This is a genomic window from Vibrio sp. 1F253 (genome assembly GCF_041439295.1).
In the GTDB taxonomy this organism is placed as follows: domain Bacteria; phylum Pseudomonadota; class Gammaproteobacteria; order Enterobacterales; family Vibrionaceae; genus Vibrio; species Vibrio tasmaniensis_A.
This window is the reverse complement of the sequence record NZ_JBGONU010000019.1, coordinates 1-90,610: the sequence shown is the minus strand read 5'-3', so window position 1 is coordinate 90,610 and position 90,610 is coordinate 1. Positions and strand designations below refer to the sequence as shown.

At 44.2% G+C, this 90,610-nt stretch carries 103 protein-coding genes, 1 tRNA gene, 2 pseudogenes and 1 riboswitch; of the genes and pseudogenes, 59 read left to right on the top strand and 47 right to left on the bottom strand.

Translation table 11 applies throughout. The features are described 5' to 3' along the window. The first annotated feature begins 550 nt into the window (after positions 1-550). The 28 genes from rpsJ (at position 551) to rplQ (ending at position 14,202) form a co-directional block, all read left to right on the top strand. Positions 551-862 (top strand): 30S ribosomal protein S10, encoded by a 312-nt coding sequence (gene rpsJ / locus ACED28_RS11890; RefSeq protein WP_004736761.1) that lies wholly within the window; start codon positions 551-553, stop codon positions 860-862. Positions 863-876: 14 nt separating this feature from the next. Further along, positions 877-1,506, top strand: a complete 630-nt coding sequence (rplC, locus tag ACED28_RS11885; RefSeq protein ID WP_004736763.1) for a 50S ribosomal protein L3 — start codon at positions 877-879, stop codon at positions 1,504-1,506. Positions 1,507-1,522: 16 nt separating this feature from the next. Beyond that, a complete protein-coding gene (gene rplD / locus ACED28_RS11880; RefSeq protein ID WP_004736764.1) occupies positions 1,523-2,125 on the top strand; it encodes a 50S ribosomal protein L4 in 603 nt (200 codons plus the stop codon). Further along, complete coding sequence (gene rplW, locus ACED28_RS11875) at positions 2,122-2,424, top strand: 50S ribosomal protein L23 (RefSeq protein ID WP_004736765.1); 303 nt, start codon at positions 2,122-2,124, stop codon at positions 2,422-2,424. The genes rplD and rplW overlap by 4 nt, the downstream gene beginning before the upstream one ends. A gap of 14 nt (positions 2,425-2,438) precedes the next feature. Next, positions 2,439-3,263 carry a 50S ribosomal protein L2 gene (gene rplB, locus ACED28_RS11870; protein ID WP_012604912.1) on the top strand — a complete coding sequence of 275 codons (825 nt, stop codon included), beginning with the start codon at positions 2,439-2,441 and terminating at the stop codon, positions 3,261-3,263. 19 nt (positions 3,264-3,282) lie between these two features. Beyond that, the gene (gene rpsS, locus ACED28_RS11865) at positions 3,283-3,561 is read left to right on the top strand and encodes a 30S ribosomal protein S19 (RefSeq protein ID WP_004736729.1); all 279 of its coding nucleotides are present in this window, start codon (positions 3,283-3,285) and stop codon (positions 3,559-3,561) included. Positions 3,562-3,571: 10 nt separating this feature from the next. Continuing rightward, complete coding sequence (rplV, locus tag ACED28_RS11860; RefSeq protein ID WP_004736732.1) at positions 3,572-3,904, top strand: 50S ribosomal protein L22; 333 nt, start codon at positions 3,572-3,574, stop codon at positions 3,902-3,904. Positions 3,905-3,922: 18 nt separating this feature from the next. Then, complete coding sequence (gene rpsC, locus ACED28_RS11855; RefSeq protein ID WP_004736734.1) at positions 3,923-4,621, top strand: 30S ribosomal protein S3; 699 nt, start codon at positions 3,923-3,925, stop codon at positions 4,619-4,621. A gap of 11 nt (positions 4,622-4,632) precedes the next feature. After that, a complete protein-coding gene (gene rplP / locus ACED28_RS11850) occupies positions 4,633-5,043 on the top strand; it encodes a 50S ribosomal protein L16 (RefSeq protein ID WP_004736736.1) in 411 nt (136 codons plus the stop codon). After that, positions 5,043-5,234: a 50S ribosomal protein L29 gene (gene rpmC / locus ACED28_RS11845; RefSeq protein WP_004736737.1), complete on the top strand. Its 192-nt coding sequence runs from the start codon at positions 5,043-5,045 to the stop codon at positions 5,232-5,234. Before rplP ends, rpmC begins: the two co-directional genes overlap by 1 nt. After that, entirely contained in the window at positions 5,234-5,488 is a 255-nt protein-coding gene (gene rpsQ / locus ACED28_RS11840) for a 30S ribosomal protein S17 (protein WP_004736739.1), read from the top strand. Before rpmC ends, rpsQ begins: the two co-directional genes overlap by 1 nt. Before the next feature lie 162 nt (positions 5,489-5,650). After that, entirely contained in the window at positions 5,651-6,022 is a 372-nt protein-coding gene (rplN, locus tag ACED28_RS11835; RefSeq protein WP_004736740.1) for a 50S ribosomal protein L14, read from the top strand. A gap of 11 nt (positions 6,023-6,033) precedes the next feature. Continuing rightward, a complete protein-coding gene (rplX, locus tag ACED28_RS11830; protein WP_004736742.1) occupies positions 6,034-6,351 on the top strand; it encodes a 50S ribosomal protein L24 in 318 nt (105 codons plus the stop codon). A 24-nt stretch (positions 6,352-6,375) separates the two neighbouring features. Beyond that, positions 6,376-6,915: a 50S ribosomal protein L5 gene (gene rplE, locus ACED28_RS11825; RefSeq protein WP_004736744.1), complete on the top strand. Its 540-nt coding sequence runs from the start codon at positions 6,376-6,378 to the stop codon at positions 6,913-6,915. Positions 6,916-6,931: 16 nt separating this feature from the next. Next, complete coding sequence (gene rpsN / locus ACED28_RS11820; RefSeq protein WP_004736747.1) at positions 6,932-7,237, top strand: 30S ribosomal protein S14; 306 nt, start codon at positions 6,932-6,934, stop codon at positions 7,235-7,237. 29 nt (positions 7,238-7,266) lie between these two features. After that, entirely contained in the window at positions 7,267-7,659 is a 393-nt protein-coding gene (gene rpsH / locus ACED28_RS11815; protein ID WP_009847785.1) for a 30S ribosomal protein S8, read from the top strand. A gap of 10 nt (positions 7,660-7,669) precedes the next feature. Further along, on the top strand, positions 7,670-8,203 hold the full coding sequence (gene rplF, locus ACED28_RS11810; protein ID WP_009847784.1) for a 50S ribosomal protein L6: 534 nt from the start codon (positions 7,670-7,672) through the stop codon (positions 8,201-8,203). 9 nt (positions 8,204-8,212) lie between these two features. Beyond that, a complete protein-coding gene (gene rplR, locus ACED28_RS11805; protein WP_009847783.1) occupies positions 8,213-8,566 on the top strand; it encodes a 50S ribosomal protein L18 in 354 nt (117 codons plus the stop codon). A gap of 14 nt (positions 8,567-8,580) precedes the next feature. Continuing rightward, positions 8,581-9,081: a 30S ribosomal protein S5 gene (rpsE, locus tag ACED28_RS11800; RefSeq protein WP_004736754.1), complete on the top strand. Its 501-nt coding sequence runs from the start codon at positions 8,581-8,583 to the stop codon at positions 9,079-9,081. 7 nt (positions 9,082-9,088) lie between these two features. Next, entirely contained in the window at positions 9,089-9,265 is a 177-nt protein-coding gene (rpmD, locus tag ACED28_RS11795; protein ID WP_004736756.1) for a 50S ribosomal protein L30, read from the top strand. A 5-nt stretch (positions 9,266-9,270) separates the two neighbouring features. Then, on the top strand, positions 9,271-9,705 hold the full coding sequence (gene rplO, locus ACED28_RS11790) for a 50S ribosomal protein L15 (RefSeq protein ID WP_004736758.1): 435 nt from the start codon (positions 9,271-9,273) through the stop codon (positions 9,703-9,705). Between the two features lie 20 nt (positions 9,706-9,725). Beyond that, on the top strand, positions 9,726-11,060 hold the full coding sequence (gene secY, locus ACED28_RS11785) for a preprotein translocase subunit SecY (protein WP_004736759.1): 1,335 nt from the start codon (positions 9,726-9,728) through the stop codon (positions 11,058-11,060). Between the two features lie 41 nt (positions 11,061-11,101). Continuing rightward, the gene (gene rpmJ, locus ACED28_RS11780; RefSeq protein ID WP_000868186.1) at positions 11,102-11,215 is read left to right on the top strand and encodes a 50S ribosomal protein L36; all 114 of its coding nucleotides are present in this window, start codon (positions 11,102-11,104) and stop codon (positions 11,213-11,215) included. Positions 11,216-11,364: 149 nt separating this feature from the next. After that, complete coding sequence (gene rpsM, locus ACED28_RS11775; protein ID WP_004738779.1) at positions 11,365-11,721, top strand: 30S ribosomal protein S13; 357 nt, start codon at positions 11,365-11,367, stop codon at positions 11,719-11,721. Positions 11,722-11,740: 19 nt separating this feature from the next. Beyond that, the gene (gene rpsK / locus ACED28_RS11770; protein ID WP_004738778.1) at positions 11,741-12,130 is read left to right on the top strand and encodes a 30S ribosomal protein S11; all 390 of its coding nucleotides are present in this window, start codon (positions 11,741-11,743) and stop codon (positions 12,128-12,130) included. Positions 12,131-12,161: 31 nt separating this feature from the next. Beyond that, on the top strand, positions 12,162-12,782 hold the full coding sequence (gene rpsD / locus ACED28_RS11765) for a 30S ribosomal protein S4 (protein WP_004738777.1): 621 nt from the start codon (positions 12,162-12,164) through the stop codon (positions 12,780-12,782). A 22-nt stretch (positions 12,783-12,804) separates the two neighbouring features. Then, the gene (gene rpoA, locus ACED28_RS11760; protein WP_004729813.1) at positions 12,805-13,797 is read left to right on the top strand and encodes a DNA-directed RNA polymerase subunit alpha; all 993 of its coding nucleotides are present in this window, start codon (positions 12,805-12,807) and stop codon (positions 13,795-13,797) included. 24 nt (positions 13,798-13,821) lie between these two features. After that, on the top strand, positions 13,822-14,202 hold the full coding sequence (gene rplQ / locus ACED28_RS11755) for a 50S ribosomal protein L17 (protein ID WP_004729812.1): 381 nt from the start codon (positions 13,822-13,824) through the stop codon (positions 14,200-14,202). Between the two features lie 229 nt (positions 14,203-14,431). Here the strand turns inward: rplQ and ACED28_RS11750 are convergent, their stop codons facing one another. Together ACED28_RS11750 and ACED28_RS11745 are read right to left on the bottom strand one after the other, a co-directional pair. Further along, complete coding sequence (locus ACED28_RS11750; protein WP_371695518.1) at positions 14,432-14,938, bottom strand: DUF2780 domain-containing protein; 507 nt, start codon at positions 14,936-14,938, stop codon at positions 14,432-14,434. A gap of 134 nt (positions 14,939-15,072) precedes the next feature. Continuing rightward, positions 15,073-15,693: an FKBP-type peptidyl-prolyl cis-trans isomerase gene (locus ACED28_RS11745; RefSeq protein ID WP_008220519.1), complete on the bottom strand. Its 621-nt coding sequence runs from the start codon at positions 15,691-15,693 to the stop codon at positions 15,073-15,075. 213 nt (positions 15,694-15,906) lie between these two features. On the opposite strand from ACED28_RS11745, the gene ACED28_RS11740 reads away from it, so the two are divergent. Next, positions 15,907-16,485 (top strand): LysM-like peptidoglycan-binding domain-containing protein, encoded by a 579-nt coding sequence (locus ACED28_RS11740; RefSeq protein ID WP_135382108.1) that lies wholly within the window; start codon positions 15,907-15,909, stop codon positions 16,483-16,485. A gap of 59 nt (positions 16,486-16,544) precedes the next feature. Here the strand turns inward: ACED28_RS11740 and ACED28_RS11735 are convergent, their stop codons facing one another. The 11 genes from ACED28_RS11735 to ACED28_RS11685 form a co-directional block, all read right to left on the bottom strand. After that, positions 16,545-17,393, bottom strand: coding sequence for a DMT family transporter (locus ACED28_RS11735; RefSeq protein ID WP_012604900.1), 849 nt, complete (start codon positions 17,391-17,393; stop codon positions 16,545-16,547). Further along, positions 17,393-17,845, bottom strand: coding sequence for a GNAT family N-acetyltransferase (locus ACED28_RS11730; RefSeq protein WP_371707698.1), 453 nt, complete (start codon positions 17,843-17,845; stop codon positions 17,393-17,395). The genes ACED28_RS11735 and ACED28_RS11730 overlap by 1 nt, the downstream gene beginning before the upstream one ends. A gap of 57 nt (positions 17,846-17,902) precedes the next feature. Further along, positions 17,903-18,469 (bottom strand): Crp/Fnr family transcriptional regulator, encoded by a 567-nt coding sequence (locus tag ACED28_RS11725; RefSeq protein WP_017067547.1) that lies wholly within the window; start codon positions 18,467-18,469, stop codon positions 17,903-17,905. 71 nt (positions 18,470-18,540) lie between these two features. Continuing rightward, on the bottom strand, positions 18,541-20,295 hold the full coding sequence (locus ACED28_RS11720) for a lysophospholipid acyltransferase family protein (protein WP_371709918.1): 1,755 nt from the start codon (positions 20,293-20,295) through the stop codon (positions 18,541-18,543). A gap of 12 nt (positions 20,296-20,307) precedes the next feature. Beyond that, a complete protein-coding gene (locus ACED28_RS11715; protein ID WP_004735264.1) occupies positions 20,308-20,751 on the bottom strand; it encodes a hypothetical protein in 444 nt (147 codons plus the stop codon). Positions 20,752-20,761: 10 nt separating this feature from the next. Further along, positions 20,762-21,199 carry a YHS domain-containing (seleno)protein gene (locus tag ACED28_RS11710; RefSeq protein ID WP_012604897.1) on the bottom strand — a complete coding sequence of 146 codons (438 nt, stop codon included), beginning with the start codon at positions 21,197-21,199 and terminating at the stop codon, positions 20,762-20,764. Between the two features lie 12 nt (positions 21,200-21,211). Beyond that, a complete protein-coding gene (locus tag ACED28_RS11705) occupies positions 21,212-21,961 on the bottom strand; it encodes an NRDE family protein (RefSeq protein WP_371707695.1) in 750 nt (249 codons plus the stop codon). 2 nt (positions 21,962-21,963) lie between these two features. Next, positions 21,964-22,506 (bottom strand): hypothetical protein, encoded by a 543-nt coding sequence (locus ACED28_RS11700; RefSeq protein ID WP_371707694.1) that lies wholly within the window; start codon positions 22,504-22,506, stop codon positions 21,964-21,966. A 19-nt stretch (positions 22,507-22,525) separates the two neighbouring features. Then, positions 22,526-23,659 carry a D-alanine--D-alanine ligase gene (locus tag ACED28_RS11695; RefSeq protein WP_371709917.1) on the bottom strand — a complete coding sequence of 378 codons (1,134 nt, stop codon included), beginning with the start codon at positions 23,657-23,659 and terminating at the stop codon, positions 22,526-22,528. Further along, the gene (locus tag ACED28_RS11690; protein WP_371709916.1) at positions 23,656-24,243 is read right to left on the bottom strand and encodes a DedA family protein; all 588 of its coding nucleotides are present in this window, start codon (positions 24,241-24,243) and stop codon (positions 23,656-23,658) included. Before ACED28_RS11690 ends, ACED28_RS11695 begins: the two co-directional genes overlap by 4 nt. Before the next feature lie 284 nt (positions 24,244-24,527). Continuing rightward, positions 24,528-26,504, bottom strand: a complete 1,977-nt coding sequence (locus ACED28_RS11685; RefSeq protein ID WP_371709915.1) for a bifunctional 2',3'-cyclic-nucleotide 2'-phosphodiesterase/3'-nucleotidase — start codon at positions 26,502-26,504, stop codon at positions 24,528-24,530. Positions 26,505-26,918: 414 nt separating this feature from the next. Here ACED28_RS11685 and cysD point away from each other — a divergent pair, with 414 nt between their 5' ends. The 4 genes from cysD to cysC all read left to right on the top strand — a co-directional run bounded on the left by cysD (position 26,919) and on the right by cysC (position 31,747). Continuing rightward, positions 26,919-27,863, top strand: coding sequence for a sulfate adenylyltransferase subunit CysD (gene cysD, locus ACED28_RS11680; protein WP_371709919.1), 945 nt, complete (start codon positions 26,919-26,921; stop codon positions 27,861-27,863). 18 nt (positions 27,864-27,881) lie between these two features. Continuing rightward, positions 27,882-29,312: a sulfate adenylyltransferase subunit CysN gene (cysN, locus tag ACED28_RS11675; protein ID WP_371709914.1), complete on the top strand. Its 1,431-nt coding sequence runs from the start codon at positions 27,882-27,884 to the stop codon at positions 29,310-29,312. A 65-nt stretch (positions 29,313-29,377) separates the two neighbouring features. After that, positions 29,378-31,102 carry an SLC13 family permease gene (locus tag ACED28_RS11670; protein WP_009847766.1) on the top strand — a complete coding sequence of 575 codons (1,725 nt, stop codon included), beginning with the start codon at positions 29,378-29,380 and terminating at the stop codon, positions 31,100-31,102. 24 nt (positions 31,103-31,126) lie between these two features. Next, positions 31,127-31,747 (top strand): adenylyl-sulfate kinase, encoded by a 621-nt coding sequence (gene cysC, locus ACED28_RS11665; protein WP_017096581.1) that lies wholly within the window; start codon positions 31,127-31,129, stop codon positions 31,745-31,747. Between the two features lie 167 nt (positions 31,748-31,914). Here the strand turns inward: cysC and ACED28_RS11660 are convergent, their stop codons facing one another. The 7 genes from ACED28_RS11660 to ACED28_RS11630 all read right to left on the bottom strand — a co-directional run bounded on the left by ACED28_RS11660 (position 31,915) and on the right by ACED28_RS11630 (position 37,782). Next, positions 31,915-32,823 carry a TIGR03899 family protein gene (locus ACED28_RS11660; RefSeq protein ID WP_371709913.1) on the bottom strand — a complete coding sequence of 303 codons (909 nt, stop codon included), beginning with the start codon at positions 32,821-32,823 and terminating at the stop codon, positions 31,915-31,917. Between the two features lie 527 nt (positions 32,824-33,350). Continuing rightward, complete coding sequence (locus ACED28_RS11655) at positions 33,351-33,866, bottom strand: DUF3299 domain-containing protein (protein ID WP_009847763.1); 516 nt, start codon at positions 33,864-33,866, stop codon at positions 33,351-33,353. 14 nt (positions 33,867-33,880) lie between these two features. Beyond that, positions 33,881-35,140 (bottom strand): ABC transporter permease, encoded by a 1,260-nt coding sequence (locus ACED28_RS11650; protein WP_009847762.1) that lies wholly within the window; start codon positions 35,138-35,140, stop codon positions 33,881-33,883. Next, a complete protein-coding gene (locus ACED28_RS11645; protein WP_004735279.1) occupies positions 35,137-35,853 on the bottom strand; it encodes an ABC transporter ATP-binding protein in 717 nt (238 codons plus the stop codon). Before ACED28_RS11645 ends, ACED28_RS11650 begins: the two co-directional genes overlap by 4 nt. Positions 35,854-35,992: 139 nt before the next feature. Beyond that, positions 35,993-36,808, bottom strand: a complete 816-nt coding sequence (locus ACED28_RS11640; RefSeq protein WP_371709912.1) for a DUF2796 domain-containing protein — start codon at positions 36,806-36,808, stop codon at positions 35,993-35,995. 41 nt (positions 36,809-36,849) lie between these two features. Then, positions 36,850-37,140, bottom strand: coding sequence for a DUF2607 domain-containing protein (locus ACED28_RS11635; protein WP_083784112.1), 291 nt, complete (start codon positions 37,138-37,140; stop codon positions 36,850-36,852). 90 nt (positions 37,141-37,230) lie between these two features. Next, entirely contained in the window at positions 37,231-37,782 is a 552-nt protein-coding gene (locus tag ACED28_RS11630) for a YtfJ family protein (protein WP_371709911.1), read from the bottom strand. A 252-nt stretch (positions 37,783-38,034) separates the two neighbouring features. Between ACED28_RS11630 and ACED28_RS11625 the strand changes: the two genes are divergently transcribed. Beyond that, positions 38,035-38,235, top strand: coding sequence for a DUF1107 family protein (locus ACED28_RS11625; protein ID WP_004735283.1), 201 nt, complete (start codon positions 38,035-38,037; stop codon positions 38,233-38,235). 271 nt (positions 38,236-38,506) lie between these two features. Here ACED28_RS11625 and msrA read toward each other — a convergent pair whose 3' ends face one another. Then, complete coding sequence (gene msrA / locus ACED28_RS11620) at positions 38,507-39,136, bottom strand: peptide-methionine (S)-S-oxide reductase MsrA (protein ID WP_371709910.1); 630 nt, start codon at positions 39,134-39,136, stop codon at positions 38,507-38,509. A 212-nt stretch (positions 39,137-39,348) separates the two neighbouring features. Here msrA and ACED28_RS11615 point away from each other — a divergent pair, with 212 nt between their 5' ends. The 3 genes from ACED28_RS11615 to ACED28_RS11605 are packed head-to-tail and all read left to right on the top strand — an operon-like array spanning position 39,349 to position 45,218. Next, complete coding sequence (locus tag ACED28_RS11615; RefSeq protein WP_009847757.1) at positions 39,349-41,061, top strand: autotransporter assembly complex family protein; 1,713 nt, start codon at positions 39,349-39,351, stop codon at positions 41,059-41,061. Next, positions 41,058-44,816, top strand: a complete 3,759-nt coding sequence (locus tag ACED28_RS11610) for a translocation/assembly module TamB domain-containing protein (RefSeq protein ID WP_371709909.1) — start codon at positions 41,058-41,060, stop codon at positions 44,814-44,816. The genes ACED28_RS11615 and ACED28_RS11610 overlap by 4 nt, the downstream gene beginning before the upstream one ends. A gap of 48 nt (positions 44,817-44,864) precedes the next feature. Then, the gene (locus ACED28_RS11605; RefSeq protein ID WP_371709908.1) at positions 44,865-45,218 is read left to right on the top strand and encodes a gamma-glutamylcyclotransferase; all 354 of its coding nucleotides are present in this window, start codon (positions 44,865-44,867) and stop codon (positions 45,216-45,218) included. Between the two features lie 106 nt (positions 45,219-45,324). Here the strand turns inward: ACED28_RS11605 and fbp are convergent, their stop codons facing one another. Continuing rightward, a complete protein-coding gene (gene fbp / locus ACED28_RS11600; protein ID WP_009847754.1) occupies positions 45,325-46,335 on the bottom strand; it encodes a class 1 fructose-bisphosphatase in 1,011 nt (336 codons plus the stop codon). A gap of 268 nt (positions 46,336-46,603) precedes the next feature. On the opposite strand from fbp, the gene mpl reads away from it, so the two are divergent. The 5 genes from mpl (at position 46,604) to thiQ (ending at position 52,275) form a co-directional block, all read left to right on the top strand. Further along, complete coding sequence (gene mpl, locus ACED28_RS11595) at positions 46,604-47,962, top strand: UDP-N-acetylmuramate:L-alanyl-gamma-D-glutamyl-meso-diaminopimelate ligase (RefSeq protein WP_371709907.1); 1,359 nt, start codon at positions 46,604-46,606, stop codon at positions 47,960-47,962. A gap of 37 nt (positions 47,963-47,999) precedes the next feature. After that, positions 48,000-48,623 (top strand): flavin prenyltransferase UbiX, encoded by a 624-nt coding sequence (locus ACED28_RS11590; RefSeq protein ID WP_009847752.1) that lies wholly within the window; start codon positions 48,000-48,002, stop codon positions 48,621-48,623. 43 nt (positions 48,624-48,666) lie between these two features. Continuing rightward, positions 48,667-48,786, top strand: a riboswitch (TPP riboswitch). A 53-nt stretch (positions 48,787-48,839) separates the two neighbouring features. Next, positions 48,840-49,832 carry a thiamine ABC transporter substrate binding subunit gene (gene thiB / locus ACED28_RS11585; RefSeq protein ID WP_009847751.1) on the top strand — a complete coding sequence of 331 codons (993 nt, stop codon included), beginning with the start codon at positions 48,840-48,842 and terminating at the stop codon, positions 49,830-49,832. Between the two features lie 125 nt (positions 49,833-49,957). After that, positions 49,958-51,571 (top strand): thiamine/thiamine pyrophosphate ABC transporter permease ThiP, encoded by a 1,614-nt coding sequence (thiP, locus tag ACED28_RS11580; protein ID WP_371709906.1) that lies wholly within the window; start codon positions 49,958-49,960, stop codon positions 51,569-51,571. After that, positions 51,571-52,275 (top strand): thiamine ABC transporter ATP-binding protein, encoded by a 705-nt coding sequence (gene thiQ / locus ACED28_RS11575; RefSeq protein ID WP_009847749.1) that lies wholly within the window; start codon positions 51,571-51,573, stop codon positions 52,273-52,275. Before thiP ends, thiQ begins: the two co-directional genes overlap by 1 nt. Before the next feature lie 126 nt (positions 52,276-52,401). Here thiQ and yjgA read toward each other — a convergent pair whose 3' ends face one another. After that, the gene (gene yjgA / locus ACED28_RS11570) at positions 52,402-52,926 is read right to left on the bottom strand and encodes a ribosome biogenesis factor YjgA (protein WP_371709905.1); all 525 of its coding nucleotides are present in this window, start codon (positions 52,924-52,926) and stop codon (positions 52,402-52,404) included. A 118-nt stretch (positions 52,927-53,044) separates the two neighbouring features. Between yjgA and pmbA the strand changes: the two genes are divergently transcribed. Further along, a complete protein-coding gene (gene pmbA, locus ACED28_RS11565; protein ID WP_371709904.1) occupies positions 53,045-54,388 on the top strand; it encodes a metalloprotease PmbA in 1,344 nt (447 codons plus the stop codon). Between the two features lie 97 nt (positions 54,389-54,485). Here pmbA and mgtE read toward each other — a convergent pair whose 3' ends face one another. The 12 genes from mgtE to ACED28_RS11505 all read right to left on the bottom strand — a co-directional run bounded on the left by mgtE (position 54,486) and on the right by ACED28_RS11505 (position 63,786). Beyond that, on the bottom strand, positions 54,486-55,841 hold the full coding sequence (gene mgtE / locus ACED28_RS11560; RefSeq protein WP_012604872.1) for a magnesium transporter: 1,356 nt from the start codon (positions 55,839-55,841) through the stop codon (positions 54,486-54,488). Positions 55,842-55,989: 148 nt separating this feature from the next. Then, a complete protein-coding gene (locus ACED28_RS11555) occupies positions 55,990-56,265 on the bottom strand; it encodes an HPr family phosphocarrier protein (protein WP_009847745.1) in 276 nt (91 codons plus the stop codon). Between the two features lie 2 nt (positions 56,266-56,267). After that, positions 56,268-57,137 carry an RNase adapter RapZ gene (gene rapZ, locus ACED28_RS11550; RefSeq protein ID WP_017097544.1) on the bottom strand — a complete coding sequence of 290 codons (870 nt, stop codon included), beginning with the start codon at positions 57,135-57,137 and terminating at the stop codon, positions 56,268-56,270. A 4-nt stretch (positions 57,138-57,141) separates the two neighbouring features. Beyond that, positions 57,142-57,600, bottom strand: a complete 459-nt coding sequence (gene ptsN / locus ACED28_RS11545; RefSeq protein WP_009847743.1) for a PTS IIA-like nitrogen regulatory protein PtsN — start codon at positions 57,598-57,600, stop codon at positions 57,142-57,144. A gap of 1 nt (position 57,601) precedes the next feature. Further along, positions 57,602-57,889 (bottom strand): ribosome hibernation promoting factor, encoded by a 288-nt coding sequence (gene hpf / locus ACED28_RS11540; protein ID WP_009847742.1) that lies wholly within the window; start codon positions 57,887-57,889, stop codon positions 57,602-57,604. A 90-nt stretch (positions 57,890-57,979) separates the two neighbouring features. Beyond that, a complete protein-coding gene (locus ACED28_RS11535) occupies positions 57,980-59,440 on the bottom strand; it encodes an RNA polymerase factor sigma-54 (protein ID WP_009847741.1) in 1,461 nt (486 codons plus the stop codon). A gap of 54 nt (positions 59,441-59,494) precedes the next feature. After that, positions 59,495-60,220, bottom strand: coding sequence for an LPS export ABC transporter ATP-binding protein (gene lptB, locus ACED28_RS11530; RefSeq protein WP_009847740.1), 726 nt, complete (start codon positions 60,218-60,220; stop codon positions 59,495-59,497). A gap of 2 nt (positions 60,221-60,222) precedes the next feature. Beyond that, the gene (gene lptA, locus ACED28_RS11525; protein ID WP_009847739.1) at positions 60,223-60,717 is read right to left on the bottom strand and encodes a lipopolysaccharide transport periplasmic protein LptA; all 495 of its coding nucleotides are present in this window, start codon (positions 60,715-60,717) and stop codon (positions 60,223-60,225) included. Continuing rightward, on the bottom strand, positions 60,698-61,261 hold the full coding sequence (gene lptC / locus ACED28_RS11520) for an LPS export ABC transporter periplasmic protein LptC (RefSeq protein WP_371695533.1): 564 nt from the start codon (positions 61,259-61,261) through the stop codon (positions 60,698-60,700). The genes lptA and lptC overlap by 20 nt, the downstream gene beginning before the upstream one ends. Then, complete coding sequence (kdsC, locus tag ACED28_RS11515) at positions 61,258-61,815, bottom strand: 3-deoxy-manno-octulosonate-8-phosphatase KdsC (RefSeq protein ID WP_371695534.1); 558 nt, start codon at positions 61,813-61,815, stop codon at positions 61,258-61,260. Before kdsC ends, lptC begins: the two co-directional genes overlap by 4 nt. After that, a complete protein-coding gene (gene kdsD / locus ACED28_RS11510; protein ID WP_012604867.1) occupies positions 61,815-62,786 on the bottom strand; it encodes an arabinose-5-phosphate isomerase KdsD in 972 nt (323 codons plus the stop codon). The genes kdsC and kdsD overlap by 1 nt, the downstream gene beginning before the upstream one ends. A gap of 34 nt (positions 62,787-62,820) precedes the next feature. Then, on the bottom strand, positions 62,821-63,786 hold the full coding sequence (locus tag ACED28_RS11505) for a calcium/sodium antiporter (protein ID WP_009847735.1): 966 nt from the start codon (positions 63,784-63,786) through the stop codon (positions 62,821-62,823). A 263-nt stretch (positions 63,787-64,049) separates the two neighbouring features. Between ACED28_RS11505 and mlaF the strand changes: the two genes are divergently transcribed. From mlaF to ACED28_RS11465, 8 genes are all read left to right on the top strand, one after another. Then, entirely contained in the window at positions 64,050-64,856 is an 807-nt protein-coding gene (gene mlaF / locus ACED28_RS11500; protein WP_371709903.1) for a phospholipid ABC transporter ATP-binding protein MlaF, read from the top strand. Next, a complete protein-coding gene (mlaE, locus tag ACED28_RS11495) occupies positions 64,846-65,625 on the top strand; it encodes a lipid asymmetry maintenance ABC transporter permease subunit MlaE (RefSeq protein WP_009847733.1) in 780 nt (259 codons plus the stop codon). Before mlaF ends, mlaE begins: the two co-directional genes overlap by 11 nt. Positions 65,626-65,627: 2 nt before the next feature. Next, complete coding sequence (gene mlaD, locus ACED28_RS11490) at positions 65,628-66,119, top strand: outer membrane lipid asymmetry maintenance protein MlaD (RefSeq protein WP_371709902.1); 492 nt, start codon at positions 65,628-65,630, stop codon at positions 66,117-66,119. Between the two features lie 4 nt (positions 66,120-66,123). Continuing rightward, a complete protein-coding gene (locus tag ACED28_RS11485) occupies positions 66,124-66,783 on the top strand; it encodes a phospholipid-binding protein MlaC (RefSeq protein WP_050546670.1) in 660 nt (219 codons plus the stop codon). Then, positions 66,783-67,091 carry a lipid asymmetry maintenance protein MlaB gene (locus ACED28_RS11480; RefSeq protein WP_004735315.1) on the top strand — a complete coding sequence of 103 codons (309 nt, stop codon included), beginning with the start codon at positions 66,783-66,785 and terminating at the stop codon, positions 67,089-67,091. Before ACED28_RS11485 ends, ACED28_RS11480 begins: the two co-directional genes overlap by 1 nt. A gap of 13 nt (positions 67,092-67,104) precedes the next feature. Then, complete coding sequence (gene ibaG, locus ACED28_RS11475) at positions 67,105-67,359, top strand: BolA family iron metabolism protein IbaG (protein WP_004738686.1); 255 nt, start codon at positions 67,105-67,107, stop codon at positions 67,357-67,359. A gap of 8 nt (positions 67,360-67,367) precedes the next feature. Then, positions 67,368-68,633: a UDP-N-acetylglucosamine 1-carboxyvinyltransferase gene (gene murA / locus ACED28_RS11470; protein WP_371709901.1), complete on the top strand. Its 1,266-nt coding sequence runs from the start codon at positions 67,368-67,370 to the stop codon at positions 68,631-68,633. A 150-nt stretch (positions 68,634-68,783) separates the two neighbouring features. Beyond that, entirely contained in the window at positions 68,784-69,509 is a 726-nt protein-coding gene (locus ACED28_RS11465) for a 1-acylglycerol-3-phosphate O-acyltransferase (RefSeq protein WP_048659263.1), read from the top strand. Between the two features lie 125 nt (positions 69,510-69,634). Here ACED28_RS11465 and ACED28_RS11460 read toward each other — a convergent pair whose 3' ends face one another. The 5 genes from ACED28_RS11460 to arcA form a co-directional block, all read right to left on the bottom strand. After that, complete coding sequence (locus tag ACED28_RS11460) at positions 69,635-70,024, bottom strand: RidA family protein (RefSeq protein WP_009847729.1); 390 nt, start codon at positions 70,022-70,024, stop codon at positions 69,635-69,637. Positions 70,025-70,159: 135 nt separating this feature from the next. Then, entirely contained in the window at positions 70,160-70,621 is a 462-nt protein-coding gene (gene pyrI / locus ACED28_RS11455; protein ID WP_004735320.1) for an aspartate carbamoyltransferase regulatory subunit, read from the bottom strand. Between the two features lie 12 nt (positions 70,622-70,633). Next, positions 70,634-71,563, bottom strand: coding sequence for an aspartate carbamoyltransferase (gene pyrB, locus ACED28_RS11450; RefSeq protein WP_009847728.1), 930 nt, complete (start codon positions 71,561-71,563; stop codon positions 70,634-70,636). Between the two features lie 286 nt (positions 71,564-71,849). Further along, a complete protein-coding gene (locus ACED28_RS11445; protein ID WP_371709900.1) occupies positions 71,850-72,854 on the bottom strand; it encodes an ornithine carbamoyltransferase in 1,005 nt (334 codons plus the stop codon). A gap of 155 nt (positions 72,855-73,009) precedes the next feature. Beyond that, a complete protein-coding gene (gene arcA / locus ACED28_RS11440) occupies positions 73,010-74,230 on the bottom strand; it encodes an arginine deiminase (protein WP_009847726.1) in 1,221 nt (406 codons plus the stop codon). 577 nt (positions 74,231-74,807) lie between these two features. Here arcA and rraB point away from each other — a divergent pair. Further along, a complete protein-coding gene (gene rraB, locus ACED28_RS11435; RefSeq protein ID WP_371709899.1) occupies positions 74,808-75,215 on the top strand; it encodes a ribonuclease E inhibitor RraB in 408 nt (135 codons plus the stop codon). A 124-nt stretch (positions 75,216-75,339) separates the two neighbouring features. Next, on the top strand, positions 75,340-76,137 hold the full coding sequence (locus tag ACED28_RS11430; RefSeq protein ID WP_102545690.1) for a hypothetical protein: 798 nt from the start codon (positions 75,340-75,342) through the stop codon (positions 76,135-76,137). 94 nt (positions 76,138-76,231) lie between these two features. On the opposite strand, the gene ACED28_RS11425 is transcribed toward ACED28_RS11430, so the two are convergent. The 5 genes from ACED28_RS11425 to pepA all read right to left on the bottom strand — a co-directional run bounded on the left by ACED28_RS11425 (position 76,232) and on the right by pepA (position 82,461). Beyond that, positions 76,232-76,726 (bottom strand): GNAT family N-acetyltransferase, encoded by a 495-nt coding sequence (locus ACED28_RS11425; protein ID WP_102280901.1) that lies wholly within the window; start codon positions 76,724-76,726, stop codon positions 76,232-76,234. Positions 76,727-76,774: 48 nt separating this feature from the next. Then, positions 76,775-77,179, bottom strand: a complete 405-nt coding sequence (locus ACED28_RS11420; RefSeq protein ID WP_371709898.1) for a DUF2061 domain-containing protein — start codon at positions 77,177-77,179, stop codon at positions 76,775-76,777. Positions 77,180-77,399: 220 nt separating this feature from the next. Next, the gene (locus ACED28_RS11415; protein ID WP_371709897.1) at positions 77,400-80,288 is read right to left on the bottom strand and encodes a valine--tRNA ligase; all 2,889 of its coding nucleotides are present in this window, start codon (positions 80,286-80,288) and stop codon (positions 77,400-77,402) included. A 103-nt stretch (positions 80,289-80,391) separates the two neighbouring features. After that, complete coding sequence (locus ACED28_RS11410) at positions 80,392-80,841, bottom strand: DNA polymerase III subunit chi (RefSeq protein ID WP_009847719.1); 450 nt, start codon at positions 80,839-80,841, stop codon at positions 80,392-80,394. Positions 80,842-80,940: 99 nt separating this feature from the next. Next, on the bottom strand, positions 80,941-82,461 hold the full coding sequence (pepA, locus tag ACED28_RS11405; RefSeq protein WP_017097529.1) for a leucyl aminopeptidase: 1,521 nt from the start codon (positions 82,459-82,461) through the stop codon (positions 80,941-80,943). 191 nt (positions 82,462-82,652) lie between these two features. On the opposite strand from pepA, the gene lptF reads away from it, so the two are divergent. Together lptF and lptG are read left to right on the top strand one after the other, a co-directional pair. After that, positions 82,653-83,753 carry an LPS export ABC transporter permease LptF gene (gene lptF, locus ACED28_RS11400; protein WP_009847716.1) on the top strand — a complete coding sequence of 367 codons (1,101 nt, stop codon included), beginning with the start codon at positions 82,653-82,655 and terminating at the stop codon, positions 83,751-83,753. Positions 83,754-83,756: 3 nt separating this feature from the next. Then, positions 83,757-84,827: an LPS export ABC transporter permease LptG gene (lptG, locus tag ACED28_RS11395; RefSeq protein ID WP_371709896.1), complete on the top strand. Its 1,071-nt coding sequence runs from the start codon at positions 83,757-83,759 to the stop codon at positions 84,825-84,827. Between the two features lie 63 nt (positions 84,828-84,890). Here the strand turns inward: lptG and ACED28_RS11390 are convergent, their stop codons facing one another. Further along, complete coding sequence (locus ACED28_RS11390) at positions 84,891-85,367, bottom strand: RDD family protein (protein ID WP_371709895.1); 477 nt, start codon at positions 85,365-85,367, stop codon at positions 84,891-84,893. Between the two features lie 194 nt (positions 85,368-85,561). Between ACED28_RS11390 and ACED28_RS11385 the strand changes: the two genes are divergently transcribed. The 4 genes and pseudogenes from ACED28_RS11385 to ACED28_RS11370 all read left to right on the top strand — a co-directional run bounded on the left by ACED28_RS11385 (position 85,562) and on the right by ACED28_RS11370 (position 90,187). After that, positions 85,562-85,646 (top strand) — tRNA-Leu (locus tag ACED28_RS11385). Positions 85,647-85,811: 165 nt separating this feature from the next. Beyond that, positions 85,812-87,056, top strand: a pseudogene (locus ACED28_RS11380) (tyrosine-type recombinase/integrase). A gap of 9 nt (positions 87,057-87,065) precedes the next feature. Continuing rightward, positions 87,066-87,329, top strand: a complete 264-nt coding sequence (locus ACED28_RS11375) for a hypothetical protein (protein ID WP_216611458.1) — start codon at positions 87,066-87,068, stop codon at positions 87,327-87,329. Positions 87,330-88,174: 845 nt separating this feature from the next. Beyond that, a complete protein-coding gene (locus ACED28_RS11370; protein WP_371709894.1) occupies positions 88,175-90,187 on the top strand; it encodes an acyltransferase family protein in 2,013 nt (670 codons plus the stop codon). Positions 90,188-90,224: 37 nt separating this feature from the next. On the opposite strand, the pseudogene ACED28_RS11365 reads toward ACED28_RS11370, so the two are convergent. Then, a pseudogene (locus ACED28_RS11365) lies at positions 90,225-90,557 on the bottom strand (ISAs1 family transposase); the annotation flags it as partial. Between the last annotated feature and the right edge of the window lie 53 nt (positions 90,558-90,610).

Sequence of the window (90,610 nt, the reverse complement as noted above, 5' to 3'; positions counted from 1 at the left end):
TCGCAATCCGCGAAGGTGGCCGTACAGTTGGTGCTGGTGTTGTAGCTAAAATCTTCGCTTAATAGCATTTAGATTTTTGCACACTCTTCATTAGAAGAACTGCATAAGAAAAGGGAAGCTTCGGCTTCCCTTTTATTTTTCCACTTTCCCACTACTTTTATTTTTTCTTTCCCTTAGTCTCATCCCCGTTCCTTGTTGTTCTACTTTTGTCACACAACTTTTCTTCGAATGCTCTGTACAAATATATTCCGATTATTTTTCCAACACTACTTGCATACTAAAACGTGATCTGTATAATGCATCGCACTGGCTAACGCCGGTTTGTGAACCAATGAGCACTGAGGAGTAGGTCTTACCTAGTAATGTATACTCAGCTTATGTTCGCGGTTAATAAAAATAGTAAACCTTGTGTTTACTTCAAAAGTTAACTGACAATGCGTCCTAATTTTGGATGCTACGGTTTCACATAAATCAATCGGCATTCTCTCGTTCTTTCGAGCTTGAGTGGCGATATTGTTTGTGTAATTTTTAATAATTGGAGCTCTGTCTCATGCAGAACCAACGTATTCGTATCCGCCTTAAAGCGTTTGATTACAAGCTAATCGATGCTTCAACTGCGGAAATCGTTGAAACAGCAAAACGTACTGGCGCACAGGTTCGTGGTCCTATTCCACTTCCTACTCGTAAAGAGCGTTTCACTGTTCTTACCTCTCCACACGTCAACAAAGATGCACGTGATCAGTACGAAATTCGTACTCACAAGCGTTTGATCGACATCGTTGAGCCAACAGATAAAACTGTTGATGCTCTAATGCGTCTTGATCTTGCAGCTGGCGTTGATGTTCAAATCAGCCTAGGTTAAGGGAGATAAGAATAATGATTGGTCTAGTCGGACGTAAAGTGGGTATGACCCGCGTATTTACTGAAGAAGGCGTTTCTATCCCAGTAACTGTTGTTGAGGTTGAAGCGAACCGTATTTCTCAAGTTAAAACTCTTGAGACAGACGGCTACGCAGCAATCCAAGTAACTACTGGTGCTAAGAAAGCTAACCGTGTAACTAAACCTGAAGCTGGTCACTTCGCGAAAGCGGGTGTTGAAGCAGGTCGCGGTCTTTGGGAATTCCGTTTAGAAAACGGCGAAGAGTTTGAAGTTGGCGCTGAGCTAAACGTAGAACTTTTCAACGAAATTAAAAAAGTAGACGTTACTGGTACATCTAAAGGTAAAGGCTTCCAAGGCGCTATCAAGCGTTGGAACTTCTCTACTCAAGATATGACTCACGGTAACTCTTTGTCTCACCGCGCACCGGGTTCAATTGGCCAATGTCAAACTCCAGGCCGCGTGTTTAAAGGCAAGAAAATGGCAGGTCACATGGGTGCTGAGCGTGTAACGACTCAAAACCTAGAGATCGTACGTGTTGACGCTGAGCGCAATCTACTCCTTATTAAAGGTGCAGTACCAGGCTCAACAGGCGGTAACGTGATCGTAAAACCTGCTGTTAAAGCATAACGTCTAGGAGTAAGTAATGGAATTGATGGTTAAAGGTGCTGATGCACTAACTGTTTCCGAGACTACTTTCGGACGTGACTTTAACGAAGCTCTAGTACACCAAGTAGTTGTTGCGTATGCAGCAGGTGCTCGTCAAGGTACTCGTGCTCAAAAGACTCGTTCTGAAGTATCAGGCGGCGGTGCTAAGCCATGGCGCCAAAAAGGTACTGGCCGTGCACGTGCTGGTACAATTCGTAGCCCAATCTGGCGTACAGGTGGTGTTACTTTTGCTGCGAAACCACAAGATCACAGCCAAAAAGTTAACAAGAAAATGTACCGCGGTGCTATGAAAAGCATTCTTTCTGAGTTGATTCGTCAAGAGCGTCTAATCGTTGTTGATAACTTCTCTGTAGAAGCACCAAAAACAAAAGAACTTGTAGCTAAGCTTAAAGAGCTTGAGCTAAACGACGTTCTGATTGTGACTGGCGAAGTAGATGAAAATCTATTCTTAGCTGCTCGTAACCTATACAAAGTAGATGCACGTGATGTTGCTGGTGTTGATCCAGTATCACTAATCGCTTTCGACAAGGTTCTGATGACTGCTGACGCAGTTAAGCAAGTTGAGGAGATGCTAGCATGATCACTGAAGAGCGTATCTTAAAAGTTCTACGTGCTCCGCACATCTCTGAAAAAGCAACTATGGCAGCTGAGAAAGCGAACACTATCGTTTTCAAAGTAGCTAAAGATGCAACTAAGAAAGAGATCAAAGCAGCTGTAGAAAAGCTATTTGAAGTTGAAGTTAAGTCTGTAAATACTCTTGTATTAAAGGGTAAGACCAAACGTCAAGGTATGCGTGAAGGCCGTCGTTCAGACGTTAAGAAAGCCTACGTTACTTTGAAAGAAGGTCAAGATCTTGACTTCGTTGGCGGCGCGGAATAACAGGAGTAGTAAAAATGGCTATTGTTAAATGTAAGCCGACTTCCCCTGGTCGTCGTCACGTCGTTAAAGTTGTTAACGCTGACCTGCACAAGGGTAAGCCATACGCACCACTTCTAGAGAAAAACTCTAAGAACGGTGGTCGTAACAACAACGGTCGTATTACAGTACGTCACATCGGTGGTGGTCATAAACACCATTACCGTCTGGTTGACTTCAAACGTACTAAAGATGGCATCCCAGCGAAAGTTGAGCGTCTAGAATACGATCCAAACCGTAGTGCTAACATCGCTCTAGTTCTGTACGCAGACGGTGAGCGTCGTTACATCATTGCACCTAAAGGTGTTAACGCAGGCGACCAGATTCAATCTGGCGTAGATGCTGCAATCAAAGCAGGTAACACTCTGCCGATGCGCAACATCCCAGTAGGTTCTACTGTACACTGTGTTGAACTTAAGCCTGGTAAAGGTGCACAACTAGCTCGTTCGGCTGGTGCTTATGCTCAAATCATCGCTCGCGATGGTGCATACGTAACTATCCGTCTACGTTCTGGTGAAATGCGCAAAGTTCTTTCTGAAGGTCGTGCAACGATCGGTGAAGTTGGTAACTCTGAGCATATGCTACGTGAACTTGGTAAAGCTGGTGCTTCACGCTGGCGCGGCGTACGTCCAACCGTACGTGGTGTAGTAATGAACCCGGTGGATCACCCACATGGTGGTGGTGAAGGCCGCACATCTGGTGGTCGTCACCCAGTATCTCCTTGGGGCGTTCCTACTAAGGGCTTCAAGACTCGTAAGAATAAGCGCACTGACAAGTACATCGTACGTCGTCGCACTAAATAATTTATAAAGAGGAATCGCCATGCCACGTTCTCTCAAGAAAGGTCCTTTTATTGACCTACACTTGCTGAAGAAGGTAGAGAAAGCGGTGGAAAGCGGAGACAAAAAGCCTATTAAGACTTGGTCCCGTCGCTCAATGATCATCCCAACAATGATTGGTTTGACCATCGCTGTCCATAATGGTCGTCAGCACGTCCCAGTTTTCGTTACCGAAGAAATGATCGGTCACAAACTAGGCGAATTTGCACCAACTCGTACTTATCGCGGTCATGCTGCAGATAAGAAAGCTAAGAAGAAATAAGGAGTAGATGATGGAAGCTTTAGCTAAACATAACTTTGCTCGTATTTCTCCACAGAAAGCTCGCTTAGTTGCAGACCAAATTCGCGGTAAGTCGGTAGACCAGGCTCTAGAAATTCTAACTTTCAGCAACAAAAAAGCTGCTGTTTTAGTTAAGAAAGTTCTTGAGTCAGCTATCGCTAACGCGGAACATAACGAAGGTGCAGATATCGACGATCTAAATGTCGCTAAAATCTTCGTAGATGAGGGCCCTATCATGAAGCGTATTATGCCTCGTGCTAAAGGTCGTGCGGATCGTATCTTGAAGCGTTCAAGCCACATCACTATTGTTGTAGCAGATCGCTAAAGACTAGGAGAGTAAGCAATGGGTCAGAAAGTACATCCTAATGGTATTCGTCTTGGCATCGTCAAGCCTTGGAATGCTACATGGTTTGCTAATACCAACGAATTCGCTGACAACCTAGACGGCGACTTCAAGGTACGTCAGTTCCTTACCAAGGAACTACAAAAAGCATCATTATCTCGTATCGTTATCGAGCGTCCAGCTAAGAGCATCCGTGTGACTATTCACACAGCTCGTCCTGGCGTTGTTATCGGTAAGAAAGGTGAAGACGTAGAGAAGCTACGCGCAGCTGTAGCTAAAATCGCAGGTGTACCAGCGCAAATTAACATCGCTGAAGTACGTAAGCCTGAGCTAGATGGTCAGCTTGTAGCTGATAGCATCGCGTCTCAACTAGAGCGTCGTGTTATGTTCCGTCGTGCAATGAAGCGTGCGGTACAAAATGCTATGCGTCTAGGCGCTAAAGGCATCAAAGTACAAGTAGGCGGCCGTCTTGGCGGTGCTGAAATCGCACGTTCAGAGTGGTACCGTGAAGGCCGTGTGCCTCTACACACTCTACGTGCAGACATTGATTACGCAACTTCTTCGGCTCACACTCAATACGGTGTGATCGGCATTAAAGTTTGGATCTTCAAAGGTGAGATTCTAGGCGGTATGCCAGCTGCTAACGCAGTAGAGCCAAAAGGCGATAAGCCTAAGAAGCAGCGTAAAGGCCGTAAGTAAGGAGTCGAACGATGCTACAACCAAAACGTACTAAGTTCCGCAAGGTTATGACTGGTCGTAACCGTGGTCTAGCTAAAGGTACTGAAGTAAGCTTCGGCGAATTCGGTCTTAAAGCTGTTGGCCGTGGTCGCCTGACTGCACGTCAAATCGAAGCGGCACGTCGTGCTATGACACGTCACATTAAGCGTCAAGGTCAAATCTGGATCCGTGTGTTCCCAGACAAACCTATTACTGAAAAGCCTCTTGAAGTTCGTCAAGGTAAAGGTAAAGGTTCAGTTGCGTACTGGGTTGCTCAAATCCAACCAGGCAAAGTTATGTACGAGATGAATGGCGTACCTGAAGAGTTGGCACGTGAAGCGTTCCGCCTAGCGGCACGTAAACTGCCTGTTAAAACTACTTTTGTAACTAAGCAGGTGATGTGATGAAAGCACAAGATCTACGCGAAAAGAACGTTGAAGAGCTTAACGCTGAGCTATTGAATTTGCTACGTGAACAGTTCAACTTGCGCATGCAAGCTGCAACTGGTCAACTACAGCAAACTCATACTCTAAAAGCTGTACGCCGTGACATCGCACGTGTGAAAACTGTTTTGACTGAAAAGGCAGGCGCATAATGAGCGAAACTAACCGCATCCAGCAAGGCCGTGTAGTAAGTGACAAGATGGACAAGTCTATCGTTGTTGCTATTGAGCGTACTGTAAAACACCCGATTTACGGTAAGTTCATCAAACGCACGACTAAAGTACACGCACACGACGAAGACAACACTTGTGGCCTAGGCGACAAAGTTGAAATCGCTGAGTGTCGTCCTCTGTCTAAGACTAAGTCTTGGACATTGGTTAAAGTTCTAGAAAAAGCGAAGATTTAATCTTTGTAATTCTATAACTTATAAGCGGCTCCAAATAATTTTTTGGAGCCGCTTGTTTTTTGTCTACCCAATTTAAAAAAAGGGTGGTACAATTCGCGTCCCTTTTAAAGAGGCAGCCCGACCCGAGAGGGTCTAGTTTTAATATTTAGCGGAGCACTAACAATGATCCAGATGCAAAGTACACTTGACGCAGCAGATAACTCTGGCGCGCGCAAGGTAATGTGTATTAAGGTTCTGGGTGGCTCTCACCGCCGTTATGCACATATCGGTGACGTCATCAAGGTTACAGTGAAGGAAGCGATTCCTCGCGGTAAAGTAAAGAAAGGTGATGTTCTGAAGGCGGTAGTAGTGCGCACCCGTAAAGGCGTTCGTCGCCCAGACGGTTCTGTCATTCGCTTCGACAGTAATGCTTGTGTATTGTTAAATGACACTACTGAGCAACCAGTCGGCACACGTATCTTTGGTCCTGTGACTCGTGAACTTCGTAACGCGAAATTCATGAAGATTGTATCACTTGCACCTGAAGTTCTGTAAGGAGCGGCAACATGGCAGCTAAAATCCGTCGTAATGACGAAGTAATCATTCTTGCTGGTAAAGATAAAGGCAAGAAAGGTAAAGTAACTAAGGTTCTGACAACTGGTAAAGTTGTTGTTGAAGGCATCAATCTTGTTAAAAAACACCAAAAGCCGGTTCCGGCTCTAGGTCAACAAGGTGGCATCGTTGAACAAGAAGCAGCTATCGATGCTTCTAACGTTGCAGTCTTTAACGCGGCTACTGGTAAAGCAGACCGTATCGGTTTCCGTATCGAAGATGGCAAGAAAGTTCGTTTCTTCAAATCTAACGGCGAAACTGTTTCTAACTAATTAGAAGTAATTTGGAGTTCTACTATGGCGAAACTGCATGATTACTACAAGTCGTCTGTAGTCGCTGAGCTTACCAAAGAGTTCAGCTACACAAGCGTCATGCAAGTCCCTAGGATTGAGAAAATCACCCTAAACATGGGCGTTGGTGAAGCAATCAACGATAAGAAACTGCTAGAAAACGCAGCATCTGATATGGCAACGATCTCTGGTCAAAAGCCTCTTATCACGAAAGCGCGTAAATCTGTAGCTGGTTTCAAAATTCGTGAAGGCTACCCAATTGGTTGTAAAGTAACCTTGCGTGGTGAGCGCATGTGGGAATTTTTAGAGCGTTTAATCTCTATCGCACTTCCACGTGTACGTGATTTCCGTGGTGTTAGCGCTAAGTCTTTTGACGGACGCGGTAACTACAGCATGGGCGTTCGCGAGCAAATCATCTTTCCGGAAATCGACTACGATAAAGTCGATCGTGTCCGCGGTCTTGATATTACTATCACGACATCTGCGGGATCCGATGAGGAAGGCCGAGCTCTGCTGGCTGCCTTTAACTTCCCATTCCGTAAGTAAGGGTAGGGTTACTGTTATGGCTAAACAATCAATGAAAGCACGTGAAGCTAAACGTGCAAAACTAGTAGTTAAGTTCGCTGAAAAGCGTTCTGCGCTAAAAGTTATCATTAGCGATGTAAACGCATCTGAAGAAGATCGTTGGAATGCGGTTCTTAAACTGCAATCTCTTCCACGTGATTCAAGTGCATCACGTCAGCGCAACCGTTGCAACCAAACTGGTCGTCCACACGGTTACCTACGTAAATTCGGTCTAAGCCGTATTAAGGTTCGCGAAGCTTGCATGAAAGGCGAGATTCCGGGTCTTCGTAAGGCTAGCTGGTAATTGCCACTTAATCATTTGGAGTAAATCTTATGAGCATGCAAGATCCGATTTCGGATATGCTGACCCGCGTTCGTAACGGTCAGGCAGCAAATAAAGTTGCTGTAAAAATGCCTTCTTCAAAGCTTAAAGTTGCAATTGCTGCATTACTTAAAGCTGAAGGTTACATCGTAGACTTCGCTGTTGACAGCGAAGCAAAACCTGAGCTAGAAGTTACTCTTAAGTACTTCCAAGCTAAACCTGTAATCGAGCAAATCAAGCGCGTATCACGTCCTGGTCTAAGAGTTTATAAAAATAAAGACTCTTTACCTACAGTGATGGGTGGTCTTGGTATTGCAGTTGTTTCTACTTCCAAGGGTCTGATGTCTGACCGTGCTGCTCGTAAAGCAGGTCTTGGCGGTGAAATCATCTGTTACGTAGCTTAAGGAGTAGATTATGTCTCGTGTTGCTAAAGCACCTGTCGCTATTCCAGCTGGCGTAGAGGTGAAACTAAACGGCCAAGAAGTTACTGTAAAAGGTAGCAAAGGTGAGCTTACTCGCGTTCTTAACAGCGCCGTAGTTATTGCACAGGAAGAAAACAACCTAACTTTCGGTCCGAAAGAAGGTGTTACTAACGCATGGGCACAAGCTGGTACAGCTCGCGCTCTAGTTAATAACATGGTTGTGGGTGTTACTGAGGGCTTCACTAAGAAGCTAACTCTTAAGGGTGTTGGTTACCGTGCTGCTATGAAAGGCAATGCTGTAGGTCTAACTCTTGGTTTTTCTCACCCAGTAGAGCACGCTCTACCTGAAGGTATTAAAGCTGAGTGCCCTAGCCAAACTGAGATCGTTATTACTGGTTGCGATAAGCAAGTAGTAGGTCAAGTTGCGGCTGACATTCGTTCTTACCGTGCTCCTGAGCCTTACAAAGGCAAAGGTGTTCGTTACGCAGATGAAAATGTGCGTACTAAAGAAGCTAAGAAGAAGTAAGGTATCACTATGGATAAGAAAGCATCTCGCATCCGTCGTGCTACACGTGCACGTCGTAAGATTGCAGAACTTGGTGCAACTCGCCTGGTAGTACATCGTACTCCTCGCCATGTTTACGCTCAAGTTATCTCGGCAAACGGCTCTGAGGTTATCGCAGCTGCTTCTACTGTAGAAAAAGCGATCCGTGAGCAAGTTAAGAACACTGGTAACGTCGATGCAGCTAAAGCAGTTGGTAAAGCTGTTGCTGAGCGCGCTCTTGAAAAAGGCGTAGCTTCAGTTGCATTTGACCGTTCTGGTTTCCAATACCACGGTCGAGTAGCGGCGCTAGCAGAATCTGCTCGCGAAGCTGGTCTGAAATTCTAAGGTAGGGTTGGAAGATGGCTAAAGAACAACAACAAGCTAATGATTTGCAAGAAAAGCTGATCGCTGTTAACCGTGTATCTAAGACGGTTAAAGGTGGTCGAATCATGAGCTTCACTGCACTAACAGTAGTTGGTGACGGTAATGGTCGCGTAGGTTTCGGTTACGGCAAAGCTCGTGAAGTACCTGCAGCGATTCAAAAAGCAATGGAAAAAGCGCGTCGTAACATGGTTACTGTTGCGCTTAACGAAGGCACTCTTCACCACCCGGTGAAAGGTCGTCATTCGGGCTCTAAAGTTTACATGCAGCCAGCTGCTGAAGGTACAGGTGTTATTGCCGGTGGTGCAATGCGTGCCGTACTTGAAGTTGCAGGCGTACATAACGTTCTTTCTAAAGCATACGGTTCAACGAACCCAATCAACGTTGTTCGCGCAACGATTGGTGCTCTAGTAGACGTTAAGTCACCAGAAATGGTTGCTGCTAAACGTGGTCTAACTGTTGAATCTATTTCGGAGTAAGCACACGATGGCAACTATTAAAGTAACTCAAACTAAAAGCTCAATTGGTCGCCTACCTAAGCACAAAGCGTGTCTTAAAGGTCTAGGTCTTCGTCGCATCAACCATACAGTAGAACTTGAAGATACTCCGTGCGTACGCGGTATGATCAACAAGGTTTACTACATGGTTAAGATTGAGGAGTAATCAGAATGCGTTTGAATACTCTATCACCGGCTGCTGGCTCTAAACCTTCTAAGAAGCGTGTAGGTCGTGGTATCGGTTCTGGCCTTGGTAAAACAGGTGGCCGCGGTCACAAAGGTCAAAAGTCACGTTCTGGCGGCTCTGTTCGTCCAGGTTTTGAAGGCGGTCAAATGCCTCTAAAACAACGTCTACCTAAATTCGGTTTCACTTCTCGTAAGAGCCTAGTGTCTGCTGAAGTTCGTCTAGCTGAGCTAGCGAAAGTAACAGGTGACGTAGTTGATCTTAACAGCCTTAAAGCTGCTAACGTTATCACTAAGAACATCGAGTTTGTTAAGATCGTTCTTTCTGGTGACCTAAGCAAAGCTGTGACTGTTAAAGGTCTACGCGTGACTAAAGGCGCTAAAGCTGCAATCGAAGCTGCAGGCGGTAAAATCGAGGAATAATCTCGAGGAACGAGGTACAGATGGCTAAGAAACCAGGAAAAGATTTTCGTAGTGCTCAGAGCGGCTTAAGTGAACTAAAGTCGCGCTTATTATTCGTAATTGGTGCACTTTTAGTATTCCGAGCCGGCTCTTTTGTGCCGATCCCTGGTATTGACGCAGCTGTACTTGCCGATTTGTTCGATCAGCAAAAAGGTACCATCGTAGAAATGTTTAACATGTTCTCCGGTGGTGCTCTTGAGCGTGCATCTATATTAGCATTGGGTATCATGCCGTACATTTCGGCATCGATCGTAGTCCAATTGCTAACTGTAGTTCATCCAGCGTTAGCGGAACTCAAAAAAGAGGGTGAAGCAGGCCGTCGTAAGATAAGCCAATATACACGCTACGGCACGCTTGTACTTGCAACATTCCAAGCTATTGGTATCGCAACAGGCTTACCAAACATGGTAGACAATCTGGTTGTTATCAACCAAACCATGTTTACGCTTATTGCTACCGTGAGTTTAGTAACTGGTACCATGTTTTTGATGTGGTTAGGTGAACAAATCACTGAGCGAGGAATCGGTAATGGTATTTCCATTCTGATTTTTGCAGGTATTGTTGCTGGATTGCCTTCTGCAATCGGTCAAACAATCGAGCAAGCGCGTCAAGGTGAATTGCATGTGCTTCTTCTGTTGTTTATCGCGGTATTGTCTTTTGCTGTAATTTACTTCGTAGTTTTCATGGAACGTGGTCAACGTCGTATCGTCGTTAACTATGCGAAGCGTCAACAAGGTCGTAAAGTTTTTGCAGCTCAAAGCTCTCACTTGCCTCTTAAGATTAATATGGCAGGTGTTATTCCAGCGATTTTTGCATCAAGTATTATTTTGTTCCCAGGAACATTAGCACAATGGTTTGGTCAAAATGGTGAAAGCAGCGCGTTCGGTTGGTTAACTGACGTGTCATTAGCTCTTAGCCCAGGTCAACCTTTGTATGTAATGCTTTATGCAGCAGCTATAATCTTCTTCTGTTTCTTCTATACAGCGTTGGTGTTTAACCCGCGTGAAACAGCTGATAATTTGAAGAAGTCTGGTGCATTCGTACCCGGTATCCGCCCAGGTGAGCAGACAGCGAAATATATCGATAAAGTGATGACTAGACTAACCCTAGCGGGCGCTCTATACATTACTTTTATATGTCTGATTCCTGAGTTCATGATGGTCGCGTGGAACGTTCGTTTCTACTTCGGCGGCACATCACTACTAATCGTAGTGGTAGTTATCATGGATTTCATGGCACAGGTACAGACTCATCTGATGTCACAACAGTATGATTCTGTGTTAAAGAAAGCGAATCTGAAAGGTTACGGCCGTTAATTCGGTAGTAATTATTTCGATTCCATTTACGGAGTTTAGCAATGAAAGTTCGTGCTTCCGTTAAAAAAATCTGCCGTAACTGTAAAGTTATCAAGCGTAACGGTGTCGTTCGCGTGATTTGCAGTGAGCCAAAGCATAAGCAACGCCAAGGCTAATCAGCAGAAATTTTTACTTGAAATACTAGGTAGAGTCGAGTATATTCCTCGGCCTACCTTTTGCGTGCAAAAGAAGTAGTATGCCGCAGCGTATCCATAACGGGCTTTGCTGCGGATAATTCTTTTATGAACCCCCTTAGGAGTGAATAATGGCCCGTATAGCCGGCATTAACATTCCTGATCATAAGCATTCTGTAATTGCACTTACTGCAATCTACGGTATTGGCAAAACTCGCTCTCAAGCTATTCTAGCTGAAGTGGGTATTGCTGAAGATGCTAAGATCAGTGAACTAACTGAAGAGCAGATCGATCAACTGCGTGATGGTGTAGCTAAATACACTGTAGAAGGTGATCTACGTCGTGAAGTATCGATGAACATCAAGCGTCTTATGGACCTTGGCTGTTACCGCGGTCTTCGTCATCGTCGCAGTCTACCACTACGTGGACAGCGTACTAAAACCAACGCTCGCACCCGTAAGGGTCCGCGCAAGCCGATCAAGAAATAGTCGGATAAGGTAGAGTACAATGGCAAAACAACCAACTCGCGCGCGTAAGCGCGTACGCAAGCAAGTAGCTGATGGCGTAGCGCACATTCATGCTTCTTTCAACAACACAATCGTAACTATCACTGACCGTCAAGGCAACGCTCTTGCATGGGCTACAGCAGGTGGTTCAGGTTTCCGTGGTTCTCGTAAATCTACTCCGTTCGCAGCACAAGTTGCAGCTGAGCGTTGTGGTGAAATGGCTAAAGAATATGGCCTAAAGAACTTGGAAGTTATGGTTAAGGGTCCAGGTCCAGGTCGCGAATCTACTGTTCGTGCACTGAACGCTGCTGGTTTCCGTATCACTAACATTGTTGATGCGACACCAATCCCTCATAACGGTTGTCGTCCACCTAAGAAACGTCGCGTTTAAGTTTCGTTTCTAGGAATATTGGAGAAAGATCATGGCAAGATATTTGGGTCCTAAGCTGAAGCTTAGCCGTCGCGAAGGTACTGACTTATTCCTTAAGTCTGGTGTCCGTGCGATCGATACCAAGTGTAAAATTGATAACGCACCAGGTGTACACGGCGCTCGTCGCGGTCGTCTATCTGAGTATGGCGTTCAGCTTCGTGAGAAGCAAAAAGTTCGTCGTATTTACGGCGTTCTAGAAAAACAATTCCGCAACTACTACAAAGAAGCTGCACGTCTTAAAGGCAACACAGGTGCAAACCTGCTTCAGCTTCTTGAAGGTCGTCTTGATAACGTAGTTTACCGTATGGGCTTTGGCGCTACTCGTGCTGAATCTCGTCAACTAGTTAGCCACAAGTCTATTCTAGTTAACGGTAAAGTTGTAAACGTTCCTTCTTTCAAAGTAGCGGCAAACGACGTTGTTTCTATCCGCGAGAAAGCTAAACAGCAATCTCGTATTAAAGCGGCTCTAGAAGTTGCTGAACAACGTGAAAAGCCAACTTGGATTGAAGTAGATGCTGGCAAAATGGAAGGTACATTCAAGCGTATGCCTGAGCGTTCTGACCTATCAGCTGACATCAATGAACACTTGATCGTCGAACTTTACTCTAAGTAAGGTTAAAAAAAGAGAGGACACAATGCAGGGTTCTGTAACAGAATTTCTTAAGCCGCGTCTTGTTGACATTGAACAGATCAATACGACACACGCGAAAGTAACTCTTGAGCCATTAGAGCGCGGTTTCGGCCATACTCTAGGTAATGCTCTTCGCCGCATTCTTCTATCTTCTATGCCGGGTTGTGCCGTAACAGAAGTTGAAATCGAAGGTGTGCTACACGAATACAGCACTAAAGAAGGCGTTCAGGAAGATATCCTGGAAATCCTTCTAAACCTTAAAGGTTTAGCTGTACGCGTTGCTGAAGGCAAAGATGAAGTGTTTATTACACTGAACAAATCAGGCTCAGGCCCTGTTGTTGCAGGTGACATCACCCACGATGGTGATGTAGAGATCGCTAACCCTGAGCACGTAATTTGTCACCTAACGGATGACAACGCTGAGATCGCTATGCGTATCAAAGTAGAACGTGGTCGTGGTTACGTTCCAGCTTCAGCTCGTATCCATACTGAAGAAGATGAGCGTCCAATCGGTCGTCTACTTGTTGACGCTACTTACAGCCCGGTCGATAAAATCGCCTATGCTGTTGAAGCGGCACGTGTAGAACAACGTACTGACTTAGACAAGCTTGTTATCGATATGGAAACGAACGGTACTCTAGAACCTGAGGAAGCTATCCGTCGTGCAGCTACTATTTTAGCTGAACAACTGGATGCGTTCGTAGATCTTCGTGATGTACGTGTACCTGAGGAGAAGGAAGAGAAGCCAGAATTCGATCCTATCCTACTACGTCCTGTAGACGATCTTGAACTAACAGTTCGCTCTGCTAACTGTTTGAAAGCAGAAGCGATTCACTACATCGGTGATCTTGTACAGCGCACTGAGGTTGAGCTACTTAAAACGCCAAACCTTGGTAAGAAATCTCTTACAGAGATTAAAGATGTGCTTGCTTCACGTGGTCTTTCTCTAGGCATGCGCCTAGAAAACTGGCCACCAGCGTCAATCGCTGAAGATTAATCGAAAAGTTAGAAGGATTAGGTCATGCGCCATCGTAAAAGTGGTCGTCAACTCAACCGCAACAGCAGTCATCGCAAAGCGATGTTCAGCAACATGGCTAGCTCTCTTGTTCGTCACGAAGTTATTAAAACTACCGTGCCTAAAGCAAAAGAACTACGTCGCGTAATTGAGCCATTGATTACCCTAGCTAAGACAGACAGTGTTGCTAACCGTCGTCTTGCATTTGCTCGCACTCGTGATAACGAAGTTGTGGCAAAACTATTTAATGAACTAGGCCCGCGTTTCGCGGCTCGCCAAGGTGGTTACACTCGCATTCTTAAATGTGGTTTCCGTACTGGTGATAAAGCTCCAATGGCTTACATTGAGCTTGTAGACCGCCCAGCTGCTGAAGAAGCTGCTGAGTAATCTATACTAGATTCTTAATACAAAAGCCGAGCATTAGCTCGGCTTTTTTGTATCTGTAGAATTAGGAGACCGACATAAGAATTGCACCACGATATTTGGCACTTTTCTTTACCTTCTCTGCTCCATTTCTCAATGATATCTCGTATCTCGTATCTCTTTTGTTCAGCGCACAAAAAAGAGCACCGAAGCGCCCTTTAAGTATTTTAAATCAATTATTAATCACTGGTTATTACAACCAAATAGCTTCGAGTGAATCAACGAGACCGCTTGTTGCGCCTTGTGACTCTAGCCCTTGAATAATGATTGGTGCAAACGCCGCAACCATTGATGAATCCATACCTAATCCTGAAAATGCATTTTCAACAGATGTTTTTGAGTCCAATACTGACGTTAAACCGGTAGAATCAAGCGTCGACATTCCAGGGAAAAGCATTTCGAGCTCTTGGTTGTCAAAGTTATCAAGGGTATTTTGGGCAAGAGCTAGCATGGAGCCTACTCCACCTATAGCTTGCTCATTTGTTACAGATGCTTTGTCACTTAGGGAATTAGCAAGGGTGCTCGTAAATGGTGTTGCTTCATTTTTTTGAGACCACATGTCTACAGCGGCCATAAGGGCTGTTTGTGATAGTTGGGAATAGTTAATATCGGAAGTTGAGCTAACTTGTTCTGACTCGCTAGTACTAGCGCAAGATACCACAGCAAGGCTGCTTAAAACGGTGATGAGTACTTTCTTCATTATTCGTCCTTAAGTAATAAAGTAATTTACTCTTTCACTATAAACGAAAAACGGCGATGTAGTCACATCGCCGTTGAGCTAATTCAGTCTAATTTACCTATAGTTTTTTGTTTCACTAAAGGTTTTTATAGAAATTAAAGAATTGCTAGAAGTTCTACTTCGAATACTAGAGCAGCAAATGGTGGGATTGCAGCACCTGCGCCACGCTCACCGTATGCTAGATCTTGAGGGATGTATAGCTTCCACTTAGAGCCAACAGGCATCATTTGTAGAGCTTGTACCCAACCTTGAATTACGCCAGTTACTGGGAATTCAGCAGGTTGACCGCGAGATACAGAGCTATCGAAAACTGTACCGTCAGTTAGTTCGCCGTGGTAGTGAACGCGTACTTGCTTGTCTGCAGTTGGGATTTCGCCAGTACCTTCAGTTAGTACTTCGTACTGAAGACCAGACTCAAGAACTGTAACTTCTGAACGAAGAGCGTTGTCAGCTAGGAAAGCTTCGCCGTCAGCAGCAGCAGCTTTAGCTAGTTCTTGACGTGCAGCTTCACCACGAGTGTGTAGCTCTTGTAGTGCGTTGTTGATTTCGTCAACTTCGATAGCTGGCATGTCGCCAACTAGAGCTGTTGCGATACCAGCAGCGATTGCATCAACGTTTAGGCCTTCAAGACCAGAACCAGCAAGTTGTTGGCCCATTTGTAGACCGATACCGTAGCTAGCTTTTTGCTCTACAGTTTCAAATTTTACTTCAGACATGAAAAGTCACTCTTTTTGTCAGTACTAAAAGGGTAAGAATACCAGTATTAGCAGCCTGAATAAACGGCTAGCCTCTGATCACTTACGCTTTACCGTGTCCAAATCACAGCTATGTCAATTTTCTTGCTTTGCTCTCTGTTGTCGCGGAAAGATCTATACTGTTGGTACTTTGGTTTTTATACTGTAGTTATTCAATGTATAGGACGCAGTGGCATGAATCGTCGTCAAAAGAAAAAACAGAAAGTAGACCACTTAGCAGAGTTCAAGGACCGACTGAATCAGGTCAAAGAGAAACTAAGCTCGATCGATCTAAAGAAAATGAAAACCTCAACAGTGCAAACTTGGGGATCATTGCCGAAATTACACCAGAAATTATTGATGGTGATTTCGCCGATCATATTAATCTTATTGTTTGCACCGCTACCAGAGCCTAAAGTAGACAACGCACCAGCAACATCTCGTGTTGAGCTTGAGATAAATACTGTTGGCTTAAGCGAGCAGAAAAATGCTAAAAGTAATTCTTCTGAGCCAACCAGTTGGCAAGAGTATCTTGTTAAGCAAGGAGATACGTTAGCTCAAGTGTTCCGAAATAATGATCTACCGCTGTCTGATCTTAACGCTTTGGTTCGTATTGAAGGTGCAGACAAGCCGCTTAGCCAGATTCGTAAAGGCCAGCTGGTTCGATTCAAACTAGCCGAGAGTGGGCAACTAGACATTCTTCAGCTTGAGAAAGGCAATACTTCGGTGATGTTTTTCCGGTTATCAGATGGTGGCTTTGGTCGCAGTAAATAGATGAATAGTGAACCTGAGTTAAAGCACTTCACCAGACACATATAAACGATAGAAAAGAGCTAAGCATTAGCTCTTTTTTTTGGTCGCTTGAAAGGGGCGAGTGGCAAGATGATGAGCATAATACCGATAAAGGTTAACGTATCTGGTATCTCATCAAACCATATTGCACCTATTAACGCGACAAACACCAGTCCTGAATACTCAGCCAAGGCAATTTGGCTAGAGTGTGCTTTTTGGTAGGCAGCAACCGCAAGGCCGTTGTAACTCAAGATTAACGTTGCACTGAGTGCTATGTATCCCAAATGCTCCACCGATACCGGTTGCCAGTATAGGAAGCACAGTACCAATGATGCTGGAATAGAGAATAACGTTGTCCACCACAGCGTAGTGATCACCGTTTGCTCACTCGGAAGCTTTCTTACCAATACATTGAACAGTGCGAGCGTCAGAGCTGTGCCTAATGCAAACAATGCAGCCCAATGAAATTGCGATGGCCTCAAGACAATCAATGCACCAATAAAACCGATAGTGGTGGCGATGACCTTGCCAAGTGCTGGTTGCTCTTTGAGTAGAAACATAGATAGAGGTAACATCAACAGGGGGGCTACGTAAAATACAGCGTTAGCGGTGGCCAAAGATAGATGGGTAATTGCGACGACCATACATCCACTGCCAATTAATATCAGCTGTCCGCGTATGATGGTCACTTTGGCTTGCTGTAAGCGTCGTTGTTCCTTTTTCTGCTGTAGCCACAAAGGGGTGATGATGAGTAGAGATATCAACTGTCGGAAAAAAATATACTGAAGAGGTGGTACTTCGCCATTCAACAGTTTTACCGCTACGTCGGAAAGCGAGGCAAACAAGTTACCTGCAATCAGCAATAGGATACCGACAGTGATATTCGACATTACTTCTCTAATCTCATATCAACGTGCGGAATATCGTCTTCCAAGTACATCTCAGAGATTGTTTTGAAGCCGTGGCTCGCATAGAAGTTTTCTAGGTGTTGTTGCGCACCAATATCGATAGTCGTGCTCGGCCAAAGAGCCTCACAGCGTGTTAACGCTTCTTTTATCAATTGATGCCCTAAACCATCGCCTCTTGCCGATTGCTTAGTCGCCACTCGGCCGATGCTCGTGTAGTCGTAAGAAGTTCCTGGTGGTAACAAGCGTGCACACGCCACTAACTCTGCATCAGCATAGCCAAGCAAGTGTTCAACACCCGCGAGTGTATCTTTACCGTCGAGTTCTGGATAAGGGCAATTTTGTTCAACGACGAACACATCGACTCGTAATTTAAGTAGTTGATAAAGCTGCTGTGTTGAAAGTTCAGAGAAGGGAATTGAGTGCCAAGTGATCATGTTTACATCCAGAGATTATCGATGCTCTGAATGTACTATGTGCGATGATTGTTGGCATTAACTATTGTTAATTCGACCTTTGATTCTGCTCAGGCTGATCGCGGTTATACCGAGGTAAGCAGCAATTTGATTGTCGTTCAAGCGCTGTTCAAGGTCGGGATAATGTTCGCAGAAAAGTTGATAGCGTTGCTCTGGAGTATAGAGCAGCATAAAGCGTTCTTTGTTTTCCTTATGCATCAGCTGAGTTTCTAATAACTTTAAATACAAAGGGTTGTTTGATGCGCGCCACTCGATAACTGCGTTCATTGGCAGTTCTAACATAGTAATTGGTGTGAGCGTTTCTAATAGGTAAGGGGACGCTTGGTTTTTTATCAAACTCTCAAAGCCGATGATCCAATCTTGTTCCCAGTAGAACTCTTTGCTGTATTGCTTGCCGTCATCAGTGAGATAACAAGCGTGGCACAAGCCTTCAAGTACAAAGTAGATTGAACTCGCCATTTCACCTTGATTGATCAGGATGTGTCTGGTTGGTAGCTCAAGTGGTTTCGCGACGGCTAATAGAGATTCAATCTGACTTTCAGAGAAGTCGAAGCTTTGTAGTTGTTCGATAAAAGAGGTGTGCATGGAAATAACCTAACCCAAATAAGTGTCGAAATCATCGCACTTATTTGAGTATAGGTACAGAGCGGGCTAAATCAGCGTCGAGCGTGCTGTTCTAGATAATCTTGAGCAAGTTCTCTACCCATGTATTTACCAAGAGTTTTCAGTGGTACTTTCTTAAGGTTAACCACAATCAAGCCATCCAGAGCATCATTAAATGATGGGTCGACGTTAAAGCACACCAACTTACCGTTCATCCCTAGATACTGGCGCAGTAATACTGGTAGGCCTTTTCCTTGCTCCATACGTGCTAACACTTTAGAGAGCAGAGGAACACTCGCCAATGACGATAACAGGTGATTTTGCCAGAACACATGATTACTGGTATTAAGTGGTGACGAAGGAGAAACCAGATTTGCTTTTTCTTCGTCATAATGATGTATCGATAAGGTCGTCGCAATCAACAGGCGAGCATTATGACTGTAATCATTACTGATACTGACTGGGCCGAATAGGTGAGTGTATTGAGGGTGACGATACACGAAGGCCGCGATACCTTTCCACAATAGTAATAGTGAGTTAAGGCTCTTTTGATAAGGCTTGCTCACTACGGAACGCCCAAGCTCGATACTGTTGTCTAAGGTATCGATGAATTCTTGATTGTAGTTAAACAGACTGCGGGAATAGAGTTGATCAAGCCCGTGCTCAGCGATCAACTTGTCGACCATACCAAGTCGATATGCACCGACTAATTCAGCCTTGGCTTTGTTCCACACAAACAGTTGATGGTAGTAAAGGTCATACTCATCTAAATCACAGGCAAGCCCGCTGCCTTCGCCGACCTCTCTAAAGCTCTCCTCTCTTACTCGACCAATCTCGCGCATTAAATTGGGGATCGACTGGCTCGGTGTGCAGTACACCTCAAAATCTCCCTGTTCCAGTAATCTCATTTCTTGAGGAAGTGACGCGACTTCTATAGAGAGTACTTCTGATGGAATAGGCGCAATAACCTGAGTGTCAAAAGAGGGCGCATGGATTGGCGTACTAGGGCTATCTTGTTGACTCATCAGATAGGTATTGAGTCGCAGATAGTTGACGATATCCATCTCTTGTTCAAACGATTTTATCTCTGAGTATGGGATTGAAGAGCCAATAGAGATAGAGATGGTAGTCGCTCGTTTATTAAGAAGTTCACGGCCAAGTAAAGCCGTTCTCAGTAGTGGGTGAACACGGCCCGCTTGGTAGAAAAGCTCACTGTTCTTGCCATTGATAAAGATAGGCACCGTGGTGGCTTGGTGACGCTTAACAAACTTTGCGACTGATTTGCTCCACTCGATGTCTGTTAGTGTCTTGGCTCCTTTACGGTAACTCGATACTTCGCCAGCAGGGAACACAATCAAGAGTCCACCGTCTGCTAAATGACGATTGGCATCTCGAATAGCTTTAGCATTGGTGCGTTTCGATTCTTTACTGTTAAAGACATCGACCCCAATGAAAAGATCATCCAGTTCAGGCAGTCGCTTGAGCAACTCATTGGCCAACACCTTCACATCCTTTCTTACCGATCCTACGAGATCAGCAAGGATCACGCCTTCAATCGCACCAAGCGGGTGGTTAGCCACAATGACTACTGGCCCTTGTTCGGGAATATTATTAGTGGCGCCTGCTGAAACGGAATAGTCGATATTCAATGCTGACAAGGTGTGATGCATGAATTCAAAGCTAGATAACTCATCAGGTCTATCTTGATAGAGCTTATCTAGCTTAGATAGCCCAGTTGCCCACTCGACAACAGACTCACCTAAACCAAAAGGCGTGTAACGTGGTAAACGAAAAGGACTATCAATCATAATGAAGCTACCTTATTGACTAAAGTTGTTTAGGAAACCGTCTTGATTCTTGAAATCTTTTACACTTAAAAATGCACCGCAAAGCCATACTAGACATGCCATGCCAAACAGTAATCCGCCGTCATAACCGACAATTTCACCCGCTGCGTTAAACTCAGGCATTTGAATACCGAGCGGCGTAAACAGATGGAAAAATATCGCGCCACTCATAATCCCCACACTCATGATGGCACCTAGGCCATGCCAACGAGTAAACAGCAAAATGGCCGCAATCAATTCAGCGAACCCAATCAAGTAGCCGCCAAATGAACCGAACCAACTTAAGCCAGACCATGTCGCCAAGGTGCCAAAGATATGCTCAGTCTCGTATGAGCCTGTGAACTTAAAAAACAGCGACTGAACAAATACGAAAGCGATAAATGCCGCAGGAATATGTTTAGCTGGAGTGAATGTCATGGTTATTCCCTTATTTGATCAGTTGCGGCCAAATGGTGTCGGCTTTTTGAATATGTTGTGCTCGGTCTTGTTCCCAACGCTGTTTAATCTCTTGGTCGTAGTTGAGGTAAAGCTTGTTATCAACAATCGTCCATTGATTCGGGTCTCCGGGTGCAAAATCACTTTTTGCTGAAACAGCCCAAGCGCAATAACCACCATATTGAGGGGCATATTTTTCAGGATTATTAACAAATAAAGTCAGATTCTTTTCAGAAGAGAAATACCAGTCCGCGCCTTTGTACTCGGTGCTGAATTTTTTACTGCCTTCAATAGGCTTACCTGAAGTGAAATAAGCCACAGTGTCGTAGCCATCGAGCGCCTTACTGCTAAAGAACCCTGTGTAGATTTCATCGGCGGCAAATACGTACGGGCTAACAAGTAGCATGACCATGGTTAATAGTTTTCTCATGATGGACTCCATCTATAGATTGATTGCTGGTGATAAATCGAAGGTAAAACGCTGTTGATTTATCTGGTATGGTTTAATGGGTTCACAAGGCGAGCCGGGTGCGTAAAACATCGAGGCTTGGCCGTGTAGATTGCGTAAGTGTGTAAAGCTCACGGTGTGCGCGTCTTCACGATGCATACAGGTCGCTAAATGAGGCTGTTCGCTATGATGGTGAGAGTGAAAATGAAGTAAGTTCTGCTGATTCTTTCCTGTTGTCATAAGCTGATCGTATTTTGCTTGTCGGTAGGCTTGTACTCGCTCTAAATCAACACCGGATGAGAAGAGTGGAGAATCGGTGTCGACGATGTGCTGTTGAATACCATCCCACATGTAGGCGATAACCAAACCATTGTTCTGAGTTAAATTCGGCGCAAAAGCCAACAAGGTAAACGGGGCAAAAGAGTGCAGGTCGAGCTGATGAAATGCTTCAGAGAGCAGGCTGATGTTGCGACTCGATGATAGATTCTTGAGTAGCAAACCACGGCTGACTAAAGGTCCAACAGGCACTATGCCTTGATAGTTATTGAGTAGGCATAGCGAAAGCCCGAACTCATTGATACTGATCCAGCTACCACCGCCAGTTGGGTCGAGTGGCATGATGATATCGACGCCGTTAACTCGATATTGTTTAGGTGGCATTGCTAGTGCTCGCGTCTTTTGTTCGTCACGGTTAAAAAAGACCTGATAACCATTTTCTTCAAGCAGCCAAGATACTGAACACATGATTATTGCTCCCTCAGATAGCTGCTGGTGGTCGGGGCATAACCAAAGGTATTGCATATTTCAACATCAAGAAAGGTCGTGATCACTTTGATCATCGCATAGTGATGATTGGCATGCAGAGCAGCAAAGGTGACCTCTCTTTCTAGCGTAGAAGGCAGGCTAGCAAATACTTGTGTATCCATCGAAACTTCGGTTTGGATCATGATAGGCGCTTCGAGATCTCTACGGTCTAATCGTTCAAGCCAGTTGATCACGTAATGGATCTCTTTCAACGCAATCGACCTATCGAATTCGACGGGGTGACCACGACGACGAGTGTTGTAATCAACGGTCGCATTCTCTTTTAAAATCAAAGCGTGAAAAAGATCGAGCGTGTGACGAGTATGCTCACCAATAGAACTTGTGACGTGCGGCTTTGCTCGTGTCAGATAGTCGCTGTCAGATATGGCTAACAAAAACTCTAAACCCTGATTCAATATCTCTACCGCTCCCTTGATACTAGGAGAGAAAGAAGTGAGGGCGCTCGGTTGGGCTATGGGGTTCATTCATGATCCTCGTACAAAGTTAATCGGTGGTCGGATATTGTTGAACAAGACGTCGCTCTTCTTGCCACGCGTTAAATAAGCTCTTAAAAGAAGGAGGCTGGTGTCCTCTTTGTTTTTGTTGAGCGCCAATATCAAAAAGAATGCGGTATTGCAGGAGTAGCGTCGAAAATATCTCTCGCAGCGGTGTGTTGCGATCCCAGATGTGCCCGGCCTCACTGCTTGCGCCATTGACCTCAAGGATCGTGAAGTCCTCGCCGTTCATTAGGCTGTGCATGTCCTTGAATTTGACGTCGAGTCGTCCAAAGTGAAAACCATCGAAGTCGTCGAATATCTCATCTAAGCGTTCGGTTAAAGCCTGAGTGATGTATTGGTTGCCGTCTCGGAAGATACAGCCACGGCTATGGCTGCCTGCAAACGCGAGTTGGAACTCTTCACCCTCTGCGAGCACTTGAGCCAATTTATCTTCATGCCTAGGGATATACAGGTGACTAAGCTGCCCAGCACGCGGGCTATTTTCAATTAACTGCTTGAGTGTCGAGTTGCCATCGCCCACCACCATTGGTGCGTATTTGAGTGTGATCGAGATGATCTCGCCTTGCTTTTTGTTTGGGTAGCGAACATAGAAAACACCCGCTTCGGCTTGATAAGGCGCCTTCTCTTGCAATAGAAAGCGAGCATTATTTGGGAAAGATTCAACATACTGCTCAAGTTGATCTTGTGTGTTGATCAGCTTAACGCCAACACCTCGACAACCAAGATCTGGTTTAGCCACAATCGGGAAATCGAGATCCGACTGTATGAGTGCGCTGCGCGCATCTTCGGCTTGTTTCTTACTGCTAAGATCCGTTTTGGTTAAGGTGATAAACGGAGAGATCCAGCGCTGACTCGATGATCCGGCAAGGCTCAGTATTTCGTGTTTTGATTCGCCTACCATGCCGCTTAATTTGATGCTCGGATTGGCGATGAGCGGTAGCGCCCAGTCAAAGTGCCGTAACCCTTGCATCAGGCTTTGAATCACCACTGGCGTGTAGAAGAACCACGTTGGAAGAAACTCATAAGGAGAGACACTGCGCACGGTATCTTTTTCAAGCAAGGGCATGCCTGCATTGATTTGATGTGCTGGAATGATGCGAATATCTTGCGGTGAACTCATGATAATCCTCTAGAGTAGGTTCTATTCATTAATCGATTGCTGATAAACAGCAAAGCGATGGCACACGGGATGATGATCCATTGATATTCAGAGGCTTGCAGCCACGCTGATGTCCCTAAATAGTAGATGGCAGAGAAGACAATGCCAGTCCAGAGCGCAGTGGCACTAATAACGGCAAACAAGAAAGTAGGCAGTGGGATTGCGAAAAAGCCACTTAAGGTAAAACCGACGGTACGAAGCCCGGGAATAAAGCGGATGACAAAAAGACTGCTGAAAGCGTTTTGACGTAATTTAGTGCGAAGTGCACGAAAGTATCGGTTGGTGAGGGCTTTGTAACGAACGCCTCGGAAATAACGTCCTGATTTACCTAGGTAATAAAGGCCGAGATCACCTGTGGCAATTCCGATGAAAATGGCAAGCAACGCATATTGAGGAAGCATGAGTTCTTGAGTGGCTAAACCTGCCGCTGTAACAATCGCCAGATCTTCAAGCAAGTAAGAAAGCGCGATAATGCCAAGCATCAGCCATAGCAGCGATTCTTCTCCTGTATTTAACCATGCTTGAATACTCTCGACGGTGCTCATCAAATACCCTTATCTATCCTATAGATGAATGGCTTATTGGCCATTCATTGAGTGTAGTAAATTAAATAGACAGGAGGAGCAGAGAAAAACTTACAGCTGATTAGTGTTTTTTTGTGGGGACTTAAATCGATTGACGGTTTGAGTCGTGCTGTTTGGGGGTTGAATTAGCGGGTGTTTACGGTGAGAAAAGTAGAGCAGTGGATTCGATTTATAAATAACAAAAGAAAAAGGCTGAGTCGTTAAACTCAGCCTTTCAGAATGTTAACTATGGATTACTGGGTAATCTATTTAGTTAGGTCAATCTGGTAAACAGCAAAACCAACATCGTCAGTTGCAACACGTTTCATCGGGTATTGACCCTTTTCTTTGATGAACTCTGCCGCTTTGTCGCTTGGCGATGTTTCAAAGCGGATATCTAGTTTGTTATCCGTTTTGATTGGCGCAAATGACCAGTTGTTATCAGCCGTTGGGCTAACTTGACCTTGCTCTTTGCTTACGCGAGAGATGTAGTTCGCAAGAACAGTACGGTTTTCATCTGGTGCATCAAATGCGATGAAGTCTTCACCCGTACCTGGGAACTTAGCACTGTATGCACGGTAGTTGTTGGTTGCGATCAGGAAGTCTTGCTTCATGTCGATTGGCTTACCTTGGTAAGTTAGGCCAACAATACGTTGTGAGTCAGGGTTAACGACTTTACAGTTTGCATCGTATTTCGCAGGTTGAGTTACGTCGATTTGGTAATCAACACCGTCGATAACATCGAAGTTGTAAGTACGGAAGTTATCCCACTCGATCAACTGTTGTGGTGCTGTTGAGTTAACATCCACTTGGTTGAACTGACCAGCAGAACACTCAAGCCACTCTTTTACTTCGTGACCTGTTACCTTCATCGCAACTAGCGTGTTCGGGTAAAGGTACAGGTCAGCTGCGTTACGGAATGTCAGTTGACCAGATTCAACTTCAGTGAAGTTTGCTGGGTCATTCTTACGGCCACCGGCCTTGAATGGTGCAGCTGCTGAAAGTACTGGCGTACCATCTAGGTCTGGGTCGCCTTGGATGAACTGTTCAACGTAATCTTTCTGTGCAAGGTTAACGATTTGTACTGTTGGATCGTCTTGCACTAGAGATAGGAAGCTGTACATCACGTCGTCTGCTTTACCAATCAGTTGGTTAACAAACTCACGAGTACCTGCGTGGTCTTTTTCTAGTGCTGTTACGATGCCCTCATCAGCCGCAGCAAGAGATTTCTTCTCGATCTTGTCGTAGATAGGGCGTGCTTCTGATTGGCCTTTAACGACTTCCCACTTACCGTCTTTTTGTGCAAGTGTTAGATCCATAACACCAACGTGGCTACCCCAACGACCTGGCATTACTGCCGCAACGCCGTTCATTGTGCCCGTTTCGTTGTTGATGCCTTGAATGTCATCAAAACCTTTACCTGGGAACACTGCGTGAGAGTGGCCGAATGCGATCGCATCGATGCCGTCTACTTCAGATAGGTAGAACGTTGAGTTCTCTTCGCCATTTTTGTACGGGTCAGTTGATACGCCTGAGTGAGGGATAGCAACGATAACTTCAGCGCCTTCCGCTTTCATTTGAGGCACTAACTCGTTAGCTGTCTCAATGATGTCACGAGCGATCACTTTGCCTTCAAGGTTCTTCTTATCCCACGTCATGATTTGTGGTGGAACAAAACCGATGTAACCCACTTTTACTTCATGTTTTACGCCAGCAGTATCTTCAAACGTGTGCGTCTTGATGATGTAAGGCGTGAAGTAGTGTTCTTTAGTTTCTGCGTCGTAAACGTTAGCACTGATGTATGGGAAATCAGCGTCGTTGATAGACTCTTCTAGGAACTCAAGACCGTAGTTGAATTCGTGGTTACCTAGGTTTGCAGCGTCGTAGCTTAGTTGATTCATTGCTTTATATGCAGGGTGAACTTCGCCCGCTTCGATGCCTTTGTCTGCCATGTAGTCACCCATTGGGCTACCTTGCAGCAAGTCACCGTTATCAACTAATACGCTGTTGGTTACTTCGCTTTGAGCTTCTTTTACTAGAGTTGCAGTACGTGCTAAGCCAATTTTTTTCGATGGCTTGTCTTTGTAGTAGTCGTAATCCATTAGGTTGGTATGGATATCCGTCGTTTCTACGACACGTAATTTAATCACTTCATCGGTATCTGGTGTTGTTGTGCAGCCTGCTAGAGTCAAACCAAGACCCGCAAGTACAGCCAATGACAAAGGTTTCATTGCAACTTTCATTTTGTAGCTCCAAAGTGGATAGTAGAAAATTCGTTGCGTAATGTAACAAAACCGAATGAAACAATGATTACAACGAATGTTAATTCGTGACTTAGATCGATTACTTTATGGTGTTCTGCAAGACGCCTCCCAAACCTGCTCAATCAATGTACAAATCACATCGATAGTATTAGTCCATTCATTTCACCTATTTATCGATGAATCCCATCCCTTATCAGCTTTTCGAATAAAAAATGAAATTTTAGAATTTCCAGTAATATGAGAGGCTCGTCATAATGCCTATATCAAGGACGTATCAGGCAGATGAATAGCAAGGATAGCTCAAAACGAAGCTTCTGTTTTCTTCTAGTGCCAATACTCCCATTCACTCAAGTGGATGAGTTAAATCCCTTGCTTGGCAAGACCAAGTAATGAATTGCTCGTACTGCGAGCCTTAAAGGAAGCACTGAAATGGACCAAGAACGTTTAACCCACCTAAAACAGCTTGAAGCGGAAAGTATTCATATTATCCGTGAAGTTGCTGCTGAGTTTGATAACCCAGTGATGATGTACTCCATCGGTAAAGATTCTTCTGTGATGCTTCATTTAGCTCGCAAAGCGTTTTATCCAGGTAAGATTCCATTCCCACTATTGCACGTTGATACGGATTGGAAATTCCGCGAGATGATTGAGTTTCGTGCTCGTACGGCTAAAAAGTACGGCTTCGACCTTTTAGTACATAAGAACCCAGAAGGTATTGAGATGGGATGTAGCCCGTTCGTACATGGTTCTTCTAAGCACACTGACATCATGAAAACTCAAGGCCTTAAGCAGGCGTTAAACAAGTACGGGTTCGATGCCGCTTTTGGTGGTGCGCGTCGTGATGAAGAAAAATCTCGAGCGAAAGAACGTGTTTATTCTTTCCGCGACAAGAACCATACATGGGATCCAAAAAACCAGCGTCCTGAGCTTTGGCACACCTACAACGGTCAGGTTAATAAGGGCGAAAGCATTCGTGTCTTCCCACTATCTAACTGGACTGAGCTTGATATCTGGCAGTACATCTACCTAGAGAGCATCGATATTGTTCCACTTTACCTTTCAGACAAACGTCCTGTGGTTGAGCGTGATGGCATGCTGATCATGGTTGATGATGACCGTATGGAACTGCAAGAAGGTGAAGTGATTGAAGAGAAAAGCGTTCGCTTCCGTACTTTGGGCTGTTACCCATTAACCGGAGCCGTTGAATCTGAGGCGAATACGCTAACAGGCATTATTGAAGAGATGCTGGTGGCAACGTCCAGTGAGCGTCAAGGTCGAGCGATTGACCATGATCAGTCGGGCTCTATGGAGCTGAAAAAGCGCCAAGGTTATTTCTAAGAATCTAAGGAAAGAAAAATGAATAGTGCAGTAGAAGCCGAATTGGCTGAACTAGGGATTGAAGGTTATCTAAGTCAGCATCAGCATAAATCTATGCTTAGATTTTTAACTTGTGGCTCGGTAGACGACGGTAAAAGTACCTTAATCGGTCGCTTGCTCCATGATACAAAACAGATTTATGAAGATCAGTTAGCAGCGGTTCACTCTGATAGCCAACGAGTGGGTACCACAGGTGAGAAACCTGACTTGGCATTGCTTGTTGATGGTTTACAGGCTGAGCGTGAGCAAGGCATAACGATCGATGTGGCTTATCGCTACTTCTCGACTCAAAAACGTAAATTCATTATTGCTGATACCCCAGGGCATGAGCAGTACACGCGTAATATGGCAACAGGCGCTTCAACGTGTGATCTGGCTGTGATCTTGATTGATGCTCGTAAGGGTGTACTGGATCAAACACGTCGTCACTCGTTTATTTCTAACCTGCTTGGTTTGAAGCATTTCATCGTCGCAGTCAACAAAATGGATCTCGTCGAGTACTCGCAAGATCGTTTTGAGGAGATTCGCGATCAGTATCTAGAGTTTGCTGAAAACCTAGAAGGCGAAACTAACATTCAAATTCTGCCGGTTTCCGCGCTTGAAGGCATTAACGTTGCTGCGCCAAGCAAAGAGCTTACATGGTTCGAAGGTCCGTCTCTATTAGAAGTGCTAGAGAACGTAGACATTGACCAAAAACGTTCTGCGGGCGAATTCCGTTTCCCTGTGCAGTATGTCAATCGTCCTAACTTAGATTTCCGTGGCTTTGCTGGCACCGTGGCTTCTGGTCGTGTCAGCGTCGGTGATGAAATCAAGGCGTTGCCTTCAGGTAAAACTTCTAAGGTGGCAAGCATTGTGACCTTTGATGGTGAACTTGAATCAGCACAAGCGGGTTTGGCGGTAACACTGACTCTTGAAGATGAAATCGATATCAGCCGTGGTGATTTGATTGTGCTAGAAAATGCACAGATTGAATCAACCAACCATGTATTGGCAGACATCGTGTGGATGACAGAACAACCACTGCAACCGGGTAAAGCTTACGACATCAAAATCGCAGGCAAGAAAACCGTCGGTCAGGTTGAAACGGTTCGTCACCAGTATGACATCAACAACCTGTCGACCCACGCTGTCGATGAGTTGCCACTGAATGGTATTGGCTTGTGTGAATGGTCACTGAACGAGACTGTCGCATTGGATAAATACCGTGAAAGTGCCGATACCGGTGGCTTCATCGTTATCGACCGTCTAACCAACGTGACGGTTGGTGCTGGTTTGATTCGAGACCGTTTGGACTCTGTTGAACTGCAAGTCGGTAACTTCTCTGCATTTGAACTTGAGTTCAACGCTCTAGTTCGTAAGCACTTCCCTCATTGGGATGCCAAAGATCTAAGCCAATTACTGAAGTCATAAACGACCAAGTAACAGCTTATTGAATCAGGCGGAAACCGATTGTTTCCGCCATAAAGGACGGGTATATGTGGCAACAAGGATTTGTATTAGCGATTTTGCTCGGCATCATTACTTGCCTGCTCGTTACCCGTATTAAGCCAAGCTTTATCTTTGCTGGCGCGGCTTTTATTGCTTTTATGGCTGGTATGATCGACTTGTCGAGCCTAGCCAATAACTTCACTAACTCCTCGTTACTGACTTTAATTCTTCTGATCCTCGCATCAAGTGCGTTGGAGAAAACTCGCTTAATCAGCTGGGTTAGCCGCAATATCTCTGAAGGTAGGCTAGGTACCGTGGTTGCGAAGTTGGGTATTTCCACAGCGCTACTTTCTTCTTTTACTAATAACACAGCGGTGGTTGTCTCTTTGATCGGTGCGATCAAACGCAATCAACAGCACGCGCCATCTAAGTTACTTATCCCTTTGTCATACGCTGCCATTTTAGGCGGAACCCTGACATTGATCGGCACTTCAACCAATTTGATCATCAATAGTTTTGTTGAAGATGCGGGATTGCCAAGCTTAAACTTTTTCACACCAACCTTGATCGGTTTAGCGGTCTTGGTGGGTGGTGTTTTGATTCTTATCCCTCTGAGTTACTTCTTACCAAGCTACGATGATGGGTCGCAGGACGATCTGCCTTACTTTCTAGAGGCGCGAGTTGAACCTGGCTCACCGTTAGTTGGCCGCAGTGTTAGCGAAAATAATCTCAGAGCTTTGAGAAAATTGTTCTTAGCCGAAGTGATTCGCGACGGTAAGACCACGGCTTCGATTGACCCTGATTTTATTCTTCAAGCTCGTGACCGGTTGCTGTTTTGTGGCGACGTTGAAAGCGTAGCGACACTACAAGAAATTCAAGGGTTGACCCTGTTTGGCCAGCATCACCTTAACGGCCAGAGCTTTGTTGAAGTGGTGGTGAGTTCGTCGGCAAGCTTCTGTAATAAAACCCTCAAAACAAGCCAGTTTAGAGACCGTTTCGATGCAGTTGTAGTTGCTATTCGTCGTGGCCATGAGCGCCTTGAAGGTGGGCTAGGGAATATCACATTGACCGCTGGTGATACCTTGATTTTGGTTCCCGGTAAACGCTTTGAAGAACAGCGCCAGCAACACAACAAAGAGTTTGTGTTGATGAATGACTTGGACTCGAGTGCCAAGCTTGATGCCGATAAATCGACGTTTGTATTGCTCGGTTTTGCCAGTGTGATTGGTCTAGCCCTTGCTGAAGTCGTGCCGATTATCAAAGGGCTGGCTGGTTTCTTACTGTTGCTGGTGGCCTTTGGTGTGGTGCAACTGGGTGAACTCCGTCGCCGTTTTCCGGTTGATATTGTGGTGATCGTTGGCTCCGCTCTGTCTATTGCTCAACTGATGATTTCATCTGGGCTGTCTGAGCGTATGGGGCTGATGTTTATGGAAGCCTTTAATGGCTGGGGCGTGTTTGGTGCGTTAGTCGCGACCTATTTTATGACCTTGGTTCTAACAGAACTGGTTACCAATAATGCGGCCGCAGCACTCTCTTTCCCAATCGGCTATAGCATGGCTATCGGCTATGGCGTTGACCCTATGCCATTCATTATGGCGGTTCTATTTGGTGCCAGTGCCAGTTTTATTTCGCCATACGGCTACCAAACTAATTTACTTGTTTATAGCGTAGGTAATTACCATCTCACGGATTATCTACGTATCGGCATCCCAATCTCGATTGTCTATTCGGGCTTGGTGCTGACCCTGATTCCTTACTTTTTCCCATTTTAATGCTGTTTATTTAAAGGACTAATTATGACCGCAGTACTCAAACCAAAAGATGAGAATGTTGTGTGGCATCAACATTCGATTGATAAAACATTTCGTGCGGATCTGAAATCACAGAAACCAGCTGTGCTCTGGTTCACTGGATTATCTGGTTCAGGGAAATCAACAGTTGCTGGAGCATTAGAAAACCGCTTAGCCCAACTTGGTTACCATACTTACTTATTGGATGGCGACAATGTCCGTCATGGGTTATGTAGCGACCTTGGCTTCTCAGAGCAAGACCGTCGAGAGAATATTCGTCGTATTGGTGAGCTCGCTAAATTGATGGCGGATGCGGGTTTGATCGTCTTGTCAGCGTTTATTTCCCCACATCAAGCTGAAAGACAGTTGGTGCGAGACTTATTGCCGGAAGGTGAGTTTCTTGAGGTATTTGTAAACACACCACTTGAGGTGTGTGAGCAGCGAGACCCGAAAGGTCTGTATAAAAAAGCACGCGCTGGAGACATCCCGAACTTTACTGGTATTAGTTCAGTGTACGAAGCGCCTAAGCATCCTGAGATAGATCTTCCTGCGGGCGAAAAGACACTCGATGAACTGGTCGAATTGTGTATTGATGCTTTAGAGAAGCGTAATATTTTATCCAATTGAGATCGCTGGTATGACTAAGGCTACTCTCCTGTTTATCTGCTTAATTCACTACGGATAAATAGTGCAGCCTTGGTTTTCCGAGACAAGAACCTTATCCTCTAGATTCTCTTCACTCTTATCAATACTCTTCACAGCGTACACCGTCTATTTTTTACAGTATCGATTGTCTAGACGGTGTAGTTCACACTGCTTTTAACTTTTGTTTGAACCGTAAACTTTTGGCTCAATAGCGCAATCAGTTGGTCGTAATACTGCGTGTTAGGCTTGTTGCCAAGTAAGTTGCAAAGCTCATTGCCTGTTGGGCTGAATCGGTAGTAAATCAGCTTCACCCCTTTTGATAATGGTGCCAGTGACATGCCCTTACCTTGATAAGTTAAGTGCAGAGCTGGATCGAAATCAATCTCTCCAGATTCTAATTCTGTGCCCAGAATAATCCCGAGTTCAATCAAGTGGAGCAAGCTAGAGTAGGGAAGGTTGTGTCCACCAAGATTGATGGTGTTGGTGGTGTCCCTTTTACCAAAGCTGAAGATTCCAGCATGGGATTTAAAGCCGAGCAACAGTTTTCTGCTGTTATCGCTACCAAAGCTACAACCCAGTGACGCTGCTCTTTGCAGGGTGAGCGCTTCTTTTGGTGTCATGTCTTTTAAGATCTGCAGCGCTTTCATCGACGTCGAGCCTGGGTTGGTGACTTCTCGTTTCAGTACTTGAGCCCACAGCCTCTGCATCGATGTATTGTGGATCTCTTGTGCCATATCGAAGAAACGGTATAGCCAGTCCTGATCAGGGTCTCCAGCCGCTTCATCCTTACATGAAGAGTGTGCCAACTTTAGAATCTGTTCTAGGTTCTTTTGGCGAAGTTCTCTACGTTTTTTCTCTCGTAATAGTGCCCGTTCGATAAGCGTACTCTCAGCTTTATCGTTTGGCTTTGCACTATGACTAATTAAGGAATCGAGGCCGAAGCTTTGTGCGATGTGCCGCATTCTGCTTGCACTATCGGCAATATGAGGCTTTTTCTTATGCTTTTGCTGTGTATCGCTAGCATGCTCAATGATCACTGGCTGTTTGGTTTCTGACATAAGAGTACCGTTAGGAGACGACTCAATACCAATCGTAGTAAATAATTGCTCGCTCTAGCTTGTTAAAACGCTCGATAACAGCGTTAGAATTTTTGATTGTAGAATAACTACTTATCAAAACTATTTATTGAAAAGAGCTTCCTTGTTCTCAAGCCTTTTTCCTACGCTATTTCTGAACACTTACTTATTGTGATTGGTATAACTGTCTAAAATGTAACTCTTTATCTTATTGGTGGCTAGATTTTGCGTGCAGAGTTGAAGGTTTCAACAAAATTTTACTTTTGCTAATGATAATAAAATGTTAAATTTGTTGTAATTCTCAAGGAGGAGTTATGAATCAAGTCAATGATAACAAGCTGAAGAAACAGCTTAGTATAGGGTTATTACTCGCTACTTATGTCGCTGTTCTAGCGTACTTGTCTAATTACATCGCATAATTTAGAATAAAATTATCGTTATTAAACTGTTATTGAATGATCTCACTCGTTCAGTGACGGCAGCTCATCCTTGAGCCACCCTTCTAATGACTACATGTCGTCATATTCTTCAATCGCAGTACCTTCAATAAGATAACCGGTTTGAGCTAAGTCGTGGCTTATTGACTCGGTTTTTAGTGTACCTACTAAATAAATCACATCCCATAGCTGCTGGATTGGAGCGCCTTGTGGGAACTTCACGTAGATGATTTGGTTCGGCGGCGGTGGCGGTACGTGGATACATGCGCCAAAGTACGGTACTAACAGAAACTCAGTGATCATGTTCTCATCGCCTTCCAATGGAATCACAAAGCCAGGAATCTTGACTGTGCTGCCATTCAGCTCTGGGCGAACAGCGCCAAGTGTCGATTGTTGAGGTTTGTCCATACTGTCGTGGTTAACCATAGGCATACCAAATGAGTCGAGTTGTGCTCGCTCTGACTCTGGAATCAAGTCAATCCAATCGAGTGTTAATACCGATTCGTCAGTCTGAGTGGTTTCAGCGTGAGCTGTGCTGATAAATGGGAACATAAGTAACCCAAGTATCAGTAGGAATTTGCGTTGCATCGTAGGTTCCTATTTTAGATTCGGATAGTCATGCCATCAGACAATGACTGACGGTAAGCTCTGAAAGCGGGAATAAAGCCAATAATGATTCCGGCAACTTGCACCAACATAAGCAGTTTCCACTCATGGGGTGTGATTGCGGATACCGATATGTTGATACCATAACTTTGTTGCACAATAGGAGCAACTACTGCGATTAGCGCAAACAACACGGCAACACCCAATGTGATACCGAGGAAGGTTAGGGCACTTGCTTCACTGATCAGTAAACCGAACACATGACGAGGCCTTGCTCCCATCGCGCGCAGAATGGCCATCTCTCGACGTCTTTCTTGCAAGCTAGTGAGTAGACTACTCAGCATCCCTAACAGTCCCGCGATTACCACAAACCCTGAAACAATCAGTAGTGCTTGCTCTGCTACGGCCATCATTCCCCACAATTCGTGAAGCGCAATGCCTGGCATAATGGCGCTCAAAGGTTCTTGGCGGTAGTTATTGATTTCTCGTTGCAGTGCAAAGGTTTGGATCTTCGATTTAAGGCCAACCATCATCGCGGTAATCTGCTTTGGTTGGAAGTCACGTTGCTTTAGCGCTTCAGCATTCGGTGTGTGGCCTAGGTTAGCCCCCGATTCCCAACCAACGTGAATCGCTTCAATGGCCTCTAACGAGACATGCACCGTTTTATCTACTGGTGTGCCGGTTGGCGCGAGTATTCCTACAATGGTGAAAGGCAGGTTGTCGTGGCGACTGAAGGCGACATCACTGATACCGTGCGCCAGAATGATGTGATCACCAATCTTGTAATCTAACTTCTTCGCGACATCGGCACCAATCACGACATCAAATAGCTGATTAAACTCTTTACCTTGCTGAAAAGTAAGTGGTTGCTTACTTCCATAGCGATAATTATCAAAGTAACTATGGTTCGTGCCCATTACACGAAAGCCTTTATGTGAATCTCCCAATGAGATGGGTATCGCCCACTTTACAGCATTATGCTGGCTAAATTCTTGATAGCTTTTCCAGTCGATGTTGTTGGTTGCATTACCAATTCTAAATACCGAATAAAGCAGTAGGTTTACCTGACCAGAGCGGCCACCAACAATAAGGTCGGTACCTGAAATCGTATTAGCAAAACTGCTTTTTGCTTCGGTTCTTACACGTTCAACACCGAGTAATAGAATCACTGACACTGCCACGGTGAGAATCGTCAGAATAGCGGTGGCTTTACGGTTGAGTACGCTTTTTAGGGCTAAGTGAGTAATTACTTTCATACGACAACCTTAGCTTGGTTAACGGTTTTTAAATCTATGGTTCGAGTGAATAGCTTTTCTAATGTTGGATCGTGACTGACAAATATCAGAGTAGACCCGGCTTGATTTGCTTGCTCTAGTAACAATTCGATGAAGGCTTCTCGGTTGTCATGATCCAAAGCCGAGGTTGGCTCGTCGGCAATAATGATTTTCGGTTGGCCGATCAAAGCACGAGCGGCAGCAACACGTTGTTGTTGACCAATGCTCAATTCGGTAACAGGCTTGTCCATTAGAGCTTGAGGTAGCTTTAATCGTAGTAACAACTCTTGAGCGGTTGCTTGCAGGCTGTTCTGACTTTCAGTGACTTGCTGCTTACGAATCTTAGAAAACTGACAAGGAAGCGTCACGTTGTCGATCACTGACAAGTAAGGAAGCAGATTAAATTGTTGGAATATATAGCCAATATGATCGGCTCTGAACTTGTCCCTCTGACGAGGTGTTAGCTGTGTGAGGTCTTGGCCAAGGATAGATACTTCGCCTTGTTCAGCTTGGTTGATTCCGGTCAGTAACCCTAACAATGTTGATTTCCCGCAACCACTAGGCCCTTTGATGAAAAGGTGCTCTTGGGCTTGGATATGCAGTGAGGGGATCTCTAGTGTTGGGGGTAATTCAGGCTTCCAACGAAAGCTGATATTTTCGAGTTTGACCACAAGTGATGAACTGTCAAAAGACATATTAGCTCCAATGATTAAAGCGGTGTATTTACTGGACAGCTATTAGAAAAATAAATTCCCAGAACACACCGATTTGCACAACCAAGTAAGTGACTACTTACTTGGCTGCGTATCTACGTTTAATTCAATCTAATGCTAATTAGAATCGAAAACTAATACGATCTGCGTTAAGCACTTCTTGAATTTGAGCGCTGTCAGTTAGAAGGTTTACCGTCATTGATTTTGTGTTGCTGAACTTAGAGAACCATTGAGTGCTCACGGTATCTAGCTTCGCAATATCTGAACATTGGTAATGGTACTCGACAGTGAATTCGCCGTGCCCACCTTCTGAATGGTCGTGGCCTTCATGGTCATCATGATCGTGTTCTGCATGGTCATGGCCTTTGTGGTCATCATGGTCGTGTTCTGCGTGATCATGGCCTTCATGGTCATCATGATCGTGTTCTGCGTGATCATGGCCTTTGTGGTCGTCATGATCGTGTTCAGCGTGGTTATGGCCTTTGTGGTCATCATGGTCGTGTTCAGCGTGGTCATGGCCTTTGTGGTCGTCATGATCGTGTTCTGCATGGTCATGGCCTTTGTGGTCGTCATGATCGTGTTCAGCGTGGTCATGGCCTTTGTGGTCATCATGATCGCCTTCCAAGGTGTTCGTCACCGACTTGAACTTCAGAGTACAGCTTGCATTTTTGAAACCAAATAGCTCATCTGGCTTGTTTAATTGCGCAATCGCTTGTTCAAATACTTTCTTTTGCTCAGCAGTTTCTGGAGCATGTTCAAAGCCAACCACATCAGCGCCGGGAGCTGTTACTTCAACAAGCAGTTCTTGCCCATCTTGAGCGATGTTCACCTCAACTTTACCGTGCACGTGTGCTTCGTGAGAGCGGAATTCTTCGTTAGCTAGAACATTAGTAGAGACAGTCATACCGATAACAACGGCTAGAATAGTAGGTTTCATGTTTTTTTCCTGAATAAAGGTTAATTAAAAAGTAGTGGTAATTAAGAAATCTTTACAGGAGGTGAACGTGCTAAATAAGCGAAATACAGGCGCTGTAACGAAATGACTGACTCTGTGATAGCGACAGTAAATTCCGAATGGAACTCTGGGATCTGTGGAAGTGAATGCGCCGTTATGAACTGATTTATCGAAAACAGCTCACAGTGATGTGAAGAGTGATGATGTGGGTCGATATCCACAATATGTGTCGCTGCTAACACGCTCAACATGAGCATCAGCCCAAGCAAGAAGCCTGTTTTACGTTTCACATTATTAGGTGTGTTTTTCCACATCAGGATGATTAACCACAGAATTAAAAAAGGATACTGTTATAATATAACAATATCCTTTGGTCAGGTCTCGAAAAAGACGCGAATATCTTATTAAAGGCTCGCTTTAATCAACTCAATAACTCGAGTGACTTCTGAGTCGTTTAATGCCCCTTCTTTAACAAACAATATTTTACCTTGCTTGTCTTGAACGATAATCGCTGAGCTCTCTTCTTTTAAAGCCCATGATGACGCTACGGTTCCGTCTTCATCTAGCACCATAGAAGACCATGGAAATTCTTCTTTGCTACTTTCTGCTGACGATTTAACAAAAGACCCAGTTCCCCAAATCGCATCATCTTGGTTGATGATGGTAGTGGTTTGGTAGCTGTCTTCTGCGAATTTCGAGGCTGTAATTGCTGCCATCAGTTGTGCGTTGAGCTCTTTCGAGCTGCTACGGCCAGCAATAGCTTGAACGACGCGAACTTTACCTAGAAGATCATTGGTTGCCCAAGCTTGATATCCAGTATTTCCGTCGTTTAGTACGATTTCACCATAGTTGCTAACATCGACAGCAGGCAGAGTTGCACCGACTGATAGATTATGAGCATTGGCGAAAAGTGGAGAGGCTGCGGCTAAAAAAGCCAGTAGAGTTTTGTTTTTCATTATATTTTTGTTCCGCTTATTGGTTTGCTCTGGAAGTATAATATGAAATTTGAAAAATGCCTCTTTAACTTTTTTATCGTACGGTGTAGAAATAAGTTGCAGGCTTGTTACCAAAAGGTATAATGCATCAATATCGAGATGAACAATAGATTATCTTGCTGTTTGCTAAAGGAATTAGCGATTTAATGTGCTTTGAATACGTTGGTGTTCAGGTACGTGGCTGTAGTACTCAAATGGAATTGAGGTTGTATTATGTTAAGAAAATTTTCTACTTACCGTCCACATCAGGTGGCGCGTTTCGTTAAAGTCCTGTTCAAAGGCCAGTTTGCTATAGAGGGTATCGGAGAGTTTCGCTTCGACCAAGGCAAGGTGCTTCTTCCTGAAGTTTCAGACAAACAAAAGCTAACGATTTTTAAAGAAGTTAACGGCACCATTGCTGCGCTGCCGGTGTAACTGACTGTTATAGATTTGCATTTCGTCAAATAGATTTCCATTAAAAAAGGGCTTCCTAGCGGAAGCCCTTTTTTAATGGATGTTGTTCTAGTTTGTATGCCTAATACCAATCGTAGTAAATAACTGTTAATCCTAGCTGGTTAAAACACTCGATAACATCGTTAGAAATTTTGATTGTAGAATAACTACTTATCAAAAATTTCTGCCTTGTTCTCAAGCATTTTTCCTGTGCTATTTATGATCACTTACTTACTGTGATTGGTATAACACATTATTGCGGAGGGAAGCACACACCTGTTCCACCCAATCCACAATAACCATTCGGATTTTTAGCTAGGTATTGCTGGTGGTAGGTTTCTGCGAAAAAATATTTTCCAGCAGGCAGAACTTCCGTTGTGATTTCGTTGCCCAATGATTCAGTCATTGCTCGTTGGTATTCACGTTTAGAGTGCTCAGCGATAGTCTGTTGTTCTTCGCTGAAGGTGTATATCGCAGAACGGTATTGAGTCCCTAAATCGTTGCCTTGGCGCATCCCTTGAGTTGGGTCATGACGCTCCCAAAAGATTTCAAGTACTTGAGCGAGAGATGTTTGTTCGCTATCAAAAATGACACGAACGACTTCGGTATGGCCAGTTTGTCCGCTACATACCTGCTCATAAGTGGGGTTAATCGTGTATCCACCAGCGTAGCCAACAGATGTTGAAATAACGCCGTTCAACTGCCAGAACAAACGCTCAGCTCCCCAGAAGCATCCCATACCAAGTAGGACTTCTTGTTGAGAACCCGTAGGTGTATTGAGCAAGTCAGTTTGATTGACGAAATGGCGCTCAGTGATTCGGATTGGGTCAGCATTTCCCGGTAATGCGGTTGCTGCGGAAACCAGTTGTTGTTTGTTTAGCATGTTATATTCCTTTTCGCATACGTTTACCGCGTTAGTTAACATTAGATCTAGGTTTATATTAACTGGAGGCTCATATTAACGGCTGGTTAATATTGATTAAGTCTTTACATTAGACCGTGTTATTACCAGATTTGTTACAGACTCAATGCCTTTTTAGCGGTATGATTTCTTTTCACTTATTAACGTATTGATAACTTCTTCACCAATTAAACATGATAAGAAAAACTTTACCAGTTCTGATTGGCACTCTACTGTCATCGACATTCGCTTTCGCTGACGTTTCCCTTGATATTAAAGGGTTGGATGGCGCGCTTGCAGATAATGTGGATGCTTATCTGAGTGCGATTCCTGAAGAAGAGTATTCGGTCTCATTAAGATTTCAATCTCGCTTGGAGTCGATGATCAACGAAGCGTTGAATGCATTAGGCTACTACCAACCTAATATCACATTTACTCATTCTGAAGATGATACCGAATTGACTGTTACGGTTGAGCCGGGAGAGCCGGTTGTTATTTATGCTTCAGATATTGTTCTGACTGGTGAAGCCAAAGATGATCCTGATTTTTTGGCCTTAATAGCTAAGAGCAAGTTGTCTAAAGGTTCGATTTTGAATCATGGTAATTATGACTCTTTAAAATCATCGATCCGCAATCTTGGATTAGCGAAAGGTTACTTCGATGGGGCGTATGATCTTAGCAAACTAGAAGTCGCTCCTGAATTAAACCGCGCTTATGTCCGCCTTCATTATAACAGTGGTATTCGTTATCACTTTGGCTCTACTCAGGTTACTGGTAGCCAAATAGAAGAAGAGAAGGTGCAGTCACTTAAACCATTTGAAGATGGCGAACCTTACTCGATAACCAAAGTTGGTGAATACAACCAAAACCTTTCCAATACGGATTGGTTCTCTTCAGTCTTTGTTGAGCCTGATTTAAGTCAATTGGGTGAAGGTCGAGAAATTCCGATGAAGGTAAGCCTTGCTCCGCAAGCGCGGAACCAAATTGAAACGGGTATCGGTGTATCAACAGACTTGGGTGTAAAAGGTACCCTTAAATGGAAGAAACCTTGGGTTAATGAGAAAGGTCATAGTTTTAATAGTAGTTTATCGATCTCCAAGCCTGAGCAGACGATTACGGCGGCTTATAAAATCCCATTGGATGACGTGCTTAATGACTACTATCAAATTAAGTATGGAATGAAGAATCTGGATAACCGTGATACCAAGAGTTTGGAGTCAAACTTAGCCTTAGAAAGGTACTGGCGTCTAGATAATGGTTGGCAACGCACGGTATTCATTCGATACCTAGTCGAAAACTATAAACAAGGTTTACAAGACGATTTGGCGCAGTTTGTGTTGCCAGGTGTCTCTTTCTCACGCACTCGAACCCGAGGCGGTTCAATGCCGATGTGGGGCGATAAACAAACCATCATGGTTGAAGCGGCTGATGATACCTTGTTATCTGAAACCCAAGTCGTACGTTTTCAAGGGCAAACCGCATGGATTCGAAGCATTGGTAATAACCACCGAGGTTTAACCCGCCTTCAATTCGGCGGAAACTTTGCGGACGAATTTGATAAGTTATCTCCTTCTTTAAGATTTTTTGCGGGTGGTGATAATAGCATCCGTGGTTATGGCTATGAGTCTATCTCTCCTCGAGATGAAAGTGGCGCACTAACGGGTGCGAAATTCATTGCAACCAGTTCGTTTGAATACCAATATCGCTTAGTTGGGAATTGGTGGGGAGCGGCTTTCTACGATATTGGTGATGCATTCAATGACACGCCAGAGTGGAAACATGGTACTGGTGTAGGGATTCGCTGGGCGTCCCCCGTCGGTCCTGTGAGTTTAGATTTTGCTTGGGGTCTAGATGCGAAAAAAGGTGATGAGTTCCAACTGCACTTTAGTTTAGGGCCAGAATTATGATCAAAGTGGTGGGTAAGTGTATCAAGTGGGCGTCGATTTCATTGACGTCGATTTTGCTATTGTTAATCGCCCTACTAGGTTTTGTTTTGTTCACCAATTCGGGGTTGAATACTGTGTTGTGGGGCGCCGAAAAAGCATTGCCACAACTGAAAGTGGAAAGTACTAAAGGCGCTCTTTTCCCAAGCTTTACGCTTAACAATGTTCAGTTTAAAGATGATAGCCTACATATCGATACCAAGGTTGAAAATTTGGCATTGGCTATCAATCCGCGCTGTCTGCTCGACCCTCAAGTATGTGTTGACCGCTTAGCAATTCAAGGGCTGGACTTTGCACTTACTGAATTGCCACCAGCTTCTACAGAAGAGGCAGAACCTACTCCGCCCGTAACATCGGTAAAAACACCACTACCAATCGTCATTAATCGAATCGCTTTATCTGATATCAAACTGAATATCTTAGGTCATGAAATTGAATGGGGTTTGTTCTCTACTGCCCTGAGTATGCAGGGGGAAAAGCTGACAGTATCGCCAACTTTATTCAATGATCTTAAGGTTAAACTTGCAGAGTCTACTGAAGATCCACAATCAGAAATAGTCGAGCCAGATACTGCAACTAAGACAGCTATCGAGTTGCCTGAAGTTTGGATTCCTTTGCAGGTTGTACTTGAGCGTTTTGATCTCAACCGTTTCACTCTAGAACAAGAAGCGCCAATTGTTGTGAATCACCTCGGGTTAGAAGCTCGCGCGGGTAAACACACGGTTGACGTTTCCAGTCTCGAACTCGATATGCCACAAGCAAGCGCGAACCTAACGACGAAGGTTGAGCTCAAGGGCGGCTATCCGCTAGAGCTTTCTTTGGGTGCGTTGGTGAAAGAAACCGATCTTGCTGGTCAGAAACTGTCTCTGAAAGCACAAGGCAGCGTGGCTAAGTTAAGCCTAGAGTCTCAGTTCTCCGAATTGATTGAGGCAAAGTTGTCTGGGGATATTCAACCCTTAGAACCGACTCTGCCATTTGACCTTCTTTTAGAGGGAGGTAAAGCGCAATGGCCTTTGACAGGTAAAAGTGACTACCAAGCTGCAATTGAGAAATTCAAAGCCGATGGTTCATTAGATGGTTTTAATGTGCAGCTTAAAGCTGAAGCCGATGGTAAGGAGATACCTGCCTTAACAATAGATCTACAAGGTAAAGGCACCACGGAACAGATTGAACTTGAACGCTTGAAACTGAATACCTTGGGTGGCGAACTAAATGGTGTAGTTAAAGCTAACTGGAAGAAGCTCGTTAATTGGCAAGCCGATGTGACGCTCAAAGACATACAACCGGGTCTGCAGTGGCCAGAAGCCGAGGGTAACATTAGCGGAAGCATCGTAACTTCGGGTGAACTGACACAAGCGAGTGGTTGGGCGATTGAACTACCTAAGCTCGATATCGAGGGGATCCTACGAGAATACCCTCTGGATATCAAAGGGCAGTTGTCAGCGTCAGATCGCAGCGCGAGCGGTGAACCTAAACTGAAAACCAGTGGTTTGAGCTTGGCTCACGGTGTTAATTCGATTAAGGCTCAAGGGCAACTGGATAAGCAATGGGGTATGGGCGTTGCGATTAATTTTCCACAGTTAGATAAGAGTGTTCCAGAGCTGACGGGTAAAGTGATGGGTAATATCCAGCTTAGTGGCCCAACGAAAGAGCCAAAGGTCGATCTCGCACTTAATGTTGATAAGGTCGATTGGAATAACGAAGCAACACTAGAATCCTTATCGCTTAATGGCTCAGTGGTTCCTCTGCCATTGCCTGAAGCTCAAGCCGATCTTGTATTGAAAGCTAAGAACTTAACCTATCAAGAACAAAATGTGGAAAGCATTGATTTAACCGTGAATGGCGGTGAGAAGCAGCATACCGTAACACTTGATGTGATATCCGATATAGTGTCGACCAGTTTGGCTATCTCTGGAGAATTGATTCAGAAGCCTTCTCTTATTTGGGATGGGTCGTTAGACAGAGTCAGAATTACCACTCAACAGGGGCCTTGGGTATTAGACCAACCCGTTGCGATTAAGGCGGATGTCGATAAGCAGTATGCCGACGTTCAAGCGCACTGTTGGAAGCAATCGGGTTCGAGCGTGTGTCTGGATGAGGATATCCGCGCTGGAAAGTCAGGTGAGGCCAAACTGGGCGTTAACCAATTCGACTTTGAGCAGATCCAAGCCCTCATGCCTAAAGAAACGCAATTACAGGGCTTAGTCAATGCGACCGCTTATGCCAAATGGTCGGAACAAGGTGAACCTGAGGTGACGGTAAGCGTCGATATGCCGAAAGGTCAGGCTGTTCAACAAGTTGGTGAGCCAATCACACTCGGTTGGGAAAGCGTTGCATTGAATGCCCAACTAAAAGACAACCAACTGAACGCCGACTTTAAGTTGGATGTGTCTGATAATGGTGACCTGTCTGGCACGGTGTCGTTACCAGACATTCTCGCAGAAGACAAAATGGTCGATGCGGCAATTAAGCTGACAACTTTCCATTTGGACTTCTTACAGCCAATCCTCGGCGAATACAGCCTGTTGAAGGCCGATCTTGAGAGTGACCTACAGGTAAAAGGCTCTTTGATGCATCCTCAAGTCTTTGGTCAATTCTCTGTTGATGGTATTCAAGTCAAAGGCGATGTCACACCAGTCGATATTAAAGATGGTCGTATTGACCTCGATTTTGACGGCTACAGCGCGAAGTTAGATGCCAATGTTGAAACACCCGATGGTCACCTTGATATCGAAGGCTCCGGGGACTGGCAGGATCTTAAAGCATGGCACTCTAACGTTAGAGTGTTTGCTGATGAGTTGATGGTTGATATTCCACCTATGGTTAAGGTGAAGGTCGTGCCTGATATGACCATTGATGTCACGCCAGAGCTTGCAAAAATTACGGGTGATATCGCATTACCGTGGGGACGTATCGTTGTCGAAGACTTACCACCGTCAGCGGTCGGCGTCTCTTCTGATCAAGTTATCTTGAATAAAGATCTTGAGCCAGAGAGCGAAGACACGATTCCATTCAATGTGATGACCAATATTAATATCTCCATTGGCGATGACTTTAAACTGTCTGCTTTTGGTCTTGAAGGTGATTTGGTCGGCAAGCTCAACGTGGCTCAAAAAGACCAAGGTCCTTTTATCACAGGTGAGGTAAATATCGTCGATGGTACTTACCAATCCTTTGGACAAGATCTCTTGATCAAAGAAGGTAAGATTCTAATGAATGGGCCTCCGGATCAGCCATATGTAGCGATCAATGCGATACGTAACCCTGATAATACTCAGGATGATGTGACTGCTGGTATTCGAGTGACAGGCCCGGCGACAGAGCCGACCATCGAAATTTATTCTGATCCTGCGATGCCGCAAGCCAACGCGTTGTCTTATATTTTGCGTGGTCAAGATATTGATGGTAAGTCGAATGGTTCAATGACAACGACCTTAATTGGCTTAAGCTTAGCGAAGAGCGGCAAGGTTGTCGGCGAAATTGGTGAGGCTTTTGGCGTACAGGACTTGCAACTGGATACTGCAGGCTCTGGAGATGATTCCCAGGTTACGGTCAGCGGCTACATTCTCCCTGGTTTACAGGTGAAGTATGGCGTAGGTATCTTTAACTCGTTAGGTGAGTTTACTGTTCGTTATCGATTGATGCAGGATCTCTATGTTGAAGCCGTATCGGGGCTAGACAGTGCCGTGGATCTTCTCTATCAATTTGAATTCGAGTAACACTTGAGTCGTGAATGATTAGCGGATTACGAATGCTTAGGAGGGGTTATGCAGCAACTTGTTTTTGTTTATGGAACCTTGAGGCAAGGTCAGTCCAACCACCACTATTTGCAGCAGTGTGAGTGCTTAGGAAGGTTTGACACCCCTGAGGAATACGCTCTTTTTGATTTAGGTGCCTATCCGGCGATGATTTCTGGAAAGAAAAATGTCGTTGGCGAGGTCTATATCATTAACGATGAAGTTTTGGCTTCGCTCGATCGGCTAGAAGATGTTCCTGTTGAGTATCGTCGCGAACAAATAGAGACTATATTTGGATTAGCATGGGTATATTTGTATCAGCTTGATCTAACGGCTAATAAAGAAATACTTTCGGGTGACTGGTGTAAGCGGGACAATTCGTAATAGTTATCTATCCGTAACATCTATGTATTCTGAGTTGTAGAACAAAAAGCCAGCATGTAAATGCTGGCTTTTTTAATGGCGTTAATTTGAGAAATAAGCGAGATGATTAGTCTCGGTTAAGTTCAAGGAACTCTTCTACCTTTTTCACCATGTTCTTAGAACCGACAAAGAAAGGCACACGTTGGTGCAGTTCTGTTGGTTTTATATCCATGATGCGTTGGGCGCCATCGGAGGCAATACCGCCAGCTTGCTCCATGATGAAGGCTATTGGGTTGCACTCGTACAGCAGACGCAGTTTACCCTGAGGGTGGCTTTGCGTACTCGGGTATAAGTAGATACCGCCTTTCAGAAGATTACGGTGGAAATCTGATACTAGAGAACCGATGTAACGTGATGTGTAAGGGCGGTTGTCGCTTGGCTCATTTTCTTGGCAGTACTTGATGTACTTTTTAACACCCGTAGGGAAGCGAATGTAGTTACCTTCGTTGATGGAATAAATCTTACCTTCATCAGGGATCATCATGTTTTCATGAGACAGACAGAAGGTGCCCAGAGATGGGTCGTAGGTGAAGCCATTTACACCTGCACCAGTTGTGTAAACAAGCATAGTTGAAGAGCCGTAAATTACGTACCCCGCGGCTACTTGCTTGTGTCCTGGCTGTAGGAAGTCTTCTTGTGTTGGTGGGGTACCAACAGGCGATACTCGACGATAGATAGAGAAGATTGTACCAACAGATACATTGACATCGATGTTTGAAGAACCATCAAGTGGGTCCATCAGAACGACGTATTTTGCGTTTTTGTTGAGCTCTTTATTGAAGGCGACAGCTTCGTCTTCTTCTTCACTTGCAACACCACAAACTTGATCACGAGCTTCTAGAGCCGCTTTAAACTTGTCGTTCGCGTAAAGGTCTAGCTTTTGCTGTTCTTCACCTTGAACGTTGTCTGTACCAACAGCGCCAGTGATGTCGACTAGACCAGCCTTGTTGATCTCACGGTTAACAATTTTTGCAGCAAGTCGAATAGACGACAAAAGGGATGATAGATCACCGCTTGCATGGGGGAAGTCACTCTGTTTCTCAACAATGAACTCACCAAGGGTGCGCATCTCAGACATGTTATTTCCTTAAACTTCTCTCAATATTAGGGGGATTTGAGCACTATAGAATTTGCCTCTTACTCGGGCTTTATTCATCTAGACGCCTACTTAAATTCTAAAGGTTAGATCTTTTTAATGGTAATGAACTAAGCGACGCAGATCTCACTTACTATGTCGACTAAATTTGTTTTGCATTGCTACTCGCTTTTAATCGCCATTTAATGATAATGAGTGCAGTAGTTTGATTTAGACATGGTTCATTTAGCCAAGCGTTTGGAAGCAATTTATGCATATTCATATCTTAGGAATTTGTGGCACCTTCATGGGAGGTGCAGCGGTATTGGCTCGTCAATTAGGTCACAAGGTTACCGGTAGTGACGCGAATGTTTACCCACCAATGAGCACTTTGTTGGAGTCTCAAGGGATTGAAATTATTGAAGGGTTTAACCCAAGCCAGTTAGAACCAAGGCCTGATCTCGTGGTGATTGGTAATGCGATGAGTCGTGGCAACCCGTGTGTTGAGTATGTATTGGATAACAACCTTAGATACACCTCAGGCCCGCAATGGTTGCAAGAGTTCTTGTTGCATGATCGTTGGGTATTAGCGGTATCGGGAACGCATGGCAAGACAACAACATCGAGCATGCTGGCTTGGATTTTAGAAGACTGTGGCTATGCGCCTGGCTTCTTAGTGGGCGGCGTGTTAGGTAACTTTGGTATCTCTGCTCGCCTTGGTGAAAGCATGTTCTTCGTGGTCGAAGCTGACGAATACGACAGTGCTTTTTTTGATAAACGATCTAAGTTCGTTCACTACCACCCAAGAACCTTGGTAATGAATAACCTCGAGTTCGATCATGCTGACATCTTCGATGATCTTGAGGCGATTAAGCGTCAGTTCCACCACTTAGTGCGCACTGTGCCAGGTAATGGCCGAATTTTCTCTCCTAAAGAAGATACGGCTATTCAAGATGTTTTATCTCGCGGATGCTGGAGTGAGACAGAATCGAGTGGTGAACAAGGTGATTGGGATGCCAAGAAGCTGGTTAAAGACGGGTCTCAATTTGGAGTGTACTTCCAAGGCGAATGCGTAGGAACTGTCGACTGGGATTTGGTTGGCGACCATAACGTCAATAATGCTTTGATGGCGATTGCAGCTGCGCGACATGTAGGGGTGACACCTGATTTAGCGTGTGAATCGTTGGCGAAGTTCATCAACACCAAACGTCGTCTAGAGTTTAAAGGCGAAGTGGCAGGCGTTTCTGTCTATGACGATTTTGCTCATCACCCAACGGCAATTGAACTTACGCTGGGCGGTTTACGTAATAAGGTCGACACGAAAAAAATAATTGCCGTTTTAGAGCCTCGTTCTGCCACAATGAAACGTGGAGTGCACAAAGAAACGCTGGCTGATTCGTTGAAGCAAGCGGATTCTACTTACTTATTCCAACCCGATAACATTGATTGGTCAGTACAAGACGTCGCCGATGCGTGTCACCAACCCGCGCACGTGAGTGATAACATGGATGCATTCGTTGCTAAAATTGTCTCTGAGGCACAAGCGGGTGACCAAATCTTGGTAATGAGTAATGGTGGCTTTGGTGGTATTCACCAGAAACTGTTGGATGGATTGGCACTCAAAGGTTAACGCATCCTCGACCTTATAATTTGAAGTAATTGAGAACATGACAAAACACGATAAAGCGATAACTCTGGCTTTCACTGGCGCATCCGGTGCGCCTTATGGCCTGCGTTTACTTGAATGCCTTTTGGCCGCCGATTATCAGGTCTACTTGCTGATATCATCGGCAGCGCGAGTGGTGTTGGCGACCGAGCATGAACTTAAGTTACCTGCTGGGCCAGATGCTGCGAAACAAGCTTTGGTTAAGCATTTAGATTGCGACCCAGAAAAGCTGGTGGTGTGTGGCAAAGATGATTGGTTCTCACCGGTTGCATCTGGTTCAGCAGCACCGAAGCAGATGGTGGTGTGTCCATGCTCTGCAGGAAGCTTGGCATCGATTGCTCATGGCCTATCAGATAACTTAATCGAGCGTGCAGCCGACGTGGTTATGAAAGAGCGAGGACAGTTGTTGTTGGTGGTTCGTGAGACGCCATTTTCTACGTTGCATTTAGAGAATATGCACAAACTCTCGACCATGGGCGTGACGATTATGCCTGCAGCTCCGGGTTTTTATCATCAACCTAAGTCGATTGAAGACTTGGTCGACTTTATGGTGGCACGTATTCTTGATCACCTTGGTATCGAGCAAGGTTTAGTGCCACGTTGGGGTTACGATCAACGTAATTGATCCAAACTTGATGGCTTATTGTTAAAAATCAAATTACAATCCTGAACACTCATCGGGGAGCGAACCATTCAAATAATGAATGCGAGCTGAGATCAAGCAGACACTTGGGACCCGTAAACCTGAACCAGATAATGCTGGCGTAGGAATTGAGTTAGGAACAACCTCTACCGTTCTCCTCCCTCAAACCTGTGCCGCTCAGACCATGGAGAGCGTCCAGTGAAATTAACATTAACAACTCTTGCTGTTACTACAGCCATCTCTTTTTCTGCCTTCGCAGCAGACAATACCTTAACGGTTTACACTTACGACTCTTTTGCTGCGGATTGGGGTCCTCGTCCTGCCGTTGAAAAAGCATTCGAAGAAAAGTGTGGTTGTGATGTGAATTTTGTCGCGTTAGAAGATGGTGTGTCTATTCTAAACCGCTTACGTCTTGAAGGTGGCAACAGCAAAGCTGACATCATTTTAGGCCTAGATAATAATCTCATGGCTGAAGCGAAATCTACGGGCTTATTGGCTGAGCACAGTGTTGATACGTCATCAGTGACACTTCCTAACGGTTGGAACGACAGCACTTTTGTTCCTTATGATTTTGGTTACTTTGCGTTTATCTATAACAAAGAGAAATTAGCAAATCCGCCTAAGAGTTTGAAAGAATTGGTCGAGCAGCGTGACGACCTCAAGGTTATCTACCAAGACCCACGTACTTCGACGCCAGGTCAAGGCATGATGCTATGGATGAAGTCTGTTTACGGTGATGAAGCGACAGCCGCATGGAAGAAGCTTGCTCAGAAAACTGTGACTGTGACTAAAGGTTGGTCTGAAGCTTACTCTATGTTCCTAGAAGGCGAGTCTGATTTAGTGTTGTCTTACACAACTTCTCCGGCTTATCACATCATTGCAGAAAGTGATTCTAAGTACGCAGCTGCAAGCTTTGAAGAAGGTCATTACACTCAAGTGGAAGTGGCAGCGAAGGTTAAAGGTAGCAAGAACGAAAAGCTTGCCGATGAGTTTATGGCATTTATCTTAAGTGATGAGTTCCAATCGGCGATGCCTACTGGCAACTGGATGTACCCAGTGACCGATGTTGAGCTACCAAAAGGGTTCGAGCAACTTACGGTTCCTCAGAAAGCGCTAAGCTTCACACCAGAAGAGATCGCCGAGAAGCGTAAGCCTTGGATTCGTGAATGGCAGAGTGCACTTACTTTTTAACTTACTATTTAACTTATTATTTAAGAAAATGAGTTTTCTAACGTACTTTTAAAAAACTAGCTTTCTGTATTTAAAGGTTCATTCGTTATGTTTGGAGTGAACCATTTACGGTAAAAAATCAATTTATGATAAAGAAAACACCTAAGGTCGGGGTTTGGGTTGCGATACTCATTACCGCCTTCGTGGTTTCAGCAGTTGGGGCATTGCTAAGCAATGCCCCTTCTCTTGATATCAGCCAAGTATGGTCCGATCCTTACTATTGGCATGTAACGAAATTCAGTTTCTATCAAGCGACACTCTCAACGATGCTGAGTGTTGGCTTTGCTATACCTATTGCTCATGCTCTGTGTCGCAGACAATTTTTTGGACGGGCCTTGTTGTTAAGGCTGTTTGCTTCGACCTTGGTTTTGCCCGTATTAGTTGGCGTATTTGGTTTGCTAGCTATTTATGGTAACAGTGGTTGGTTAGCTAAATTTCTGGCGAACTTCGATATTAAACTACCATTCTCGATTTATGGGTTGAATGGTATTTTGCTCGCACATGTCTTCTTTAACCTGCCTTATGCTAGCCGTTTACTTTTACAAGCTTTAGATACCGTACCTGCCGAGCAGCATAAGCTTTGTGCTCATTTGGGTATGAGTCATTGGAACAAATTCAGATGGGTTGAATGGTCTCGTTTAAGACAGCAACTGCCACATGTGTGTGGTTTGGTCTTCATGCTGTGTTTTACCAGCTTTGCTACCGTGATGGCACTAGGCGGTGGACCTAAATCAACTACTATCGAACTCGCTATTTATCAGGCGATTAAATTCGACTTTGACCTGCAGGCTGGTGCCTTGCTCGCAATATGGCAAATGCTGCTGTGTGGTGTGTTAGCTGTGAGCATTCAGCGCCTATCGAAACCTATTTCAGTGACAGCCAGTCAATTGTCGGAAGAGAAATGTTTGGTTAAGGACTGCTGGTGGTCAAAAGCTTGGGATAGCTTTTGGATCATCACCGTCTCAATGCTGGTATTGCCGCCATTAGCTATGGTTATCGTCAGTGGCATTAACTCGCAGGCATTAATCGTACTGAGCAGCGAGCCGTTCTGGGCTGCGTTAATGACCTCGGTTAAAGTTGCGTCATTAGCAAGTGTTATCGCGGTTGGTATTGGTATCGCAATACTGCTGACGAGTCGAGCATGGCGCTTACAGAATAAGAATTTTCGAGCAGATAAAATCGAGCTGATTGGCACTATTATCTTAGTTACTCCAGGGCTCGTGATCAGTACGGGTCTCTTCTTATTACTGCGTTCATTCACCGATGTTTTCAGCTTAGCTTTCTTTATCGTGATTGCAGTAAACAGTTTAATGGCGCTTCCTTACGTAATTAAAACCTTGGCTCAACCTATGCTGCATTTGTCTCAGCAGTATCAGTATGTGTGCGCAAGTTTGGGAATGACTGGTTTCACGCGTTTTAGGCTAGTGGAGTGGCGCGCATTGCGTAAACCGATGGCACAAGCCTTCTCGATCAGCTTTATGTTAGCAATGGGTGACTTAAGCGCGATTGCTTTGTTTGGTAGCCAAGATTTTAGAACTCTGCCTTTGTACCTATTCCAATTATTAGGCAGCTATCAAATGGAAGCTGCAGCTGTGGTTTCCGTGAGCTTACTGTTACTGAGTGTTGGCAGCTTTAGCCTGATTGAATTTTTATTTACTCGAAGATCTAAGCTCGATGCTAAAGAGTTGAGGAACCGATGATGTTAGTGATGAAAGATGTGGACTACCACTATCACAGAGAGTTGTTTTGCTTTGATTTTCAAGCTGAGCAGGGCGATATTGTTGCGCTGATGGGGCCAAGTGGCGCAGGTAAATCAACGCTGTTGGCACTGGTTGCTGGGTTTATTGAGCCCACTTCGGGTGAGATCTCTGTAGCGGGACAATCACTGATTGGCAAAGAAGCACATCAGCGTCCATTAGCGATGTTGTTTCAAGAGCACAATTTGTTTGCCCATCTCACCGTACGTGAAAATATTGGCTTAGGCTTGCATCCAGGGTTAAAGCTTACGGCAACCCAAAAGCACGAAGTCGAACAGGCCGCTGCACAAGTGGGTGTCGCGGAGTATTTAGATAGACTGCCTGAGCACTTATCGGGCGGTCAACGTCAGCGTGTCGCGTTAGCGCGTTGTTTTGTTCAGCCTCATGATATTTGGCTGCTTGATGAACCTTTCTCTGCGCTTGACCCTTTGCTTCGTGAGGAAATGCTTAACCTGGTTAGGCGATTAGCCGCAGAGCGAAACATTACGGTATTGATGGTTACTCACCACTTAGGTGATGCACGCAGTATCGCAAATAAGTTCGTTTTTGTAGCGCTAGGTAAGGTGTTGGTTGCAGACTCGATAGAGACACTGACGGCTGAACATCCACAGCAAGAGCTAAGCTCGTTTGTTAAAGCGGGTGAATGATGATTTTTTCACTCCTGTGAGTACTTCTTAATATTGAGAGCTTCTTGATATCGAGTGCGTCAAAAACAAAAAGACCTAGCATGCGCTAGGTCTTTTATTATCTTTCTGATTAAAGGGCGGCGAAGATTAGTCGCCTAGCTTTAGCTCTTTTAAGATTTGGAATATTTCACGAGAAGACTTAGCCGGTTTATTTGCCGCTTTCTCTTTGTTAGCTTGACGAGCGAGCTGACGAAGACGTTGACGGTCAGCTTCCGGGTACATTTCCATAACGCCTGAAATGGCCGCATCGCCTTCTGCAACAACACGATCACGCAGCTGTTCTAGTTTGTGCAGTTCAACTGTTGCTTGAGAGTGTTTGTTGCGAATCTTATCTAAAGCCGCTTGAATTGGCTCTGGATCGACACTGCGCATTACTTTACCAATGTATTGAAGTTGACGGCGCTTCGCTTCATTTTTAAAGCGTTGTGCATCTTTAATCGCTTGTGCCAAATCTTCAGACAGCGGAAATTTGTCTAATACAGAAGGCTTTAGGTCAACAAGCTCTTCTCCCAGCTTTTGCAGGGCGTCCATGTCCGTTTTCATTTCTGTCTTACTTACCCAGATGATTTCTTCTTCTGGTTCCCATGGGGCTTTTTGGTTTTTGCGAGCCATCTTTTCTGCCTATGTCACTATCTCAAACGAATATATTGCCTATTTTAGCAAGAATCTTGGGGAGAAAGCGAAATTCTTGTTATCCTACGTAATATTGACCTAAAAAATTAGAATAGATATGGATGTAAAACAGCAAGTCGCCCAACAACGAGTTGAGCTAGAAGCCGCAGTAGCTAAAGCGTTGGATATGGCATCAGTGAGTGCAGACGCCGCTGAGGTTGCTATTACTAAGTCAACGGGTTTAAGTGTTTCAACACGTATGTGTGAAGTGGAAAACGTTGAATTTAATAGTGATGGTGCTCTAGGTATTACTGTTTACCGCGGTCAGAAAAAAGGCAGCGCATCTACATCTGATCTGAGTGAGAAGGCCATTGCTCAAACAGTCGCGGCTGCGCTTGATATCGCTCAGTACACTTCTGAAGACCCGTTTGCTGGTCCTGCAGCAAAAGAATACATGGTAAAAGAAATTCCAGACTTGGATCTTTTCCACCCTGATGAACCAAACCCTGACTATGCCGCTGAGATTGCGATTGCAGCTGAGAAGCAAGCGTTAGCTTATAGCGACAAGATCAAACAGAGTGATGGCGCAAGCTACGACAGCCATTATGGCGTTAAGGTTTATGGTAACAGCCATGGCTTACTAGCCAGCTACGCTTCAAGTCGCCATAGCACGAGCTGCTGTGTGATTGGACAAGGCGCTAACGGTGAGATGGAACGAGACTACAGCTACACCGTTGCACGTCACCGTGATGAGCTATGGACGCCTGAGCGCGTAGGTCAAGAAGCAGCAGAAAAGACCATTAACCGTTTGGATGCGAAAAAGCTACCAACAGGCCAATACCCAATAATGTTCGCTAACGATGTCGCTACTGGCTTGATTGGCCACCTTGTGATGGCGATCAGTGGTGGTAACCTATACCGTAAGTCATCGTTCTTATTGGATCACCTAGGTCAGAAAATTTTACCTGACTGGTTTAACATTTCTGAGCGCCCTCATATCTTACGTGGTTTGGCTTCAAGCCCATTCGATAGCGAAGGTGTGTTCACTCAAGATCGTGAAATCATCACTGATGGTGTGTTAGCAACTTACCTGCTAACCAGTTATGCCGCACGTAAAATGGATATGACACCAACAGGTCATGCGGGTGGTATTCATAACTGGTTTGTTAAATCAACGGGTCAAAACTTTGAGCAGATGCTAAAAGAGCTAGGCACCGGCTTCCTTGTGACTGAAGTAATGGGTCAAGGTGTTAATACCGTGACAGGTGATTATTCACGTGGCGCAGCAGGTTTCTGGGTTGAGAATGGAGAAATCCAATACCCAGTATCTGAAGTGACGATCGCGGGTAACCTAAAAGACATGTTCACTCAGATTGTTGCGGTTGGTAACGATGTTGAAACGCGTTCACAAATTCAAACGGGTTCTATCTTGCTTGAGTCGATGAAAGTCGCGGGTGAGTAATTAAGTTAGCGCCAATATGATGAATTAAAAAAGGGAGCCGATGGCTCCCTTTTTGTTTTCTGTATTTCGCCAAAAATTCGCTAGCTACTCATGATAACTAGATCAGTATGGTTGCTAAGCCTAAGAACACCGATAGGCCAATAACATCGGTTACTGTGGTCAGAGCCATACCGCCCGCAAGTGCTGGATCGATATTCATCTTTTTCAGCATTACTGGGATGGTTACACCGGCGATACCAGCGACAATCAAGTTGGTCATCATTGCAGCTGAGATGATGCCTCCCAGTATCCAGTTACCTTTCCAAGCAACCACTATACCGCCAATGATAACAGCCCATAACACGCCGTTTAGGAAGCCGATGGCCGCCTCTTTGAGTAGTAGTTCGCGTTTGTTACTGTCACCGATATGACCGAGAGCTAAACCACGAATCACAAGCGCAACGGTTTGGTTACCAGCAACCCCGCCCATTGAAGGTACGATAGTCATTAGAACCGCAATTGCTGCCATTTGGTCGAGTGTTGCTTCAAACATATTGGATACAGATGCAGCTGCAAGTGCTGCGAGTACGTTAGCACCCAACCAGACACTACGACGACGAGCAGATTTTACGACTGGAGCGAAGGTATCTTCGTCATCGTCCATACCCGCCATGCTCATCATTGAGTGCTCGGCGTCTTCACGGATAACATCAACCACGTCATCGATAGTGATTCGACCAACAAGATGCTGGTTACTATCAACAACGGGTGCAGAAACCCAATTACGACGTTCGAACAGACTGGCAATATCGGAAGCACTGGTTTCAACCGCGATCGCTTCGTCAGCATCTTCCATCACTTCGGAAACCGGAACATCGGGCTGAGTTGTTACTAGTGTGGTAAGCGATAGGTTACCGATCAGACGTTCTTCTTCATCAATAACATACAGAGCATCGGTTGCGTCGGGCAATTCGCCACGCATACGCATATAGCGCAATACAACGTCGACATCGACGTCGCCACGAATCGTGATTACGTCGGTATTCATGATCGCACCCGCTGAATCTTCTGGGTACGAAAGGGCGGTTTCTACTAATGCACGATCGACGGAGTCCATTTGAGAAAGGACTTCGCGAGAAACATCGTCGGGTAGGCTTCGAAGTACGTACGCGACGTCATCGGTTTCCATACCTTCTGTTGCTTCTGCCAAGGTTTCTGGTGCCATTTTCGACACAAGCGCATCTTTGACGTCTTCGTTTAGTTCATCAAGAATTTCACCGTAGTCTTCTGGATCGGTGAGTTGCCAGAGTACGTCACGACTTTTGCGAGGGGAGGCTTCTAAAAGGTGTGCAATATCTTCAGGTTCCATGTCCTGAAGTTGTCGACGTACGTGAACAAATCGGCCGTTTTCTAGGGCTTCGCTGACTTCTTGGAGGGTTTGGTGAGCTTGGTCGAATTCTAATTGCTCTGCCATATTTTCCTCCTATTTCATTATTCTAACAATGCTTGGAATAGTAACTTAATTCTGGGGCTTATTTAAATCATAAACTTAGCTAGAACTAAGATTTAATACTGGTTGGTTCGAAGTTTGAGTCTTCAGTGTTGTGAGTGACTCGTTTTCGCTACTCACCCTCATCAAACTTGTCTTCAATGAGGTGGCAAACAGCATCAAGTGCTTGTTGTGAATCGGTGCCTGTAGCTTGGATCGTGATGTGTTGCCCTTGCGCTGATTCCAGCATAAGCAAACCCATCACACTGTCTGCAGTTGCGATTTTATCTTCTTCGCTATGGATAGTGATAGTTGCATCAAAACTTTGGGCAAGCTCAACCAATTTTACGGCTGCTCTAGCGTGAAGACCCAAGCGATTTTGGATCAGTACAGTTCGAGTTAATTCCATGGTTAGCCCTGTTGGTGCTTCTCTAGGGAGGCATGTCTGATTTGAACTTGATGACCGAGTTGTTCGAAGTATTCACCAATTTTCTGAGTTAGATAAACTGAGCGGTGTTTGCCGCCAGTGCAACCAATCGCGACCGTTAGGTAACTGCGATTATTCTTCTCTAACATGGGTAACCACTGCTCAACAAAGCCTTGAATTTGTTGCTTGAGCTCAAGAACTTCAGCGTGTTTCTCTAGGAAAGAGTGAATTGGAGCATCAAGTCCCGTCAATGGTCGTAGTGCCGGTTCCCAGTGAGGGTTTGGCAGAAATCGAACATCAAACACATAATCGGCATCACTTGGTAGGCCGAACTTAAAGCCGAAAGACTGAAAAACGATAATGAGTTCTTGTTTTTCTTTGCCCTCAACTTTGAAACGAACCTGTTCACTCAATTCGTAGAGGTTACAGTCACTGCTATCAATCACAATGCTGGCTTGTTCTACAAGAGGAGTCAGAAGTGTTTTTTCTAAATCAATAGCTTGTTCAAGAGAAAGTTTTTCTTGGCCGATCGATAAAGGATGAATTCTGCGTGTTTCGCTGTAGCGCTTGAGTAGCGTCTGTTTACTCGCATCTAGAAATAAGACGTTTAGGTCTATATCTGTGGCGGCTTCTAGCTGGTCTAGCGTTTCTGTAACTAACTGAGGCTCTTTTGGTAGGTTACGAATATCAATGCTAACAGCGACGTTTTGATTGATCTCGCGTACCGATTCGACGAAGTCGTTGAGCAGGTTTACTGGTAGGTTATCAACACAGTAATACCCCAAGTCTTCAAGAACTCGTAGCGCAACACTTTTCCCAGCTCCTGACTGGCCACTAACAACGATTAATCGCATGTTATTACTCGCAAGTTGGCACTTGAATCATGATGTCGTAAAGCTCTTGATCGCTTTGAGCATTACGCAACTGTTTAAGAGTCTGCTTGTCGTTAAGTCGCTCTGCCATACAAGAAAGGGTTTTCAGATGCTCTTTACATTGTTCACTAGGAACAAGTAGAGCAAACAGTAGATCAACTGGGCGGTTATCGATAGCATCAAATTCGATTGGGTCTTGGCATTGTATTAATACAGCAATCGCTTTATCACTGACATTCATGCGTGCATGGGGAATCGCGATACCGTTACCGATACCTGTACTGCCCATTTTTTCACGGCTCAGCATGCACTCAAACAGTTCTGTTGAATCTTGACCGCAGCTTTCTGCTGCGATTTGACTGATCAGCTCAAGGGCTCTTTTTTTGCTTGTGCATTGGACTGCACTTTTAGTGCAGTCCAATGAAAGTACTTCGCTTAATTGCATGTTAGTGACTACTTAGTTTTTCTTTGTGCTTGTTGAGTTGGCGAACAAGTTTATCAACCAATGAATCAATCGCGGCATACATGCTTTCATCTGTTGCTGTCGCATGAATTTCCCCTTGATTTATATGCAGGGTAGCTTCTGCGATTTGATTGATTTTCTCAACTTTTAAAACAACTTGAACACTATTGATATGATCAAAGAAGCGCTCAAGTTTGTCGAATTTGGTGTGAACATAGTCTTGCATTGAATCGGTAAGATCAACGTGATGGCCTTGAATATTGATTTGCATAGACTTTCCTTTTCAGTTGGTTGCCAGGTTACAACTAAATTAATAGTTAACTAATCAATTGTTAATGAATAAAGAGCTAACTACTTTAGTTTATAGCAGGCGTTTACGCTGACTCGATGGGGCAATGCCCAGAGATTCACGGTATTTCGCTATGGTACGTCTAGCTACCTGAATTCCTTGGTCAGCCAGTAAAGCAGCAATCTTACTATCACTTAGAGGCTTTGCGGTATTTTCCGCTGCGACAAGCTTCTTAATGAGTGCGCGAATTGCTGTAGATGAACATTCACCGCCATTGTCAGTGCTGACATGGCTTGAGAAAAAGTACTTGAGTTCGAAGATGCCACGCGGTGTGTGCATGAATTTTTGAGTCGTCACACGAGAGATCGTGGATTCGTGCATATCAACAGCTAAAGCCACATCATTCAATACCATCGGCTTCATGGCTTCTGCGCCATGTTCGAAGAAACCGCGTTGATGTTCAACAATACACCGAGCGACTTTTAGTAGCGTTTCATTTCGGCTCTCTAGGCTTTTAATTAGCCATTTTGCTTCTTGCAAATTTGAGCGGATAAATTGGTTGTCAGCGCTACTGCCTTTGCTACTAAGGGCCGCATATTGTTGATTCACTTTTAGTTTTGGCACGCTATCTGGATTGATGGTGACCAACCATTTCCCAAGCTCTTTGAAGACGGATACGTCAGGAACCACATACTCGGTTTCGTCTGGCGTGATCTTACTGCCAGGGCGAGGGTCCAGCTGTTGGATTAATTGCAAAACTTCGCGTAGTTCCGCTTCTTTCAACTTGGTCTCTTTGATAACCAGTTTGTAATCGCGATTGCCGAGTTGGTCGATATGGCTAGTAAGTACTAACTTAGCTTCGTTAAGCCAAGGGGTATCTTGTGGGAAGGTCGCCAATTGTAGTAACAAGCAATCTTGCAGATTCACAGAACCGACACCTAGCGGATCAAACTGCTGAATTCGTTTACGAACGGCTTCAATTTCATCAAGCTCGATCTCTTCGTTGTCGAAGTTCTCAAGGATGTCTTCACAAGATACGGTAAGGTAACCGCGGTCATCGATAGCATCAATTAGCGCAAAAGCTATGCTGCGGTCAGTTTCAGTGAATGGTGTTAAATCGAGTTGCCAGAGCAGGTAATCGTATAGACTTTGTGTGGTTTCGCCTTGATAAACGGGCATGTCGTCATCAATCGCAATGCCAGTGTTACCTGTGTTTGCGCTGTAAACGTCTTCCCAAGTTGTATCGATTTCTAGTTCGTTGCCGATCTCTGATTTTTCGATCAAATCGGAGCTGTCAGGTAAGTCTTGTTCTACTGTTTCAACTGTTTCTTTCTCGTCACTGCTAGGTTTTTCTTCCGATGTTGGCGTATCTTCATTGCCATCTTCGACATCGAGTAGTGGGTTCGATTCAAGTGCTTCTTGAATCTCTTGTTGCAAATCCAAAGTAGACAATTGCAACAAACGAATCGCTTGTTGCAATTGAGGAGTCATTGCTAACTGTTGGCCTAGCTTAAGTTGTAATGAGGGTTTCATTCAGTGTTACTTACCTAGTTATTATTCTAAGAACTCTCGATACTCTCTATCTAATCATAGACGGAATTGTTCGCCTAGATAAACTTGTTTAACTTGTTCGTTATTGAGAACATCTTCAGGAGTTCCCTCAGCTATTAGATGCCCTTGACTTACGATGTAAGCTTTTTCACACACGTCTAATGTTTCACGAACGTTGTGGTCGGTAATCAAAACGCCTAAGCCGCGATCACGTAAGTGAACAATGATTTTTTTGATATCGATAACCGATATAGGGTCAACACCGGCAAAAGGTTCGTCCAGGAGAATGAATTGAGGGTTTGCTGCTAGTGCGCGAGCAATCTCAACACGGCGACGCTCACCACCAGACAATGCCATACCATTACTCGCTCGAATATGTTGGATGTGAAACTCTTCGAGAAGATCTTCCAGCTTATCTTGACGTTGCGCGTTAGTCATCTCATCACGCGTTTGTAAAACAGCCATGATGTTGTCTTCAACTGACAATTTACGAAAAATGGATGCTTCTTGAGGAAGGTAACCGATACCAAGACGAGAGCGACTGTGCATTGGTAAGATACTGATGTCTCGGTCGTCAATGCTGATAGTACCTTCATCTCGCGCAACCAGACCCACTATCATATAGAAAGAGGTGGTTTTACCTGCACCGTTTGGGCCAAGTAGCCCTACGATCTGACCTGACTCTACTTGTAAGCTTACGTCTGTTACAACTTTACGTTTTCCGTAGGTCTTCGCTAGGTTCTTTGCTGTAAGGACTGCCATGATTACTTATTCACTTCCGCTGGTTGTAAAACCGTTGATACACGCTCACTGCTATCACTATCGGCAACCAACTTTTGAGAGGTGATCTGATAGGTAATCTTAGAGCCACGAATGATACTGCCATCTTGAGATAGCATCGCGTTCTTAGTCATGATCAATCTATCGGCAATCAGCTGGTAATGTAAATCGTCAGCTTCACCATAGAGTGTTTTCCCGTCGTCAGTAAGTTGAGAAAAGGTTGCGGGCTTTCCGAAACCTTGTATTTCTTCAATTTCACCGTTGACGGCATTACGTGTAACAATGACCTTATCGGCATTGATATTGATGCTACCTTGTTTAAGGTTCACATCGCCAAGAAAGGTTACTTGATTGCTTTTCATATCTAATTGCTGACTGTCTGAATCAATATAGACAGGCTGCTCGCTATCCGAAGATAGAGCATAGACATTAGACGCCGCAAGGGTCAAAGCCAATAAACTAAGGTGTGAGAGTTTCATATCTACCCTGAACAGAATTAAAGAGGGTCGCATTGTTGGTACCGAAGTTCCCTTTCATTGCTTGCCCCTCATTTTCAAAAAATGTACCGATCATATGGACCGGAGTGTCTGAATAAAAATCTCGGCTAGTCAGTTCAACAACCATTTTATCTGTGGTCATTGTATCGAAGCTAGCATCTGGCAACAGGTTTTTCGCCACAACATTGTCATAAAAAGTGATGACTTGATTTTCATCCATAATTGCGCGATCAGCGGTCACTCGCCATTCTATCGTATGCCCTTCACGGAATACTGAAAGAACAGGGTCTTGAAAGTGCGTATCGCCAACGACCGAGTAATGCTCTAGATAGGTCGATTCAACCTGATAGCTACGAATACCGCTTTCGCCATAACTAATATTATCAAGATTCTTGCCACTAAATGCAGGCAGTTCCAAGTTTGGATCTACTTGTATCGTCGAAGTTTGCTCTTTGTCGTACAAGTAATAGGCCGACCAAGAGGCAATAAAGATGAGTATTAAGTAGATAATACGATTAAAACTCATATGCTTAAACCTTTGTGCACGTCGAGTTCGTTTCTTGCTTGTAAAATAAGGTCGCAGACTTCACGTACTGCACCGTAACCGCCGTTAATGGTTGTTACGTAGTTGGCTCTTTGTGCAAGCAATGGGTGACCGTCTGCCACACATACCTTCAAGCCAACCTTTTCCATTACAGGCCAGTCGATTAAATCGTCTCCGATATAACCTGTGTTTTCAGGATTAACTGAAAGTTTATCGCAAATGTCTTGATAGGCTTTAACTTTATCATCCTGACCTTGATAAATTAGCTTAATACCGAGAGCGGTCATTCGATTCTCAACAATTTGAGATTTACGGCCAGTGATGATTGCGATTTCAACGCCCGCGTTCATCAACGATTTAATGCCGTAACCGTCGCGCGTATGGAAAGTTTTTAGCTCTTCACCATTGTTACCCATGTAGATGCGACCATCTGAGAACACGCCATCGACATCGCAAATAAGCAATTTGATCTCTTTTGCTACGGCAAACACTTCTGAATCTACCGTGCCGTATAGAGTTTCGACTGTTTGTGACATTACATTACTCCTGCTTTCAGTAAGTCATGCATATTTAAAGCGCCTACTAATTTGCCACTATCACACAACATCAAGCCATTGATGCTCTTAGCTTGCATCAAATTTAAGCCCTCAACTGCGAGCATGTTTGGTTCTGCTACCGTTGGGTTCAGTGTCATTACATCGCCGATCTGCGTGCTATGAATATCAATACGTTTATCTAAGATACGGCGTAAATCACCATCGGTAAAAATGCCCTTCATTTGGCCATCTTCACCGACGATTGCCGTCATACCCAAGCCTTTTTGAGATATCTCTAACAGGGCATCTCGAACTAGTGCATCCGGAGCAACAATTGGGAGTGAATCACCGGTGTGCATGATGTCGTCTAGTTTCAACAGCAGTTGACGGCCCAAAGCACCACCAGGATGAGACAGTGCAAAATCTTGAGCGGTAAAACCTCTTGCCTGTAAAAGTGCAACGGCTAATGCATCACCCATAACCAAAGTAGCGGTAGTACTGGTTGTTGGTGCTAAACCTAGGGGACACGCTTCTTCGGGTACTGAAATCTGTAAATGAATATCAGATAAGGTCGCCATGTTTGATGCCGGCTTGCCAGTCATGCTGATAATCTTAATGTTTAAACGCTTTAATACTGGGAATAGGCTGAGGATTTCTCCTGATTCACCTGAGTTGGATATTGCTATCACAATATCGCCAGGTTCGATCATTCCCAAATCACCATGCGCTGCTTCACCTGGGTGTACAAAGAAAGCCGATGTACCAGTGCTTGCCAGTGTAGCTGCTATTTTGTTACCAATGTGGCCTGATTTGCCCATGCCCATCACTACGACTTTGCCTTTGTTGTTCAGGATTAGGTCGCAAGCTTTGCTAAAATCATCATTAAAATATTGGTCTAATTGCGTGAGACCTGCAACTTCAGTTTCCAAAACTTGTTTTGCAACGCTGCAATAATCAAATGGCTGAGACATCAAATACTCCAAGTACGGGAAGTTAAATCAACAATTAAGCTGACATGTTCATTAGTAGGTAACTTTGATACGCCACAAACGTCACGATTAACACGCCGCCTTCGATACGATTCACGCTACGAGATTTTCCTAGTGCCATGATAACAAGGAGTAGTGATACGCCTAGCATCACCCAGAAGTCACGACCCATTGCAAACTCGCTCAAGATGGAAGGGTTTAGGATGCCTGGGATACCCATCACGGCAAGGATGTTGAATACGTTTGAGCCAATGATATTACCCACAGCCATATCATCTTCACCTTTCATAACACCAGCTAGTGATGCTGCAAGTTCAGGTAAACTTGTGCCAACGGCAATAATGGTTAAACCAATCACAAGGTCGCTCATACCAAAGAACTTCGCGATTACAACCGCGTTGTCAACCAACATGTTGGCCGCTAGAGGTAGAATAATCAGGCCAACCACCACCCACATTGCGGCTTTGGGGTTGCTCACGCCTTCAGGAACTTCAGATTCTTGTTCGTCAAGAAAGGCATCACCGTTCTTTTTCTCACTACGGCTGATTTGCAGCATCGCAAATAAGAAAGCGGCAAAAAGAACAAACAACAACACACCTTCATAGAAACCTAAGTGATTATCCCAAAGCAGTGCGCCCGCTAATAGAGTGACACCTATCATTAAAGGTAGTTCACGACGAATCACACCAGAGCTAATCGATAATGGCTTGATAAGGGCTGTAATACCTAAAATCAGCGCGATGTTAGCGATGTTTGAGCCTAATACATTACCTACCGCCGTATCTGTTTTACCATCAAGGGCTGCTGTAGCAGAAACCATCATTTCAGGAGCTGAAGATCCCATTGCTAAGATTGTCATACCGATAACTAGTGGTGAAATACCGAAGTTGCGAGCAAGAGCAGCGGCACCGTAGACCAGCTTATCTGCACTCCACACCAAAAAACCTAGACCGATAATAAGAAACGCAATCGCTTCAAGCATGATGATTCCTAAAAATTAATAAAAAACGGAGAATTAACCGCTAATTTTGACTTGTTGCTAGATAAAAGGGAAGTCACTCGACAAATTAATTGCTAGTTAGTGGTAAAGAAATGTTGATGAGGAATGAATTTCTCAATGCTTTCAAATCCCTGCCTTTGTTTTCTGTTTTTAATAATTAATTGAACAGCGCTTTTAATTCTAAAGTAGACTCATTACTATTGCAGCCATAATTGGCGTTTTTAAAGCAAGGAAACAACAAAAGTATGTTGAACACTGAGCTTGTGAAAGTTAAGAATCTCAGCTTCTCACGCGGTGAACGAATTATCTTTGATGACATCAGTTTAGAAGTTCCTCAAGGAAAAATAACCGCGATCATGGGGCCGTCAGGGATCGGTAAAACAACCTTATTACGTCTGATTGGTGGACAATTACCACCAGATGAAGGTGAAATTTGGTTTGATGGCGACAACATCCCTGCATTGCCACGTCGAAAGCTATATCAAGCACGTAAGAAAATGAGCATGCTTTTCCAATCGGGGGCACTTTTCACGGATCTGAATGTCTTTGATAATGTGGCGTTTCCTTTGCGAGAGCACACTGAACTTAACGAAAAATTCATTCGTACCATTGTATTGCTTAAGCTTGAGGCGGTAGGGTTGCGAGGCGCGGCGCAATTAATGCCGAGTGAGTTGTCTGGTGGTATGGCGAGACGAGCGGCGTTGGCCCGTGCGATCGCATTGGACCCAGAACTTATTATGTATGATGAGCCTTTTGTTGGCCAAGATCCAATCACCATGGGTGTTTTGGTTGAGTTGATTCGTAACCTCAATCAAGCCTTGGGTTTAACCTCTATTATCGTTTCTCATGATGTCCCTGAGGTGATGAGCATTGCTGATTGGGTTTATTTGATGGCTGATGGGAAAATTATTGCTGCAGGTTCTCCTGATGAGTTGTACAACAACAGCGATCCAAGAGTGCAGCAATTTTTGCAAGGTGAATCGGATGGCCCTGTGCCATTTAGGTTTCCTGCAAATAGCTTAGAAAAGGATTTGTTTGAATATGATTGCTAAAACTATTGCGGGTGTCGGTAAGCGCGCACTTGCGATCTGTGAGTCATTTGGTCGAGCAAGCCTAATGCTATTTGGGGCTTTGTTTGGCATCCCGAAACTAAAAAACTTCCCTCTATTAGTTAAACAATTTTATAGCGTTGGCGTTCAGTCATTGGCTATCATTTTAGTTTCAGGCTTGTTTATTGGCATGGTACTCAGTCTGCAGGGCTATGTCGTATTAATCGACTATGGCGCAGAGGGTAACCTTGGGCAAATGGTCGCGCTCTCGTTGTTACGGGAATTGGGCCCTGTGGTGACAGCACTTCTGTTTGCTGGTCGTGCGGGTTCAGCATTAACGGCTGAGATCGGCTTAATGAAAGCTACTGAACAGATCTCTAGCCTTGAGATGATGGCGGTTGATCCTCTTAAACGCATTATTGCGCCACGTCTCTGGGCCGGCCTTATTTCTATGCCACTGCTCGCTATGATTTTTATGGCGGTCGGGATTTGGGGTGCTCAGTTAGTCGGTGTGGATTGGAAAGGTATTGACCACGGCAGTTTCTGGTCTGCGATGCAGTCTTCCGTTGAGCTTGGCCGTGATATTGGTAACAGTATGATCAAATGCATGGTCTTCGCTATCACCGTAACTTGGATCGCACTTTTTAATGGTTATGATGCAGTACCGACATCCGAAGGTATTAGTCAGGCAACCACACGCACAGTAGTACACTCTTCTCTAGCGGTATTAGGGCTAGATTTTGTTCTTACCGCATTGATGTTTGGGAATTAATCATGCAACAAACTCGAAAATTAGAATTATGGGTCGGCACCTTTGTTATTGCCGGAATTTGCGCAATCTTAATCATGATCTTTCAAGTCGCTGACGTAAAAGGTCTCGGTTCAAACCATACTTACAACTTAAAAGCGACCTTTGACAAGATTGGCAGCCTAAAGGTTCGCTCACCAGTAAAGGTGGGGGGCGTCGTTGTTGGTCGAGTTCAAAGTATTGAACTTGATACTGAGAGCTACCTTCCTGTGGTTGAACTGTCTATTGATGCGAAGTACTCACAATTTCCTGATACCTCTAGTGCTCAAATCTTAACGTCGGGCTTGATCGGTGAGCAGTACATCAGCTTAGTTCCAGGCTTCATCTTTGAAGATGAAGAGATGTTGGTTGATGGTGATTCTATCGAAGACACCAAGTCGGCATTAGTATTAGAAGATTTGATTGGCCAAGTGCTGTATAGCGTCGGTGGCTCTGATAATAGCGAAGCTAAGGAGTAGGCTCATGTTAAAGACTAATTACTTATTGAAAAGACTGCTTCTGACAGCTGTCGCTTTGCTGATGTCGACTCCAGCTTTTTCGGCAAAACCGATTGACCGAACTCAGCCTTATCAGATGATGACTCAAGTTGCAGAAGAGGCTTTCGCCCGTTTGAAGAACGAGCAAGAGAATATCCAACAAGATCCTGAGTTACTGAAGGTCATCGTGGAAGAAGAGTTGATGCCTTATGTGAATGCTCAATATGCGGCGCTGAAGTTGCTAGGGCCGAACTTGAAAGGTGCTGACAGAGGAGACGTGCGCGTATTTATTGATGCATTTCGTAAATATCTCGTTTCTTCTTATGCTCAAGTGTTAACTCAATATACAGATCAGACGATTAAATTTGGTCCAGAACCAACAATTAAAACAGATAGCCGTATTACCAGTATTAAGGTTGATATCATTGATACGCCTCGACCAAACATTAACCTTGAGTTTAAACTGCGCAAAGATAAGAAGTCAGGTGAGTGGAAGGCATTTGACATGGTTGCCGAAGGTATAAGCCTGCTATCAAGTAAGAAGTCTGAGTGGAACACTAAGATTCGTCAAGAAGGCATCTTACAAGTAGCTGACGAACTCGAGAAACTGGCTTCTCAACCGATTCGTTTTGAGAGTAATAAATAATGAGCCATTCTCAATGGCAAGCGCTAAGCTCTAAAGAATATCAACTTCTTGGTGATATAGATCGAGATAGTGTACCTGCAATCTGGCGTATATTGGAAAAGTGGCAAACGACAGAATCGAGCGTTGAAATTGACCTTAGCCATATAAATCGAGTCGATTCAGCAGGAATGGTGATGCTAATTCACTTATTAGAGCATGCAAAAAATCAAAACTGTCATATAATGCTCAGTTTCGTGCCAGAACAATTACGAACGTTGTTCCAATTGAGCAATATCCAGCCAATGATGGCAGAACACATAAAAAATTAGGCAGGAGCTATTTGTGGACAGCACAAAAGTACAAGAATTATTAGCAGAGGCTCTGAACCTTCAGGAAATTATCGTGAAGGGTGAAGGCAGTCATTACGAAGTTGTTGCGGTTGATCCATGTTTTGACGGCATGAATCGAGTTAAGAAGCAGCAACTAATCTACGGCCCACTAATGGAATACATTCAACGCAATGATATCCATGCTCTTTCTATTAAGGCTTTCACGCCTGAAGAGTGGGAACGTGATAAGAAACTGATGTCACTTTAAGGTTTATGATGGAAAAGTTTCGAGTTATTGGATCGGATAAGCCGCTAAGCGGTGAAGTGACGATCTCAGGCGCAAAAAATGCAGCCCTACCAATCCTATTTGCTTCAATTCTAGCTGAAGAGCCGGTTGAAGTGAGTAATGTTCCTCACCTACGTGACATCGATACTACGATGGAATTGCTTAAGCGTTTAGGCGCAAAAGTATCACGCAACGGTAGTGTTCATGTTGATGGCAGCGAAATTAATGAATTTTGTGCACCTTACGATTTAGTAAAAACAATGCGCGCTTCTATCTGGGCTTTAGGTCCTTTAGTCGCTCGTTTTGGTGAAGGCCAAGTGTCACTTCCGGGCGGTTGTGCAATTGGTGCTCGACCTGTTGATTTACATATCCATGGCCTAGAGCAACTAGGTGCGACTATTAAGTTGGAAGATGGTTATGTAAAAGCAAGTGTTGACGGCCGTTTGAAAGGCGCGCACATCGTGATGGATAAAGTAAGTGTGGGTGCCACCATTACTATCATGTGTGCAGCAACGCTAGCGGAAGGTACAACTGTGTTAGATAACTCAGCGCGTGAGCCTGAGATTGTTGATACGGCTGATTTCCTAAACAAACTAGGTGCTAAAATTTCTGGCGCAGGTACAGATACTATTACTATCGAAGGCGTTGAACGTCTTGGTGGTGGCCAACACTCTGTGGTTGCAGACCGTATTGAAACGGGTACCTTCCTTGTTGCTGCTGCGGTTTCTGGCGGTAAAGTGGTTTGTCGCAACACCAACGCTCATCTTCTTGAAGCTGCATTAGCGAAGCTTGAAGAAGCGGGAGCGAAGGTTGAAACGGGCGAAGGTTGGATCAGCCTTGATATGACTGATCGTGAGTTGAAAGCGGTGAAAATCGTAACGGCACCTCACCCAGGCTTCCCAACCGATATGCAAGCACAGTTTACCCTGCTTAACATGATGGCGAAGGGCAGTGGTGTTATCACTGAGACTATCTTTGAAAACCGCTTTATGCACATTCCTGAACTACAGCGAATGGGAGCAAAAGCCGAGATCGAAGGCAACACGGCTATTTGTGGTGAAACCAAAAAATTGAGCGGCGCTCAAGTAATGGCAACGGACCTTCGCGCATCTGCGAGTCTTGTTATTGCTGGCTGTATTGCTCAAGGTGAAACCATTGTTGACCGTATTTATCACATCGATCGTGGCTACGATAAGATTGAAGATAAATTGTCAGCCTTAGGCGCAAACATTACACGGTTTAGCGAGTCGAACTAACTTAGGTTAGTGAGTTCATGAATCAGTAAGATGAAAACATAAAAGTCGGAACCTTGGTTTCGGCTTTTTTATAGTTGTATTTACCGCCAGTGAATCTGCTGCCTATTTTGTGCAAATAGATGAATCAACTTGGCGGTTGTGAGGAACAAAATGATAGCAATATTACGTATTTTCGCAGTGGCGATATTTGCGATTCTTATGTTTGTATTTGGGTGTGGTTACTGTTTACTCAGCCCACGCAACCCGAAACACGTATTTACCTTTGGCCGCTATTTCGGTCGCATGTCGAAAATCTTTGGCATGAAGTTAGAGCTTCGTATCCCAGAAGATGCTTACTCTCGTGGCCAACACGTTTACGTTGCAAACCACCAAAACAGCTGGGATCTATTTACGATTTCATCAGCAGTAACGCCAAAAGTTGTGACGGTTGGTAAGAAAAGCCTAGTGTGGATGCCTCTATTTGGTCAGCTGTACTGGTTGACGGGTAATATTCTAATTGACCGAGCTAACCGCAGCAAAGCGGTAGGTACTATCGATCAAGTGGTTACTAGCCTTAAAGAGAGTGATGTTTCAGTATGGATGTTCCCTGAGGGGACTCGTTCTCGTGGTCGTGGTTTGTTGCCATTCAAAACGGGTGCTTTCCATGCTGCGATTGGCGCTGGCTTACCTATTATCCCTATCGTGTGTAGCTCAACAGGTGGCGTGAAGCTGAACCGTTGGAACAATGGTCATGTGATTGTTGAAATGCTGCCACCAATCAGCACTGAAGATTACGATAAGTCTAATGTTCGTCAACTGGCTAACCTAGCTCGTGAGCAGATGGCTGCGAAGCTTGAAGAGTTAGACAAAGAAGTGGTTGAGCTTAATAAGAAGTAATCATCTAAGCGAAACGATGAACAATAAAAAAGGTTGCCAAGTGGGCAACCTTTTTTTGTATCTGATAAACGCTCAGCTTTATGCCAATTTGTTTACTAGAAACCGTTTATTCTAGATATTAAAACCTATTTGCGAACCGCAATAGCTTCGATCTCGATACCTACATCTTTTGGCAGACGCGCTACTTCAACACATGAACGTGCAGGGTAGTTTGCAACACCGTGCTCATCAAAGAATTTACCGTAAACTTCATTTACTGTACCGAAGTCGTTTAGGTCTTTAACGAATACCGTTAGTTTTACGATGTCTTTTACAGTCAGGCCAGAAGCTTCAACAACCGCTTGAACGTTGTCTAGAGATTGGCGAGCTTGCACTGCGATATCAGCAGATACTTCACCAGTTGCTGGGTTTACTGGGATTTGACCAGAAGTCAGAACCATATTGCCAAGGTCAACACCTTGTACGTATGGGCCGATTGCAGCTGGAGCAGATTCTGTGTGAAGTACTTTAGTCATTGGTTATTCCATCAGTTATTGGATAAAAATCAATTTTCAGTGTGCCTTCAAACTTAGGATAGGTAAAGAGCAAAATACCCCGCACAGGCGAGGTATTGAATAGTTTTTGCGTTCGATCGGCGTTGCCGTATGACGTTATCTTTCTGTTACGATCTCACGAGAGAAGACTTTTTCGCAGTATTTACACTTCAATCGAATATCTTCTTTCTTTTCAAAGATCTTAAAGCTGCTTTCAACGGGTTCATTGTGAGTAATACAGTTGGTGTTTGGACACTCGAACACATCGTTGATTTGCTCAGGAAGTTCTAGTGGTAGCTTCTTAACTACTTCGTAATCTTCGATTTGGTTTACGGTCGCGTGAGGCGCGTAAAGTGCTAACTTGCTCGCCTGTTCTTCAGTGATAAACACATTCTCTATCTTGAGCAGGTCTTTACCGCCTAGAGCAGAGGATGGCAGGTTTAGGCCAATCGTTACTCGCTGATTAGAGTTATGCATGTCGAACAGTTTGAGTACCTTGATCCCGATGTTGGCTGGGATATGGTCGATAACCGTTCCGTTCTTGATTGCTTCAACTTTTAATTGAGTCTCTTTAGACATGATATCTCTCCTCTACAGCGTTTCGTTAAGAACAAGGGCTAACAATGCTTCACGTGCGTAAACACCGTTCTCAGCTTGCTGGAAGTAGTAAGCGTAAGGCGTTTTATCGACATCAATCGTAATTTCATCAACACGAGGAAGAGGGTGAAGAACCTTTAGGTTATCACGTGCATTTTCCAACATCGGAGCCGTCAGGATGTACGCTGATTTGATGTGCGCGTATTCCGATTCATCAAAACGTTCTTTTTGAACTCGAGTCATGTACAGAACATCCAACTCTGGAATCACATCTTCCATGTCTGTCAGCAGTTGGTACTTAATACCCGCTTCATCAAGCTCTTCACAAATGTAGTCAGGCATCGCCAGTGCTTCTGGAGCAACGAAGTAGAAACAGATGTTGTCGAACTTCGCTAGTGCTTGAGTTAGTGAGTGAACCGTACGGCCGTACTTAAGATCACCAACGAATGCAACGTTAAGGTTGTCGAGGCGGCCTTGAGTTTCGGCGATAGAGAACAGGTCTAATAGCGTTTGTGTTGGGTGTTGGTTTGCGCCGTCGCCCGCGTTAATCACAGGTACACCGTTAGAGAACTCAGAAGCCAGACGCGCTGCGCCTTCTTGGGGGTGGCGCATTACGTAAGCATCAACGTATGAAGAGATAACCTGTACTGAGTCTGCCAGCGTTTCGCCTTTCTTCGCCAGTGACGTGTTACCACCGCTATCGAAACCAATCACATCACCACCGATGCGCTGAATAGCCGTTTCAAAAGAGAGACGAGTTCGCGTTGAAGGTTCGAAGAAGCAGCTTGCAACAACTTTGTTCTTGATGAGTTCTGGGTTTGGTTCAGCTTTAAGTTGACCTGCCGTTTGAACAATTAATTCTAGCTCTTCACGAGAAAGCTCTGGAATTGAGATGATGTGCTTTTGATAGAGCGAATTCGCCATGATCTTCTTCCCCACAATAATGTATTGGCCATAAAAAAGCCCCCCATAATGGGAGGCTTTAAAAAAGTGCTGAAAAGCAGAATAGACGGCCTGGCAAGCATGCTAGCTTGCGAGCAATATTTGGTGTCTTCACAATTTTATTATGTGTTTTCACAATATCATTATGTTTTATCACAACATTGCTTGGCGTCATTTTCACTACTCTCAGACAAATTGCCGAGAATTATACGCTTTCAATTTGTGAGCGCAAGCGATTACATCAAGCTTTGTTTACTTTCATTATTCTCTATTGGCCAAGTGTCGCGACCATTACTGCTTTGATGGTGTGCATGCGATTCTCTGCTTCATCAAACACAATTGAGTAGTCGGACTCAAATACTTCGTCTGTTACTTCCAAACCGTTCATTCCATATTTGTCTGCGACTTGCTGGCCGATCACGGTTTCATTGTTGTGGAAAGCTGGCAGGCAATGCATGAACTTCACTTGAGGGTTACCTGTGAGCTTTATGACATCCATATTCACTTGGTAAGGTGTCATCACAGCCACGCGTTCGTCCCAAGCTTCAGGTGCTTCACCCATAGAAACCCAAACATCGGTGTAAAGGAAATCACAACCTTTTACGCCTTCGGCAACGTCTTCAGTCAGCGTTATTTGTGCACCTGTATTTTGCGCAATTGCTTGGCATTCTTCGACAAGCTGTTCTTCTGGCCAGAAAGCTTTAGGTGCAACAAGGCGAATATCCATACCCATCTTCGCGGCACCGACTAACAGAGAATTACCCATGTTGTTGCGTGCATCGCCTAGGTAAGCAAAACTGATTTGATGCAGATGTTTACCGCGACCATGCTCAAGCATAGTGAGCAAATCAGCCAAGATCTGAGTTGGATGGAACTCATCAGTAAGGCCATTCCACACTGGAACGCCAGCATAAGCGCCAAGATCTTCGACAATACTCTGGCCAAAACCACGATATTCAATACCATCGTACATACGACCTAATACACGCGCGGTATCTTTCATTGATTCTTTTTGACCAATCTGAGAACCAGAAGGGCCTAAATAAGAGACTTGAGCTCCTTGATCAAAAGCAGCTACCTCAAAGGCACATCGAGTTCGAGTTGATGCTTTTTCAAAGATCAAAGCGATGTTTTTACCGTTAAGCTTTTTTTGCTCTGTACCTGCATACTTAGCCTTTTTAAGGTAAGCAGACAGGTCGAGTAAAAACTGAATCTCTTTAGGAGTAAAGTCGAGAAGTTTTAGAAAGTTACGATTGCGAAGATTAAATGCCATCTCTCGCTCCTTGGGTATATAGAATCAATGAAGAACTTAGTTAAACATAAAAATGCTATATTTGTGAATGGTTATTTTATTAATTTGATAAAAAAGGCCAGTACAATGGTACTGGCCTAGATAAGTTATGTGTTCGCTTTACTGAACTACTTGAGTTAAATACCGTCTCTTTCTATAGGACAGCTCATGCAACGAGCGCCACCACGACCGCGACCCAGTTCATTGCCTGGAATTGTCAGAACTTCGATGCCTGCTTTGTCGTATTTCTCATTGGTGTAAACATTACGCTCATAACCGATAACCGTACCCGGTTTCACCGTCAGTACGTTGTTAGCGTCATTCCACTGTTCACGTTCAGCTTCGTAGTTATCACCACCAGTTGTGATGATCTTCAGTTGATCGAGATCCAGTGCGCCTTCAATCGCTGTTAGGTAGTTTTCAGCTTTCTCTACTCGCATTTCGCCATTTTCTTTTGGCGTTAAGCGCCAGGTGTCTAAATCTTTGCGAACGATCTCTGGATAGACAGAGAATGTGTCGATATCCATGTGCGTCATGACCGTATCAAGGTGCATACAAGAGCGGTGCTTCGGTAAATCAATCGCAATCACTTCTTTAGCTTGACCGGACTTGAATAAACTCGCAGCTAGGTTTTCGACACCTTGTGGCTTGGTACGCTCTGAAATACCGATAAGAACAGCGCCTTTACCGATTACCAGTACATCACCACCTTCAATATTGGCGTTGTCGTAATGAAGATCTTCATCACCGAAGTACTTAATGAAATCTTGCCCCGCGAATACAGGGTGCCAGCGATATATTGCTCGCAAGTGATTCGTTTCTCGTTGACGAGCAGGCATCATCATAGGGTTAAGAGAGACACCGCCATAAACCCAGCAAGAAGTATCGCGGGTAAATAGATGGTTAGGTAGCGGCTCAATAACGAAATCAAGTGGGCGGTGCATCTTCGGTAGCATTGAAGAAGATTTAATAGGAAGCTCAGAATAGGCTAAACCACCAAGTAGGATCGTCGCCAAGTGCTCATTGTCCATTTGAGCAAGGTACTCTCTTAAATCACGTGCGAATGTAGGGCCGTAACGGAAATCAGAGATTTGAGTATTAAGCAGCCACTCACGAGCTTGTGCTACAGCGAGTGTCTCAACCAGTAGGTCATGCAGTAATAACACTTCAACGTCTTGGTTACGAAGTGTTGTCGCAAAGGCATCGTGTTCTTCACCTGCTGCTTCTACTGCAAGTACATCATCAAAGAGTAGCTCATGACAGTTAGAAGGGGTGAGGTGGGTGAGTGCCCTTTCAGGCCTATTTAGGAGAACTCGTCTTAATTGACCGACTTCGGAGCCAACGTACAGCTTACTCATTTTGCATCCTTACTATTAATCCAGCGTCTATTTATGACAAGCTTGTTCGTAATATGCAAGTTTTGAAACTTGTGTAAAGGTTATGTTATTTTGATATTTTTGGTTTTAAATGCTGAGTTGTTTGGGGTTTTTGATATTAAAATCCAACCAAAAGACTGAGTTCTGGAACAAACTTTTTGCGGATCTATGCTCCAATTTCAGTAATTCGATAATCCACTTTGCTTGGTGAACGTGATTTTTCATTCAAAATTTATGCAGTTACTTACTTATAAGTGAGGTTTTATGCATCGATGAAGTGATCGGCAGTATGCATCTGATATGACTAACCACTCAATTTTGAAGGAGTAAGGCTAAAAGTAACAATAAAAATGAAATGCTAAAATACACGATGGTTAATAATATGTTGAAAATTTGTTTCTGTGATTTTGATTTCACTTTTTAATTGATATCCCTTCAGTTATCTAGCGATAAACTTACTCTTCTACACCTGATCTAGGTGGCTTTTCTAGGCGATCCGTGCCATATTTCGTGGCAATCAAATTTGATCTTTTCATAGTCAACACTCTGGAGCAGACACATGTCTCACGAAGATGAATATCTATCAGTAGCGGAATTAATTGAATTTCAAAAAGGAGAGACTCGCGACATCATTGAAGCACTAATCGAAGATGGTAGCGATCCTGAAGCTCTATACGATATCGAGCATCACCTATTCGCTGAAGATTTCGCAGTACTTGAGAAAGCCGTTGTTGAAGCATTCAAAATGGGCTTTGAAGTGCTTGAAGCTGAAGAGACAGAAGACGAAGATGGCAACAAGCTACTTTGTTGTGATGCAACGATGCAGTGTACTCTGAACGCAGAAGCGATTGATGAGCAAGTTGAGAAGCTTGTAAATCTTGCAGAGAAGTTTGACATTATCTACGACGGTTGGGGCACTTACTACGAACACCCCTACGATTCTGAAGATGATGAAGACGAAGAGTAATCTCTCCCAGTTTTAAAGAATGCCAGCCTTGAGCTGGCATTTTTTTGTCCTCAGAAAAATAAATGTCTTTATATGCATTCATTCATTATAATGCGGTCAAAATTGATCTAGCTCAAGGAATGACATGCGGCTACCTCTCGATGGTCTTTGGCAAATTTCGCCACTGACGGATCTCTCTATCCCACAAGATGACATTACCTTTCCTGCTCCATTAAGCTCAAAGCTCCCTAATAGCTTGAGTGAAGAGGAAATCGCAGAGCAAGAATGGCACCTGATGCATGACATCGAAGTGGATGATGCCATGTTGGCATGCCCATTTGTTGAGCTAGTCGTCGCAGGCGTTGACTACTTTGCAGAAGTGCGACTCAATGGCGTTGCCGTGTTTGACTGTGATGGCAGCGAAGCCGAATATCGCAAGGACATTCGTCCTTATATGCAGCCTGGTCGAAATCGTTTTGAGATCCTTTTCCTTGAAGAAGAGGAGAGCCTGTTGCTTGAAGAGGATATGGATGACTCTATCTCTTCACAGGTCGTCGCTAAATCAGATTCTCGTATCGGAATCTGGCAAGCGCCATATCTTCAGTTCGTTCGTAACGTCAAGCTTGAGCAAGTTGTCACCGAGCAAATCTGGCATCACGGTGGTGGGTGTGAGTTTAAAGTAGATGTTATCTATCAAACGCTAAAGCCGGGGTTAATATCGGCATCAATCAAGTTTAATGGTATGACTCTCGTGATGCCGATTGATGTGCGAGCAGAACATACGGGTGTTGTGTTTCAGGTTGAGGCTCCAATGGTATTTAACCTTGAGAAGCCCAACCCTAAGCATTTATATCAGTTAGAAGTGGAACTCGATGGGCAAAAAGAGAGTTCTTTCGTAGCCTTGAATCCAGCCTCTTGCGTGAGTAACTTTTTGCGTAACTAGCGGTTATTCAATTAGCCCGTTACGTAATGAATCAATTTGCTCACTCGCTTGTCATCTAATGAACTGCCGACGCTAACCCTATTTCAAAAACACATTATAGCGTTTTGGCCATGACAACCTCACAAGCGTCATGGCCTGTTTCTCCCCAAGCTGAATCAAGGTGTTCAAAGCCCAATTTTTCGTAAAGTTTAACGGCGGCATTAAGGCATTCGGTCGTTTCTAGATACATATGTTGATAACCCAGTTCCTTAGCTTTCTCCATCGACATATTAACCAACTTCTTCGCTAAGCCTTTGCCTCTGGTTTCTGGCAAGAAGTACATTTTTTGCAGTTCGCAGACTTCTGGCATACCGGCTAGTGGTGCAAATCCACCACCACCGACAACCTTTCCATCAAGTTCAATCACCCAATACTGAGATCTTTCATTGTTATAAACACTGAACATGTCTTCTAAGGTGGGATCGGCCACACCATAACCTTTATCTTCAGTTAGCCCGTTCTCATAAGAGACTTGGCGAATTACGTTAGCAATGCTTGGATTATCTTCTAATTCAATTGAGCGAATGGTGATGTTAGCAATCTGTTCCATGTTCTGCCTATAAAATGGGTTACTCATCAGTGACCCAATATATTGTGATTAAGCATGTTGGTGCAAACAAAACAGTGGTTGTGCTGCTTGGCTTTCCGCTTTTCGTAACCAAACTTTCTCATGGAAGTAGTAAGCCACGGTGTTCAAAGCAGGTTCTAACGTTGCCATCACACCACCAACAAAGGCATCGCCAGTCAATAAGTAGACAACGGTAAAGGCAACACTAAAGTGGATAGTAGCGAAGCTTGCTGTTTTTAACTTTGTCATCCACTGACGAGCTTTAAGCGCTGGAACTTGAGCCCACGCCTTTTCATGAAAATAGAAGGCGACGGTATTCACAGAAGGCTCAATCATAGCGATTAAGCTACCAATTAAGATGTCGCCAGTTAGTACGTAAGCGACACTAAATGCGATAGTAAAATGTAATGCAGCAAAGGTTAGTGTCTTTTTCATGATAATTACTCAGTCGTTGTGTTGTTTCGATAGAACTATTATTGAGAATTATTATCATTAAATCTAATGGGAAGGAGAGATTAATTTGATAGATGAAACCTATCAATAAATAAGTGACTGACGATAAGACTTGGAGTGAGAGGCATAAAAAAAGGTTGGTCACGAAGACCAACCTTTCTATTTAGAGCGAGAAGTTCGAAGTCTTCTCGTTCACTCAGCTTTAAAGCGCAGCGATGGTCGCTTTTTGCTCTTCAAGCTTAACAAGAGTTTCTTGGTAGCCTTCAAGCTTTTCACGCTCTTTCGCGATAACCGCTTCTGGTGCTTTAGCAACAAAACCTTCGTTACCTAGCTTACCTTCGATACGCTTAATCTCACCGTGAGTCTTCGCTACTTCTTTATCTAGACGAGCAAGCTCAGCATCTTTGTCGATAAGACCCGCCATTGGGATCATCAGCTCAGATTTGCCAACAAGTTTAGTTGCACAAGCTGGAGTCGCTTCGCCGTCCGCTAGAACTTTAATATCGTCTAGCTTAGCTAGAGAAGTAAGAACGATCTTATTTGCTTCGATACGAGCTGCATCTTTCTCATCAGCGACTTTGATCATTACTTCTAAGCCTTGGCTTGGTGCAATGTCGTATTCCGCACGTAGGTTACGGATAGCTGTGATGAAAGTTTTAACCCATTCGATGTCGTCAACGATCTCAGCATTGAAGTTAGCTTCATTAAACTGAGGAAGCGCTTGAGTCATGATAGTTCTTTCTTCTGCATCAGGGCCTTCAACGCCGTCGATCAGCGGAATAACGCTTTGCCAGATAGATTCAGTGATGTAAGGAAGAACAGGGTGAGCAAGACGCAGAGTCTTCTCTAGAACCGTGATAAGCGTGTAACGAGTCGCTTGTTGTTGAGCTTCAGTACCCTTCCAAAGAACAGGTTTAGTTAGCTCTAGGTACCAGTCACAGAATTGGTTCCAGATGAATTCGTAAAGCGTGTTTGCTGCCATGTCTAGACGGTAGTTGTCTAGATGAGCGTTAAATTCTTTCGCTGCAACTTCAAACTGAGATTCAATCCACTTGTCTGCTAGAGAGAATTCCATGTTTGCACGGTCTTCAACAGACAGTGACATGCCACAATCGTGCTCTTCTGTGTTCATCAGTACGTAACGGCTTGCGTTCCATAGCTTGTTACAGAAGTTACGGTAACCTTCAAGACGCTTCATGTCCCAGTTGATGTCACGGCCAGTTGAAGCCATAGCAGCAAGAGTGAAACGCAGTGCATCAGTACCGTATGGTTCGATACCATCTTCGAAAGTCTTACGTGTTGCTTTTTCGATCTTAGCAGCCAGTTTAGGTTGCATCATGTTGCCACAACGCTTTTCTACTAGCTCTTCAAGGCCGATGCCGTCAATCATATCGATAGGGTCAAGTACGTTACCTTTCGATTTAGACATCTTGTCGCCGTTTTCATCACGGATAAGGCCCGTCATGTAAACTGTTTTGAAAGGTACTTGAGCCTTGCCGTCTTCGTCTTTCACGAAGTGCATGGTCATCATGATCATACGAGCAACCCAGAAGAAGATAATATCAAAACCAGATACTAGTACTTCTGATGGGTGGAATGTTTTCATTGCTTCAGTATCTTCAGGCCAGCCTTGTGTGCCGAACGTCCAAAGTGCAGAAGAGAACCATGTATCAAGAACGTCGTTGTCTTGCTTAAGAACGATTACCGGTGAAAGGTTGTTATTTTCACGAACTTCTTCTTCAGTGCGACCTACGTAAACTTTACCATCGTTGTCGTACCATGCTGGGATACGGTGGCCCCACCAAAGTTGACGAGAGATACACCAGTCTTGCACGTCACGCATCCACGCGAAGTACATGTTTTCGTACTGTTTAGGTACAAATTGGATCTCACCATCTTCAACGGCTTTAACAGCAGGAGCAGCAAGAGGCGCTGTGCGCACGTACCATTGGTCCGTCAGCATTGGTTCGATAACCACACCACCACGGTCACCGTAAGGAACGGTTAGGTCGTGATCTTTGATTTCTTCAAGTAGGCCTAGCTCTTCAAATTCAGCAACCGTTGCACGACGAGCGGCAAAACGCTCCATACCTTGGTATTTAGCTGGAAGATCTGTTGAGTACACATCGCTTTCTTCACCGTTCGTTGTGAAGATTTCTGCCGCGTCACGGATATCACCGTTGAACGTTAGGATGTTGATCATTGGTAGGCTATGGCGCTTGCCCACTTCGTAATCGTTAAAGTCATGAGCTGGCGTGATTTTCACACAACCCGTGCCTTTATCCATGTCAGCGTGCTCATCACCTACGATAGGGATAAGACGATTTACGATAGGAAGCAGGATTTCTTTGCCGATAAGATCTTTGTAGCGAGGATCTTCAGGGTTAACTGCAACGCCTGTATCACCAAGCATGGTTTCAGGACGTGTAGTCGCTACGACAATGTAGTCTTTGCCATCAGCGGTTTTAACACCATTCGCTAGTGGGTAGCGGAAGTGCCACATGAAACCTTTTTTGTCTTTGTTTTCAACTTCAAGATCAGAAATTGCAGTGTGCAGTTTAGGATCCCAGTTTACTAGACGCTTACCACGATAGATTAGGTCTTCTTCGTATAGGCGAACAAACACTTCTTGAGTCGCAGCCGATAGGCCGTCATCCATAGTGAATCGCTCACGATCCCAATCTACAGATGCACCAAGACGACGAAGTTGTTGAGTGATCGTGCCACCTGATTCGCCTTTCCATTCCCAGATCTTGTCGATGAAAGCTTCACGGCCGTAGTCGTGTTTTGTTTTGCCTTCTTCAGCAGCGATCTTACGCTCAACAACCATTTGAGTTGCGATACCAGCGTGATCAGTACCCACTTGCCAAAGCGTGTTTTTGCCTTTCATACGTTGAGCACGGATAAGTGTATCCATGATCGTATCTTGGAACGCGTGACCCATGTGTAGGCTACCAGTGACGTTCGGTGGCGGGATCATGATGCTGTAAGCTTCTTTTGATGTGTCACCGTGTGGCTTAAAGTAGCCTTTCTCTTCCCAAGTCTTATACAGAGCTTGTTCGATTGATGTTGGGTTGTATGTCTTTTCCATAGTGCTCTTATAACGGATACTGTGAATGGTTAATCGTGGTCAAACTTCATAAGTGAAGCTTCTTGAATCTAAATCCAAAGATAGCTTTAACTATGAGGTTTGACTATGGATGTTGAATCTCGATAGTTTGTAGCTGATATCCAGCCTGACGGTAAATTTTATACCTTTCTCGAGCGAGTTGCTTAGCTTTTTCTTCGCAAGGAACGAAGTCTATCACCTGAGCAAAGGCGTTCGCAAAGGTTGTATGATTATCGGCCAGATTTATTACCAATTGGCGGTTCCAATTAGGTTTGACACCTTGATGGCCTATCTCAATATTCGTTGAATATTTTGGACCTTCGCCAACCAAGTTGTGCGCGATAAATTCAGTAGGCTCTACCTGCCAAAAAACTTCAGCGATACGCTCAGCATGAACTTTATCGTTACAGTTGAGATAAAGTTTAGCGCCTTGTTTTGCAAAATGCTGAGCAAGAAACAACACGTAGTGAGCAAAACCCTCTTCGCCGGCTTGTGGGCTGTCTGAAGACACAATGTAAAATGTGGCAGTCTGCATACTGAATACTCGAACTTGGAATCGTGGAAACCAATCATACTTGGTCAACAGGAGCTAGCAAATAACGCTTATTAAAAAAGGGCCCGTAGGCCCTTTCTATTATTTTGAAGATTGCTCTTCAGTCTCATGGCCGCTGCGGTTCAATAAGAATTGGACAAGCATTGAGACAGGACGACCTGTCGAGCCTTTCGCTGCGCCTGACTTCCAAGCTGTGCCGGCACTGTCAATGTGTGCCCAGTGGTACTTTTTAGCAAATTTAGATAAGAAACATGCTGCTGTGATTGTACCAGCAGGTCGGCCACCGATATTTGCCATATCTGCAAATGGACTCGTTAGTTGCTCATGGTATTCATCGGCCATTGGCATGCGCCATGCTCTGTCACTTGCTTGCTCAGAAGCATTCACTAACTCGTGAGATAGTGGGTTGTGATTAGACAGTACAGCACTGATGTGGTGACCTAACGCCATCACACACGCGCCGGTGAGTGTTGCTACATCGACAACACAGTCTGGTTCAAAGCGTTCAACGTAAGTAAGCGCATCACATAGAACCAAGCGACCTTCAGCATCCGTGTTTAACACTTCAACTGTTTGGCCTGACATGGTCGTTAGGATATCACCTGGGCGGTAAGCATTGCTGCCTGGCATGTTTTCACAACCTGCTAGGATACCAACTACATTAATCGGTAGGTTCAGTTTAGCTAGTGCCTTCATTGTACCGAATACAGAAGCCGCACCACACATGTCGTACTTCATCTCATCCATACCTTCACCAGGCTTAAGCGAAATACCGCCTGAATCGAAAGTAAGACCTTTACCGACTAGAACAATCGGTTTTGCATCTGGGTCAGCAGCACCTTTATATTCCATGATAGACATCATAGATTCGTTCTTAGAACCACGGCCTACCGCTAAGTATGAAGTCATACCCAGCTTTTCCATCTCTTCTTCGCCAATGATCTTAGTTTTCACTGTCTCGTAATCATCGGCCAAGCGACGAGCTTGAGAAGCAAGGTAAGCAGGATTTGCGATGTTAGGTGGCATGTTGCCTAGATCTTTAGACGCTTTCACACCTGAAGCTATCGCAAGACCGTGAGAGATTGCTTTCTCACCAAGGCTCAATTCACGACGAGTTGGTACGTTGAATACCAGTTTACGTAGTGGACGACGAGTCTCTGGTTTATTACTCTTGAATTGATCAAAAGTGTAAAGGCCATCTTTAGTCGCTTCTACTGCTTGGCGAACTTTCCAGTAAGTATCACGACCTTTAACGTGCAGTTCAGTCAGGAAACATACTGCTTCCATAGAACCCGTTTCGTTTAGTGTGCTGATGGTTTTTTGGATAATTTCTTTATATTGACGCTCGCCTAGCTCACGTTCTTTACCGCAGCCTACAAGCAGAACACGTTCTGAAAGTACACCAGGTACTTGATGCAGTAGTAGCATCTGGCCAGGTTTACCCTCTAGATCACCGCGACGAAGCAGTGAACTAATATAGCCATCGCTAATCTTATCTAACTGCTCGGCTACTGGAGAAAGGCGGCGCGGTTCGAATACACCGACAACGATACATGCGCTGCGCTGTTTCTCTGGGCTGCCACTTTTTACACTGAACTCCATGCGTACTCCTACATCCTGAAGACAAATCGAACTAAATGTTGGATAATGGGTTCTTACTTGTTGGATCCTATAATGGAACTGACCTTAAAGAAGAACGTTAACACTTAGCTAAAAATTTAAAAAATAAAAGGTTCAACGGGAAATTATAGTGATTCAATCAAAAAAACAAGTTTTGTATAGGTAATTTGAGCGTGATTATTGTTAGATATTTGATCCGAGAGACAATCAAGAGCCAATTTGCGATATTTTTTGTTCTCTTTCTCGTGTTTCTCAGCCAAAAGTTCATCAGTGTTTTAGCCGACGCCTCTGATGGTGATATTCCAGCAAGCCTTGTATTATCGATCGTGGGTCTAAATATGCCAGCGATGGGGCTCTTGATGCTTCCACTTAGTATCTATATTGGCATTTTGCTGACTTTTGGCCGCCTTTATGCCGAAAGTGAGATTGTGGTGATGAATGCTACGGGTATTGGCAATAAATTCCTCATCCAATCAGCACTTTATCTGGCGTTGATTACCGCAACTGTCGCTGCTTTTAACTCCTTTTGGCTGTCTCCGTGGTCACAAGATAAAGTAGAACAAATGTATGAGGAAGTAGCTGCAGAGAACAGCGTCGATTTACTACCCAAAGGCAAATTTGCAAGGACTCCCGATGGTTCTTCAGTTGTGTTTATAGAGGGTATCGATGGTAATCAATTAGACAATGTGTTCGTTTCTCAAATGCGACCTCGTGACTCAGTGCTTCCTAGTGTGATGTTCTCTAAGTCGGGAGACGTAAAAGAATTGAGCGATGGCCGCCAAGTTATTGTGATGTACGATGGTACTCGTCATGAAGGAGTGCCTTCTCGCCTTGATTATAGAGTGACGCACTTTGAAGAGTATGAAGGCTTAATTGGTCAGCGTGAAGTAGAGAAGAAAGGTCGAGAGTGGGAAGCGATTCCAACTATTGATCTTATTGGAAATCAAGATAATCGTGCCAAGGCTGAATTGCAGTGGCGCATGTCACTGGTGTTGTGTATCCCATTGTTGACTATGCTCGTTGTACCGCTGTCAGCAGTTAATCCACGACAAGGTCGTTTTGCAAAAATAGGTCCGGCAATCCTGATTTATTTGACTTACTTCTTGGCAATCAGTGCAACCAAATCTTCAATTGAAGAAGGGGACATTCCTGCTGCAATAGGCATGTGGCCAATCAATGCATTATTATTGTTTGTCGCGATTGGTGCCAACTTTATGGATAGTGTGCCTGTTAGGCGTTTGAAAGAAAAATTCAAGAATAAGAGGTTGGCTTAAGCCGTGTTTAAGATTCTCGATTTATATATAGGCAGAACCATCATCGCGACCACGTCACTGGTATTGGTGACGTTTGTCGGTCTCTCTGGAATTATCAAGTACGTTGAGCAATTGCGGAAGGTAGGTCGTGGTACATACGATCTATTACAAGCGTTGTATTTCGTTTTATTGAGTATTCCTCGTGATATCGAAATGTTCTTCCCAATGGCGGCATTGCTTGGTGCATTGATTGGGCTTGGTATGCTTGCTGCGAGTTCTGAGCTTGTGGTTATGCAAGCCGCGGGTTTCTCTAAGTTAGATATTGGTTTATCGGTACTTAAGACTGCGATTCCGTTAATGGTGATAGTGACATTGCTTGGGCAGTGGGGAGCTCCGCAAGCGCAGAAGATGGCTCGTGACTTAAGAACCATCTCGGTTGCTGGTGGTAGTATTATTTCTACTCAAAGCGGTGTTTGGGCTCGAGATGCCAACGACTTCATTTTCATTGTTAAAATAGACGATGATAAGCTCTATGGTTTGAACATGTGGCGCTATGATGAGAACAAGGCTCTGAAAACGGCCATATATTCAAAAGAAGTCGATTACGTTGGAAACAACGTTTGGACAATGAGCGATGTTGAGGTCACCTCTTTTGAGAATGATATTCAGGTCACTAAAGAGAGTTTACCGACTTTTTCTTGGGAAACATCGTTAGCTCCAGACAAACTCGCGATAGTGACGGTGAAACCGGAGGAGCTGTCGTTAAGTGGGCTGTATGACTATGTTTCTTATCTCAAAGCATCAGAACAAGATGCAGCACGTTATGAGCTAGCATTGTGGCGAAAGATAACTCAACCTATTTCGATAGCGGTCATGATGTTGATGGCATTGTCGTTTATCTTTGGTCCTTTACGTAGCGTGACCATGGGAGCAAGGATTCTCTCTGGTGTGATTGCTGGTTTTACTTTCTATATATCCAGCGAGTTCTTTGGGCCAATCAGCTTGGTTTACCAAATACCACCTGCTTTTGGTGCGATAGCCCCTAGCGTGGTGTTCTTCGGAATTGCCATTATGCTTTTGAGGCGGAAACTATAAATAGAAGAAAGGAAGGCATTGCGCCTTCCTTTTTTGATCTTGCTTTAAGTTCGCTTAATTGCGTTATTGTGCTTTTGGCAACACAACGACTTCGGTCTTTGCCCAGATATCGTGAAAGCCACGTTTCTGAGGATCGAATGGAACACATAAGTTTGCAAGTCCAAACCCCGATGTACCTAAACGTATTAGCGCTTGAGTTATTGTGATCGCAGAGCCATCTTTGTTTTGAACTCGTAGCTTCCAAGCTCTCATCCCCAGAGTTTGACCTGCTCTGGTCCAGAAGAAGACAAAGAAGTAAATCCAAACGACGACCAAGTAAAAAGTATACGCAGGGCTCCAAATCGGATGGTTGGTTAAGAAGTCACTAACATCGGCATAACCGCTATGGTTAAAAACGCCAAGAGCCATGAGTGCGTGCAGCAGAGCAACAATGATGCCGGCAGTCATCATTTCAATAGCGATTACGATAAGGGCGTCATAGAACAAGGCGCCGAATCGGCGCATGACTCCTGCTGGTGGCAGAGTGTTTGTTGATGTCATGTGTTATTACTTCTTTAAAAATTGAGGCGTCAGAATATAGTTTAAGGCTTGGCCTGAAAAGAGACATGACGCACAGCTTATGACTTAGTGGCGAAATTATCGGCAAACACACATGAATTCAAGTTTTTATACTTGCCACATCAGTTCGCATACGTATAATGCCAAACATCGACAGGGCAATGCCCCAAGATAATGCCGGTATGGTGAAATTGGTATACACGACGGATTCAAAATCCGTTGCCTTCGGGCGTGGCGGTTCAAGTCCGCCTACCGGTACCATATTTAAGAAGAAGGACGTCTAAGGACGTCCTTTTTGTTATATGTACCAAGGCTTTCAGCCAATATGTCGTCTATAGACGTCCTCCCTCATCTTGTTACATCCAGCCTTTTATGTAACCCTCTATGTTACCCCATGTAACCCTACGTATAGAGCGGAACTGAACTATGGTGAAGAAGGTTATCCCGTTATCAGATACTCAACTGAAGAGTATTAAGCCTAGAGATAAAGAGTACTCTCTCAATGATGGAGATGGCCTATCACTTCGAGTAAGACCCAAAGGTGGTAAGTCTTGGTTTTTTACTTATCTTGTACCAATAACAAGAAAGCGTTTTAAAATTAGTTTCGGTAGTTATCCCGAAGTATCTCTAAGCCAAGCGAGAAAAAAGCGAGATGAAGCCAGATCACTTGTAGCACAAGGTATAGATCCGCAAGTTCATAAGCTCACTACAGAAATAGAAGAGCGTGAAGCTATTGAAAACACCTTCGCTAAGCAATCTGAGCGTTGGCTTGAACTAAAAGAAAAAAATACCCTTCAAAGTACGTACTTTAAGCGTAAACAGATGCTCACTAGATATTTGTCAAAAAAGCTCGATCCTCTTCCTTTAACTGAGATTAAGCCTATGTTAGTGTAGAGTATTCTCGACCCCATAGCTCGGGAAGGGAAGATCGAAACGGTAAAGCGTCTATGTATCATCTTAAATGAAATTATGCGACTAGGTGTTGCTTCCGGTGCAATCGAGTTTAATCCCATCTCTGACATTACAAAGCTTTACCCCAATAAGAAGGTTGTTCATAACCCTGCACTAACCCCTGAAGAGCTACCTGAGCTTGTGAATGCCATAAAGGGGAGTAATACTAAGATTGTTACTCGCTGTTTAATTATGTGGCAACTACACACTATGGTTCGTCCCGGTGAAGCTGCTCGTGCTCGATGGTCAGAAGTTGATCTAGAAAACAGGGTATGGGTTATTCCTTCTGAAACGATGAAGATGAAAAGAGATCATCTGGTTCCTTTAACTGATCAAATGATCGAGATTCTAGAAGAAATTAAGCCTATATCCGGACATAGAGAATTCATTTTTCCAGCAGATAGAAAGCCAAAGGATCATAGTAACCCTCAAACTGCCAACATGGCTCTAAAGCGTATGGGTTTTGAAGGAAGAACAACCGCACATGGTTTACGTTCGCTTGCCAGTACTACCTTGAATGTAGAAGGTTTTAATAGTGACCTTATCGAATTTGCACTTGCTCATGAAGAAGGAAACAAGATAAGAAAAGCGTATAACAGAACAGATTACTTCGAACCCCGTCGGCCGATGATGAATTGGTGGAGCGAGAGAATAGAGCGTGCTTCACAAGGTGAAAAACTGGAAGTTGGGTTCAAAGGCCTTCGGATTGTTTCGGGATAAGATTGGATTGTGCTAGAAGAGCCCTATAGAACGGAAGAAGGTGTTGGACTATGCCATAGCCAAATAGCTAACGCAGAATTGAAGCACATGGAGTTTGCTTCACGCCTTGTTTCTCACGGTCTACGCTCTATTGCCAGCAGAATGTTTAATGAGCAAGGCTTTGATTATGATGTTATTGAGGCTTGTCTTGCTCATGTTGATAAAAACCAAATACGCGGTGCATACAACCGTACGGACTATCTAGAACGTAGACGTAAAGTAATGTGCTGGTAGCGAACATATTGAACAGAGTAGTCAAGGAAGTTATAGCATCACTGGTACGGCAAATCACGGCTAGCGCATTTTAATCCCAGACTCTAGCAGGGTTGAACGATAATCATCATCTAGCCCTGCCATTTTCTTTTTCCTCGCCATACTGGCTGATTGAGTTTTATCTCGCTTAAATAGCGCCATCGCTATTCGAAATCGAATCGAAATGTGTTAAAAAAGTAGCAGTCATTAGCTCACCAAAAAAAAGTATTTGGTGATCTGATCGTCATTTGAGCATAAAGTTCAATTTATAATGATCTTGCCGTGAGAAACTATGGGGGGAATCACTTTTGGGTTAGAGGATGTTTTTCGATATGCTCGGTGTGAATGCTGAAGTCATTAGGAGATACTTACGATTATTACACTAACTTTCTGGGTTGAATGAAAGTTAGTGCTCCTTTGGTATCCACTATTGTTGTTAAATAATGTCCAAAGCCAATTTAGTATCAGGCGATGGTGCATGCAATACCATGAAACTCAGGCAAAGGAAGATTATATTTAGTTAATCCCACCTCGTGTTCACTCTAGAAATGAAGCTGTCAAAGTTTCTTAAGAGTCGAAACATAGCGGAGTGGAAAGTCCAATCTAGTTATCACGAACGCTTGATATATGAGACTGCAAAAGCCAACGAGCGGTAAGTTGAGGTATTACAACACTCAAGCGGATGAAATCATAGCAAATGCCACAGCAATAGCTCTGGGTATCCAGTTAAAAGTTAATTGTATACGGTGTAGCTTAGTCTCCTGAGTGATTTGTACAATAATGCCGTTCGATGATATACACTTTAAAAATTATTAAGCTATTTATATATGAATGATTTAAGATCCAATTACAGACCAGAAATCGATGGATTAAGAGCTTTCGCAGTTCTTTCTGTTGTTATCTTCCATGCTTTTCCCCATAGGTTGCAGGGGGGGTTTATAGGGGTTGATATATTCTTTTTTATTAGTGGTTTTTTAATCACTAGCCATATTTTTGAAAGCTTAAATAAAGGTACATGGAGTTTTTTAGATTTTTTTAGTCGTAGAGTTAGGCGAATTTTCCCCGCACTAATTTTAGTAATGACAACTTGTATGGCCTTTGGGGCAATAACTTTATTAGCAGATGATTATGCTCAGTTAGGTAAACATATTGCTAGTGGTGCTACGTTTGTAACAAACTTTATTCTTGTTAATGAAAGTGGGTACTTTGATAGCGCATCTGAAACCAAACCCATGCTTCATTTATGGAGTTTAGCTATTGAAGAACAGTTTTATATAGCTTGGCCTCTAATCCTTTGGTTAGCTTGGAAGGCGAGATTAAACCTGTTTACGATAACATTGCTTATCACTGCTATTTCATTCTATTTAAACATTATATTAGTTGAATTATCTCCAGCTGAAGCTTTCTTTTTACCGATTAGTCGGTTTTGGGAGATGTTAAGTGGAAGTATACTTGCGTGGCTAATCGTGTATAAAAAAGATGCCTTATTAACAGCGCAGCAATGGTGTGATACGGTTCTAGTTAAAATTAGTCGCTCTCAGGATGTCTCTCCTGATGGAAGGTTGGTTATTAACATAATGTCTTTTATCGGTATTTCACTATTGATTTCTGGCGTTTTTTTAATCAATGAGAGCTTGCCTTTCCCCTCTCAGTGGACTTTAGTGCCGATAGTCGGAACGGCACTAATTATTTTATCAGGGTCGAGCTCTTGGATTAATAAATTGGTCTTGATGAATCCTATAGTTATTTGGTTTGGATTAATTAGCTATCCGCTATACTTATGGCATTGGCCTATTTTATCTTTTATAGAAATAATTAAAGATGGCGATTCACATAGAGATGCGCGATTATTAGCCATTGTTGCATCCATAATTTTAGCTTGGTTAACATACAAATTAATAGAGAAACCTATTAGACGAGAGGGGGCATTAGGTAAAAAAGCAATTGCTTTATCGCTTACTCTAGCTGCTGTTGGCTTCTCTGGGTTTAAGGTTTTTGAAACTCAGGGATTGGTATCTAGATACTCTTTTCTTGCTGATAGTCCGGTTGATGTTGAGCGATTAGAAAAAATATCTAGGGCTTGGCGGTTTAGTGACTACCCGACACCTTCACGAGCTTACTCAGACCCTAAAACAGGGTTGCTTTCTGTCGGTAAAAATTTGAAGTCTAAAACTCTTCTTGTTGGTGACTCTCATACCCAGCAATACTGGAATTCCTTTGATTTTTTAAGTGATTCTAACGTCTATAATTCTGTTTCATTCCAAGGCGCTTCATTTCCGCCAAAGATAGAAGACTTCCCTAATGACCCTGCAATTAAGGTTGTAGCGCTATCATACTATTGGGGATACAGATATGGCAGTAAATATGTAAAGCAAGAGTTACGATGTTGTGGTAATGGAAAAAATAGAACTCAAGGTGAAGTAAGTATACCTTATAAGAAAAAAACAGAAATGGATTCAATAGACGAAAAAATAGCGAACTATATTTCGAAGGTTCAATCTATGGGTAAAGAAGTTATTATAATTCTTGATAACCCCTTTGGGGAGGAGTTAAATGCACAATCTATGCTATACAGGGATGGTTTTAAGATCTCTGTGAAACCAAATATGATATTGACGCGAAAAGAAGCTGAAAGCAGATCTAGAGATACTAGAACGAGACTTTTAGCGCTAGCTCAAGGTTTGAATGCTGATGTAATAGATCCTATAGCTCACTTATGCTCTAGCGGAACGTGTAATGCATTTTCAAAAGAACACGATTTACTTTATAAAGATTATGATCATATTTCATTGTATGCATCTCGAAACTCAGTTGATTATATAAAAAGAATTGTAGAATAACCATATCATCTCATCCCGACAATGCGATTAGTCACGGCTAGCGCATTTTAATCCCAGACTCTAGCAGGGTTGAACGATAATCATCATCTAGCCCTGCCATTTTCTTTTTCCTCGCCATACTGGCTGATTGAGTTTTATCTCGCTTAAATAGCGCCATCGCTATTTTTCTCATCACGTTAAATGCAAGCGGACCTTGCTTCTTACGTATTCTCGATTCATCTTCCCTAAAATTCATATCTAACATCCAATGCATGCTTTCAACTTGCCAATGGCTACGTACCGCATTGAGTGCTTGCTCTGCATTTAGTGCTAGCGAACTGATATACCAACGGGTTTCTGTGGTGTCCGTACCCGCTGATTTATCGTGAACTGATCTGCTCCAGTCAGACTGGACACTTAGCTAAGCGACATTTCGCTTTTCAA

Excerpts from the sequence above, each read along its gene's own strand:
- rpsJ (WP_004736761.1), top strand. The coding sequence starts at position 551 with ATGCAGAACCAACGTATTCGTATCCGCCTTAAAGCGTTTGATTACAAG.
- rplC (WP_004736763.1), top strand. The coding sequence starts at position 877 with ATGATTGGTCTAGTCGGACGTAAAGTGGGTATGACCCGCGTATTTACT.
- rplD (WP_004736764.1), top strand. The coding sequence starts at position 1,523 with ATGGAATTGATGGTTAAAGGTGCTGATGCACTAACTGTTTCCGAGACT.
- rplW (WP_004736765.1), top strand. The coding sequence starts at position 2,122 with ATGATCACTGAAGAGCGTATCTTAAAAGTTCTACGTGCTCCGCACATC.
- rplB (WP_012604912.1), top strand. The coding sequence starts at position 2,439 with ATGGCTATTGTTAAATGTAAGCCGACTTCCCCTGGTCGTCGTCACGTC.
- rpsS (WP_004736729.1), top strand. The coding sequence starts at position 3,283 with ATGCCACGTTCTCTCAAGAAAGGTCCTTTTATTGACCTACACTTGCTG.
- rplV (WP_004736732.1), top strand. The coding sequence starts at position 3,572 with ATGGAAGCTTTAGCTAAACATAACTTTGCTCGTATTTCTCCACAGAAA.
- rpsC (WP_004736734.1), top strand. The coding sequence starts at position 3,923 with ATGGGTCAGAAAGTACATCCTAATGGTATTCGTCTTGGCATCGTCAAG.
- rplP (WP_004736736.1), top strand. The coding sequence starts at position 4,633 with ATGCTACAACCAAAACGTACTAAGTTCCGCAAGGTTATGACTGGTCGT.
- rpmC (WP_004736737.1), top strand. The coding sequence starts at position 5,043 with ATGAAAGCACAAGATCTACGCGAAAAGAACGTTGAAGAGCTTAACGCT.
- rpsQ (WP_004736739.1), top strand. The coding sequence starts at position 5,234 with ATGAGCGAAACTAACCGCATCCAGCAAGGCCGTGTAGTAAGTGACAAG.
- rplN (WP_004736740.1), top strand. The coding sequence starts at position 5,651 with ATGATCCAGATGCAAAGTACACTTGACGCAGCAGATAACTCTGGCGCG.
- rplX (WP_004736742.1), top strand. The coding sequence starts at position 6,034 with ATGGCAGCTAAAATCCGTCGTAATGACGAAGTAATCATTCTTGCTGGT.
- rplE (WP_004736744.1), top strand. The coding sequence starts at position 6,376 with ATGGCGAAACTGCATGATTACTACAAGTCGTCTGTAGTCGCTGAGCTT.
- rpsN (WP_004736747.1), top strand. The coding sequence starts at position 6,932 with ATGGCTAAACAATCAATGAAAGCACGTGAAGCTAAACGTGCAAAACTA.
- rpsH (WP_009847785.1), top strand. The coding sequence starts at position 7,267 with ATGAGCATGCAAGATCCGATTTCGGATATGCTGACCCGCGTTCGTAAC.
- rplF (WP_009847784.1), top strand. The coding sequence starts at position 7,670 with ATGTCTCGTGTTGCTAAAGCACCTGTCGCTATTCCAGCTGGCGTAGAG.
- rplR (WP_009847783.1), top strand. The coding sequence starts at position 8,213 with ATGGATAAGAAAGCATCTCGCATCCGTCGTGCTACACGTGCACGTCGT.
- rpsE (WP_004736754.1), top strand. The coding sequence starts at position 8,581 with ATGGCTAAAGAACAACAACAAGCTAATGATTTGCAAGAAAAGCTGATC.
- rpmD (WP_004736756.1), top strand. The coding sequence starts at position 9,089 with ATGGCAACTATTAAAGTAACTCAAACTAAAAGCTCAATTGGTCGCCTA.
- rplO (WP_004736758.1), top strand. The coding sequence starts at position 9,271 with ATGCGTTTGAATACTCTATCACCGGCTGCTGGCTCTAAACCTTCTAAG.
- secY (WP_004736759.1), top strand. The coding sequence starts at position 9,726 with ATGGCTAAGAAACCAGGAAAAGATTTTCGTAGTGCTCAGAGCGGCTTA.
- rpmJ (WP_000868186.1), top strand. The coding sequence starts at position 11,102 with ATGAAAGTTCGTGCTTCCGTTAAAAAAATCTGCCGTAACTGTAAAGTT.
- rpsM (WP_004738779.1), top strand. The coding sequence starts at position 11,365 with ATGGCCCGTATAGCCGGCATTAACATTCCTGATCATAAGCATTCTGTA.
- rpsK (WP_004738778.1), top strand. The coding sequence starts at position 11,741 with ATGGCAAAACAACCAACTCGCGCGCGTAAGCGCGTACGCAAGCAAGTA.
- rpsD (WP_004738777.1), top strand. The coding sequence starts at position 12,162 with ATGGCAAGATATTTGGGTCCTAAGCTGAAGCTTAGCCGTCGCGAAGGT.
- rpoA (WP_004729813.1), top strand. The coding sequence starts at position 12,805 with ATGCAGGGTTCTGTAACAGAATTTCTTAAGCCGCGTCTTGTTGACATT.
- rplQ (WP_004729812.1), top strand. The coding sequence starts at position 13,822 with ATGCGCCATCGTAAAAGTGGTCGTCAACTCAACCGCAACAGCAGTCAT.
- ACED28_RS11750 (WP_371695518.1), bottom strand. The coding sequence starts at position 14,938 with ATGAAGAAAGTACTCATCACCGTTTTAAGCAGCCTTGCTGTGGTATCT.
- ACED28_RS11745 (WP_008220519.1), bottom strand. The coding sequence starts at position 15,693 with ATGTCTGAAGTAAAATTTGAAACTGTAGAGCAAAAAGCTAGCTACGGT.
- ACED28_RS11740 (WP_135382108.1), top strand. The coding sequence starts at position 15,907 with ATGAATCGTCGTCAAAAGAAAAAACAGAAAGTAGACCACTTAGCAGAG.
- ACED28_RS11735 (WP_012604900.1), bottom strand. The coding sequence starts at position 17,393 with ATGTCGAATATCACTGTCGGTATCCTATTGCTGATTGCAGGTAACTTG.
- ACED28_RS11730 (WP_371707698.1), bottom strand. The coding sequence starts at position 17,845 with ATGATCACTTGGCACTCAATTCCCTTCTCTGAACTTTCAACACAGCAG.
- ACED28_RS11725 (WP_017067547.1), bottom strand. The coding sequence starts at position 18,469 with ATGCACACCTCTTTTATCGAACAACTACAAAGCTTCGACTTCTCTGAA.
- ACED28_RS11720 (WP_371709918.1), bottom strand. The coding sequence starts at position 20,295 with ATGATTGATAGTCCTTTTCGTTTACCACGTTACACGCCTTTTGGTTTA.
- ACED28_RS11715 (WP_004735264.1), bottom strand. The coding sequence starts at position 20,751 with ATGACATTCACTCCAGCTAAACATATTCCTGCGGCATTTATCGCTTTC.
- ACED28_RS11710 (WP_012604897.1), bottom strand. The coding sequence starts at position 21,199 with ATGAGAAAACTATTAACCATGGTCATGCTACTTGTTAGCCCGTACGTA.
- ACED28_RS11705 (WP_371707695.1), bottom strand. The coding sequence starts at position 21,961 with ATGTGTTCAGTATCTTGGCTGCTTGAAGAAAATGGTTATCAGGTCTTT.
- ACED28_RS11700 (WP_371707694.1), bottom strand. The coding sequence starts at position 22,506 with ATGAACCCCATAGCCCAACCGAGCGCCCTCACTTCTTTCTCTCCTAGT.
- ACED28_RS11695 (WP_371709917.1), bottom strand. The coding sequence starts at position 23,659 with ATGAGTTCACCGCAAGATATTCGCATCATTCCAGCACATCAAATCAAT.
- ACED28_RS11690 (WP_371709916.1), bottom strand. The coding sequence starts at position 24,243 with ATGAGCACCGTCGAGAGTATTCAAGCATGGTTAAATACAGGAGAAGAA.
- ACED28_RS11685 (WP_371709915.1), bottom strand. The coding sequence starts at position 26,504 with ATGAAAGTTGCAATGAAACCTTTGTCATTGGCTGTACTTGCGGGTCTT.
- cysN (WP_371709914.1), top strand. The coding sequence starts at position 27,882 with ATGAATAGTGCAGTAGAAGCCGAATTGGCTGAACTAGGGATTGAAGGT.
- ACED28_RS11670 (WP_009847766.1), top strand. The coding sequence starts at position 29,378 with ATGTGGCAACAAGGATTTGTATTAGCGATTTTGCTCGGCATCATTACT.
- cysC (WP_017096581.1), top strand. The coding sequence starts at position 31,127 with ATGACCGCAGTACTCAAACCAAAAGATGAGAATGTTGTGTGGCATCAA.
- ACED28_RS11660 (WP_371709913.1), bottom strand. The coding sequence starts at position 32,823 with ATGTCAGAAACCAAACAGCCAGTGATCATTGAGCATGCTAGCGATACA.
- ACED28_RS11655 (WP_009847763.1), bottom strand. The coding sequence starts at position 33,866 with ATGCAACGCAAATTCCTACTGATACTTGGGTTACTTATGTTCCCATTT.
- ACED28_RS11650 (WP_009847762.1), bottom strand. The coding sequence starts at position 35,140 with ATGAAAGTAATTACTCACTTAGCCCTAAAAAGCGTACTCAACCGTAAA.
- ACED28_RS11645 (WP_004735279.1), bottom strand. The coding sequence starts at position 35,853 with ATGTCTTTTGACAGTTCATCACTTGTGGTCAAACTCGAAAATATCAGC.
- ACED28_RS11640 (WP_371709912.1), bottom strand. The coding sequence starts at position 36,808 with ATGAAACCTACTATTCTAGCCGTTGTTATCGGTATGACTGTCTCTACT.
- ACED28_RS11635 (WP_083784112.1), bottom strand. The coding sequence starts at position 37,140 with ATGTGGAAAAACACACCTAATAATGTGAAACGTAAAACAGGCTTCTTG.
- ACED28_RS11630 (WP_371709911.1), bottom strand. The coding sequence starts at position 37,782 with ATGAAAAACAAAACTCTACTGGCTTTTTTAGCCGCAGCCTCTCCACTT.
- ACED28_RS11625 (WP_004735283.1), top strand. The coding sequence starts at position 38,035 with ATGTTAAGAAAATTTTCTACTTACCGTCCACATCAGGTGGCGCGTTTC.
- msrA (WP_371709910.1), bottom strand. The coding sequence starts at position 39,136 with ATGCTAAACAAACAACAACTGGTTTCCGCAGCAACCGCATTACCGGGA.
- ACED28_RS11615 (WP_009847757.1), top strand. The coding sequence starts at position 39,349 with ATGATAAGAAAAACTTTACCAGTTCTGATTGGCACTCTACTGTCATCG.
- ACED28_RS11610 (WP_371709909.1), top strand. The coding sequence starts at position 41,058 with ATGATCAAAGTGGTGGGTAAGTGTATCAAGTGGGCGTCGATTTCATTG.
- ACED28_RS11605 (WP_371709908.1), top strand. The coding sequence starts at position 44,865 with ATGCAGCAACTTGTTTTTGTTTATGGAACCTTGAGGCAAGGTCAGTCC.
- fbp (WP_009847754.1), bottom strand. The coding sequence starts at position 46,335 with ATGTCTGAGATGCGCACCCTTGGTGAGTTCATTGTTGAGAAACAGAGT.
- mpl (WP_371709907.1), top strand. The coding sequence starts at position 46,604 with ATGCATATTCATATCTTAGGAATTTGTGGCACCTTCATGGGAGGTGCA.
- ACED28_RS11590 (WP_009847752.1), top strand. The coding sequence starts at position 48,000 with ATGACAAAACACGATAAAGCGATAACTCTGGCTTTCACTGGCGCATCC.
- thiP (WP_371709906.1), top strand. The coding sequence starts at position 49,958 with ATGATAAAGAAAACACCTAAGGTCGGGGTTTGGGTTGCGATACTCATT.
- thiQ (WP_009847749.1), top strand. The coding sequence starts at position 51,571 with ATGTTAGTGATGAAAGATGTGGACTACCACTATCACAGAGAGTTGTTT.
- yjgA (WP_371709905.1), bottom strand. The coding sequence starts at position 52,926 with ATGGCTCGCAAAAACCAAAAAGCCCCATGGGAACCAGAAGAAGAAATC.
- pmbA (WP_371709904.1), top strand. The coding sequence starts at position 53,045 with ATGGATGTAAAACAGCAAGTCGCCCAACAACGAGTTGAGCTAGAAGCC.
- mgtE (WP_012604872.1), bottom strand. The coding sequence starts at position 55,841 with ATGGCAGAGCAATTAGAATTCGACCAAGCTCACCAAACCCTCCAAGAA.
- ACED28_RS11555 (WP_009847745.1), bottom strand. The coding sequence starts at position 56,265 with ATGGAATTAACTCGAACTGTACTGATCCAAAATCGCTTGGGTCTTCAC.
- rapZ (WP_017097544.1), bottom strand. The coding sequence starts at position 57,137 with ATGCGATTAATCGTTGTTAGTGGCCAGTCAGGAGCTGGGAAAAGTGTT.
- ptsN (WP_009847743.1), bottom strand. The coding sequence starts at position 57,600 with ATGCAATTAAGCGAAGTACTTTCATTGGACTGCACTAAAAGTGCAGTC.
- hpf (WP_009847742.1), bottom strand. The coding sequence starts at position 57,889 with ATGCAAATCAATATTCAAGGCCATCACGTTGATCTTACCGATTCAATG.
- ACED28_RS11535 (WP_009847741.1), bottom strand. The coding sequence starts at position 59,440 with ATGAAACCCTCATTACAACTTAAGCTAGGCCAACAGTTAGCAATGACT.
- lptB (WP_009847740.1), bottom strand. The coding sequence starts at position 60,220 with ATGGCAGTCCTTACAGCAAAGAACCTAGCGAAGACCTACGGAAAACGT.
- lptA (WP_009847739.1), bottom strand. The coding sequence starts at position 60,717 with ATGAAACTCTCACACCTTAGTTTATTGGCTTTGACCCTTGCGGCGTCT.
- lptC (WP_371695533.1), bottom strand. The coding sequence starts at position 61,261 with ATGAGTTTTAATCGTATTATCTACTTAATACTCATCTTTATTGCCTCT.
- kdsC (WP_371695534.1), bottom strand. The coding sequence starts at position 61,815 with ATGTCACAAACAGTCGAAACTCTATACGGCACGGTAGATTCAGAAGTG.
- kdsD (WP_012604867.1), bottom strand. The coding sequence starts at position 62,786 with ATGTCTCAGCCATTTGATTATTGCAGCGTTGCAAAACAAGTTTTGGAA.
- ACED28_RS11505 (WP_009847735.1), bottom strand. The coding sequence starts at position 63,786 with ATGCTTGAAGCGATTGCGTTTCTTATTATCGGTCTAGGTTTTTTGGTG.
- mlaF (WP_371709903.1), top strand. The coding sequence starts at position 64,050 with ATGTTGAACACTGAGCTTGTGAAAGTTAAGAATCTCAGCTTCTCACGC.
- mlaE (WP_009847733.1), top strand. The coding sequence starts at position 64,846 with ATGATTGCTAAAACTATTGCGGGTGTCGGTAAGCGCGCACTTGCGATC.
- mlaD (WP_371709902.1), top strand. The coding sequence starts at position 65,628 with ATGCAACAAACTCGAAAATTAGAATTATGGGTCGGCACCTTTGTTATT.
- ACED28_RS11485 (WP_050546670.1), top strand. The coding sequence starts at position 66,124 with ATGTTAAAGACTAATTACTTATTGAAAAGACTGCTTCTGACAGCTGTC.
- ACED28_RS11480 (WP_004735315.1), top strand. The coding sequence starts at position 66,783 with ATGAGCCATTCTCAATGGCAAGCGCTAAGCTCTAAAGAATATCAACTT.
- murA (WP_371709901.1), top strand. The coding sequence starts at position 67,368 with ATGGAAAAGTTTCGAGTTATTGGATCGGATAAGCCGCTAAGCGGTGAA.
- ACED28_RS11465 (WP_048659263.1), top strand. The coding sequence starts at position 68,784 with ATGATAGCAATATTACGTATTTTCGCAGTGGCGATATTTGCGATTCTT.
- ACED28_RS11460 (WP_009847729.1), bottom strand. The coding sequence starts at position 70,024 with ATGACTAAAGTACTTCACACAGAATCTGCTCCAGCTGCAATCGGCCCA.
- pyrI (WP_004735320.1), bottom strand. The coding sequence starts at position 70,621 with ATGTCTAAAGAGACTCAATTAAAAGTTGAAGCAATCAAGAACGGAACG.
- pyrB (WP_009847728.1), bottom strand. The coding sequence starts at position 71,563 with ATGGCGAATTCGCTCTATCAAAAGCACATCATCTCAATTCCAGAGCTT.
- ACED28_RS11445 (WP_371709900.1), bottom strand. The coding sequence starts at position 72,854 with ATGGCATTTAATCTTCGCAATCGTAACTTTCTAAAACTTCTCGACTTT.
- arcA (WP_009847726.1), bottom strand. The coding sequence starts at position 74,230 with ATGAGTAAGCTGTACGTTGGCTCCGAAGTCGGTCAATTAAGACGAGTT.
- rraB (WP_371709899.1), top strand. The coding sequence starts at position 74,808 with ATGTCTCACGAAGATGAATATCTATCAGTAGCGGAATTAATTGAATTT.
- ACED28_RS11430 (WP_102545690.1), top strand. The coding sequence starts at position 75,340 with ATGCGGCTACCTCTCGATGGTCTTTGGCAAATTTCGCCACTGACGGAT.
- ACED28_RS11425 (WP_102280901.1), bottom strand. The coding sequence starts at position 76,726 with ATGGAACAGATTGCTAACATCACCATTCGCTCAATTGAATTAGAAGAT.
- ACED28_RS11420 (WP_371709898.1), bottom strand. The coding sequence starts at position 77,179 with ATGAAAAAGACACTAACCTTTGCTGCATTACATTTTACTATCGCATTT.
- ACED28_RS11415 (WP_371709897.1), bottom strand. The coding sequence starts at position 80,288 with ATGGAAAAGACATACAACCCAACATCAATCGAACAAGCTCTGTATAAG.
- ACED28_RS11410 (WP_009847719.1), bottom strand. The coding sequence starts at position 80,841 with ATGCAGACTGCCACATTTTACATTGTGTCTTCAGACAGCCCACAAGCC.
- pepA (WP_017097529.1), bottom strand. The coding sequence starts at position 82,461 with ATGGAGTTCAGTGTAAAAAGTGGCAGCCCAGAGAAACAGCGCAGCGCA.
- ACED28_RS11390 (WP_371709895.1), bottom strand. The coding sequence starts at position 85,367 with ATGACATCAACAAACACTCTGCCACCAGCAGGAGTCATGCGCCGATTC.
- ACED28_RS11370 (WP_371709894.1), top strand. The coding sequence starts at position 88,175 with ATGAATGATTTAAGATCCAATTACAGACCAGAAATCGATGGATTAAGA.